This window comes from Proteiniphilum sp. LBM24028, assembly GCF_056629195.1.
In genome coordinates, this window is record NZ_CM152817.1 from 2,479,874 (window position 1) to 2,595,216 (window position 115,343).

Consider the following 115,343-nt stretch of genomic DNA (forward strand, 5'->3'; position numbering starts at 1 on the left):
GACAAAGATATAGAATAAATTGGAATATTGATAGTGTAAAAATGAAAAAAACAGTGTCCTCAGCCCTGAGGTTTAACCGAAAGGAGATTGACCGGAGCGAATTGAAATCCATTATAGCAATTACGTTGTTCCGAAGTTACGGTAAATGTGAGCAGTGAAAAATTTCGTTTTTTACCTTTTTAATGTCTATTTTTGCATCAGAGTTCCCGCGGTCGTGCTGGACACAACCGAAAAGATTCTTCACGGATTCACCGTGATGTAAAAATGGTCATCTTTATCGAATCATTATTTCATGGCAAAAAATAAACTGGCCAAATTTGCCGATATGGCAACCTATGAAAACGTGTTTCAGTATGCTTTCGACACATTGAAGCAGGAGGGTTTTCCCTTGAAAGGGAGATGGAATACTTATTTTCATAACAACAACCCCATCGTGTTGGAACTGGGATGCGGCAAAGGGGAGTATACGGTGGGGATGGCACGCAAGTTTCCTGGAAAGAACTTTATCGGGGTCGACATCAAGGGTGCACGCATGTGGAAAGGTGCCACGCAGGCACTGGAGGAGAAGCTGGAAAATGTAGCCTTTATCCGCACGAACATCGACTTTATTCAATACTTCTTTGCAGAAAATGAAGTATCGGAGATATGGATCACCTTTCCCGACCCCCAGATGAAAAAAGTAAACAAACGGCTTACGGGTACTTACTTTATGAAAAAATACAGTGAAATCATCCACGATGATGGCATCGTTCACCTGAAGACAGACAGTAATTTTTTATATATCTATACCCGTGCAATGATCGCGGAAAACAAACTGAAAGTCCTTTTCGAGACTGATGACCTGTACAATTCAGGCCTCCGGGATGATATCCTCGAAATCCAAACATTCTATGAACAACAATGGCGGGAAAGAGGTTTATCTATCAAGTTTATCAAATTCATCTGTTCCGGTGAACGGCGATGGATTGAGCCCGACATTGAAATAGAAAAGGACGACTATCGTAGCTTTGGCAGAAATGCAAGAATTTAAAGTGATTAAATGATGTGACGATTTAATGATGTGATGATTATGAATAGAAATGAGATAGTGGAAGTTAGTTTTGATTTCGCTCTGCAAATTATTTCTTTTTGTGAAAAATTAGAGGAAAGCAAAAAATTCATTATTGCAAACCAGCTATTAAAATCAGGGACATCTATAGGAGCCAATATTCGCGAAGCACAAAATGCTGAGAGCATCACAGATTTCTTACACAAAATTAAAATCGCTGCAAAAGAGGCCGAAGAAACGGAATACTGGCTTTTATTATGCGAAAAATCCGAAAATTATCCTTTGACAGATGAACTATTAACAAAAATAATCAGCATCAAAAAATTACTGGCAAAGATCATTTCTTCAACAAGAAAAAAAATCTGCTAATCTCTAAATCAGCAAATCAAAAAATCATTATATGGCAATATATCCCCAATTAATTATCGATGCACTGAAAAATGTACGTTACCCCGGAACAGGACAGGACATCGTCTCTGCCGGCATGGTAGCCGACGACATCCGCATTGATGGTATGAAAGTGAGTTTCTCGCTCGTTACCGAAAAGGCACACGACCCTTTCATCAAATCGGTTGTGAAGATGGCAGAACAGGCAGTCCTGACTTATGCCGGCACGGATATCGACATCAAAGGCAATATCTCGGTGAAGTCGAAACAGTCTCCCCGCGCCGACCTGCCCGACCTTCTGCCCGGAGTGAAGAACATCGTCGCTGTCGCATCCGGGAAGGGAGGCGTAGGGAAAAGCACTGTCTGTGCCAATCTGGCCGTGGCATTGGCACAAAAGGGATATAAGGTAGGCCTGCTGGATGCCGACATTTTCGGCCCTTCCGTGCCCAAGATGTTCGACGTGGAAGATCAGGGGCCGATGATGGAACAGGTTGATGGGCGCGACATGATGGTCCCTATCGAGAATTATGGGGTGAAGATGCTCTCCATCGGCTTCTTTGTCAACAAATCGGATGCGGTGGTCTGGCGTGGCGCCATGGCCAGTAACGCTCTGAAGCAACTTATCGGGGATGCCCACTGGGGTGAACTGGATTATTTCCTCATCGACTTCCCTCCCGGCACAAGCGATATCCATCTCACACTGGTACAAACGCTGCCTATCACGGGTGCAGTGATTGTGAGTACCCCCCAGGAAGTGGCGCTGGCCGATGCTCGAAAGGGTATCAGCATGTTCACAGCCGACAAGGTAAACGTGCCTATTCTGGGACTGGTGGAAAACATGGCCTGGTTCACTCCTGCCGAGTTGCCGGAGAACAGGTATTATATTTTCGGAAGAGATGGTTGCAAGCGGTTGGCCGAAGAACAGGGATATGCCCTGCTGGGACAGATACCCATTGTGCAGAGCATCCGGGAAGGAGGCGACGACGGTCGCCCCGTAGCACTGAATGCCGACAGCATCACCGGCATGGCATTTGCCGCACTTGCTGATAATCTGGTATCAGCCGTCGATAAACGTAACCGGGAGCTTCCCGGGACAAAAATCGTGGAAGTACAGAAGCACTAACTAATTAGCAGCTTAGCAGGAATAACACAACTGCACAACTGCACAGCTGCGTATCAACAAAAAGGCATAGTTGCACATCAGCAAATCAATTCATCAGCAAATTAATCTCATGGCTCATCCCCTGCATCAGTTTCGGTTCTGCCCGAAGTGTGGTTCTTCGCAGTTCGAGGAAAACAATGAAAAATCGAAGAAGTGTGTCGCATGCGGCTTTGTCTACTACTTCAATTCCTCTGCTGCCGTGGTGGCTGTGATTGAAAATGCAAAAGGCGAAATTCTGGTCGCCCGCAGGGCAAAGGATCCGGCAAAGGGAACCCTCGACCTTCCCGGCGGTTTCGTCGACATGCATGAGACAGCCGAAGAGGCAATCCGCAGGGAAGTCGTGGAAGAAACAACCCTTCGTGTTACTTCGTCCGAATATCTTTTCTCCATTCCGAATATTTATGTATATTCGGGCTTTGAAGTCCATACCGTGGATATGTTTTTTCGCTGCCTTGTCGATGATTTTCAAGGATTACACCCTCATGACGATGTATCGGAACTGCAGTTCACTCCTCCGGACAAACTCTCTCCGGCAGACTTCGGGCTTACGTCGATCAGACAGGGAGTGGAAAAATTACTCCCGGAACTAAAACAAAAAAAGAGACCGTAAAAAATTCAATTACGGAGAAATCATAAAAATCCAGAATATGAAGAAAATCATCTTACTGTTTACCCTTACCCTTTTCACACAGATTTTACCTGCCCAGAAAACCACATACCATTCCGGGCATGAAAATATGTATAATCTCGGCAAAGAGATGTTTCTTGAAGGAAACTATACCGGCGCACAGGATCTCCTGGCTGAATTTATAAAGGTGAGCTCCGATGCAATGCTGAAAGAAGAGGCTGCTTACATGATGGCAGTGTCATCATTCCACCGTGGCCATGAAAAAAGCGGTGGAGAATTGAAATATTTTCTTGCAGCACATCCGGAAACAGTACATCGCCATGAAATAAGCTTTCTGGTTGGTTCATTCTATTTCGACCGAAAGGAATGGGAATCTGCAAGGATGTGGTTCAACCAATCCGATCTTGACTACCTGACTCTTTCAGAACAGGAAGATTACAGCTTCCGGGCAGGTTATACCGAATTGCAGCTGGACAATAAAGAGGAGGCTGCCCGCTACTTCGGGTTGCTCTCACAAAATAGCAGCAAATACCGGGATGCAGGTAATTTCTATCTGGGATACATCGACTATTCAAATAAAAACTACCAGGCCGCGCTACAACGGTTCCAGCGTCTGAAGAATCATCCCCAATATCAGGAGGAGGTGGCTTTTTACACGGCTCAGGCAGCTTTTTTTGATGGAAAACCGGATGAAGCGATCCGTCTCGCAGGTTCATTTCTGACACGATTTCCACAGAGCAATCACCTCACAGAAATGAACAGGGTGCTCGGTAACAGCCACTATCGTCTGGGAGAGCCTTCACGGGCAATTCCATATTACGAGTACTATCTTACGCACGTAGAGAAGCCGCTGCGCGGCGATGCCTATTTTCTGGGATTGTCTTATTTCGAGACAGGCAAATTCAACGAAGCGGCAGCCATGTTTCAGCAAGCCGTGGGAGAAGCGGATGCGCTCACTCAGAATGCACAACTTCAACTGGGACAAACTTATCTGAAACTCAACCAGAAACAGCCGGCCCAGATGGCTTTCGAAGCGGCTACCAGAAACAACTTCAATCCTCAAGTCAGGGAAACAGCCATGTTTAACTACGCACTGCTGGCACATCAGACCAACTTCTCAGTGTTTAGTGAATCGATCAACCTCTTCGAAAATTTCCTCCGGGAATATCCCAATTCCCCCTATACCAATCAGGTTAATGATATCCTCGCGGAGACGTTTCTTACCACCAAAGATTATCAGGCAGCCCTGAAAGCCATTGACCGGATCAATAATCCCGGTCGGCGCATCCTTGAAGCCAAGCAGATGGTACTCTTTCAGTTGGGAGCACAGGAATTCATCAACGGGAATATGAACGAAGCAGTGCAATATTTTAACAACAGTATCGGTATGGGAAACTACGATGCCAAGGCTCGCAACAATGCGTACTACTGGCGTGGGGAATCATGGTACCGAATGGGAAATTACATCAATGCCGCAAACGACTTACGTCAGTTTACACAAAACGCAGCCCCTGGTGATGAGAATTATGCCACCGGATGGTACAACCTCGGATACGCGCTCTTTAAACAACAACAGTACGGACAGGCTGTGACGGCCTTTGAGCGTTACCTTTCTACAGAAACCGACCGTAGAAAAAACGAATATGCCGATGCACTTAATCGTGTGGGCGACAGCTATTACTTCAACCGCAGCTTTGATGAAGCAGAACGTTATTACTCCCAGGCTGCCGCTGTGAATCCGGGCGCTGCCGACTATGCTGCCTATCAACGCGCTTTCGTGATGGGACTGCAACATAACTATCAGGGTAAAATAACCGCACTCGACAACCTGATGCGGCAATACCCCAACTCACAGTATTTCGATGACGCACTCTACGAAAAAAGCAGGGCTCTCACCATGCTTAACCGTGAAAATGAAGCCATTACAGTATTACAGCGGCTCGTAAACGAATTTCCGGGAAGCGTATTGGCTTCACAGGGTGGCGTGCAGCTGGGCCAGTTGTATTACAATACAGGTAATTACCAGCAGAGCATTGCCGCCTATAAAAATGTGATCTCCCGCTTCCCCGGATCGGATGATGCACGGAATGCGCTGGCTTCCCTGGAGACCGTTTATCGCGACATGAATGACGTGCAGTCCTATGTGAATTACGCAAACGCGCTTCCCGGCGGCATGCGTATTACGGTATCGCGTCAGGATTCACTTACCTACCTGGCTGCCGAAAGTGTCTTTATGCGAGGAAACCGTGCCGATGCCGCCTCGTCGATGAACCGTTACCTGCAGACTTATCCCAACGGTGCCTACAGCAGTGACGCACATTATTATCTGGGCATGATTGCCGAGGAGAAAAAAGATGAACAACAGGCTCTGTCTCATTACCGGAAGGTGATTGATGCAAGCAATGTGAAGTTCCTCGACAATGCACTTCTTTATACGGCAAGGGTGGAGTATAAAAACGGGAACTACCGACAGGCACTGGCCGACTATTCACGGCTGGCCTCCTCAGCCAGAAATATTGCAAACAAACAGAATGGACAACTGGGTGTGGCACGTACGCAAACGGCTCTGGGAGGTAATCATGAAGCAGCAAGAGCAGCCACGGAATTACTGGCAGGCAGCAACCTGTCTCCGGAAACGGTGACCGAAGCCAGGTACCTGCGCGGCAAGGCTTATCAGAAGGTGAACGAGAACGACAATGCAATGGCAGATTTTCAGTTTCTGGCAAATGATACCCGCAGCATTTATGGCGCAGAAGCGCAGTTTATTCTGGCAGACACCTATTACCGGTGGAAATCCTATGACCGGGCCGAAGCACAGGTGAAAGAGTTTATGCAAAAGGGAACACCCCATCAGTACTGGATGGCCCGTGCACTCATCGTACTCTCTGATACTTACCAGGCGAAAGGCGATGAATTTCAGGCCCGCCAGTATCTGGAAAGTCTGAAAAACAATTATAAAGGCGGTGAAGCCGACATCCAGCAAATGATCAATGAACGTCTCCGCTAAAAAACAACCGCGAAGCCGAATAACGAGAATAAAGTGAACCAAATAGTGAACATAAACTGTATGAAGAAGATATATATTATAATGGTAATCCTGGCACTTTCAGCCGGTTTATTTGCCCAAACGCAGGACTCGCTGTTGCGCAGACAGCTTGAACTGGAGCGTGATTTCAACCCCACGCTGCTCGATGCCGATAAGATCAACTCACTCCCCGCACTGCGGGAGCCGTCGGTACAAAAGGCCAACACCAACTATTCCACCTGGGCGGGACGGATTACCCCGCCGCTGGAGATTGCTTTGCCCCGCCCCGCAGGCATCATGACGGATATTCCGTTCAACCTTAAAAAAGGGTATCTCTCTTTTCATGCCGGTAATTATGCCAACATCGACGGCGCCTTCGGATATCGTCTGGTAGACCAGCCGAAGCATAACCTGGCATTTACTTTCCTGCACAACTCCACCAACGGGGATATAAACTACCTGCAGGAGGATTCGAACCCTGCAGGAAACACAGCATACTTCATGGATAACCTGGGAAAGCTGGCCTACAAACACGATGCCGACGCCATACTGCTTAACATGCACCTCTCATACCTGAACTCCGGCTTCAATTATTATGGGAACAGCTTTGAAAATGAACGCTATTTCGAAAATGAAAAACAACGCCTGGGCGTGTTCAATGCGCACCTGGGTCTGGCCTCGAAAGAATCGGACCGACTGAACTACAGGGGATCGCTCGATTTCAGTAATTTTTCCACCAAATTCGGCTACGATCTCAATGGTGACCCCATCAAGGGCAACCAGTTGAACGTGACTGCCGGATTCGACAAGCCTTTCAGGAATATCAACACCAAGGCAGGGGTAGATGGAAGCTTGTTCACCACCGTGTACAGAAATGACTTTGATAACTATTTTCTGATCAATGCCGCCCCCTACGTCCTCTTTGGAGGATTAAACCGAAGTGCCCGCCTGGGTGTGGATGTGCTCTTTCAGGATGCCGATAAGATAAGGGTACGTGTGGTTCCGAATGTGAAACTGCATCTGGGGCTGACCGATAAGACATCGCTTTATGCCAATATTCACGGCGGATTCCAACACAACACCTTCCTGGATATGATGAATGAATCGCGATACTTCCTGCATGATGCTTCTGTAAAACCGGCTTTCTCAATCGTGGATATCGATGGCGGCGTAAAAATAGGTGAAGCCAATGGATTCCGCATCGACCTGTTTGCCGGTTTCCGGAAAACAGATGATGCGCATTTTCTTATTCACCACGGTCAGGAAGTGATGGGGGGAGATATCCCGGGAAACTTCAGAGAAGTTTTGTACCCTGTTTACGGTGATCTTACTCATTCACACATCGGTGGAATAATCCAGTCGAACATATGGTCCCCATTGGATATTTCACTCCGGCTAAAAAAGAATTTCTATGATGTAACCAACATGACCATTGGCGATGTGGATGTCACAAATCCCAGGGCATATAACCAGCCGGGGTTTGAAGTCGATTTGCGTGCTTCCCTGGATATAATACAAAGTCTGAAATTTACACTCAATTATTACATGGCGGGAGACCGGTGGAGTTATTACCAGGGCATTGAACGGGAAATGGATGCCATCAACGATCTGAACCTGGGAGGCGTCTATGAAATAAGTGATGCTTTCTCGCTGAGTATACGGGTGAATAATCTGTTGTCACATAAATACGATATATGGTACGGACATCCGGCTCAGGGTCTGAATGCTTCGGGAGGTTTCTCGTTTAAATTTTAAAGGCGCCATGTGCGGATTTTGTAAAATTGAGAAGGAAACTATTTTTAATACTTCTTCCTTCTTGTTTCCAATGGTTTTGTGTAATTTTGCGGCGAACCTCTGAAAGGTTCGGGCAGCAAAACAGCGATTTTATTCACATATGGGCAAGAAAAAAAAGACGCTCCGCAAGGGATCAGCAAAAAAAAGCACAGGGAAGTATGATATTGTAAAGGCCATGTGGGGTGTCTTCGGGCTCATCGTAGCCGGGACACTGTTTTTTTTTACACTCGTTTCAACAGGAGCCCTGGGATACCTGCCCGATATTAATGAGCTGGAAAACCCGATCGACAAATATGCCTCACAGGTAATCTCTTCCGACAACGACCTGCTCTTCACCTATTCTGAGAGTGACGACAACCGTATTATGATAGATTACTCCGAGCTCTCGCCCCATCTTATCAATGCTCTTATTTCCACAGAGGACATCCGTTATTATTCCCATTCGGGCATTGACATCATAGGCCTGGGCAGGGCCATTTTTAAGACGGTAATTCTGAACCAGTCCGAGAGCGGTGGTGGCAGCACCATCACCCAGCAGCTGGCAAAACTGCTTTATTCACCCCGTGCAAGCAACAAGCTTCAACGTCTTTTCCAGAAACCGGTGGAATGGGTGATTGCCGCGAAGCTGGAGCGATACTATACAAAAGAGGAGATCGTCAATCTCTACTTGAACAAATATGACTTCAACTACAATGCCGTCGGAATTGAATCGGCTGCACGCACCTATTTCAACAAAAGGCCCGGCGAACTGAAAGTGGAGGAAGCAGCCACGCTGATCGGGATGTTGAAAAATTCATCCCTGTATAATCCTGTCCGCCGAGCCGACCTAACCCGTGACAGGCGAAACGTGGTGATATCCCAAATGCATAAGGCAAATCATCTCACCCGGCAGGAGGCCGATTCATTGAAGCAACTACCCCTGGAAATTGATTTCAACCGCTCGGATCATGTGGATATTGCCGCCCCCTACTACAGGCAGCACCTGGCTAAGATGATGATGGCCGACAAGCCCAACCGGAAGAATTATGCTTCCTGGAAACGGCAACAGTTCACGGAAGATTCACTCGCCTGGGTGGAGAATCCACTGTACGGCTGGTGCAAAAAGAACAAGAAAGCAGATGGTTCCAGTTACGATATTTATACCGACGGACTCAAGATCTATTCCACCATCAACAAGCGGATGCAGCGTCATGCAGAAGCAGCCGTAAGAGAACATCTGGGAGGTTACCTTCAGGACCAGTTCTTTCGGGAGAAAGCCGGAAAAAAATATGCGCCCTACTCCAGCGAAGTGAGCGACCAGGTGGAGAGCCTGATGACCGCCGCCATGAAGCAGACCGACCGGTATCATATATTAAAAAAAGCCGGTTTCAGTGAAGCCGACATCCTCAAAAATTTCAAGGAAAAACCGGTAGAGATGAAAGTATTTTCCTGGAATCACAGGGAGGTGGATACAGTGATGACTCCCTGGGACTCCATCCGTTACCACAAGAACTTTCTGCGCGCCGGCTTTATGGCCATGGATCCCTTGACAGGCCACGTGAAAGCCTATGTGGGAGGTCCCGATTTCAAGTTTTTCAAGTACGATATGGTCGCCACCGGCAAACGCCAGATCGGGTCAACAATCAAGCCCTATCTCTACACGCTGGCCATGGAAGAGGGGATGAGCCCCTGCGATGGCATGATACACGGACCTGTAACCCTGATCACGGAAACAGGTGAGGAATGGACTCCCCGCAACTCACGTGGAGCAAACGGTGAGTTTGTCTCCATCAAATGGGGTTTGCAGAACTCTGACAACTGGGTCACGGCCTACCTGATGAAGCAATTCTCCCCCTACGCTTTTGCACGCATGTTACAGTCGTTCGGACTGAAAACACCTGCCCCCCCTGTCGTATCACTGGCTTTGGGACCCAATGACGCATCGGTATATGAGATGGTGGGGGCCTACTCCTCCTTCATTAACCGTGGTATCCGTGTGGAACCCATGCTGGTGACCCGTATCGAGGACTCTTACGGCAACGAGGTAGCCTCCTTTGTGCCGGAGATGAAGGAGATATTCAGCGAGACCACCTCCTACAAGATGCTCGACATGCTGAAAGCTGTCGTCGATGGGGGTACCGGAGGCCGTCTGCGCAGAATTTATAACCTGAAAGGACAGATGGGGGCCAAAACCGGTACGACAAACAACAACTCCGACGGCTGGTTTATGTCATTCACACCCAACCTGGTGGCAGGTTGCTGGGTAGGCGGTGAAGAACCTTCCATCCATTTCGACAGGATGGCATACGGTCAGGGAGCCAGCATGGCGCTCCCCATTCAGGGCATCTTCTACCAGAAGATATATGCCGATTCCGAGTTGAATTATACCGACGACGGCGTATTTGAGATACCCGCCGGTTTCGATCCCTGTCACGATATGCAGCGCTACTCTCCCGATTTTTATCGCAGTAACGATCCGGTGGTGAATAACGAGGGAATAGACGACCTGTTCAATTGATGCGGACAGCTTACTTTTTTCCCTGATTAAAGAAACGGTCTCTTTGCAGTTCCGTCACTCTCTGGGCAGCTGCCCTATAGAAGAGTTCAGTAGTAGTAAGTTTTTCCAACTCACTTTTTGCCACCGGACTGCCATTCACATCCAATTGAGCCGGAGCTGTCTTTAGAAAACGCTCGTAATAGGTCAGCGCCCTCTCCGTATCCTTCATCTCGTCATAGATAGAGGCTACGTTGTACAGGATGGAATGAGTCTGTGGACGCCGACTGAATGCCGACTCATAATATCTTATGGCTCTTGTGAACTGTTTCGAACGGTGATGGGCATCGGCCAGCGACACCTCGTAATCGAAAAGCATTTCCTTCAGCTTTTCAATCTTGCTTACTCCCTCGTCAAGTATCTGTATCCCTTTTTTGCGGTCGTATGTTCTGGAGAGAGACGTACCGTAGTAATAAAGGAGGTTCACGTCAGGTTCTGGTATCGCCCGAGCATAGGCAATTCCCAACCATTTTGTGGCATCAAAATAGAGCTTTGACGCATAATAACTCATTCCAAGAAAATAGGTGGTTGTATAGGTAGAGTCACCCAATTCCACATTATGCTGCAGCCGTTTGATTGCCTGCCGGTAGTTTCCGGATGTATACTGGGCCATTCCATTCAGTTGTCCAATGGATTTATGGTCGGGGTTGATTCCCGAGAGGTACCGGTCGGTGAGTGTGACAACGGTATCATACAACTGTATAGAGTAGTAAAAATCACACAGATTACGCAATGCCAGATGATCGGCCGGGTCCTTTTCAATCGCTTTCATATAATAGACCAGTCCCATCCCGTCATTCAGGTTGATGTGGGCATCCCCGGCCATTCGCAACAGCATGGGAACTGAATCCTGTTTAAACACTTCTTCCGAAGTCCGGATGGTACCATGCCAGTCTCCTGCCCGGTAATAGGCCACTGCCAGTCTGGTCTGCAAATAAAGGTTGCCGGGTGAGCCTTCATTTATTTTTTGCCAGTAGCTAAGCGACAGATCCGGATCACCACTCTGGTAGGCACATTCTGCCCCTGCCATCAGTATGTTCCTGTTTTCGGGATAACAGACCGAAAGTGAATCGTAGATCCGTAACGCCGGATTGTAGTCGTTGACTTGCTGATAGCAATCTGCCATTAAAAGCATATTCTCCATGCTTTGGGAAGCCTCTTTGAGTAGCTGAATTGCTTCGCGGTAACGATAATTTTCAATCAGTTTCTCTACCTGGCTTGTCTGGGCATATCCACACATGATATGGGATGCAAGGAGAATAAAGATGAAAAGTCTGATTTTCATTGACCATTGATTAATGTGAAAGGGAGGTCCGATGCGTTCGCAACCTCCCTTAATAGTCTGCAAGATTTACAAAAAGATAATAATGAATTTATCTCGGATCTTTTATCTCGGGCTGCTTCTTCACGCCATATCCCACCACAACGATTGTGTTCTCAGATGCGGGCCCTGTAAACGATTTCGAAGTGTCATCCCCTTGCAATCTAAAAACAACCGGTAAGTTTGTGATAATTTCTCCACCTGATGATTTCAGGTTTGACAACAATATCTCTTCCGTTTTGTACCCCACAAAAGAGATTGCCAGGGTATTTCTTCCGGCAGGAACTTTCAGTTGAAAATGGCCGTTTGCATCCGTGATCATACCGGTACCGGTTCCTCTTATAATAACGGACGCACCTTGTAATGGCTGGGAACCGGAGTCTGTCACTCTGCCGGAAACCAACATATACTCATCCTTTTCCCATCGAGGCATCTCCCTGATCACCCGCAACACTTCGTTGTTCAAAGCTGCCATCTCATCCGAATCGCCCGTCACTTCTGCCCCGGTTATATCTCCAGCATTATTTATCCGAAACGAAGCATTCACTACTCCCTGTACACCTTTTTCCTGTGCTTCCACCGGGTATTTTATTCTTTCGGAAATAAACCTCATAAACTCCTTGTTACCGCCAGGAAACAGAAAATTATGCTGTACCTGTGCCTGTACCGACATACTTCTTTCATTCGTCTTTAACTCGTCAATGATTATCTTCGATTCATCTTTCTTTAGGCTGAAAACCACCGGTAGCGTAAATTGTACATTTACAGCCTGACCACGTTGTTTGCCAGGTTTCCAGGCAGGCATCGTCTCCAACACACGAACAGCTTCGGCATCGATGGAGGGATCTACGCCCCGGATTATTTTCACATCAGAAACAGTACCATCTTTCAGCACCACAAACTGGCAAGTAACCCTTCCCTGAATTCCATTCTCTTTCGCCACTTCCGGATATTGGATATTGTCAGCCAAGAATTGCACCATTGCTTCGTTTCCACCGGGAAACTCGGGCATATCTTCCACCACTACAAATATTTCCTGCGTAGGATCCTCTTTCTTTACAGGTGGGGGATCCTGCACGTTCTCAGTTTCACTATCGTATAAGACAGGCGATGATACGCTTTCATCCAAAAGTAGATCATGAACAGCTCCTGTTGTTTGCCCTGATTTGGTTTCCTTCCGTGCTGCATATACACTATTTGCCGCTATAAGCATAAAAACCAGAGGCAAAATAAGCAGATATTTCGCAAGTACGGGTGTGGTCGATTTCTTTTTGTTCATCATCATAATGCGTTGTTTTAATTGTGATACATTAAAGTTGTTTACTATCTGAACTGCAGTTTCATGATAAGTCAGTCGTAAAAGATGGAACTGATATTCGCGGCTGTCGATCCCTTCTCGAAGCACGCCGTTGTCGGCCAGATACTCAAGATTCATCGCCATCTCCCGCTTCATCAGCCAGACAAAAGGATTCCACCAGGAAAAGAGAGAGAGTATCTCAACAAGAATTATGTCCAGCGAATGCCACTGTCTCACGTGGGTTTGCTCGTGCAGCAGAATCTGCCTGGTCTCTGCTTCCGCATGCTTTTCGGTATGGATAAATATCCACTTGAAAAAGGAGAAGGGTGTCATATCTTCCGGCAACTGACAGACGGTGATCCCAGATATTTCCGTTACTTTACTATGGAGACGAATGCGCACGATAGAGAAAAGTTGCCAGAAAAATCGCAACACAAAAAACGACGTAACCACTACGAAGAGTCCCGTAAGGATTTGTTCCCAGGGAAACAGGAAAGAACTGGCGTCTGATGCCGCATCATCCGGCACTATCGACATATCGAGATCTTCAATAAAAACAGCTCTTTCAACGTCCACAGGGGTAGTGGAACGGAAGTTCAACACTTCTCCCAGCGCCGGAACAGAAAACAGGGGATAAAACAGCGAGAAAACAATTGCCAGCATAAAGAAGGAACGCCTAAGGCGAAGGAACGTATCTCCTTTCAGTAATAATGCGTACAGGAGATAAAACATTGCCAAGGCGATGTTGACTTGTATCAGATAAATTAAAAAGGGATACATGGCTGTCGTATTAACGGTAAAAAAACTACTTCTGATTCTTTTCTATCAGGCGTATGATCTCACTGAGTTCTTCCGTAGTGATCTTTTGCTCTTTGGCAAAGAAGGATACCAGCTCTTTATAGGAATTATCGAAATAACTTTGTACTACCCCCGAAAGAAAGTGCCTCTTATAGGCCGCTTCAGAAATGAGCGGCTTGAAAACCTTCACATTGCCGAACCTTCTTTTCTCCAGATATCTTTTACTTTCCAGATTTTTAAAGATGGAAGCCACCGTTGTATAAGGAGGGCGGGGCTCCTCCAACTTCTCAACCACATCCTTGATCGCACACTCTTTAAGCTGCCACACAAGCAACATCACATTTTCTTCCTGGGGAGTCAATCGTTCCATCGTCCATTTAGTTTATTGAATTAAAAACTGTTTTAATACCGCAAATCTACGATATTTTCGTAACATGCAAATCTATTTACCCTTTTTTATCGTTAAATAAATATAAATAAAAAAAGGAACCCCATTGCTGAAAGCTCCTTTTTAGGGAATAATTATTCGTCAATCACCATCATCGTCAAAATCACAGTCGATCATATCATCGAGTCGTTCCCAAATTTTCTTGCCCAACTGATAGTTCGGTGACTGTTCACCGTGATCATTGTAATAAATTCTGATTACACCATCTTTATCAGGAACAGCCGTTGTGAAATCGATCCCGCTCAGTGAACTGGCAAACAACTGGTTTATGTGGAAATCAACCGCAACTCCCAAATCTTCACCCGGGATAAATGGCTTATCGAATTCAATTTCAAAATCAAATTCCTTGTCCGATGAAAAAATAAACGGGACTCCGGCTATCTCACCATCAATCAGGATGGTTTGATTGTAGAGTACTGAATTTTCATTCCTGTTTTTCTTCATTTCAAACTCGATCTCCTCAAAAGCCACGTTGGGCAGTTCGAGGCCTGAAAACAATGTTTTAGCCTGTAAGTCGCCATTTAGAATCAGATCGACTTCGAACGGACCTTTCAGTTCCAGATCATCATCGGAAGAATAGGTTTCGCCAAATTGAGTCGCTAATTTATGGTCGTCGTCAAAGTCATCATCAAAGTCAAACTCTATTTCCGCCACATTAATTTTAAAATTCAATACATTGACAACCTCGTCAAGCATCAAACGGGTTTCACCCTGAGCAGCGCTTCTGGTAGTTGTGCCATTGTCGGCCCTGAATTGCACTGTCACTTTTTTCGAATCAATTCCTTCCAGATCGTCGTTTTGCTCACAGCCAATAAATGCAGCCGGCAATAACATTATCACTGCAAAAACTTTAAAAAGATTCTGTTTCATTACATAAAGGTTTTGTTTAATGCAAACATGCATTATGTTATATATAAAGAGTAAGGCTTTGAGAATGAAAAAGGTTCATGCTGTCGAGTTAAAATAGGTAAAAATAAAAGAGGTGGAATTCAATGTTTGATCCCACCTCTTTTGATCTATAGAAAAATTTAATTTTGCTTTTCAAAATCCTGCATGCACTGAATCAGCGCCTCTACGGCTTCCCTGGGGCATGCATTATAAATAGATGCGCGGAAGCCACCTACTGACCGGTGCCCCTTGATACCCACCATGCCACGTTCTTTCGCAAAATCGAGGAAAGCAGCTTCTTTCTCTTTGTATTCTTCGTTCATCACGAAGCAGACGTTCATGATGGAACGGTCTTCCTTGGCAGCAGTACCCACAAAAAGCTTGTTTCGGTCTATTTCGTTATAGAGCAGTTCCGCTTTCTCCCTGTTCATTTTGTGCATCGCATCCACACCCCCAAGCTCTTTCACCCATTTCAGGGTTTCGTGCATGACAAATATCGGGAATACAGGGGGTGTATTGAACATGGAACGGTCTTTCTCGGCACCTCCGATATGGGTGCGGTAGTCCACCATTGTCTGTAGCGGACGATTGATCTTGCCAAGTATGTCTTCCCTTACGATCACAAAGGCAACACCGGCAGGTCCCACGTTTTTCTGTGCCCCTCCGTAGATGATGCCATATTTGGAAACATCTACCGGACGACTCATGATATCAGACGACATATCGGCCACCAAAGGCACCGGGCTGTCGATATCCTCATGCATTTCCGTCCCGTAGATGGTATTGTTTGTCGTGATGTGGAAATAATCGGCATCGACCGGAATGGTATATCCTTTGGGAATATAGGAATAGTTTTTATCTTCCGACGAAGCCACAATTTCAACCTCTCCGTAAAACTTAGCCTCTTTGATGGCCTTCTTTGCCCAGACACCGGTCTGCAGGTAGGCTGCCTTCTTTTGCATCAGGTTTGCAGGAACTTCAAAAAACTGAGTACTGGCACCACCCCCTAACAAAAGGACTTTGTAGTTATCGGGAATGTTCAGCAATTCTTTCCATAGGTCGGCTGTCTCTTTCATGATCCGTTCCCACCCGGGAGTGCGGTGTGATATCTCAAGGATGCCAATGCCGGTATTATCGAAGTCGCGTATCGCTTCAATGGCTGATTCTACTGCAGGGCGGGGTAATACACATGGTCCCGCGTTGAAATTGTATTTCTTCATATTGATTATAATTAAATTCTGATTTCCGACGTCACTATGCTGTTGTTCCGAGAATTTATTCCTCTTTTTCTATATTTATGACTCGACTCCCAAAAGAGCTGATATACTGAAAGTTGACAGTTTATTTCTTATTCACCCTGTAACATTCGTCGCCGTTATTGAAGAAAGCGACAATCTGTTTTGCAGCAGCCAGACCCGAATTGATATTGGCATCCGTAGTCTGGGCTCCTGTCTTTTTTGGTGTTGAGAAATAACGGTTCGGGAATTTGGAAAGAAACTCATCATGTCTGTCCGGCTTCACATCGGTAGCAAATTGAAATAGCGGACGTTCCTCCATGAGCCGGATCAGGTCTTCTTCCACCAGAAGTTCTTTGCGTGCGGTGTTAAGAAGCATACCGTCCTCCGGCATATATGACATGAGTTCGTAATTCACGCAGTCACGCGTTTCATCCAGCAAGGGCATATGCAGGGAAATAAAGTCGCAGCTCTGGAACAACTCAATGTTACTATATGCTGCGATCACGCCATACTCGCCTTCTTTTCGCAGGTCGTCGTGTGTAAGCGTAGGAGAATAGGCATACACGGGCATATCGAAGCCACGTGCAATCTTGGCAACCATTTTAGCTACATTGCCAAAAGCATACAAGCCAAGCCGGCGGTCTTTGATCTCGCGTCCCACGGAACCATCGAACCGATTGCGTTGCATAAAAATCATCAACCCGAATACCAGTTCAGCCACGGCATTGGCATTCTGACCCGGCGTGTTCATTACACAGATATTATGAGCGGTGGCCTCCTCCAGATTCACATTGTCATAGCCTGCTCCGGCCCTGACCACAATTTTCAGGTTGGGAGCGGCTTGCATCACTTCCTGATCAATCAGATCGCTCCGTATGATAACAGCATCCACATCTTTTACAGCATCAAGTAATTGTGCCTTGTCAGTATAATTTTCCAGCCTGGTGAATGAATGACCCGCTGATTCAATGATTTTCTGTATTTTTTGTACAGCCTGCACGGCAAATGGTTTACTTGTTGCCAAAAGTACCTTCATATTACTCCTCTTTTTTTAAAACTTTCCTAAATTTATAGAGCCACAAAATTACAAACTTATATCAAACAAAACACGAAATCGATGTAAAAAAATGCCGCTGGATTTTAATTTAAATCAGAAACACGGATTAAACTTTAAATACCAAAGTATCTGTGAAAGCCTTCTTTTGCAATTTAAAAGAATTTGTCGGGTAAACCGATTCATCGTATCTTTGCGTAAGATAAGACAAACGATGAACAGCCCCTATCCATCTACCCTGCTTGAAAATGCAGTAAACGAATTTGCCAGGCTTCCGGGAATAGGAAGGAAATCGGCCCTGAGGCTGGTACTACACCTGTTACGCCAGGAAGAAGAAAGTGTGACACACTTCACCGAAAGTATACTCAGGCTGAAACGGGAAGTAAAATACTGCGCTTACTGTCACAACATCTCTGACACCGAAGTATGCAGCATCTGTGCCAATAAAACAAGAAACAATGGGGTCATCTGTGTGGTAGAGAACATCAGGGAGGTGATGGCCATTGAGAAGACGGCGCAGTTTAACGGTTTATATCATGTGCTGGGTGGTATCATTTCCCCTATCGACGGCATTGGCCCGTCGGACCTGGAAATTAACAGTCTGGAGGAGCGGGTGAAAACCGGTGGCATCAGGGAAGTTATTCTCGCGCTGAGCGCCACCATGGAGGGCGATACCACCAACTTTTATATCTTTCGCAAATTGCAGCCTTATCATGTGAAGGTGAGCATCATTGCCCGGGGTGTCTCCGTGGGCAATGAGATTGAATATACCGATGAGGTGACGCTGGGACGCTCCATTCTAAACAGAACCCCCTTTGATGAATCCTACAAATTACTGTCGAGATGAAAGGAACTGCCGACGCATGCATTATTCTCTACTTGAGCCGACATCTATACGGGAATATGATTTTCCTTCTCCTGTTGTTTCTCCTGGTATTGTTCCGGGGAATTCCTTTTCCTGAAAATATTTTACCGGTCGGCGTCACCATGGAACGCTATGCCATCATGATTACCATCATTGCTATTCCGGTAGCATTGAAACTGTTTGCCGACCGGTTGAAAAAGATTTCATGCCCCAGGAAGGCCATTGAAGCAGGCAAAAAATATAAAAAAATATATTTCATGCGCTTATATACCCTCAGTGCTGTCACGTTAATGAACATTACATTGTTTGGTTTTTCGCGCAACAGTAATTTTATGTGGTTCACGATTGTACTTTTCATCATATTTTTGTTTTGCAGGCCTTCTTTGGCCGAACTGACAAACTTGTGGGAACTGCCCGATTCCAATCCCGGACAGCAGATCATGCATGAATCTCAGAAGCCTTTGGAAGATGAGTAAACTGCTGAAAAATAAGGAACTCCTGCTGCGTGCGCCCGAACCGGAAGATCTGGAGCTGCTTTACAAGTGGGAAAATGACACCCGGTTGTGGGAATATGGCAATGCCAATGCTCCTTATTCCCGTTTCAGTTTCAGGCAGTATCTTGCCGAATCGAAACAGGATATTTATGCCGACAGGCAGTTACGCCTCATGGTACAGATGCAGGCATCGGGAGTGGTGATTGGCATGGCCGACCTGTACGACTTTGATCCACATCACCGGAGGGCAGGTGTGGGTATTCTCATCGACGAAAACCAGCGAAACAGGGGTTACGGGTTACAGTCATTGTTGCTGCTGGAGGAATATGCTTTCGGCTTTCTCTCCTTCCATCAGCTCTATGCCTTTGTGCCGGAAAAAAACCAGGCGAGCAGGCAATTATTCAAAAAAGCAGGCTACCTTCCAGCAGGCACATTGAAGGAATGGCTTTTCAAGGACGACCATTTTGAAGATGTACATGTATGGCAGAAAATCAGAAGAAACCCATTACTTGAAGCAGTAAACAATAAAAATGAATAATATGCAGGAGGACATCAAAAAAGCCTGTGAGATCTTGCGAAACGGCGGAATCATTCTCTATCCCACCGACACCATCTGGGGGATCGGCTGCGATGCCACCAACGAAGAAGCCGTACAACGCGTGTATGAATTAAAGCAGCGCAGTGACAGCAAATCGATGCTGGTATTACTCGATAATCCGGCCAAACTGCAAACCTATGTGAAGGAGGTGCCCGATATAGCGTGGGATCTGATAGAGTTGACAGACAAGCCGCTCACCATCATTTACGATGGTGCCAAAAATCTGGCAGCAAACCTGATAGCCTCCGATGGCAGCATCGGCATACGCATCACCGCTGAAACTTTTTCGCGGGAGTTGTGTCGTCAGTACCGTAAACCCATTGTCTCCACATCAGCCAACGTGAGCGGTGAACCGGCGCCGGCCCGATTTTCGCAGATTGCGGGGGAGATAAAAAACGGAGTCGATTATATTGTAACCTGCCGGCAAAAAGAAACAACACCTGCCAAGCCTTCGGGCATTGTGAAGTTGGGAAAAGACGGAACCATTCATATCATCCGCAAGTAAAGAATTTCATTATCTTTGGCAGCAGAAGATATAAACAATGCAATTGAAAGAAATACACGACCGGTTCCTGCTTTGGCGTGATGCACACATTAAGGAGCGCCATTTCCTGCTGTTTATCTGTTTTCTTGTGGGAATACTCACTGCCCTGGCCGCCTGGATGCTAAAGACATCCATCCATTTCCTCCAGGTCTTTCTCACCGAAAACTTCAGCCGCGACAATCTCAATTTCTCCTATCTGCTTTTGCCCATTGCAGGCATTCTTATTGCCGGGTTATATGTCAAATATCTGGTGAAAGACGACATCAGTCATGGCGTGACGAAAATACTCTTCTCCATTTCACAGCATAAGAGCCGCATCAAACCCCACAACACGTATTCATCGCTCATAGCCAGCTCAATCACCATCGGATTTGGTGGTTCCGTGGGGGCGGAGGCTCCCATCGTGCTCACCGGTTCTGCCATTGGCTCCAACGTGGGAAGATTCTTCAGGCTGGAGCAACACAGCCTGATGATACTGGTCGGCTGCGGCGCAGCGGGAGCCATCGCCGGAATTTTCAAGGCTCCGGTGGCGGGCATTCTCTTTGTTATCGAGGTACTATTGCTCGACCTCACCATGTCGTCCATCCTTCCTCTGCTGGTAACTGCCGTAACTGCTACTACCGTATCATACCTTCTCAACGGTATGGATGCCATGTTTGCTTTCTCACAGGTAGAGCAATTTACGCTCAATCGCATTCCATATGTAATTTTACTGGGCATCCTCTGCGGGTTTATTTCACTTTACGTGATTCGCACCATGAGCTGGTGTGAAGATATATTCCATGGCTTACCCAACTGGAAGCGATTTATGCTGGGGGGGGTGATGCTCAGTCTGTTGATTTTCTTCTTTCCGCCGCTGTTTGGCGAAGGATACAACACCATTGAGACATTACTCGCCGGGGACAACTCTTTTCGTTCGCTCACCAACGAAAGTTTCTTTTACAACCTCGAAGGCCGTTGGGCTATTATCGTCTTTCTCTCGCTGGTACTTCTCTTCAAGGTATTCGCCACCAGTGCAACCAACGGGGGAGGTGGCACTGGCGGAGTATTTGCCCCCACCCTGTTTTTGGGTTGTATTGCGGGATTCATTTTTTCCTATACACTCAATCAGCTGGGTTACTCCACCTACCTGCCCCAGGAAAACTTTGCACTGATGGGCATGGCCGGTGTAATGGCCGGCGTGATGCATGCACCGCTCACTGGCACCTTCCTCATTGCCGAACTGACCGGGGGATATGAATTGTTTCTTCCCCTGATGATTGCGTCACTCGTATCGTACGGAACCATTCTGGTTTTTGAGAAGCACAGCATCTATGCGATACGGCTTGCCAAAAAAGGGAAACTGATTACCCACCACAAGGATAAGGCGGTTCTCACATTCCTGAAGATCGAAGAGTTACTGGAAAAAGATATCCCCACTGTGACACCGGAAATGACGCTGGGCGACGTGGTCAAAGTGATCTCCTCCTCCAGCCGGAACATCTTCCCGGTCGTAAACAATGAAGGGATGCTTCTGGGTTTAGTCATGATGAACGATATCCGTAACATCATGTTCCGACCGGAATTGTATGACCGGTTCACCGTGGATACGTTTATGGTGGGAGCTCCGGCAAAGATATCCATTGGTTCCGGCATGGAAGAGGTGATGCATAAGTTTGAAAACACCAAAGCCTGGAACCTGCCCGTTGTGAATGAAAAAGGAATTTATCTGGGTATTTTGTCCCAATCGTCGGTATTTAACTCTTACAGGGAGGTTTTGGTGGAAAATTATTCCGATACTGACGAATAACACATGAGTAAAATGGAAAAGAAAACACTGCGTATTGTCTTCATGGGCACGCCCGAGTTTGCGGTTGAGTCATTGAGAGCACTCGTCGAAAATAAATACAATGTGGTGGGTGTCATAACCATGCCCGACAAGCCGGCGGGCAGGGGATACAAGTTGCAGCCCTCGGCAGTAAAACAGTATGCCCTGCAGCATGGATTAAAAGTGCTGCAACCCGAAAAGCTGAAAGAGGAAACCTTTCTGCATGAATTGAAAATGTTACAGGCCGACATACAGGTAGTGGTGGCCTTCCGGATGCTTCCCGAGGTAGTATGGTCCATGCCTCCCGGGGGAACATTTAATCTGCATGCTTCGTTGCTCCCCCAATACCGTGGCGCTGCACCCATCAACTGGGCACTCATCAACGGAGAAGAGGAAACCGGCGTAACCACCTTCTTTCTCTCTCACGAAATTGATACCGGCCAGATTATCTTCCGCGAAAAGACTCCGGTTTATGAGGATGACAATGCGGGTATACTGCACGACAGGCTGATGGTCATGGGCGCAAAACTGGTGCTGAAGACGGTCGATGCCATCACGCAGGGCAACGTGACAACCATCCCTCAAAGAGATCTGATAGCCAATGATCCCGTATTAAAGACAGCCCCAAAGATTTTTACCGCGACATGCCGGGTAGACTGGTACAAAACGGCAGTCGAAGTGTATAATTTTATTCGCGGTCTCTCTCCCTATCCCACCGCATGGACGGAAATATATGCAGGTGAAACGGCGGAACCGCTGCGATTAAAGTTATATGGAGGAGAAGTGGTGGAAGGAGGCAATACCACCCTGGTGCCGGGCACCATTATCACCGACAATAAAACATTTCTTCATGTAGTGGTAAAGGATGGAGCCATCAGGCTCACCGACCTTCAGTTATCCGGTAAAAAAAGAATGGAAGTAACCGATTTCCTGCGTGGATATGTTTTCCCCGAAAATGCCCGTCTCCACTGATCAGGATTACCACTTGTAGTTGAGCCCGAAGCTAAGTGTCTGGCTGATCTGCCAGTACTTCAGATTAGGATCGGGGGGCACGTCGTCATCATAACGCACATTCACATAGATACGTGTGGAAAATGCATTGCTCAACGCCATATTCAGGCTGTTTTCAAATTCAGACATCACCTTATCGTAGCTGGTAAAGTAAGTCAGACGTGAGTCCCAGGTAATATACCGGGTTATATCATATTTTATGATGGAAGTAATAGTGGAACCCATATCGAGTACCGACCGCCTCCCTTCGGGGATACCATATCGTTTCACATTCACCGAATCATTTCCCACGAATTTATAATTTATGGATATGGGAGAAATGGACAGATCCCACTTGAACCTGCGATGTCGTACTTTCTCCGAACGCTTGTCGAGATTGAACTTCAAACCCACACCAGCATTCACGTATAGAGGAGCGATAAAGGCCGAACGCAACACATTTGAGTTGGGAGGATAGGAGTTGAACAGTTGTGATTTTGCCTCCATATTCATCGAGTAAGACCATCCTTTCAGGAAAGCATCCACACCAAAATCACCATAATAACGAATCAGGTCATTGCCGATACGATATCTCCGCAGGGTGTCGTCAGGCGCATTAAAAATCGACAACCGCCACTCCAATGTGTTATTAAACTTTACCTTCTCCTTATTATAGTTTGCCCTAAGCACATGATAACTATTGAAATTCAGGTTATTAGTCCCTCCCTTGTGCCAGTTGTCCGAGAAATAATTCTGGGCGAATTGAAAAGAGTGCTCACCGGAGCGTATCCAGTATTTCCGGTTAATGGTAGCCCCCTCTACTCCCGGTGCTTCCAGGGAGTAGGTTGTCTCCGACTTTAACAGTTCTCGAAACGGATTGAATGTTTCGCGTACGATCTCGTCACCACTTTTTACACGCGGGAGCGAATCGAAGTTCAAGACGGAATACCGGATACGATCGGGATATTGCATGTAGTAATCTCTCCTCACGCGCTGCACGAAATCGCCGTGAGCCAAAGCAGGAGCAAGTGTTTTATCGGAAGAAATAAGTGATCCGGCTACAGCTTCTTCCTTCGGAGGATAGAATGACAGATCCCGGGGAAGCATCCTGCCGTTAAAGATCATGGGCAGGAACAGTGGATTGTAGAAGAGCGTATCACGAAAGGTGAGCCCCCGCATCCTGTCGTAATTATTATGAGGAACGGGTAAATGTAAAGTACCGTTTTCTTTTCTGAAATAGAGTGAATCGAGCGGGTTTCGGAAAACCAGTGAATCACTGACTTGCAATAATGGTTTAATGCGAACAGATGCCGTATCCTGTGACAACCTGTCAGTATTCTGCAAGAGGGTGACCGACTGCTGCAGACCTTCCGGCTGTGTCTGGTCTTCCGACAGCGTTTGTCTTTCAATTTGTCTGCTGATATCGGTAATATCGCGAAAAAGTTCAAGTGAGTCGGACACCTGCGGGTTTGCCGATGAAGCATGGGCTGCGCCTGCCTTCACGCATAATGCAGTATATGCAAACAATGCCAAAATTAGGGGGAGGAGTCGTTTCATACTGATTTTTTATTCTTCTCTGAGGAAATTACAATAAATCATCTTTCATTCTTCCTAACGACAAAGGTATAAAAAAAGTTTTACTTATCGGGAATGTAAATGATCGATACCCCATTTCAACTGTTAATTATACTCAGGATTCAAAGAAAATAGATTAACTTCGCCCTGTAATGTAAAGAACAATAAAATTATTTCACGATGAAAAAGATATCATTCGTTTTACTGCTGATGATCGGAGCAATGGCTCTCACAGGCTGCCAGGGATACAATAGGATGGTAGAGAAACAGGAAGCCGTTACGGCACAATGGGGAAACGTGCAAAATTCCTATCAGAGGCGGGCAGACCTGATTCCAAACCTGGTAAACACTGTGAAAGGATATGCCACACACGAGCAGGAAACTTTTACACAGGTAACCGAAGCCAGGGCCAAGGCTACACAGACCACCATCAACCCGGAAAATCTCACCACCGAAAGCCTGCAGGAATATCAACAGGCGCAGAATCAGTTGAGCCAGGCACTTGGCAGGTTGTTGTTGATACAGGAAAACTACCCCGAGCTGAAGGCGAATCAGAATTTCCTTGCACTGCAGGATGAACTGGCAGGCACGGAAAACCGTATTTCCGTGGAACGTAATAAATTCAACCAGACGGCACAGGATTACAATGCCTACATCCGCAAGTTCCCGCAGGTGATTTATGCAAGATGGTTTAAATTTGAACCAAAAGCATACTTTGAAGCAGTACCCGAATCACAAGCAGCACCGGAAGTGGTGTTTTAATACATTATGCTGCACAAAGAAGAGCTGAATCAAATATCAGAATCGATCAGGAGTGCCGAAAGTCACACCTCGGGTGAAATACGGGTATGTGTTGCCAGACACTGTAAAGGCGACCCTCTGGATGCGGCATTACGAAAATTCCTGCAGCTGAAGATGGATACCACACAACTCAGAAACGGCGTGCTTATTTACGTGTCGCCGACCGATCAAAAAGCAGCCATTGTGGGTGATGAAGGAATAAACGATGCGGCGCGGGACGATTTCTGGGAAGATGCACTGGCAGAAATGCTCTCCTTTTTCAGGAAAGGACTTATTGTTGAGGGAATATCCAAAGGTGTGGGCAAGGTGGGCGAACTGATCAGGGTACAGTTTCCGGCGATGGAAAACAATATAAATGAACTTGGCGATGAGGTTATCCTGGAAGAGTAAAACACTGTTATTCACGGTGCTCCTGTTTTTGACTGCAGGGGTAAAGGCCCAGGATATTCCCTCACCCATGGTACCTTATCGCCTGGTCAATGATTTTGCCGGACTTTTTTCCACTGCCGAGACGACATCACTTGAACAAAAACTGCTTGCATATAACGACTCTACCTCCACACAAATTTATGTGGTCACCGTGAACGACCTCGGTGGCTACCCTGCTTCGGACTACGCCTTTCAGTTGGGCGAAGAATGGGGCATCGGACAGAAAAGTAAAAACAACGGCGCGGTCATTCTCATCAAGCCTAAAGTGGGAAACAGCCGGGGACAGGCTTTTATTGCCATAGGATATGGCCTTGAAGCACGTATAAACGATGCATTTGCCGGACGTATCGTTCGCAACGAAATGATTCCCTATTTCATTGAAGAAGACTATTTCGGCGGTGTGAATGCCGCTGTAGATGCCATGATTGCCCGCCTGTCGGGTGAGTTCACGGCGGATGAACAAGAGGGAGAAGGCATTCCGGTTATTGCAATCATCGTTCTGGTCCTTATCCTCGTCCTTCTTTTCATCTTTTTCTCGGGCGGTGGAGATCAACATATCGACAGTGAAGGACATCGTAGAGGCGGTATCCCACCCATATTTTTTCCGCCCATGACAGGAGGCAGCCGCAGAGGAGGAGGCTTTGGAGGTTTCGGCGGTGGAGGCTTCGGCGGTGGAGGCTTCGGCGGTGGAGGAGGTGGTAGTTTTGGTGGAGGAGGTGCCGGCGGTAGCTGGTAAGCGATATGCAGAAGCAGTTAATCACCGTAGTGGGTCCCACAGCATCCGGCAAAACCGCCTTTGCCGTGAGGCTTGCGCATGCCCTCGGCGGTGAGATCATCAGTGCCGACTCCCGGCAGATCTACCGGGGCATGGACATCGGCACAGGGAAGGATCTTTCCGAATACAATGTCAATGGCTCACCCGTCCCATATCATCTGATCGATATACGGGAGGCGGGAGACAAATATACCCTTTTTGATTATCAGCACGACTTTCATCTTGCCCTGCAGGAGGTACTTTCCCGAAACAGGAGACCCGTCCTCTGCGGAGGGACAGGACTCTATATTGAGTCTGTGCTAAAAGGGTATCATCTTCCCGATGTACCTGCCAACCTGGCATTGAGAAAATCTCTGGAAGGGAAATCAATTGAGGAACTTACAAAAATCCTGCAAAACTACCGTCGCCTGCACAACACCACGGACACCGACACGGTCAAAAGAGCCATACGGGCCATAGAAATAGCTCATTTCCAGAAATATAACAAGACGTTGGCGACTGAATTTCCACCACTTGAAAGTGTGGTACTGGGACTTCATATCGATCGTGAATTGCGACGCGAAAAAATTACGGCACGCCTGAAGGCTCGTTTGCAGGAAGGGATGATCGATGAGATAAGAAGTCTTCTTGATTCGGGTGTAGACGCGGACAGCCTGATTTATTACGGGCTGGAATATAAATATGTGACGCTCCATGTGCTAGGAAAGATCAGTTACGAGGAGATGTACAATCAACTCGAAATTGCAATACACCAGTTTGCCAAAAGACAGATGACATGGTTCCGGGGAATGGAGCGGCGGGGTATCCCCATCCATTGGATAGATGCAGCACTTCCGATGGAACAAAAAATAGACATCGCACTTTCTTGCCGGAGCAGGTAAGATAATCTCCGAAAAAAACGTAAATTTGCCCCGTCAACCATGCGGTATGCGGCATGGACTGATTCTGGATATTAAAATATTATCACGCCCATGATTAAAGGTATATTCCCTTCAGATAAATTCAGTAATTTAGAAACTCCGTTTTACTGGTACGATTTGGACCTTTTACGTGAAACACTCGACATCATCAGCGATGAATGCAGGGATAAACCCTTTCACGTCCATTATGCAGTCAAAGCGAATGCCAATCCGCGCATATTAAAAGAGATAGCCGCTTACGGGTTTGGCGCCGATTGTGTGAGCGGCAACGAAATACTGAGAGCACTGGAATGCGGGTTCAGTTCCGATAAGATTGTATTCGCAGGAGTAGGGAAAACAGACCGGGAGATACTGATCGGGCTCGATCATGATATCTTTTGCTTCAATGTGGAATCGAAGCCCGAACTGGCCGTGCTTAGCGCACTAGCCGCGGACCGCGGAAAGAAGGCACGTGTGGCACTGCGCATCAATCCCAATGTGGACGCCCACACCCATAAATATATCACCACCGGGTTAAACGAAAACAAGTTCGGCATCAACGAGCAGGATTTACCCGAAATAATGCAGATGATCAGTACATCACCGCATATTGAGCTCATTGGCATACATTTTCATATCGGCTCCCAGATCACCGATCTCTCTGCGTTTGAAGACCTTTGCGTAAAAGCTGCGGTATTGCAGGAATGGTTCAACGGTCAGGGGGTTACCTTACCGGTAATTAATGTAGGTGGCGGGCTGGGTATTAACTACCAGCATCCCAACCACTGTCCGGTAGCCGACTTTGAAGCCTACTTCCGTCTTTTTGAGAGGTATCTGAAATTACAGGAAAATCAGACACTTCACTTTGAGCTGGGCCGTTCACTGGTCGCGCCCTGCGGTTCACTGATCACACGGGTGCTCTACGTGAAAGAGGGCTTGCAGAAGAAATTCCTGATCGTGGACGCCGGCATGACCGATCTGATCCGCCCCGCCCTGTATCAAGCTTTTCATCACATTGAGAACATCAGCTCAGAAGGGGATTACATGCCCTATGACGTGGTAGGTCCCATTTGCGAGTCGAGCGACATCTTTGGTGAGGAGAGGATGCTGAATGAAGCCGTACGGGGCGATCTGATCGCAATTCGTTCCGCAGGTGCTTATGGCGAAACAATGGTATCACAGTACAACTGTCGCGAAAAACCCGCATCATATTTCTCAGATTCTCTTTAACTGCATGACAAATAATGGACGCACTCATATTTTATTTTAACTCACTCTCCCTCTTTGAGTGGATTTTGGGAGGGATCCTGTCTCTGAGCTTCCTTATTCAGCTCTGCTTTTATCTTTTCATCTACAAAAAGCCATACATCCACAAAAAAAAACAAAAAGAGAATCCTTTTCCCACTGTAGATCTCCCGGGCATCTCCGTGATTATCACATCTAAAAATAATTCGGAAGAACTGAGAAAGAATCTTCCTCTAATTCTGGAACAGGATTATCCCCTTTTTGAAGTGATCGTGGTAAACAGCGGGTCGACCGATGAAACTGACATAGTACTAAAAGCCGCCGAATTAAAATATCCCCATCTCTATCATACTTTTGTTCCGGCCGAGGCAGACAGCGTTAATGAAAAGAAGCTGGCACTCACGCTGGGAATCAAAGCGGCAAAGTATGACCTGCTTCTTTTTACCGAAGATTTTTGCAAGCCCTGCAGCCCTCAATGGATTCAGGCGTATGGGAGGGAATTTGCAAAAGGATATGACATCTTATTGGGGTTTAATAAAATTAAAATTGCAAAAAATGTTCTCTCGCGTAAATTTATCCTGTATGACAACCTTATTCACCATCTGAAATTTTTATCAATGGCAATCCTGCACAGACCATTTATGGGCATAGGGCGTAACATGGCTTATAGAAAGGATATTTTTTTTGCCGGTAAGGGGTATTCCTCCATATTAAACATAGAAGGAGGAGACGACGATTTGTATATCAACAGGATTGCCCGCGAAAAAAACAGAAAAACAGGGGTGTTACTCTCAAAGGAGAGCCTGACGGAAACATCCGGTGTGAATAATTTCTTTGTATGGAGGGCATTAAAATCGAAACACCTCTATACCAAGCAGTTTTATAAAGGTTTTTCCGCACATATTTTCGGTCTGGAAACGTTTAGCAGGTATCTCTTCTATGCTGTCTTTGCCGGTTCCGTAACGTGGAGTATTCTCACAAAGGACTATCCACTGCTGACCTGTGCATCTCTGTTGTTCATTATACGCTACGGGATACAGCTTCTGGTGATCAACCGCAACAGTATGCTTTTCGATCATGTAACCTATCACATCCACCTGATTCCGTTCGATTTGTTTCAGCCTTTCAATAACCTGCGCTTTCGCCGTTATGCCAACAGAAGAAATAATCAAAGGAGATGACAAACGGAAATAAGAGACATTTTGTCCGATTGAGATAAGGTTCAGACGCCCAAACGGGTTAAATGGGGTTAATGAGCCAATCCTTCAGTTAAAAGTGTTAAAAAGCAAGTAAATATCCAAAACAGATGCACATTTTTTGCTCTATATTTGTAATAGATAGTCAGAAAAATAAAAATCAGGAATATGGATACAAGTAAAACTAAAAACATCTTTTTTATTGTGCTGGTAGCGGTATTAAGTTCTGTGATTACCCTACTGGGTTACAACGTTATCACCAGGAACGGAAAAGTATTGGGAGGGACAGCTTCCGGAACTACATCACAAACAACCGGCACCTATGCCAATTCTTTTGATCAGGACAAGAACGTGGTTCTTACCAACCTCACCACAGCTGATGGTTATCCCGATTTTACAGAAGCCGCTGCAAAATCAGTCGACGGCGTGGTACATGTCAAAACAAAGACCATCAGCCAGCAACAATACATCAATCCGTTTGACTTCTTCTTCGGATTTGGTGATCGTTCGCCTGCACAGCCCCGTGAACAGGTAGGTTTCGGATCGGGTGTCATTATTTCAAAAGACGGGTACATCATCACCAACAACCACGTCGTTGAAAATGCCAATGAGGTGTCGATCTCGCTGAATGACAACCGTGAGTTTACAGCCAAGGTTATCGGCACGGATAAGTTAAGCGACATTGCACTACTTAAGATAGAAGGGGAGAATTTCCCTTATCTTACGTTCGGCAATTCCGATGCACTGCAGGTAGGTGAATGGGTGCTGGCCGTGGGCAACCCGTTTAATCTCACCTCTACCGTAACTGCCGGCATTGTGAGTGCCAAGAACAGAGGTAATGTAATGGGGGGAGGACTCGGCATCCAGTCGTTCATTCAAATAGATGCGGCAGTGAATCCCGGTAATAGTGGCGGTGCCCTTGTAAATACACGTGGAGAGCTTGTTGGCATCAACACCGCCATCTACTCCCAGACAGGCAACTTTGCAGGGTATGCCTTTGCAGTACCCATCTCCATTGCCGGCAAGGTAGCAGCCGATTTGAAAGAATATGGCACCGTACAGCGTGCAGTACTCGGCATCCAGGTGCCCAACATAGAGAATATCGGCCGTGAGAATCCCGACAGGGCACGTGAGCTCTCGCAGATAAAAGGCGTACTCGTGGAGGACTTTTCTGATCGCAGTGCCGCGAAGGCAGCGGGTATACAGAAAGGCGATATTCTCACTTCCATCAACAAGGTACCCATCCGTAACTTTGCAGAATTGCAGAGTCAGCTAAACAGATACCGTCCGGGTGACAAGATAAGCGTAACAGTTGATCGCAATGGCAACGAACGTTCTTTTAACGTGGAACTGAAGAACGACGAAGGAAATACCGACATCACACGCAGTACAGACGTAATGAGCAAGCTGGGTGCAACCTTCCGGCCAGTAAACGACGATACAAAGAGTAAACTTGGCATTTCGAGCGGCGTTGAAGTCGTAAGTGTGAATAATGGCGGTCTTTTCAGAAAGAATGGCATCAACAAGGGATTCATTATTATGCGAATTAATAATACACCTGTCGACAGCGAAGGTGATATTTCGAAAATTGTAGCTTCCACCAACAGCCGACAGGACAAAGTGCTGCTTGTGGCCGGCTTTTATCCCAATGGAAGAACGCAATACATTGCCATTGATCTGACGACCGATTAACTACAAAAGTTAATAAAGGTTATTTCGACTTTTTTTGGTAACAAAAATAACAGAAATAGTGTTTTATAGCAAAGGAATTAGGCAATTTGCCGGATTCCTTTGCTATGTGTTTGGCATAAAGTCATTTTTTCGCAGACATAACGAAATTTTTTGTACTTTTGCAGCCCCGAACAGAAAAGAGTAAAAATATATAGAGCAGAATTAGATTAAATGAGACAACTAAAAATTACAAAATCGATCACCAACCGGGAAAGTGCTTCATTAGACAAGTATCTTCAGGAGATCGGTCGTGAAGATCTGATCACCGTGGAAGAGGAAGTCGAGTTGGCACAGGCCATCAAGAAAGGTGATCGTCAGGCGCTGGAAAAACTCACCAGAGCCAACCTCCGGTTTGTCGTATCGGTTGCCAAGCAATATCAAAACCAGGGATTGAGCCTTCCTGACCTGATCAACGAAGGCAATCTGGGATTGATAAAGGCTGCCGAGAAATTCGACGAAACAAGAGGTTTTAAATTTATCAGCTATGCAGTATGGTGGATCCGTCAGTCCATCCTTCAGGCATTGGCTGAGCAATCACGTATAGTTCGGTTGCCTTTGAATCAGGTTGGATCTCTCAATAAGATAAGTAAAGCTTTCCAGAAATTTGAACAGGAGAACGAACGCAGGCCTTCTGCCGAGGAACTGGCACTGGAACTGGACCTGTCGGTAGACAAGGTGACGGACTCACTGAAGGTGTCGGGCCGTCATATCTCCATGGATGCTCCTTTTGTAGAAGGGGAAGATAACAGCTTGCTGGATGTGCTTGTAAATGATGATGCACCTATTGCAGACAGGACTCTGATCAACGAGTCACTGCAGAAAGAGATTGACAGGGCTCTTTCCACCCTTACCGAGAGAGAAAGTGACATCATCAAGATGTTCTTCGGTATAGGATGTCAGGAGATGACACTCGAAGAAATTGGTGACAAATTTCAGCTTACACGTGAGCGTGTACGTCAGATAAAGGAAAAAGCAATCAGGAGGTTAAGACAGGATTCGCGAAGTAAACTTTTAAAAAGCTATCTCGGATAATTTTCACAGAAAGCCTGTATCCTTGCCACAAGTGAGTAAATAATCCCCTGTGGAAACGGTTTTTTCTTTTTTTTACTTAAAAAAGAGGGTTATGTGAAAATTAAGTTTTACATTTGTATGTTTGGTTTATGCGTCAAGTTTGAAAGCAGATATTTTTTGGTATCTATTACAATTTTATCGTAATATTTCCGAACATTTTTAAAACGGAGCTGTTATAGTTAGAACAACAAAAGTACTTGGAGTAGTACTGATAATCACATCATAAAAAAATAATATCGAGTTATTGTAATTAAAACGTTTAATTAGAATTTAAATTTATGAAAAAGTTTAGTTTACTTTTATTTACTGCTCTTGTGGCGTTTAGCATAAGTGCGCAAGAAGTACAAAACGTTTCTCATGGTACGGTGTATCTGAAAAACAAGGCAAGTGACAATTGGTATATAGGTCTTGGCGGAGGTACCAACCTTTTCTTTAACGACACCGAGAACAATGCTGACGCAAACATCGGCGATCGTTTGGGATGGATGGGACAACTGGAAATTGGACGCTGGAACTCTCCCAACTGGGGTGGACGTCTGGTGATCGACGGTGGTCATATCAAACTCGTTAATCCGGACGCTACACGCTTTCCCGAACTTAACTGGCTGGGTGGTCATGTAGACTTGATGTACAATGTCATCAACGCATGGGGATCCTATAATCCTGACAGGGTATACAGCCTGATCCCTTATCTGGGTATCGGTTACATGTACGGACTGGATGCAGACTGGAAAAAACCGAATCCTGACGGTGACCTGTTCAAACACCAGAACCAATCACTTACCTACAATGTTGGTTTGATCAACAACTTCCAGCTTTCAAGCAATGTAGCTCTTTTCCTTGAACTGGGATGGAGAGTGATGCAAGGCTCATTCGACGGTGCCTCTAACCCGAACTATGATTATGACAGCATGTTCACTGGTACTGCTGGTGTGAAATTCGGCTTAGGTGGAAAACAGACATTTACACCTGCTGAACTGATGGATTACAACCTGATCAACGACCTCAACAGCCAGATCAACAGGCTGCGTGCAGAAAACGAAGAGCTGAGACTCAGACCGGAATCTTGCCCCGAATGTCCTGAAGTACAGCCCACTGTAGTATCTGAAGGCGTATATGTACCCAACGTGGTATTCTTCCGCATCAACTCTGCCAAGATCGACAAGGGACAGCAGGTAAGCGTTTACAACACGGCTGAATATCTGAAAGCCAACGGAAACGCAAAAGTAAATATCGTGGCTTATGCTGACAAACAGACCGGTACTCCCGAGTACAACTTTGCACTTTCAGAAAAACGTGCAAGAGCGGTTGCCGATGCATTGACCAACGAATACGGAATCAGCAGTGATCGTATCTCCATCGACTGGAAGGGCGATACTGAACAGCCTTATGCTGAAAACGACTGGAACCGTGTTGCTATCTTCTTTGTTGAGTAATCCAACACAGTCCTGATTTAATCCAAGTAGGAAGAAAACGAAGTAGTTTTCTTCCTACTTTCGTTTTGTGACCTCTCACAACACCGTCAGTACGGCCCCTTCCTATACGGCGGTTCCTTAATATTCCACTCTGAACGCTTCGGAGTAATCCGAGAAGATAACGTGAGCCCGGCTCCGGAATCTGAAATCTGATATCTCCTCCGGAGTATTATGGGGGCCGGCCTTCCGGGTTTATTCCTTTATATATATACGCTTAACGCGGGGAGAAATAGATGTGAGTATTTCGTAGGGAATGGTACCGATGCTGTCGGCCAGATCAACCACAGAAAGTCCCTCACCAAATATGACTACCGTATCCCCCTCTCTGGCATGGATGTCGGTAACATCCACCATGCAAAGGTCCATACATACATTTCCCACAATGGGAGCGTACTGCCCGTTGATAAGAACCTTTCCCTTCCTGTTGCCAAACTGCCTGTCCAGACCGTCAGCATATCCGAAGCGTATTGTGGCAATTCGCGCATCGCGTGTCAGTTTCTCCTTACGGCCATATCCGATGGTTTCATTTGAGGAAACCTCTTTTATTTGTAAAATAGTTGTCTTGAGCGTGCAGACGTTTTTCAAACCCTTCAAGCCACTGGCACTTACACCGTAGAGTCCAATCCCCAGACGGCACATATCCCAATGGGTTCCGGAAAAACGTTCCATTCCTGCTGAATTGAGAATATGTTTGTAAACATTGTATTGCAATGCTCTTTCAATTTCATCCGCAGCATGCCTGAATGTTTCCATCTGCCGCTGGGTAAATTCATCGAACAGCCAGCTTTCACTGGCCGAGAGATGCGAAAAAACAGAACGCACCTTTAATCCCTTCTGTGCATTAAGGATATGAACCAACTCGGTTATCTGCTCCGGCATGAATCCCAGGCGGTGCATTCCTGAATCTATCTTAATATGAACAGGATAATTTGTAATACCTCTTCTATCGGCTTCTTTGATGAAAGCCTCGAGAATACGGAAATTATAAACTTCCGGCTCCAGGTCGTTGGAAAATAGCTCTTCAAACCCGTTTACCTCCGGATTGAGTACGATTACTGGCAAAGAGATACCCTCTTTCCGCAGCATAATTCCTTCCTCAGCCACAGCCACAGCCAGGTAATCACAACGATGATACTGCAGTGTTTTGGCAATTTCTACGGCACCTGCACCGTATCCGTTTGCCTTCACCATGCACACCAGTTTCAAATGCGGATCGAGCCTCGATTTGTAAAAATTAAAATTATGTACCACTGCATCCAGATCTACCTCAAGCATTGTTTCATGGATACGTTCCTCCAGCAGAACACTGATCTTTTCGAAATGATGCTTGCGGGCACCTTTCAAAAGAATAAGCTCCTCATGAAATCGTTTCCATTCTCCTGAACGAATAAAATCATCGGTGGAAAGGTAAAACGACTTCTCCTTCGTACTAAATAAATCGGCATGCGCAGTGATATCCGGACCAATGCCGATCATTTTATCTATCCCGCCCTGTTCCACCATACTGGCTACCTTTTTATAAAGAGAACGCGGCGATAATCCTGTCTGGAGGATATCAGAAAGAATGACTGTTTTTATCAACGGACGGTCCATCCTGCGTTGTTGTTGAAAATCGAGTGCAATTTTTATCGAGTTGATATCAGAATTGTAGGTATCATTAATGATCAGGCAGTCGTTCTTCCCTCTGCGCACATCCAGACGCATGGCCACAGGCTCCAACTGCATCATCCTTTCAGAGATAACCGAAGGGGGCAGATGTAAATAGAGTGCTACCGCCAGACAATTGATTGCGTTCTCTATGGAAGCATCGTCGGTAAACGGTATGACGAAAGAATAATCAAAGTCGAGGAATGAATAACAAATAGAGGTTGAACTCTCCTTTTTTTCAATACTGGAAATAAACAAAGGCGCATCTCTGTTTTTTCTGGACCAGGAAAAACTTTTCTGTGAAATCACCATCATATCCACACAGCGCGAAACAAGCTCGTTATCTTCATCGTAAATAAAGACATTGCAGTTGACGAAAAGTTCCAGTTTTTCCATGCACTTCTGCTGCAGTGAAATAAAATTTTCCTGATGTGCTTCCCCTATTTTAGTAAGTACACCAATTGTCGGCCGTATTACAGGCTCCAGATATTCCATCTCATCGGGCATGGAGATACCCGCTTCAAAAATTCCCAGTTCTGCCTGCTCATCCAGTTGCCACACAGATAAGGGTACCCCTATCTGCGAGTTGTAACTCCTCGGTGAGCGTACAATGTTGAAATTTTTATCCAAAAGCTGATAGAGCCACTCCTTCACGATCGTTTTCCCGTTACTCCCTGTGATACCGATAACCGGTATGTCAAACATGCTCCTGTGATATGCGGCAATTTTCTGGAGTGCCCACAGGCTGTTTTTCACTTTCAGAAAGTTGGTATTGCTGAATTGATCCCATTCCGGCATTGTTTTGGTTACGACAAAATTCCGGACACCCCGCTCATACAGTTCTTTCACAAAAGCGTGTGCATCGTTGTTTTTTGTTTCAAGTGCAAAAAAAAGCGTTTCCTCACCATTAGAGAGCTTACGACTGTCAGTAAGCAACGTCTTAATTTGTGCCGGATACATTTTATCCGGTTTAATACCCAATATGGATGCTATTTGTTGAATAGAATAAGTCATGTTTCGATTTATTTTGATTGCAGAAGATTTATCTCCTCATCGCATGATATCTCCGGATGCCGCGCTGCAAATATTTCAATTTTTTGAGATAATAATTTTTTAAATGAACGAAATGACGGGGTATCGGGATGAAGCGGCCTGTGATTGAGTCCTTTTCTGATTTGAGCCCATTCCGCGTTTACGCTGCGTGTCTCGTCCGAAAAGAAAGTCTCTGAAAATCTCTCCCAAATATATTCGATTGCAAGTGGTGAGGGATGCATCATGTCATCCGCGTAAAAACGGTAGTCACGTAACTCGTCCATCATTAGTTCGTACGCCGGAAAATAACGTATCACCTCAGGGAAACCTTGTTGTAAAGCATCGATGACAAGATGCAGGATTGATTTGCTCAGTTGATTTTCATGAGCACCTTCTCTCAGGTGACGCACAGGACTTACAGTGAAAAGAAACCGTGCACCGGGGTTTTCATTTAAATCCGGCCGATCACCTCTTTCCATTCTTTCACTATTTCATCTACCGACAAGCGTACCCTGATAAACCTGTCTGCAGGAATCTGATGACAATTTCCTGCGATTTCGCCGTTTTCTTTCCAACGATAAACAAAGGCTGTACCAAATGTAACCAGAAAAAGAGAGGTGCGACGAATTTGGGCTGCCGCAGGCTCAAACCGGATATTTATTTTCCCAAGACATCCCTGCTTTTCTGTGTCCGAGAATTGCCCGTGATGCATCAAACTGTGGTATAACCCATTATGACGTATCAGTTCGGATTCGGTGAACGGAACGCCCGTCAACAACCTGCCGATGGCCCGTGAAATAGAAAACGGATTGTACAGGATACCGAAGGGATTCTCCTCCAGCTTGAATTTATGCTGGAGCAACCGGCTTCCTATATGGGAGGAAAAGCAGGATCCCAAAACCATAATTTGGGAAGAGTGCGTGATCAGGATATCCGACCGGGGGATTTGTATGGCTGTACTGAACTCCATTTTTTAAACAATTTCCACACAAAAATAACAATAAACGCACCATTCGTGGCAATTCTACTCATTATAATTTGTGAAAATGAAAAGGGAGGAAAGTAAAGTCTATAAAAAAGGAAAGGTTGTCTCACGACAACCAATCTTCATTGTTAACCTTAAATCTAATACCATGAAAAACACGTTGCAAATATAGCAGCTTTTGAGTTATAAAACACCATTTACGAAGAGAAAAAAAACATATTTCGTGCAATTTAACTAAAGAACCGCCCTTTAAACAGTTTTAAACATGTTTCCCCGCATTATTCAACCTGCAGAACCAATCCTTTCAGATATTCTCCCTCGGGGTGATATATGTTGACCGGATGATCGGCAGGTTGTGTCAGCTGATGCAGGATTCTTACCCGACGTCCCGAAATGGCAGCCGCAGTGAAGACAGCCAGCCTGAATTGTTCTCTTGTGATTGCCTGTGAACAGGAGAAAGTGAAAAGAAGTCCCCCCGAAGCAATCTTTTCCATTGCGGAATGGTTAAGTTTTTTGTATCCCTGCAGTGCATTGTTAATAGCACCACGATGTTTGGCAAATGCAGGCGGATCCAGCACAATGAGGTCATACTTCCCTTGCGGCATCTCTTTGAGAAATTTGAAAGCATCCTCCGCCAAGGCATGGTGCCGCGGTTCTTCGCCAAAATTCAGGCCCACATTCAGACCGGTCAGTGACACCGCTTTTGGGGAACTGTCCACGGAGTCCACAGCGGCTGCTCCGCCCCGCAGGGCATACACAGAAAAGCCACCCGTATAACAAAACATATTCAACACATGCCGGCCTCCGGCATACTGTTCAAGGAGCCAGCGATTTTCCCGTTGATCGATAAAAAAGCCGGTTTTTTGTCCCTTGAGCCAGTCAATATGAAATTTCAATCCGTTTTCCAGTACAACATCCTGTACTTGTTCACCTCCCAGAAGGTAGGTATCCAGGGCGTTGAGATTCGCCTTGTAAGGCAACGTTCCCTCCGATTTATAAAAGATATGCTTCGGCAAATCTTCTGGCAACACCTGCTTCAGGGCCTCCACAATAAGATTAAGATCCTTGTGCATTCCCACCGAATGAGCTTGAATGACAGCTGTACTTCCATATATGTCGACAATCAGCCCCGGGAGATGGTCACCCTCTCCATGAATCAGCCTGAAGGTGTTATTGCCGGGACGCAGGAGATGCAGTTGCTGCCTCAAATGATATGCCCGGGCAATATTTGTAGCATAGAATGAGGTGTCGATCGGCTCATCGTGAAATGAGAGAATACGAATGGCAATGCTGCCAATCTGATAATGTCCCGTACCCAGAAAGTTGCCGTCGGAGGCAACTACCCGCACCACATCGCCCTCCACAAGGTGATCTGGCTTTCTGGCTATGGCCCCCGAAAAGACCCAGGGATGAAATCGTTTCAGGGACTCCTCTTTCCCCGGACGTAACACAATTAAGTTCTGTTCGCTCATCGGAATTCTTTGGTTAAATGATTGTAAATACGCAGGCATGCCCAGGCGTCGATAGCAGCGTAAGATTGCTGTGCAGGAGTGAGTAGAGGTGCCTCCCAGTTGGAAAGACGCTGGCTCTTGGAGATTTTTTTCCCAAACAGAATTGCATAAATTTTCTGAAGGCTGTTGTCTTCAATACCAAACTTATCCACAAACAGCTGAAGATCAATAAAATTCTCAGGTTTGCGGACAGAACGCCTATGAATGGCAGCAAAATCGTCACGTAATGAAAGACCTATTTTCCTGATATCAGGATTGACCATGATTGACTCCAGTCCGTCCGGGTATCCTACCCGATTCAGGCGAAACAGATAACAGACATCCTCTGTAGCTAGCTGTAAGAGGGCCACCTTGTTCAGCTGACCGCGTTTGAAAGCCGGTTTTGTCTCAGTATCAAACCCCAGGGCTGGCTGGGAGGAAAGATAATTAAGGGCATTTGGTAATTCTTCTTCACGATCTATCACTTGAATTCTGCCACTGAATTTCTCTACAGGCAGTTCTGCTATTTGTTCTTTCGTTATTTTTAATCCCACAGATCGTCCCCGTTTAAATTAGCCTCTTCTCCTTCTTCCTCCGCTTCTCTGCTTCGAAGCGCGTGCAGCGGTCGCAGTACATTTACAAGCTTCTGGCCCCAATAGAGCAGGAAGTTATCTTTACAAACACAGATAGCATCCTGCATCTGTTCGGTCAGTTCAAACTGATAGATCGACACGAAATTGCGGATATCCTGGTAGATATCGGCAATATTTTCCGATATGGCCGCCCTCACCGGTGTGTCGCTATATTTCATATCTTCTACAAACACATCCAGATAGATGTCCTCTTCTCCCATGATGGCGGCAATACGGTCCGATACGCTTAAGTAGTCTTCTTCACTCACGAAGGTGACCGGCGGCTCTTCATTCAATGGAAAGGTCTCGGGAAGGAGAGAGGCTTTCACGTATAACAGGGGAAGCATCTTCAATGTCCTGTCAATCCATTCATCGCGCGAGATTGCCACGTCATTCTCGAGAAAAGATGAAAATTCCAACGCAATGGTAACAAAATCAAATACCGACTTGTGATAAATGGGTGTTTCGTTGTCTCTGTCTAACATAGCTGTTTATTTCTGTCTGCAAATGTACTGAATTTATTTTGTACACGGAAAGGGTTCTGTTTCAATTAGACCGGAATTGCAAGAGACTTTTTTTTTACAAAGAGCCGGCTTCCTGAAAATTATTTGCTTAAAGTTGCATGTTTCAAAAGTTTCGTCTACCTTGCATATTGTATGCGCCGTAAACTACCGCACCTTCTTTTCAGTTGTGCGGCTCTCAGTGACCTGCAACTGCGGGATTTGGATTTGCACGGCAAAAGGGTTCGTTTGGTCCGTGCAGAAGATTGAAAATAATTATCAGGGTTAAGAACGATGGATGATAAGGATTTGGGATCCGGCATTTCCAGGACCGTTCATTTGTGGCCCATGCTGCTCGTGATTACCGGCATAGGAGGATGCTTTGCCGGGGCTGCCATATCCAGAACTTACTGGGACTTTTTCGGAATGCTGTTTATTCTCTCCCTGGCATCGTTGTTGGCAGGTACTCTCTTTGGTTTTCTGTTCGGTATACCAAAGCTAAACCGTAATTACAATCCCCGCGGAGACGAAGGCCGTGCCACGAAGTATACACCCAACACGAATCTGGAAGATATATCGGACTGGCTGACAAAGATCATCATCGGTGTCACGCTGACACAGTTGACAAAGATTCCCGGCTACCTGCAAAGCATTGCCGGCTATATCCTTGCAAACAGCGACTGCGACACACTGAATTGTAACTTTGCCGGCCCTGTAATCATTTCACTGCTAATCTATTTCTTTATTGCCGGCTTTACCGCCGGTTATTACTACACCCGGCTGTTTCTCCCCAACCTTTTTTCTGTCATGGAAGAAAACAGCATTAGGAGAGAGGAGGTTGCCATCTGGCGGGAGGGTACAAAAAAAACACAGCAGCAGGCTGTAGATACTCATCCGGGGCAGAGAAATGTTTATCTGACAGAGGCCGAGAGGGATATTCTCGAAAAAATCAGAGGACAAAACAATCTGCCTACTGACTTTCACCTTTTGAGTCACCGGGAGATTGCAGCCATGAATGTATTACGTGCCAAAGGAATTTTGGAGGAGACACCCGACAGCCCAGTTCGGGGGAGGCACGCGATGCAGATTACCGATGCAGATGTCCTGCAATCATTTGAATGAGCTGCCCGTGCTTACCCTGAAACGGCGCAACCTCCACACCGGAATATATACCAGTAAAATTTAAAAAAATGAGACCACCCATTTTAGGAGAAAAGAGAATCCTCCCCGATTCCACTTCGGCGGATAATATTCACGGTAAATCAATCAGCCCTGCACATGTGCAGGAGACATATGGAAATCCGCTTTATACGGGCAGACATTTGCTTATCATCAGAGAGGGAAACAGGAATATTGCAAAAACCACGAAACTACTTGAGAAAAAATGGGGCTTTGTGGTTGCCAACACAGCCGATTTCGTGAATGAAACCATCCATGAAAGCAAGATAAAAGATGCCGATGTCCTGTTTTATAATGAACTGGGTATTGCGCTTTTGTCGGCAGACGACGACATGGTGAAATTACTGCATGATACGGCCGACTACATTATCGAGCCAGAAAAGGTTGTTTATATTCCCGATGAAATATCTGCCGGCACGGCAACAGATAATGTATGGGGTATTGAGGCCATAAAGGCACATGAATCGGTGTATACCGGTGCGGGAATAAGAATTGCAGTGTTGGATACAGGTTTTAACATGGATCATCCCGATTTCAAAGAGAGGAATCTGACTGCCTTCTCATTTGTACCCGACGAGACCGCGGAAGATAAGCACGGACATGGCACACATTGCATAGGAATTGCCTGCGGACGTACCAATACGAAAGGCATGCGATACGGTGTGGCTACAGAAGCCGATATCTATGCAGGGAAGGTACTCAGCAACCAGGGCAGCGGTGCACAGTCGTGGGTGCTGGATGGAATGACGTGGGCGGCAAACCATGGATGCCACGTATTGTCAATGTCGCTTGGATCAAAAGTATTCCCCGGACAAAGCTATGATATTGCCTACGAAAGAGCTGCCCAGTTTGCACTTTCAAAAGGGACACTCATTGTGGCCGCAGCCGGAAATGAAAGTAAACGCTCCGAAAACCGGTTCAGTCCGGTCGGCAGCCCTGCCGACTGCCCCTCCATCCTCGCGGTGGGAGCTATTGATTCTTCCCGGCAGATAGCCGATTTCTCTAACCGGGCTATCAATAAAGACGGACAGGTTGATATCGTAGCGCCGGGTGTGTCGGTCCATTCTTCCTGGCCCATGCCTGGCAGATATCGCATCCTTTCAGGAACCAGCATGGCTACTCCACATGTAGCGGGAATAATGGCACTTCTATTTGAAAAATATCCCGATGCCACTCCTGAGATCATCAGAGAAAGATTAACCGCGATAGCAGAAAGATTAGAGATCCCTGTCGAAGATGCGGGAGCAGGCCTCGTCATTGCGCCCTGAAGAGCAAAAAAGAAAATAAAAATATGAAACAGATTGTAATCACCATTTCCGCATATTATCTCGACCGACTGAATATTGTAGCAGAGAATCTGCGTGAAGAGGGGGTCACCATTACCCGCCTCTATGAGTTCGGGGTGATCATAGGATACGCAGAGGAGGAGACGATCGACAAAATAAGACACCACGAAGAGATCGCCTCTTTGACCGACGAAAAGGATGCAATTATTCCTCCTCCCGAAGAGGATATCCAGTCGTTACCGCCCGGCTAATACAGAAAAGGGATCGTCACTCAAAAAAAAATACAAAGATTTTGATAATCCGTTTGAAAATAATATCTTTGTAGACGAAAAGAAAGAGGGAAGCAGGAAACACCGCTTCCTTTTTTATTCATGGCTGTATCAAATGATCGAAAAAAGAGTGCTTACCGACCTCACGGTGGAATTTCTGCAAGATTCGCCCAACTATCTGATTGATGTAATTGTGGGGGCCGACAATACGATTACGGTGGAGATTGACAACGACCAGGGGGTGGATATCGATGATTGCGTGGCGCTGAGCCGCTATCTGGAGTCGAAACTTGATCGTGAAACAGAAGATTTTGAGCTTACGGTCACCTCGGCGGGACTTACCTCGCCTTTCAAGACGTCGCGTCAGTACAAAAAATATGAGGGTAAAGAGGTAGAAGTCCTCAGTAAACAGGGACAAAAAATGACAGGTATACTCAAGTCGTCCGATCCCGATGGATTCACACTCACCGTCACACGAAAAGTAAAACCGGAAGGAGCAAAGCGCAGGACCGAAGTAACAGAAGACCTCCGCTACGCATTCAGTGAAGTAAAATATACAAAATATCTGATAAGATTTTAATATTATATGGGCAAGAAGAAAGAAACCATAAGTCTCATAGATACATTTTCCGAATTCAATGAACTGAAGAATATCGACAAGGCAACGTTGATCAGCGTGCTGGAAGAGTCATTCCGTAATGTGATAACGAAGACAATCGGGACTGATGAAAATTACGATATCATCATCAACCCCGACAAGGGTGACCTTGAGATCTGGCGTAACCGGACCATTGTAGAAGACGACCAGCTCGAAGACCCCAACCTGCAGATTACGCTGTCTGAAGCCCTGAAAATAGACGATGACTTTGAAGTGGGTGAAGAAGTGACCGATGAAGTATCTCTGGATCACTTTGGCCGCCGCACTATTCTTAACCTGCGTCAGACACTGGCATCCAAGATACTGGAGCTGGAGAAGGACAATCTTTACAACAAGTACAAGGAAAAGGTGGGAGAGATTGTTTCGGGAGAGGTTTATCAGGTATGGAAAAAGGAGTTATTGTTGCTCGATGACGAGCACAATGAACTGATTCTGCCCAAAACAGAACAGATACCCAGTGATTTCTTCCGCAAGGGAGAGCATGCCCGTGCGGTAGTTGCCCGTGTAGAAAATAAGAACAACAACCCCAGAATCGTTCTTTCCCGCACATCGCCCGTATTTCTGGAGCGATTGTTTGAACAGGAGATACCTGAGATTGCCGACGGACTCATTACCATCAAGGGAATTGCCCGTATTCCGGGTGAACGTGCCAAGGTGGCCGTGGAAGCCTATGACGACAGAATTGACCCGGTAGGTGCCTGTGTGGGCATGAAAGGGTTCCGCATTCATGGTATTGTACGTGAACTGCGCAATGAAAATATTGATGTAATCAACTACACCAACAACACTTCCCTTTTCATTCAACGGGCGTTAAGTCCGGCGCGGATTAACTCCATCACCGTGAAGGAGGAGGAGCGGCGTGCCGAAGTCTTTTTGAATCCCGAGGAGGTGTCGCTTGCCATCGGTAAGGGAGGAGCCAACATTAAGCTGGCATCCATGCTTACCGGGTATAATATCGAGGTATTTCGTGATATCGATGATGTGGACGAAGAAGATATCTACCTCGATGAATTCCGTGATGAGATTGATGGCTGGGTGATAGACCAGTTGAAAAAGATCGGATGCTCCACAGCCAAAAACGTACTGGCTACGAGCAGGGAAAGACTCATCAGGGAAGCTGACCTGGAAGAAAGTACTGTAGACGAAGTACTGGCTATCCTGCGCTATGAATTTGAAGAAGAAGACGATAAAGGCGTTGAGGAGTAAGGATTATCGTTGACAATACACTGTTCACAACCATAAAAAGAGAGAAAAGGATAAACGAGTTATATGCCTATCAGACTAATAAAAGTATCGAAAAATTTGAATGTGGGAATCAACAGCCTTGTTGAATTTCTGCACAAGAAAGGTATCGAAATAGAAGCAAATCCTAACGCCAAAATAGAGGATGAACAGTACGACATACTGATCGCTGAATTCGGGAAAGACAAGAATATTCGCCGCGAAGCCACTGAAACCAGGGAGAAAATGCACCGTCGCGACGAAAAGCGCGAGACTGTGGCCATCGAAGGATATGAACTTCCCGTAGAACCGGCTCCGAAGAAGAAAGTGGAAAAAGAAACCATTGAGACCGAAATACCGAAGGAACTGAAACCTCATTTCAACGTTGTAGGCAGCATCGACCTGGACAATCTCCACAAGAAGAAAACCGAGTCGAAGCAGGAAGAAATTATCACTGTCGCACAGCCGGAAACGGAGATTCTCCCTGAAACGGAAATTATTTCTGAAGAACCGGTTGAAATTACGCCGGAACCGCAGACTCCGAAGGAACAGGAGATTATACACGAGCCGGTAATGGAAGAGCCGGAAGTACCAGAGACAGTTGAAGAAAAAACACCGGTGATAGCCAAAGAACAACCCGTGACGCACGAAGTAGAAGTAGAGGAAGAGGAAGGGATTCCCGCAGTTGAACCGCAGAAGATAGAAGATATTGAACCGGAAATAACAACGGAGACAGAGGAAACTCCTCAAACAGAAGAAGACACACTGACGGAAACAGCGGAGAAGGAGATACCTCAGTCGGAACAGTCTCGCTCCGATAAAGTTTTCCGCCTGCATAAAAATAAGCTGGAGTCTAATATTGTGGTTAAGGGATCCATTGATCTGGATGCAATCAATGATCGCACCCGTCCTCCCCGAAAATCAAGGGCGCAGCGTAAGAAAGAACGGCTTGAACGTGAACAAAAGGCGATCGACAGCAAAAGGCTGAAGGAGGAAAAAGTAAAGATACTCAAGAAAGAGGCAATCGATGAGAAGAAAAAGCAGCCGGCTATTCCCGATGCTGAAGACGAAAGCAAGAAGAGAAAACGCACGCGTATTCGCAGCGCCAAAGTAAACATCGATAAACCGGGTGCTGTAGGCCAGCCTCCCCGAGGCGAGAGGAAGCCTGCGCTGAGGAAGCCGATTAAGGCAGAGGTGAGTGAAGAAGATGTACAGAAGCAAATTAAGGAAACACTTGCCCGCCTCACCGAGAAGAGAGGCAAAAAGGGTGGGGCCAAATACCGACGGGAGAAAAGGGAAGCCAGCGCACAGCGTCATCAGGAAGAACTCAAACAGCAGGAAAGAGAAAGCCGCGTACTGCAGCTCACCGAGTTTGTGACGGCCAACGACCTGGCCAACATGATGAATGTACCGGTCACCAATGTAATCTCCACTTGTATGAGCCTGGGAGTGATGGTAGCTATCAACCAGCGTCTTGATGCAGAAACCATTAACATTGTGGCAGAAGAATATGGCTTCAAGACCCAGTATGTAAGTGCCGATGTAATTGAGGCAATCGCCGAGGAGGAGGATGATCCTGAAGATCTTACATCCCGTCCTCCCATTGTCACGGTAATGGGACATGTGGACCACGGAAAGACCTCCCTACTCGACAGTATCCGCAGCACGAACGTGATTGCTGGTGAAGCCGGGGGAATCACCCAACACATAGGAGCTTACAACGTGCAGTTGAACGACGGCAGAAAGATCACCTTCCTCGACACACCAGGCCACGAGGCATTTACGGCCATGCGTGCCCGTGGAGCCAAAGTGACGGACGTAGCCATTATTATCGTGGCTGCCGATGACAATGTGATGCCACAAACGGTGGAAGCAATCAACCATGCCGGTGCGGCAGGTGTGCCCATCGTGTTTGCAATCAACAAAATTGATAAACCCGGAGCTAATCCCGAAAAGATCAAGGAACGGCTTGCCGAGATGAACTACCTGGTGGAAGACTGGGGCGGTAAATATCAGTCGCAGGATATTTCCGCAAAGAAAGGCATTGGTATTCAGGAACTGCTCGAGAAGGTATTGCTTGAGGCAGACCTTCTGGAACTGAAAGCCAACCCCAATCGGAGGGCATCGGGCTCCATCATTGAGTCGGAACTCGACAAGGGCCGCGGTTACGTATCTACGGTACTGGTAGAAAACGGTACCCTGCATCAGGGAGACATCGTGATTGCCGGTGCCTACTTTGGTCGTGTGAAGGCGATGTTCAACGAGCGTAACCAACGTATTGAGGAGGCCGGTCCTGCTGAACCGGCACTAATCCTCGGCCTTAATGGCGCTCCACAGGCAGGTGATACCTTTAATGTGATGGAAACGGAACAGGAAGCACGTTCCATTGCCAACCGCCGTGAACAACTGCAACGCGAACAGTCGATACGTACCCAGAAGATGCTCACCCTCGATGATATCGGTCGCAGGATCGCCATTGGCAACTTCCAGCAGTTGAACATCATTGTGAAAGGTGACGTGGACGGTTCGGTAGAGGCTCTCTCCGACTCGCTCATCCAGCTCTCAACCGAAGAGATACAGGTAAATGTGATTCACAAGGCCGTGGGTCAGATATCAGAATCAGACGTAACACTGGCAGCCGCCTCCGACGCCATCATCATTGGCTTTCAGGTGCGTCCCTCACTGGGTGCGCGTAAGGAAGCTGAAAAAGTGGGAGTGGACATCCGGCTCTACTCCATCATCTATGATGCCATTGAAGAGGTAAAAGCGGCCATGGAAGGGATGCTTTCACCCGAGATCAAGGAAGATATTACAGGAAACGTGGAAGTACTGGATGTGTTTAAAATCACGAAAGTGGGAACCGTGGCCGGTAGCATGGTGCGAGACGGGAAAATCAAGCGCTCCAGTCGTGTCCGTCTGGTAAGAGACGGTATCGTGATCTTCACTGGCGAACTGGATTCACTGAAACGATTCAAGGAAGATGTGAAAGAGGTCACATCGGGTTACGAATGCGGTATTACCATCCGTAACTTTAACGACATAAAAGTGGGCGACGTAATTGAAGCCTTCGAAGAGACTGAGATAAAGAAAACATTGTAGAGACGCCCCTTCTCTTATAAGAATCCTGCAAAACGGGATAAGGGAGCATATTTGTAACCAGTTGACATTGTTATTTTAATTCCTACCCTGACAGCGGCCGCATCCGCTTTCACAAAAGCTGATGCGGCCGCAACACACAGGGATGGATGTCAGGAGGCAATCAACAGGCGAAATGATTAAGGAAATGGTTTTATAAAATAAATGATTATGACAAAGAAGATTTTTTTCAGCCTTAGTTTGTTTATTTTGTTGATCAATACGACAGCATTTGCACAGTATACGCCGCAGGTAAGCGTGGCGTTCGTAAATACCTCTGAACTGCTGGATCAGTTTCCGGAAAAAGAGGCGGCTACACAACAGCTACTTGCTTTAAGCGACAATTACAAGAAAGAACTTGAACTGATGCAAAACGAATACAACAAGAAGTATTCTGACTATATCACCTATCAGTCATCATTGGCCGAAAATATCAAGTTGCGCAGAATGCAGGAGCTTACTGAGCTGGAAAACAGGATGCAGCAATTTATGGAGCTGGCACAGAAAGATATTGAAAATCAGGAAAAGGTTTTGCTGGAGCCACTCAGACAAAAGATCAGCCAGGCCATCCATGCTGTAGGAATTGAACGGCATTACACTGTTATTTACGACCTTGCCAATCCCGGCATTGCTTTCGTTTCGCCCTCGGCAGTCGATGCGAATCCTTTTGTAAAGCAAAGGCTGGGCATTCATTAAATAATATCTGCCACGGTGAAAAAACAGGCTGCCCCGGACACAGGTGCAATCGGCATATTTGATTCAGGCTACGGCGGACTCACCGTTCTGTCCGAAATAAAGTCACTAATGCCGGAATATGACTACATCTATCTGGGTGACAATGCCCGTGCGCCCTACGGGAGCCGTTCCTTTGAGAGTGTCTATGAATTTACCCTCGAAGCGGTAGAATGGTTTTTCTCTCATGGCTGCCCGCTGGTCATCCTGGCATGTAACACAGCCTCGGCAAAGGCATTGCGCACCATCCAACAGGTCAACCTGCCTGTTATAAATCCCTCCGGACGGGTATTGGGTGTCATCCGCCCCACAGCAGAAAGTCTTTCGGGTTTGTCCCGGACAAATCACATCGGAATTCTGGGAACCGAAGGAACCATCCAGTCGGGCTCATACGAAATAGAAATACAAAAACTTCACCCGCAACTCACGGTCACCGGTGAAGCCTGCCCCATGTGGGTGCCTCTCGTGGAGAACAGGGAGTTTGACAAGCCCGGAGCCGATTATTTTCTGAAGCAGCATATCAATCGCATACTTGAGAAGGATCCGCTGATCGACACCCTTATCCTTGGTTGTACCCACTATCCATTGCTGATGGCCGGAATAAAACGTTTCCTTCCGGCCGGCGTGAAGGTAATTGCACAGGGAAGCTATGTAGCTGCAAGCCTGAAAGAATATCTACACCGGCACCCGGAGATGGAGCAACGATGTGCCAGAAATGGTACCGTCCGTTACTTCACGACCGAATCACCAGAAAAATTTAAACAACAGGCATCCCTCTTCCTAAATGAACAGGTTGATGCCAAAAAAGCAACACTCATAAAGAAATCATGAACTGGTTCGACATACTCGTGGGCATCCTGCTGTTGATTGCTTTTGTCAACGGCTACCGCAAGGGGCTTATCATGCAGCTTGTAGGACTGGCCATCCTTGTGATGTCTGCCATCTTCGGCGGCAGGCTGGCAGAGAATATTCTCCCGCAGATCAACCGTCTGACAGAGCTTTCTCCTGATGTAGCGAGGGTACTGTCCTTCATTCTGGCTTTTGTGCTCATCGCCGTCATACTTTCACTGATTGGCCGTCTTATACAGAGATTCATTGATGTGGTTCTTCTGAGTTTCATCAATCGCATACTCGGTAGCGTGATAGCTTTGGGAACCATGATGCTATTTTTGAGCATCCTACTGAACCTGGTGCTGATGCTTGATAAAAATGAAACAGTCATCAACAAAAAAACACAGGAGGAATCATTCTTCTTCGAGCGTGTGGAGGCGGTCGTGCCTGCCATCATACCCTATATGAACAAGAAGTTTTGGGAGGAATATATTCCTGGGAACTACCGGGATGAGCTTGAACGAAAATCCGACAGTATTTACCACTATTTACCGGAAGGGGTCCGGATAGATTCAACCTACCAGCAACGACATTTTAAAGTGAATTGATGGGAAATAAAATTCAGATACATAAAGAGGGAAAGGCTCCGTTAATCAGGATATTTACAATACTTCTGCTCATTAACCTGGTTACTTTCATTTTATTGCCGGAAACGCTTTTCACAACAGTTATTTTTGGCCTGTCACTGCTTCTGTTCGCCATGACACTTAACTTTTACAAAAGGCCGGAACGGACCTATAAAGGCGATTTGCATGGCCTGGTAAATGCTCCTACCGACGGGAAAATTGTTGCCATTGAAAAGGTGAAAGAAAATGAGTTTCTGCACGACGAAAGAATAAAGATATCCATTTTCATGTCTTTTTTCAACGCCCACTCCAACTGGGTACCGGTGACAGGAAAAATCACTCATCTTTCTCATGTGGACGGAAACTTTCATGCCGCCTTTCTACCCAAATCCAGCAGTGAGAATGAACACACCAACATACTGATAGAAACGCCGGGACACGGGGTGATTCTTACCAGGCAGATTGCCGGGGCCATGGCACGACGTATCATCACCTATGTAAAGGAAGGAGAAACGGTGCACATAGGTTCACCACTGGGTTTCATCAAACTGGGTTCCAGAATGGATATTTATCTGCCACCCGACAGCGATATTCTGGTAGATTACGGCGAGGAAGTGCGGGCCAATGTCACTTTTCTGGCACGTCTGAATAAACAAAATCAATAAAAGTCATGCGGAAAAATATACCCAATATCATCACGCTGGCCAATCTGTTTTCAGGGTGCATTGCCGTCACAATGGCCTTTGAAGGAAATTTTACCGCTGTAACAGTCTGGGTGATCATGGCTGCACTTTTCGATTTTCTCGACGGAGTTTTTGCCCGGTGGTTAAACGCATATTCCAGCATTGGCAAGGAGTTGGACTCACTGGCCGATGTAGTCAGTTTTGGTGTGGCACCGGCAGCGGCCCTCTTTATTTTACTGCGCGACCACACGCAGCTTCCCGTTATGACAGGGCAACTGCAACTTTATATCCCCTACATTGCTTTTCTGATTCCGCTTTTTTCGGCATTGCGACTGGCCAAATTCAATATAGACGAACGACAAACCATCTCGTTCAGAGGACTGCCCACCCCGGCCAACGGCCTTTTCTGGGCAAGCTTCACTGTGACCCTTTCAGGTATAGCCGGCAGCAGTAACATCATTTTTCCGGTGATCGTCATTCTTGTAGCCCTCCTCTGCTGGCTGATGATTTCAGACGTACCGATGTTCTCACTGAAAATAAAAAAAATATCCTGGAAAGGTAATGAGCGGCAGTGGCTCCTGGCAACACTAATGATTGTTTCTGTTGCCCTGTGGGGCCTGACCGGTATCGCCTGGGGTATACTCGCATACATTGTACTTTCTCTGGTTGCCCACAATCCAATCGTTAAATAATTCAAACCATTCCTGTGGGTCAGTCGATTCGTCGTATCTTTACTGTCATTTTAAATTTATACAAACCTTATGGGAATTCTAATTAAATTTTTGCTTTTCTTCACCATAGTTTATCTGCTGATGAAAGCATTTGTCGGCTTTTTAGGAGGAAAAAAACAGAAACAACCTCCCCGACCACAGCAGCGTGCAGCACAACCCAGACAACCCGAAACACAGAACGACCGTATTATCGAGTATCAAAAGAAAAACTTCGAGAAGAGTGAAGTGGAAGATGTGGAATTCGTGGAGATGAAAGACCGGGAAAAGGAAGAGTAAAAAAACAGATATACATAAAATCATTAAAATCATATACACAGATCATGACAGATATTTTTGAAAGGCTGAAAAATGTCAACGGCCCACTGGAACAGTATCGCCAGAAAGCAGAAGGTTATTTTATGTTTCCAGAACTGGAGGGAGAAATAGGACCGCGGATGCAGTTCCATGGCAGGGAGGTAATCACATGGAGTTTAAACAATTACCTGGGACTAGCCAACCATCCTGAAGTACGTGAGGCTGATGCAAAAGCAGCAGCGGACTGGGGTATGGCCTACCCTATGGGTGCCCGCATGATGTCGGGACAGACAAAATATCACAAGGATCTGGAAGTAAAACTGGCCCGTTTTGAGAAGAAGGAGGCAGCCTACCTGCTCAACTATGGTTACCAGGGAATGGTGTCGATCCTTGATTCTTTGGTCTCGAGGAACGATGTCATTGTCTACGATTCCGAATCACATGCCTGCATCATGGACGGCATTTTCCTGCATAAGGCTAAGGGTGGCAAGAGCTTCGTATATCCGCACAACGACATGGAACGGTGTGAAAAGATGCTCGGTTTTGCCACACGGAAGGCAGAAGAAACCGGTGGTGGTATCCTGGTTATTACCGAAGGAGTCTTCGGCATGTCCGGCGATCTGGGCGATCTTCCCGGCATTGTGAAGTTGCGTGAGAAGTACAGCTTCCGCCTGATGATTGACGATGCCCACGGCTTTGGCACTATGGGTGAGACCGGCGCAGGAGCCAGCGAGTACTTCGGGCTTATGGACGAGGTGGATATTTACTTTGCCACCTTCGCCAAGTCTATGGCCGGCATTGGTGCTTTTGTCGCCTCCGAAAAGGCGATTGTGGATTCACTGAAATATAACATGCGCTCGCAGATCTTTGCCAAGTCGCTTCCCATGCCCATGGTTATTGGTGCACTGAAACGGCTGGAGATCCTGCAAACACAGCCACAACACAGGGAAAATCTGTGGAAGGTGGTCAGGTCCCTCCAGAAGGGGCTGGTAACCGAAGGATTCAACATCGGCAATACCCAGTCGCCCGTTACGCCGGTCTATGTGAAGGGAAACGTGGCAGAGGGAACCAACATCGTAGCCGACTTGCGTGAAAATCACGGTATCTTCTGCTCTATTGTGGCCTACCCCGTCGTTCCAAAAGATGTGCTGATGCTCCGCCTTATTCCTACTGCCGCCCACACGCAGAAGGAGGTAGACGAGACCATTGCTGTTTTCAAAAAAATAAAAATAAATCTCGAAGCAGGGAAATATAAAGCAGAAGAAATGCAATCGATGTCGATTGAATAATCAGAGACCTTTATTACATGTTACGTGTCAAAATACAGCACAAATACCACCTGACCTGTACACAATGTGGCCATGTGACTCCCAACTTCTGGACATGGTTCGACCAGAACCAGCAGTGTCCTCGATGCGGAAGCAAACATTCCGAAGTGTGGTACAACAGGAGATACCAGCGCCTGCCACGCATCATCCGGCGCAAGGCCGACAGCTTCTGGCATTATTTTCCTTTTCTACCCCTGCTACGACGGAGGCATATCATCTCCAAGGGTGAAGGAGCCATTCCCGTGGAACGATGGACCTTTCTGGAAGAGTTTGCCAGGAAAGAGTTTCATCTCGATATCAGTGTACATGTCTACCGCAATGATCTGAATGGCGGCACGGGGACTTTCAAGGATATTGCAGCATCCATGGCAGCCAGTCTCTTCAACGAACTTGGAATCAAGCAGTATTGCATTGCCTCTACCGGCAACTCCGCCACGGCCTATGCCAAATATCTCTCCATGGCCAACGTGAACTGTTCCGTCTTCATGCCCGAGGATGCCATTAAAACCTCGGAGGCTACCATCAGTTCATACGGACAGCAAGTCTTCCGGGTGATGGGCGATTATGCCAGGGCAAAAGAAATTGCCGCCGGGTATGCAAAAATTCACAACATTCCTATGTCCACAGGGAATATTGACCCAATCCGTGTGGAAGCCAAGAAAACCATGGTTTTTGAGTGGCTGCGACAGATGGAAAAATTTCCCGATGTCTATATCCAGGCGGTGAGTGGCGGTACGGGCCCCATTGCTATCGACAAGGGACTACGGGAGATCAAACACGTATATCCCGAGTTGAAGAATCCGCGCTTTCTGCTCGTGCAGACCGATAAGTGCGACCCCATGGTGCAGGCATGGGAAAAGGCCGAGAAAGCAGGTTTCCCTGAGGGATTCGAAAAAGAGTACCCTGTCATCGATAACCCCCAGACGGAAGTACCTACGCTGGCTACCGGCAACCCGGCATCCTATCCCATTGTGGCAAGACTGGTAAAAAATTCCGGTGGTGCCTTCCTGCGCATGCGGGAATCGAAGCTGCTGTCTATGGGAAAGCTCATGGCCTATGAGAAGAAGGTGATTCCAGGTCCCGCCTCGGCAGTGGCCATGGCCGGATTTTTTGTTGCATTGCGTAAGAACCAGATCAAAAACGGTGAGACGGTATTGATCAATCTCGGCGAGGGACCCAACAGGGCACCCTACTATCTGGAGCAGATGATCTACACCTCGCACAATGTGAGTAATGTGGACGAATGTGTTCCCCACTCCATCGACGATTTTCGTGCCCGGCTCTGGAACGAATTATTAGAGAATTGATCACTGACCGCTAAAAATATGCCAACCAACAAAACCATATGGATCACGGGCGCCTCATCGGGTATCGGAGAGGCATGTGCCTATGCATTTGCCCGTGAAAAGGCGAACCTCATTCTTACCGCCACGCGTACCGACAGGCTGGCAGAAGTGGAACAGAAGTGTCTCAGCCTGGGAGCCCAATGCAAGATACTCACTTTCGACCTGTCCAATCTGGAAGATATGGATACACTCACCGACAATGCCTTTGCTGCGTTCGGTCAAATCGACATCGCCTACCTCAATGCCGGCATCAGTCAACGTGGTAAAACCATGCAGACCGACTTTGCAGTGGACCGAAAGATCATGGATGTGAACTTCTTCGCACCGGTCAGGATCACCAAGAGGCTGCTGCCGAAAATGATAGAAAACGGCGGTGGTACAATTGCCGTCACAAGCAGCATAGCCGGCAAGTTTGGCTTTCCGCTGCGCTCGTCCTATGCCTCCTCCAAATTTGCTCTCTATGGCTTTTTCGAGACTGTACATGCCGAGTATTACGATGAAAATATCCGTGTGGTGATGGTCTGCCCCGGCAGGGTGCGCACGCAGATATCCTTCAACGCACTGGAGGCGGATGGTACAAAACACGGACGGATGGACGAAGGACAACAGAGAGGAATCACGGCAGAAAAGGCAGCCCGGAAGATTGTGAAAGCAATCAAACAGCAGAAACCGGAAGTGCTGGTAGGCGGTCCCGAGCTACTGATGGTGTACATCAAACGATTTCTCCCCGCCCTCTCGCGAAGGCTGGTGCGGCAGATCAATGCCACCTGACCGGACCATTTCTCCGGTTCCACATCTTACTTCCTCTCCGCCATTCAATTCTGTTCCACCGGATTCACACTCACTCAAACTCTCAACAAATGACACAAGACTATAACATTGCCGGCATCCAGCAGGTAGGCATCGGAGTCGAAAATCTCTACGAAGCCTGGAAGTACTATATTGAACTGTTCCAGATGGACATTCGCATCCTGGAGGATAACAAGGTGGCGGAACTGATGCTGCCCTATACGGGCGGTAGGCCGCAACGGAGGCACGCCGCCATCGCAGTCAACATGCAGGGTGGCGGAGGATTTGAAGTGTGGCAATATGCCGAACGGAAGCCGCAACCTCTCACCTTCGAACTGATGATGGGCGACCTGGGGGTACTAGTCTGCAAGATCAAAAGCAGGGATGTAGCCCGTGCCTTTGATGCCTTCTCCCGTAACCCGAAGGCACAACTTGCAGGCGGACTCAATGATAATATAGACGGCAGACAGACCTTCTACCTGAAAGACCCCTATGGAAATCTGTTCCAGGTGGTACAGGACGACTATCTCTTCAAGAATGAAGGCCGGCTGACCAGTGGTGTGGCAGGTGTTACCATCGGCGTGACTGATATGGAGAGGGCGATGAAGGTTTATAAAGATATTTTGGGGTACGACACCATCCTGGCCGACGAGACCGGCCTGTTCCCCGATTATGCAGCATTGCCCGGAGGAACGGGACGCTTCCGCCGGCGGCTGCTGGGTCACTCCCGACCAAGAAAAGGGAGCTTCAGCGAACTGTTCGGTCCCTCCCGCATCGAATTGGTGCAGGCACTGGAACGGACCCCGCGAAAGATTTACGAAGGCCGGTTCTGGGGAGATCCGGGCTTTATCCAGGTATGCTTCGACATCCGCAACATGGAGGCGCTTGGCAAGCACTGTGCAGCGCTGGGACATCCATTCACGGTGGACACCACACAGAAATTCAGAGAAGGCAGCTCATTTGATATGGGCGATGCAGCGGGACAGTTCGCCTATATCGAAGATCCGGACGGCACGCTGATCGAGTTCGTGGAGACCCACAAGGTGCCGCTGGTGAAAAAGCTGGGACTGAGCATCAACCTGCAAAACAGGAATCCTGAAAAGCCGCTTCCTCGATGGATGCTGAAAGCACTGAGCCTGATGCGGGTGCAACCGGAACGTTTGCAGTAACCGGCAGAGAGAGCCTTTGCTCCGGACGAACCGATAATGGAAAGCAGCGGACACCTGGCGGCCACCGACAAATGCCGCCCTGTCAGCGAACCAAAAGTGGCGCGATCAGGGCATATCCTTTTTCGTTGGGATGCAATCCATCAGTGAAGAGCGATTCATCTATCATACCATTCTTTAACAATTTCTCACCCGGATCCACAAAGTGCCAGTTGTGCTGTTCGGCCATTTTGGCGATCTGCCGGTTTAATGCTTTTACAGTCGTTTCTCTCGATCTCCGGGGAAGGATTCCTACCACTTTAATAAGTGCAGAAGGTTGTCTCTTTTCAATCTGTTTCAGGAGAAACTGCAATCCTCCCACAATCTCCTCATCGCTGTCCAGTCCGATGTTGTTTGTGCCTATCATCACCACGACCTCCTCCGCCACATAGCCATCCAGTTCACCGTGATAGATCCGCCAAAGCACATTTTCTATCCTGTCCCATCCACATCCCAAATTGAAAAAGCCCGCCGGCTGCATATGACGTTTCCAGCTCTCTGGGCCGTTCACTCTTCCCGGCTCATCGCTCCAGTAGTGTGTTATGGAGTTCCCGATGATCACTTTCCGGGGTGAAGCCGAGGCGATTGATTTCAGTTTTTCACCATGTCTTTTTTTCCATTCATAAATGTCCGGTTCCCGTCTCTGACTGACAGGTTGCATGGTACTCCACTCTCCCACGGGCATATGGAGAATGCGGCGGATCATCTTTTCATAAGCATCGGCATATGCCTGCATACCCAGATCGTTCGGATGAACATAATCTACACATCCGTCTTCAGGAAAATGGATTGAATCCTGATGCAGATGAAATAATTTTCCCATACCGGTGGCTTTCAGGGAGTCGTACACTTCGCGGGATGCCCTGTTCAGCCGATCGGCAGATTCTTTGGTATGGATGTTCATCTCATCGTTACGATACCCGATATGATCCGTGATCAGGATGGGAAGATCACTCTTGGCCCGTATGGCAGACACACCGTATGCGGTTCTCTTTTTCACTTCCTCTGTGGAAAGACTTCCCATATTGGGGAGGCAATCATAGATTACCATGGCAGCATCCAGTTCTCCAATCAAATCGACCAACTCCTTCTCCAGGGGGCCGTTTCCTGAGAATGCCAGGTTAATCACCGGCAGATCCAGCTTGCGCGAGAGGATGTTGGTCCATCCCATTGCGGGACGTGATGCACATCCGCCCTGTGCGATAGAGGTTCCGTATACCACGATGGGTTTTTCTTTCAACTTCGGAATAAAAGAGAAGGAGGCGGAGTCCGGCACGCCGATCTCCATCCATGTGACACTGTTGTATAAAGGCAGAAAAAGCCGGTATTCATATCCTTTTTTGTGATATTTGCTTTCCACAAGGTTCCCGTAGGTATATCTGACTGTATCGCCGAATGCGTACTTATCCGTAAGAATACGCCATCTGCCATCCGGATCAATCGCATAGAGATCCATACCCGACTTTCCTGTGGCAGGCATGTGGGACATGGCAAAATCACCTGTTACCCCGTACCGGACCTCTATTTTAGCTGCGTTCGTATAAAAATGAACCGCCAGACCGGCCGAATTTCCTGAGAGATTCCACACACTCCGTCTGACCTTATCTCTGGCCCTGTTGGGCAGCCGGTGGTAATTCTTTCCAATTTCTTCTGTCCATCCCTGATTCTGAATCACCGGAAAATCAGCTTCCAGCGGATCATACCATTTTGTTTGCCCCATTACACAGAATGCATGAAGGAGACAAAACGCACCAACAATAGCTTTTTTCATGTGAACATATGTATATTAATTTTATATTTTCTGCAGACAGCATATATGGATAAACAAATTTACACATTACCCCTTAAATTATACAATTATTCTTTTTTTTTTCCGTTATACGAACAATGAGAAAACGGCGGTTATACTGCTTTTTACTGCTTACGCTATCCTGTACCTCCATGGTACAGGCACAATGGGATATGCCACTCAGCCACTACTGGGCAGTCAGGGGTTTTTACAACCCTGCCTTTGCCGGTGCCACCGAGCAGATACGCACTGCGGCAGCTTACCGGTATGAGTGGGCCGGAATAAAAAATACACCACAAAAAGTAGTTATCACCGCCGATCTGCCGATTGAATTTCTTCATAGGAGACATGGTGCAGGCATGGTATTCTACGGCGAACAGGCGGGACCGCTCCGCAATACGCTGCTTGCCGCACAGTATAACTTCCGCGGGAAAATGGGTAACGGGGCCCTGCAGATCGGGATTCAGGCGGGAATCTACAGTCTGCAATTCGATGCAGGAAGTCGTGAAATAGTTCCCGTGTCAGCTATCGGTAAGCAGAGTACGATGCATGTGAATGCCGTCGAGGAGCAGCTGCCCGATCTGAATGCGGGCATCGTCTGGGATGACGGGCAGAGATTTGCAGGTCTCTCGGTACTGCATATCACCCAACCGCGCTTCCACACTTTTAATGATTCTGTGACTACCGACCTGCAGAGCGACTCGGCTCGCATCGCCATTCCCCGCTCTATAAATTTTATGGCGGGATACAATATCGGTCTGCTTTATCCGTTAGCAATACAGCCAATGGTATGGATACAGTCCAATCTCACCAGGACGGTGGTGCAGGCAACACTGCGCCTGGAGTACAATAAACGTTTCTCGGGCGGCTTTACCTGGTCGCCCGGTGAAGGGTATGTTGTTTTTGGGGGTACTACCTTTCAGGATCTGGAAATGGGATATGCATACAATAGACATACCACCGGCCCGGCAAGCATGAGCAAAGGCAGTCACGAACTCTACCTTCGCTATGATCTGCCATTGGATTATTTCAAACCGAAGTTGCAGCCGCATAAAAGCATAAGATTGTTGTAATTAGAAATTATGAATTAGGAGGCTAAACGATGAAAGCTGATAGCTGAACGCCAATCGCTAAATAAACATACAAATGAAACAATATCTGGTCATCATCCTGATACTGGGCAGCGTACTCTCCTGCGGCCGGCGTGGCATCGGGAGCAGTGTGGGCGGAGAGCTGACCGGAGTTCCGGTGGGAAAGGTATGGGACGAACCCACACCCTACAACATGGTACTCGTCACCCGCGGCTCCATCACCATGGGTCCCGGCAATATCGACTCGCTCTGGGGCATCACCATCCCCACAAGAGGTATCTCGGTCGACAATTTCTGGATGGACGAAACCGAGATCACCAACTCACAGTACAAGCAGTTTGTCTACTGGGTGCGCGACTCCATCATCCGCGAACGGATTGCCGACCCGCGCTATGCGGGCGACGACTTCTACAAGATTACCGAAAATGAATACGGCGATCCTGTCACACCGCGCCTCAACTGGTCCATACCCATCCCCTGGAGCCGCAATACCGAAGAGGAGGAGGCCGCCATCAACAGCCTCTATGTCGTCCACCCCATCACGGGACAGAGAATGCTCGACGCCGCGCAACTCAACTTTCGCTACGAGTGGTTCGATGCGGCAGAGGCAGCCCGCTGGCAACGACAGCTCAACAGGATACAGGAGACCGCAAACGGAAGCAATAACAGCGCCGGAGAAAAAGTAATGATTTCCAAAGACACCGCCTACATTGCCTTCAACGGGCAGATCGTCAACGAGACCATCACCCGCCCCCTGGGTAGCCTCTACGACTTCGTCCACACCCGCATCGTCAACATCTACCCCGACACCACTACCTGGGTCAACGACTTCCCCAATGCCAACAACGAGGTCTACATGCGCAACTACTTCTCCCACCCCGCCTACGCACACCATCCTGTAGTGGGAGTTACATGGGAGCAGGCGACCGCCTTCTGCGAGTGGCGGACAATGTTCCTGCGCCGGAACATCAACAGAGGAGGTATCGCCATCGAGAAGTACCGCCTCCCCACTGAAGCGGAATGGGAGCTGGCAGCACGCAACGCCAACAGCGACAGCCGCTACCCATGGGAGACGGGCGACGGGAAAAGTACCCCCGACTGCTACCAGGCCAACTTCAACCCCGGCGAAGGAGCCTATGCGGCGGACAACCACCTCATCCCGGCTCGGGTGCGCAGCTTCAAGCCCAACCAGTTCGGACTCTACGACATGGCTGGCAACGTGGCGGAGTGGACCTCCACCGCCTACAGTGGCTCCGGCCTCGAGCTGATGAACGACCTCAACCCGGAGTATCGCTACAACGCACTCACAGATGATCCCGGCATCCTGAAGCGCAAGGTGGTGAAGGGAGGCTCCTGGAAAGACAACGCCACCTTCATCCGTTCCGACATGCGCGACTCGGAGCTACAACATCGGGGACGCTCCTGGATCGGATTCCGCTGCGTACGCACCCAGGTAGGCACGGGAAATTAAAACAAAAAAGTAACATAACAACAATCCTATGAATGCATACCACAGATACAAAAACCGGCTGGAACGATACCTGCAGACCGAACGAGGCAAGCGCACCATCCACTTTGCCTATAGTTTCGGCGCCGCCCTGGTAATCCTGGGCGCCATGTTCAAGCTGCTCCATTTCCCCTTTGGTAACGAGATGCTCTTTGTCGGGATGATGACCGAGGTATGTGTGTTTATCATCTCCGCCTTCGACACCCCCGTACGCGACTATCCCTGGGAGCAGGTGTTTCCGGCACTCACCTCACAGAACCCCGAGGAGCAGCCTGATTTCGGGACCGATGCCCTTGCACCTCTATCCACCTCGTCCCGGGTCTCCCGGGTACAAGATATGCATACCGGAAATCAGCCCCTGCACACCCACTCAGATACAATAACGGCACTTCCTACCCATCTCGCCAACCACGCCGAAGAGTACAACAAACAGATGGAGAGCCTGAATCGCACCCTTTCCGGCCTCAATTCACTTTATGAACTACAACTGAAAGGAATCAGCGGACAGATCGACACCATCGAGCAAATCAACCGGGGACTGCAACGACTGAAGACCACCTACAGCGACACCTTGCCCGACGGTACCGTTATCGGCCGTGAGACCGAACGGATGGCGGCACAGCTGCACGAGCTGAACGAAGCCTATGCCCGCATGCTGCAGGCCATGACCCTCAACCGGGACAGCCGGAACGACCCGTCACAATCTTAAACACCTCCTCCGTATGGCCGTAAACAGTCCCAACTCACCCCGACAGAAGATGATCAACCTGATGTACCTCGTCTTCATTGCGATGCTGGCTCTCAACGTTCCGGTGGAGGTACTCGACGGCTTCGGGGTGGTGGATGAGCGACTTGGTCACTCATCACTGACCATGGAGGAGCGGAACAGGCAAATCATGGAGGAACTTGCCGCCTACCGCGACACCAACCCGGAGAAGGCAGATGCGTGGTATGACAAAGGGACGCAAGTACGCAGAATGAGCGACTCCCTCACGCAGTATATCAATAACCTGAAACAACAGATGGTGCAAGAAGCGGACGGAAAGCGGGGCAATATCCACCACATCCGGCATAAGGACGACCTCGAGGCCGCCGCCTTGGTGATGCTCTCCCCCCTGCAAGGAGAAGGCAAAAAGCTGCGAAGCGCCATCGACACCTACCGGGAGCAGCTCATGGCGTGGGTGGAAGACTCCTCGCGCAGCACCCTGATTGCCCGCTACCTCTCCACCGAGGCAGCACCCGGTGGCCGGAACTGGGAATCGTCCCTGTTTGAGCAGATGCCGCTGGCGGCAGCCGTCACCCTGCTCACCAAGATCGAAAACGACATCCGCCTCTCGGAAGGAGAAGCGCTGTCATCCCTCCTTCAGAGCATAGACGCCAGCGACTACCGCCTCAACCGGCTCAATGCCTGGCTCATTCCCCAATCGGAGACAGTCCTCCAGGGCAGCAGCTACCACGCCCGTGTGGTCCTGGCTGCGGAAGACACCACCCGGCGTCCCCATATCGTAGTGCAGGGACAGCCCCTTGAAGTCGGCAACGACGGCTCCTTCACGCTACCCGCACCCCACAGCGGCACCTTCCCGGTAGAAGGGCATGTGGAACTGACCGGCAGCGACGGCACCGTCACACGCCACGACTTCCGCAGCAGCTATACCGTAATTGACCCCATGGCCACCGTCGCCCCCACGCTGATGAACGTACTCTATGCAGGCATCGACAACGAAGTGAGCATTTCCGTGCCCGGTGTCGCCCCGCAGGAGGTGGGCGCCGTGATGACCCACGGCACCCTCAGTCGTCGCGGCAACCTCTGGGTAGCCCGTCCCACAAAAGCCGGCACGGAGGCCGTGATCACCGTCTCAGCCCGCACAGCTGATGGAGAAGCCCGCAGGGTGGCCACCCACACCTTCCGCGTGCGCACCCTCCCCGACCCCACCCCCTATATCGAGTACCGCGATGCCGGAGGCAACCCGGTCATACGCAAGGGAGGCAGCATCCCCAAGGCAGCGCTGCTGCAGAGCGACGGGCTCAAGGCAGCCATCGACGATGGCATCCTCCACGTGCCCTTTCAAGTGAAAAGCTTCCGCACCGTCCTCTTCGATGCCATGGGCAACGCCATCCCCGAGGTATCCGATGGCAACCGCTTCTCGGAGAGGCAGCGGGAGCAGATCCGGCGGCTGACCCGTGGTAGTTATTTCTACATCTCCGGCATTCGTGCCGCCGGCCCCGACGGTACGGAGCGCGAAATCGCGGTAATGGAACTAAGAGTAAACTAGCTGATTGATAAAAGTTGATCACAAAAAATTAAAAATCAAAAGCCAAAGGCTGAAAGTTAAAAAGATATGACAACCCGAATAATATGCTTTTTCCTGTTGCTGGCACTGGCACCGGCAACTGCCCTCTACCCGCAAACCACCGCCCGGGAGCGGATTGAACAACGACGGCAACAGGCACAGCAGATACCACAGGTAGCATCTGTCCCGGCCATCCGGGGAAACCAGCCCAACCTCAATTGGGAAGAGGAGATCGCCAGTGCCCGCTGGTCGCGTATCATCTATCGCTATATCGACCTCACGAACGAGGTCAACGCACCCCTCTACCACCCCGTCACCCCCACAGCGGGCCAGCACAACCTCTTCACCCTCATCTTCCGTCTGCTGCAGGAAGATCACATCCGGGCGTATGAATATCTCGACGGACGCGAGGAGTTTACCGAGGAATACCGCGTCCGCTTTCCCGAACTGCTCACCCGCTTCGGCATCTACCATACAGCCGAAAACGGCACCATCACGGTGAACGATGCAGACCTGCCCTCCCACGAAGTACTGGGCTACTACCTGAAGGAAGCCTACTACTTCGACAGCGCCACCTCCGCTTTCCGGGTGAGGCCCCTGGCCCTCTGTCCCATCCTCTTCCGGCAGGAGGAGGATGCCTTGCCCGATACCCGCTACCCCCTTTTCTGGATTCTCTATGAGGAACTGTCACCCTACGCCCGCCGGATGCCGCTGATGGCCTCCGCCCTCAACAACAGCGTCACCGGGAGCATAGACGACTTCTTCCGGAAGAGAAGCTACAAAGGCGAGATCTACAAAACCGGCAACCCCGGTAATCGTTCCATCTCACAGTACACCTCCACCCCCGAAGAGATGAAGGCCGAACAGGAACGGATTGAGCGGGAGCTCCTCGATGTTGAACAGCTCATCCGCAAGGAAGGAGAAGTGATTGCCACCCCACCCCGCGAGGTGAAGCGTAGCAGCAACAAAAAATCTTCCGGCACCACCACCTCCGCATCCCAAACCATGCGCAACCGGAGGTACTGATACCGCAAAAAATCGTTCATTTAACCAAATAGATCGCTTTCTTATTTTTTGATGTGAATAATTGTTATATGTGCCTCACAACCCTGATACTGATGGATGACACTTGTTTCTACCACGGCATCCGGTTTTGATGAATCTTTGTAAACACCTCCTGTATGACGATTTTTACGCATGTCATAAAATTGGCATTTACGAATGTTGTCATAAACTTTCGTAAATCCTCCATTCGTGAATGGCGAGTCAAGAACAGACGTATGATAGTATATGCATGATTTTAAAATACAATATGATGAAAACTTTAAATTTTGTTTTACTGGTTCTGATTTCACTGATTAATTTTTCATATGACTAAAATATTTATTTTCAATGGTGTCATATGGAACTCGCATTAGTCATGATCTTGTATGATAATGATTTTGACAAAGTCGATTACTTCGTAATTCATGCTCGTTTCATATGAAAAAAATGAAGTAGATGATACAATTTCTCTAAAATGGACAATGTTTACTACCAAAGAAGGACTACCAAATAATAATATACACGCTATTGCAATTGATGCTTCAGATGATATTTGGATAGGTACTGATTATGGAGTATCTGAATTTGATGGCGTAAATTGGACAAATCATGGTACGGAGACAGAATGGCTGGTAGCAAACTCTCCTATTCTTTCGGAAGATATTGATACTAAAGGAAACCTTTGGTTTGGTTCAAATGGATGGGGTATTTCCGTTTTTGATGGAGAAAAGTGGACGACTTATACAAAAGTGAATGGATTAGACATTGACCCTGTTCGAGCAATTGCGGCAGGTTCAAAAGGGAATAAATGGTTCGGAACTTCTACCGGCTTACTTAAATTGACAGATGATAACTAGTAAAATAGAAAAATAGCCAGCCATTATACGAACTTGATACACAACACGGAGGTTATTCTATTCGGCAAGATCACCTATCAGCTGATACAGTACTGGCTGATAAACTAATATACGGTATCATTTGTTATCCTGTAAGATAACAGCAATATCGCACAAAATCCATATATTTGAATAGAATGAAAGTAGCGGTCTGGGTTACTTATATATGGCACATACATAAATTGGATGACATATGATTTATCTTGCCCTTTTCAGAGGAATCAACGTGGGTGGAAATAACAAAGTGGAGATGAAAAAACTCAAAATAACCTTTGAGTCCCTGGGATTTTCCCATGTCTCCACCTTTATCAACTCCGGCAATGTTCTGTTTGAGGACTCGTTGAAAAGGAAAGACGAGCTGACACAGATGATCGATGAAGCTGTCAGAAAGGATTTTCAACTGGATGTAAAAGTCATTGTAATCAACAGTGACCAGTTGAACGCCATTTGCCGGGAGCTACCTTCCACATGGATGAAAAATGAAAATATGCGGACAGATGTGATGTTCCTGTGGGAAAAATACGACCGGCCGGATGTGTTGGAGAAAATAAAGATCACACCTGTAGATAATGTAAAATACGTTCCTGGTGCCGTATTGTGGAATGTGAAAGGGGAGGACTACAGCCAGAGCGGAATGATGAAACTGATGGGTACAGATCTTTACAGGAATATGACCATCCGAAATGTAAATACGGTGCGTAAACTGCATCAAATAATCACGAATATGCAGGGGTAATCACTTATTCAGGAAATGAGTGCCTTTGTGTAATTTTATCACGGGGAGCACCAAATCAACATTCCGCATCACAAAGAGCATCGGTTCCGGCACATGATGATAAGCGTAAAGTTTACATAAAACGAAAAATCAGGAGAAAATATGCAAATCATCTTTTCCCGTTGTCTATCCGTATTATGTGGAGAAAGGGGAAAAGAAAGGCCGTAACAGGGCTGAGGTGGACGAAATCATCTGCTGGCTGACCGGATACGCCAAAAAGGAACGACGCTTCTTTTTATTTCACCTCCAAAATAACTACTTTTGCAAGTTCATAATTCAATAATCTAAAAAGTAGGAAATATGCTGACAGCAGAGATACATACCGCAAAAGGGATCATGGAAGTAAAGTTTTATGAGGAAGATGCCCCTAACACCGTGGCCAATTTCGTAAAACTGGCAGAGGAGGGTTTTTACAACGGATTGACTTTCCACCGTGTAATCCCAAACTTTGTGATTCAGGGCGGATGCCCCAATGGTACAGGAGCCGGGGGACCGGGCTATACAATCAAATGCGAACTCGACGGGAATAACCAGTACCACGATCGGGGCGTATTGTCCATGGCCCATGCCGGACGTGACACCGGAGGTTCGCAGTTTTTCATCTGTCACAGTCGCGAGAACACGGCTCATCTCGACCGTCACCACACCTGCTTTGGGAAAGTGTACGAAGGAGTGGAAGTAATTGACAAGATTCGCCAGGGCGACGAGATTGAGAAAATTCTGATTTTTGAAGAGTAACCCATTAAAAGCCGATCATCGAACCTGTTTGTGCCCCACCACACAGAGGAATCGATGGAGGCTACCGACCTTTCACATGCTGACATGAAAACAAAAATTGTTCTTGCATTCCTCTTTATCGGCTCATTGATACTGCCAGGATGTGATGCCACCCCCACTCCGGTGGATTCTGGAAAAATTGAAGTGGTGATCAACGATATCCCTTTTCAAACGGAGAAATATTATCGGATACCCTATACGCTACAAGCATGGGAATGGGAAAAAGAGGGACTCAGGCTTGAACAGATAGTTGTTCTGGATGATCGTTCCAAAGCTGAGTTAATGACAATCACCCAGCCGGATTTGCCATTTATCAACAAGGAACCGTTAGAACCGAATCCCTACTTCGCTTATGATCAAATCTCGAGCTATTACCTGTCCATACAACTTCCCATCCCGTTGGATCAAACCAAACCCGCCAGGATTTCACATCGCTTCATGTTTAGGGATACCATTCAGCAGAAAGAGGTTATTGTGGAAGGTGGCGTTTTTACTCCACGACTTGGTGAGACACCTGTCGCCATCTCATCTCCCGTAAAAGGAAATAACTGGCTGTTTGTGAATCAGTCCACCCTGGGATATCATTTTTTCAGGTTATTTTTTGTCGACGGTAAAATACACCGGGGAGAACGTTTTGCTTTTGACAATGCACAGCTGAATGACGAAATGGACAATCTTTTGAATGGAGATCCCAAAGTAAACGAATCATATTTTAACTACAAGGATACTTTGTATGCTGTGGCAGACGGCATCGTACATTCCATAAAGGACGGCCGGGCCGAAAACAACGGGGATGCGATGGACGTCACGCTGAATACCATAGATGAGTTGGGCGGGAATTATCTTGTTCTGAATATTGGCAACGGACAATATGCCTTCTATGCACATTGCGTTCCCCACTCGTTTATGGTGAAGGAGGGGGATAACGTAAAGGAGGGTGATCCCATTGGTTTGTTGGGTAATTCGGGCAATTCTACCGCTCCTCATTTGCATTTCGAAATTACGGACGGAGCCGATCTGCTTTTCTCAAACGGGCTCCCGTTTGTCTTCAAAAAGTATACAAAAATGGCCGATTTTGAAACAGGGCCCATTACGCCGACAGTAGTTGCCAATGCCATGATGGAACAAATCTCCATTGTCAGTTTTGAATGAACTTGAAAATGGCAGACGGGAAATACATGGATATTACGCGTGCCATGAAAGACAACGAAGGGATTTTCACAGTAAGCCTAAACTTATTTCAGGACGTGACAACCCCATTCTTAACCCGCTGAATGCACAATATCCAGCATTCTTTCAATGACAATATTATTATATTTATTTAACTTCGTTGCATAAAAAATGAATTTGCACAAAAAAACACGTCTTTCACCTTGTCTGTCAGCAGTTTAAAATTCACAAATGTATTTATAGTCCAAATTGTAAATTCCTGTGTCTGTAAAATGCAATTCTTTGCATTTTTAGTTATAACGGCGTGTCGTCATGTTGTATAGTTTTAATTATATTTTTGATTGATAACGGGATTTTATTTCGGTTAGGTCGGGTTGACTATGGCGTTGAATGGCCGTAGAAGGGAGGTGCTGTAAGGCTTCTGGATTGTTATTGCCAAGATTATAAAATTTATCGAATCATGAAAACAAAGGTTTTTCTTTCTCTAATGACTTTGGGGATGATCTTATGTAGCAGTTTTCCTCAGAAAAGTGCCATTGAGGGTGCATGGCGTTTGGTAAAGGTGGAGGATCGCATGAGCGATGTACCTTTTTGGGAACAAGACACCGGTTCAGGTGTAAAATTCTGGGCAGACGGGTGTTTCGCTTTTGCCGGTTTTTTTCAGAAGGATTCGGTGGTTTTCGATAATTATGGCTGGGGTACTTATAAAATCTCTGAAGGCAACCATTACCAAGAGTACATTTTAGAAAACCATTTACTTCCAAAAGCGAAAGAGAAGACGATCAACATGTTGATAGAGATTAAGAATGACACACTCATACAGAGTTGGCCGGCAGATGAAAACTGGAATCTTCAGCAGAAATACGTCACTGAAAAATATGTTCGTCTCAAATAATTTCTAAAATGGCCAGGCATGAGAAAATTATTGGTTCTTCTAATCATGCTTCCTGCCCTTACCTTCAGTCAGGAAAACCCGAAGGTGATTGCGTCTGATGTAGCAATTGTAAATGTAACCGTAATAGATGGAACCGGAAATGCACCGCTAGCAGACATGACGGTGTTCATTACGGGAGATTCAATTGTAAGCATTCTGCAAAGCAATGCATCAGAACCTGCACATGGCACAAAAGTGATATCCGGAAGAGGGATGTATCTGATACCCGGATTATGGGACATGCATGTACACATCTCCCATAGTGAATTATTCCTCCCTTTACTGATTGCCAACGGAGTAACCAGTGTAAGGCAAATGACTTGTAACGAGAAATATTTCAGGTATTTGTCAGAATTGAGGAGACAAATTTCCGAAAAAAAACTAATTGGACCCGACATTTATATCCCTGTTGTAATTTTTGGAAAAGATCAGCAATGGGATGGCATCATGCAGATGAATACGAAGGAAGATGCTGTCGCGGTTATAAGGAAGGTAAAAGATAGCGGCGCTGATTTCGTGAAGATATTCGATTTATACGAGCCTGAAGCTTTTAAAGCTCTACTCTACGAAGCCAAAAAACAGAACGTACCTGTAGGAGGTCACTGTCCGATTGTTTTCAACATGAGTGAAGTTGCCCAGGAGGGTATGGGTACATTCGAACATTTATTTGGAATTCTTCTGGCATGTTCTTCAAATGAAGATTCAATCAGGCAGCAGTTGATTCAGACAGTTACGCAACACAACAGATCTTTTGATGATATTGTAAGATTATTATACTGGGTTCAAACAGATGAAATTCTGAAAACGTATGATCCGGTAAAGGCTCAAAAGTTATTTTCGGATTTAAAGAAAAGTGGAAGTTATCAGTGTCCGAATTTTATATTGTGGGACGGATGGTTGAAGTTAAATGAAACGTTGGCAACTAATGATGACCGGCTTAAATATGTTCCCGATTCATATTTAAAGACCTGGAGAAAGATGAGTGCAAATCCGATGAGTGCAAAATTAAGTGATGAGGATTTTATGTACGTAAAAGAAATCATCGGAAAAAATTTTGAAATACTTCAATTGCTTTGTGAAGCAGGAGTTCCCATGATAGCTGGTACGGACGTGAGCTGGACAAATCCGTATAATTTTCCCGGTTTTGGCTTGCATGATGAACTGGATTTACTGGTAAAAGCAGGTTTGACCCCAATGGAAGCCATACAAGCTGCAACAAAAAACGCTGCAACCGTACTGGGGGTACTTGATAAGACAGGGACCGTGGAACCGGGGAAACAAGCCGATCTCGTTCTCCTGGATGCAAATCCACTGGAAAACATCAACAACACCCGAGAAATAAATGCAGTATTCAGGGCGGGTAGATATTTGTCAAGAGCTGATTTGGATACTATGCTTCAAAAGGAAGAGACAATGGTTCAGTATATGAAATAATTTGTCAAAAGATTCATTTTACATTTTACTTCTTTCAAAACATACAATCATGAAAAAAAATGCGCAACAGCGTCGGGATCTGACCCTTGTCGTTTTCATATTGACTTTTCTGTGCTGGGGTTTGATTTCATGTAATAAACCGTTGCTGGAAACGGGTGAAGGGAATCTCCCGGTTTCCGGAGGGAAAATATGGTATAAAGTATCCGGCAACGGAACTGGAATACCGGTTGTCCTGATCCATGGCGGTCCCGGTGCCTCCAGCTTTTACCTGAAACCGTTTGAAGAATTGGGAAATGATCGTCAGGTTATTCGTTATGATCAGCTTGGTAGCGGAAAATCCACCTACACGGAAGACACAACCATGTTCACTGTTGAACAAAGAGTGACAGAACTCGATTCGCTACGAAAAGCTTTGGGTCTCAACAAATGGAATCTGTTGGGGCATTCTTTCGGGACGATGGTCGCCCTTGAATATTACGCAGCCTTTCCCGATCATGTGGCTTCTCTTACCTTTGCAGGGGCCTGCTTTGATGTTCCTGCATATGAAGAGAATTGTGTACAGCTTCTCAAATCCTTGCCCGATTCATTACAAAAAGCAGTTGCTGAAGCCGACTCCTCGGGTGACTATATGAATCTCCACTATCAGGAGGCCCTGACTATGTTCAACGATCTCTATGGCTCACGAAAACCGGATATGATAGAACTGGACAGTATTATGGCCACCTTTAACGCAGTCTTGAACTATTATATGCTTGGACCAAGTGATTTTTCAATTACTGGTATATTAAAAGATTACGATAGCAGCCAGTATCTGCAGGTTATTACCGTACCCACCCTCTTTACTGTCGGCGAGTTCGATACATCGGGACCACAACTGGTCAAAAGTTTTGCAGGAGAAGTGGCCGGCAGCGAATATTATGTATTCCCCAATTCGGCTCATATAACCATGTGGGATGCAGAAGAAGAAAACGTTCGGGTAGTGCGAAATTTTTTATTATCGGTAGACTCCGGAAATTAAAAATAAAGAAATCAGCATTCATCAACAAGCGGTCCCTTTTATGATTTACAGGCTGTTATTTCGATGTACACGTGCATCCAATCAATATCCGGGTCGAACCAAAACAGGTAAATAAATGTTAGACAACAGCACCGGCACCACCTCAAACGATGTGTGCCCGGAGTGATCGATTTACAAATTTATACCCTTGGATATGAATTGGACAACTATTTCCCCTGAACAGGTCCACAGCTTGTTCACCACCCTCAAAAATCGCTTCGAACAAAACATGCATCGCCATCCCGATGTAAAATGGAGAGATGTACAACAAAGACTGGAAAAAAATCAGGACAAACTGTGGTCGCTCAACGAAATGGAGGAGACCGGCGGTGAGCCCGATGTAACCGGTTATGATGACAATACAAAGGAATACGTCTTTTGCGACTGCTCACCAGAAAGTCCCAAAGGTCGCCGTAGCCTCTGCTATGATGAGGCTGCCTTAAAATCACGCAGGGAAAACAAGCCCAAAGGCAGTGCATTGGGCATGGCACGGGAGATGGGCATCGATCTGTTGGACGAAATGCAATATACCGACCTGCAGAAACTGGGTGAGTTCGACATAAAAACCTCCAGCTGGATAGTCACACCCGATGATGTGCGTGAAAGGGGCGGTTCACTTTTTGGCGATTCCCGATATGGGCGCACCTTCATCTATCACAACGGAGCCGAATCCTACTACGCTTCACGAGGCTTCAGGGGAATTCTGAAAGTTTGAAAACACCCATGGCTCTTTCACGAAAAAAATAATTAAAGGTGAAAAAGGTTATTGCAGCGGTTAACTCTAAAGACAATCGTGGTAGTACAAGGTAGTCATGCAAATGGCCTCCAGTTTCCACCGTTATATGCCTCGAAGCCATTGCTGATAAGAAACCGGACAGCCTGGGCGCTACGGGCCCCGCTTTCGCAAACCACAATGAGGGGTAAATTCATTTGAATAGTTTTCAGTTTATTCGGAAGTGAGGTAAGGGGAATATGCACAGCACCTTTCGCATGCCCTGCATCAAATTCTTCCTTCGTGCGTACATCCAGTAGCAGAGCACCCTTGTCTATCTTTTCTTTTAATTCCTCTTTATTGGGTAATTTGAATAATCTACTTAAAAATCCCATAACCTATTGTTTATATTGACCGATGTTTCACAAACACCTCTATTTCAACAACTTGACAGCTTTACCTATAACCACGCCGGAGTGTATTTTCGTCGTGATTGAAATGATTTACAGATGTGATTTTGTGACACAAGATAAACACTCTAAAGTGGATAAAGGTTTAGTTTCCTTTATACACAGTTGAACTATGCAGCTTCATCAATTGTTATCGATCTTATAAAATCTGACGTTAAAGGAGCTATAATGGAAATTAAAACACACAAGGTAGACAATATCAAGATCGCGGAAATCACATCAGGCTCAATGCTGATTAACTCACCTGAAGAAGGATTGAATTTACTGGGTAATATCTACTACCAGGGATTTGACAAAATGATCATGCATGAGAAGGATATCACTCCTGATTTTTTTGATTTGAAAAGTGGAATTGCCGGCGAGATACTTCAAAAGTTCTCGAACTATCGGATGCCCCTTGCCATTGTGGGCGACTTCTCACAGTACGAAAGTAAAAGTATCAAAGACTTCATACGCGAAAGCAATCAACACAAACAGGTAATTTTCGTGCATTCAGTAGACGAAGCGGTCAGGATTTTTTCCGGAAATTAGCAGCATTACGATACTGATTCCACTCTGGCTTCATCTACTGACTCATATTAATAGCAAAAAGTCATAAATTCTTGTCTTGGATCAAGCAAAATCACGTTATTATTCCTTAGACTTACGTTTTAAATTTGAAGGAATTCTGTATATATTTCACAGAATAAATACAAAAAATGAAAAATCAAGAGAGAATCTGTAAATTACTATTTTCCGGGGTCTATCCTTATTATGTGGAGAAAGTAGAAAAGAAAGGTCGCAGCAAGGAAGAAGTGGACGAAATCATCTGCTGGCTAACCGGATACAGTAAGAAGGAGTTGGAAAATGTATTCATCTCTGTGTTTCTGCCACTTGTTTTATGAGCGATATCTCATTCAAAATTAACAGATTATATCCGGAAGTAAACTTAATAAAAAACTACAAGATTGAGAAAAAACTAAAAAAAGTAATGTGTTTAACTGTTCAATTCGGTATTGACGTATCCCGATTTTCTGGTGAAGATTGATGCCATTGCTTTTTTACATGTACTTTTCTTGCCACAGGCCAGATATTTGTTGCAATATTTATTAGATGCTAGAAACCAGAAAGAGGAGAATAAAAATTGGTCTCATCTCTCTGGTTTCCTAATATACTGAAATATTATTTTTCCATTGTAAGCAAAAGCTCGTTCAATTGATTCAACCCGATGGTAAAGCCTTCTCTGAAGCCCATCTGAATGTTGGTTTCAAGGTCTTCAAGACTATCAAAAGTGAATGTCAAATCAATCAGGACTTTACCGTCCGTTTCACGAAACAGTATTTCCCATAAATTCTGTGGAAGCTCCGAATTCACCGTTCCGTTTTCATCGCAGAAACTATCTTTTGCACTGAACGATTCTTCCTTATTTATACTGATGTAATCTGCTCTTCCCCAATGCTTCTCCCCATCTGGACCGACCATGGCATAAAGCCAGTGTCCGTCTTCGCGGAAATCCATTGTCTTGGTCTCTGCCCTCCAGGGTTTCGGTCCCCACCACTGGTCCAACAGCTCGGCTGTTGTCCAGGCTTGCCAAACCCTTTGAAGGGTGGCGTTGAAGTCGCGCCGTACATAGATGGTATTGTTTACCTTATCAACGAAAAAATCAAATATTCGCGCCGTTTTCAACTCCGCATATTTTTTGAAATTATCGAGAATGGCCTGCCAACCGGCCCTTTGCATCTCCTGATCGTTCTGGTTTTCCGCATCAAATATAACCTTCACCAACGTAGTGCCTTGATCACCACTGAATGTAATCAGGGCTTTTCGACCATCTTCCATCGTATAGGCTATTTTTTCAAACGCTACCACCTCATCATACTGTGCGCTGAAATCGAATCCATAACTCCCGTCTTTGGCTTCCATCCTCGCATTGTATTGGCCACCCACGCGTAAATCGTTGGTTGCACTCGGGCAATGCCAGTCGTCACTTGCAAAATTCCAACTGATAATATGTTCGGGTTGGGTGTAGTAGTCCCATACTTTTTGAATGCCGGCTTGAATAGTCGACTGAACTGTGATTTTTGTTGTTTCCATCTTTTGATTTTTTAAAATGTTACACATTGAATAAATAAAGCAGATATTGTTGTAATTATCTGATTTCAGGGTTGCTTTTCTGATCCGCAAGTAGCCTGTCGAGATACTCAAACCGCTCTTCCCAGACTCTTCGGAACCTCTCCAACCATTGGTCAATTTCTTTCATCTTTTCAATCTCGAGTTGATAATATATCTCTCTGCCCCGTTGTTCCGATTTCAAGGCTCCGCATTCTGTGAGGATACGCAGATGTTTGGAAATAGCCTGCCTGGAGGTGTCGAAATGATCGGCAATTGCGTTGGGCGTCATCGTCTGTACTGCAACCAGTGCAATGATTGCCCGTCTTGTGGGGTCTGCTATTGCTTGAAATATATCTCTTCTTGCTGTCATTTATTACTTATCTTGGGTTATTATGAAACCATATGGTTGCAAATATGCAGATAACTTTTTACATGGGCAAGTCTTGAAAAATATTTAACAAAACATCGTCAGCCACCTATATGTTGTAGAGGCAGCAACATGGACTAATCCATTCATTGAAGTATATGAACACCAATTTTTATTTCAGGGCCACACAAGATTCGTCAGGGCGACGAGATTGAAAAAATTCTGATTTTTGAAAGGTGACTCACAATCAACATCTTAATGTAACATGATGAGGCAGGAGGCGGACAAACAGGCTTGTTTCCTGCTTTTGGTATGCGGCCTGTTGAGTTTAACATATTCGTAGCAAACCAATACCACATCGAATTTGTTATTGAAACTGACCAAAGCAATGTTGCGTAAAATATTTAAAATCAAATGTGATGCAAGTAGCAGTATGGGACACCTACGTAACGAAAAAAGATGGGACAATCATGCATTTCGATATCATTGCCCCAGAGGAAATTAAAGATGCTGAAAAGATATACGCTTTTGGCAGGTCGTACCTGAAAACCAAGGGAGAAGAAGGACAACCACTTTCTTCCGAAGAGTGCACATTTTGTCATATAGAATCTCTACGGCCTGGCAATGAGGAAGAAATCATCCAAGATGGTTATTATATCGTAGAAATAGAAAACTGCAATTGATGGTATAAGGTAGTAGGAGGTATGGGCGTCAGCTTTGATATCACCCACATCAAAGTATTTGCCAGTTTTTACCAACAGCAGGTATGGGAGTTGGAAAACAAATTAAACGCAGCACCGCCTGGTTCACCTCCGGGAGGCGAAATAACCTCCACATTCGGGTATCACCGTAATCCCTTTACAGGTGGAGGCAAGGATTTTCATTCTGGCATTGATTACAGAGGTTGTGTAGGTGACAACATAAAGACCACCGGGGTGGAGTTGTCACCTTTGCTGGATTCTAGGCCGGATACGGAAGGTGCATCATCATTGAACACAAAAAAAACTACAGACACTCTACGGATATCTCAGGCAAATAGATGTAAAAAAAGGGAGCGGGTAAACAGCGGACAACTCGAAACAGGGTATCATAATGGGAGAGAAGGCAGCAGTAAACAGAACACTGGAGAGCGATCAGCTTATTATCTGCGGAAATATTACCGGCATAATCAGAAGCAAGGAGTTTATTTTAAAGTCTACCGAGTCGGCCCAGGCCGATATCTTCTCTGATTTCCTGCAAGTGGAGAAGGGAAGCAGATACAATGGGAGCCTGAAAATCGGACAACAGGAAAAACGGAACATGGAACACGCATAAGCACAAAGGGAGTGAACCGTACTGGATTCGAACCAGTGGCCTCTGCCCTGTCAAGGCAGCGCTCTAAACCAGCTGAGCTAACGATTCAGGGTTGCAAATTTACGGAAAAATATACATATTTGAAAACTATAATAAATAATCATATATCTTTGTACTTTTGAACAGACAGACTGCAATCTTTTCTATTTAAATATTAACCGATGAATAGATACATCATACTTACATTCGTTGTTCTGACACTTAGTACCCCGTTTATCGATGCACAACAGAACGACTCCATCAAAAACGAAATACTTAGCCGGCATGCCAGTGATCTCGAAATGATCTCTAAAGGTCGTTCGCTCACCCTGGAACATCTGCGGAAGGGAGATCTGCCTGCCTTAAAAGAGGTGAAAGATTATCTTGCCGGTGAAATATATAATCCTTACAAAGTTTATCTTCCTGTTGAGTACTGGTTACTTTCGTTCTGGACCGAAGATTATGCCGAATTACTGCATGAGGCTAAACAGTTTTCTGCTGACACCCACTGGAACAGTGACAGTTACTGGCAGATGGGAGAAAGGTACAGGACCACATCTATGCTGAGAATGATTTCCGATAACGATCATCTCCATGAGGAGGTAGGAAAGAAATCTGCAGAATCCTATTTGCCACTAACTGTTAATATAGACAATGCGGAACTGGGTATGGAAGAAAAGGAGTTCCTCAAATTGTGGCTCTATGCTCTTCTTTTTACACCCGAAAGAGTGGACGATGAACAGGAGATGGAGGAGGTGAATTCTATGGCAACCCGATTTCTGGATACCTACGGAGAAGGTGAGTATGCCGGCTACACACGCCGGTTTATCCGTTACCGCTTCCGGCCCGGAAACTGGGGACTCGGATATGAATTTTATCTGGGTTATAATACGCTAACAGGTGGTCTGAGTAGACATTTTAGCAACAATGTGGCCGGAGGTTTCGCGCTGGATGTGCTCTACAGGGATTTAGATCTCTCCCTGCGCTTCAACTATTCTTCCACCAAAACCAAACGGGAGGTTATAAATAAGGAAATCATCTGGCCGGTCAATGTCAAGGGATATCTGGTGGGTGCAGACCTTACACTTCAGTACCCGGTCTACCAAAGGCGTGATATCAAATTTTCACCTTTCATCGGGATCGGGGGAATGGGCATGGGTCCCACAGATACAGAGATAAAAAATCATCCCGAGCTGGGCGATTTTGATGAATTGTCGGCGCTGAACTATCTGATCGGACTGGATCTGAAGCTGAACACCTGGAGCAAAATGACAGACCTCTCCCGCTATGGAGGAACCTGTCTGGGATTACGCTATACTTTTTACATGCCCAATTACAACAGAAAACACGATCTGCTGGAAGGAAACATGCACATGATCACACTTAGTTTTGGCAGCTTCGGGCGTCCCGCGAAAAGATATTTCTAAATGCAGATAAAGTAAAGCCCACGACGTATTATTTCTGTCCTATCCCGCTGTAGCCGAAACCATAGGAAGCCAGCTCCTCCTTGCTATAGATATTGCGACCGTCGATGACCAGATGGTTGTTCATAATTTTCCTCAAAATAGACCAGTTGGGCATACGGAACTCTTTCCATTCGGTGGGCACAATCAGCGCATCGGCTTCGTTGGCCGCATCATAAATATCGGCTGCATAGTAAATCCTATCGTCCAGATACTTACGTGCTTCCTGCATGGCTGCAGGATCATATGCACGTACTGAAACTCCTGCTGCAAGGAGACTCTCTATCAGAGTGAGCGAGGGTGCATCACGCATATCGTCGGTCTCCGGTTTAAAAGCCAGTCCCCACACCGCCACGGTCTTACCTTTGATATCTCCATTGAAATATCGACTGAATTTATGAAAGAGAATAGTCTTCTGGCGGTTGTTGACCTCCTCCACTGCTTTGATCACACTCATTTCATAGCCCGCATCTTCCCCTACCTTCATGATGGCGCGGATGTCCTTGGGGAAACAGCTGCCTCCATAACCACAACCTGGATAAAGGAAACTCCTGCCAATACGGGAATCGCTGCCCATACCACGGCGCACCATGTTTACATCGGCACCCACCAGCTCACAGAGATTGGCAATATCATTCATAAAGCTGATACGGGTAGCCAGCATGGCATTGGAGGCGTACTTGGTCATCTCCGAGGACAATAGATCCATGAAGATAACCCGAAAGTTGTTCAACAGGAACGGACGGTATAATTTCGACATCAGCTCCTCCGCCTCTTTGCTTTCAACACCTACCACCACACGGTCGGGACTCATAAAGTCGTTTACAGCAGCACCTTCTTTTAAAAATTCAGGGTTGGAGGCCACATCAAAATTCAGTTTCTGAAGTCCGCGCTCATTCAGCCGTTTCCGGATCACATCCCTGATACGGTAGGATGTACGGACAGGAACCGTGCTCTTGGTCACAATTAACAATGGTTTCTCCATGTGATCGGCGATGGTGTTTACCACCTTCATCACATAAGAAAGGTCGGCATTTCCCTCTTCATCAGAGGGTGTTCCCACAGCAATGAAAATGATCTCCATATCATTCAGTACCGACGGCAGACTGGTCGTGAAATGAAGCCTGTCAGCTTCGTAATTCCGGATTACAATATTTTTCAGTCCAGGCTCGTAAATAGGAATGACCCCATGCTTTAACCCTTCAATCTTGTCGTTGTCGATATCCACACAAGTCACATCCACACCCATTTCGGCAAAACATGCGCCTGAAACCAAACCTACATAACCGGTTCCTACAATTGCAATTTTCATTATATTTTTTTCTTTAAGTTATTCACCGGATAAAGCACCGTCAACAATCCCGTCACACTTACCACCGCAAAAACGATGAGCAGATCGCTGAACTTCACGATGACCGGATAGGCATCGATGATATAAGCACCGGGCGTATCGCTTAGTTTCAGCAGGCCGAATCTCTGCTGCAAAAGGCACAATACCAGTCCCGTGACTATTCCTGTGACAATCCCAATGAACGTGATAAGCCATCCCTCATACAGGAAGATACGGGTGATGAGCCGGTGAGAAGCTCCCATGTTCTGCAGGCTTCTGATATCTTCTTTTTTCTCCACAATGAGCATTGACAAGGAGCCGACCACGTTAAATACAGCTATCAACAGTATAAATGCCAGAATCAGAAAGGTAACCCACTTCTCTATCTGTAACATCCGAAATGATTCTCGTTGCTGCTCAAAACGGTTTTCCACAAGAAAATTATCTCCCAGAATACGTTCCATCTCCCGTTTAATCCTGGAGACGGAAGCGCCCGGAGCAATTTTCACATCAAGTGATGTTACCTCCGTCTTGTAATTAAATAACTCTCTGGCCAGCTCTATGGGAACGATGGCCATCTGATCGTCGTATTCGGGCTGATTCAGAGTAAAAACCCCGCCTGTCTGAACATATCCGGTGGTGAATGCTGCTGATGGGTTGGCCAGGTTTACCTGCACATCGCGTCGGGGTACATATATTTCTACGGCATCGACAAAGCCGGGGCGTGCACCCAGGGTCACGGCCAGTCCCGCACCCAGGGTCGCATAATCCACCACATCCTCTCGCAAACGGAAGGAGCCGTCTACCATCAGCTTCTCCATGTCGGTCATCAGCCTGAAATCTTCCGACACACCTTTCATACGGACGGGCACCTGCTGTTCTTCGAACTTAAAGAGTGCATTCTCTTCGAGCGATTCGGAAATCAACTGTACACCCTGCAGCCGCAGTGCCTCCTCAAATGCCGCTGTGTGGTAGTCAAACACCTTACCCTGCTTCACCGATATTTTGAGGTCGGGATCGATGGCACTGAACATATCTTTCACAATGCCGCCAAAACCGTTGAAGACAGAGAGTACGCACACCATTGCCATGGCAGCAATACCTATGCCACACACCGAAATGGCGGAAATCACATTGATGGCATTGTGCGATTTCTTTGAAAAGAGATATCTCCGGGCAATGAAGAAGGATACGTTCATGATATCATGCGAAAATCAACGTTTTTCACTGGTCTTTCAGCAACCTGTCGATATTCTCGATATAATCGAGTGAATCATCCACATGAAACGTAAGTTCGGGTACAACACGCAACTGTTTGCCCACCCTTTTCCCGAGTTCATAACGCACCGATTTCACGTTACCATTGATGTTTTCCACAAACTCCCGGGATTTGTCGGAAGGAAATATACTCAGATAAATATGTGCCAGGCCCAGATCGGGCGACACACGCACGTTGGTGACCGACACAAAAACACCTTGCATTTTCTTTGTCTCGAGCAAAAATATCTCGCTGAGTTCTTTCTGTATCAGCCGGTTTACTTTTAATTGTCTGTTTGAGTCCATATTTTATCTCTTTCTGATGAGTGTTAACCCGTCACGCACAGGTAATATCACTTTGTCAACCCTTGAGTCTTCCGCAAGCTGTTTGTTAAAATTCAGTATACTTAGGGTGGAATGATCGTTGCTTCTTACCTTCTCCACCACTTTACCATACCAGAGCGTGTTATCTGCGAGAATGAATCCTCCTCTTCTTAGTTTCGGCAATACAGCTTCGAAATGATCCAGGTAGGATTCCTTGTCACCATCCATGAAAGCCAGATCGAAACTCTCATCGCCGAACATGGGAATGATTTCCATCACATCTCCTATATGAAGGATGATCTTATGTCCATGTTCCGATTTGGCAAAGTTTGCGCGGGCAATACTTTCTATCTCGTCATCGATCTCGATGGTATGAAGTTCTCCTCCTTCCTCAAGTCCCTCGGCAAAGCAGAGGGCTGAATAACCGACAAATGTGCCAATCTCCAGTATTCGTTTTGGGCGGATCATTTGCGTGATCATCTTCAAGAGCCTCCCCTGAAGATGACCTGCGTTCATGTTCGTCTGCAACATCTTCACATGGGTATCACGCTCTATCTTCTTCAGAAGTTCAGGCTCAATGTCGCTATGCGACAGAATATAATCCTCCAGTCTGCTGTCCGTTTGCATTATACCGTGTAATCGGGCAGGTTGTATTTTTCTTTCGCTTCCAGGATCCGCCACACTTCGGAAATTTCAAGATAGGTGGTACCACCCACTTCGCCAAAGCTGCCGCCCAGATAAGCCACCCGGTCTCTGGGTGCGATCATCTTCTTTTCAATCAGCCTCCTGATGGCTTCAGTGAAATAGGCCCTCCGGCTCTCCTTGGTGTTTCCATCGCCCTTTCCTTGCTGATGTTCTGCCATGATACCATAGGAGAGCGCCAGCTCCCGTGCAAGACGTTCTGTGGTGGTAATGGCATATACCGGGCTTTTACCGCGAAATGCCGCAAGCACGCGGGCTGTTTTCCCGGTATGGCTGTCGGTCACGATGGCTTTCACATTTAGCCGCACGGATGCCTTCACTGCCTGCTTAGCCAAAAACTCTGTTACACCACGGTCATCATCAGGATCATAGGGCACGCGGATGTCATTCTCGGTAAGCTTCGTCAGTTCAGCCTCGTAGGCTGTACTGGCCATTGTCCTCACCGCCTCCACGGGATATTTGCCATAAGCAGTCTCCCCGCTGAGCATCACCGCATCGGTACGGTAGTAGATGGCGTTGGCGATATCGGTAATTTCCGCCCGCGTGGGTCGCGGGTTCTGGATCATTGAGTGCAGCATCTGTGTGGCCACGATCACAGGTTTTTTGTGATGAATGGCTTGTCTGATAAGTACCCGTTGTATACCGGGGATCTTCTCCTGAGCTACTTCTATACCCAGGTCGCCCCGTGCGACCATAATACCATATGCAGCCTCCAGAATTTCATCGGCATTGTCCACACCTTCCTGATTTTCTATCTTGGCAATAATCTTGATGGTACTTTTCAGCTGATCGAGAATCTCCTGCACCGCAAACACATCTTCCTTGTTGCGTACAAAGGAATGGGCGATGAAATCCACCTCGTGCTTCACCGAAAGGGCAATGAAATCTCTGTCGCGGGAGGTGATGGCCGGCAGGTTAATCCGTACACCGGGGATGTTCACACTCTTGCGGCTTCCCACCACACCATCGTTCATTGCGACGCATATCAGATAATCCTTGTTTACTTCAATTACTTTCAGGTCAATCTCCCCATCATCAATCAGGATGTCGTCATCCACATGCATCTCTTCGGCAATTTTGGGATAGGAAATATAAATGGTTTCCATGGATGAGATGCCATGCGGGTCACCCACGATCTTTACTTTGTCGCCTGTCTTCAGTTCAATCAGGTCTTCGGTGACCGTGGTACGGATCTCGGGGCCTTTGGTATCCACAAGTATGGCAATATGGGGCGAGACCTGACGCACATTGTTGATGATCTTCAGAAAGCCCGCCTCATCGAGATGGGCCGAGTTAAGTCGCACCACGTTCATTCCTGCATCAAACAGTTCTTTCAGAAAGGGTACGTCGCATCGCTTATCAGAAATGGTAGCGATGATTTTGGTTTGTTTAAGCATATATTTTTTGAATATTGGTTCACTTTGTTCCTGTTATTCGTTCCGCGCTTTCATTGAATATTTGCGATAAGTGAGTACAAAACCCGCCTTATTTAGATTTTTGCCGAACGCAGCAAACATCTGAACTTACGCAGTAAATTTGAATAACTACCGAATTATAAACACTCTTCAGTGAGTTTTGTTTGCCGTTCCGATTGCTTCCACAGCCAGACGGTAAGAGTCGAGACCGAAGCCGGCGATAACACCAAGACAAACGGCTGTGAGCATAGAATGATGGCGAAACTCTTCCCGGGCGTGCACGTTAGAGATATGCACTTCCACCACCGGTACCGGGACTGCCTTGATGGCATCGCGGATCGCCACCGAAGTATGGGTATAGCCTCCGGCATTGAGGATGATTCCGTCACTGCCAAAACCGGACTCCTGTATTTTGTCGATAAGTTCGCCCTCGATGTTCGACTGGTAATATCCGATTTCGATATCCGGATAACCGGTCCGCAGACGTGTCAGAAAATCATTGAAGTTATCCTGGCCGTATACATTCGGCTCGCGCACACCGAGCAGATTGAGATTGGGTCCGTTAATGATCTGAATCTTCATATCTTTACTCTTTATATTTTATTCCGCATCTTTGTCTCACGCCTTGAAAACACAAAGATACGACAATATTTTGTAGTTTATATCTCTTGAAAATGCTGAGGGCATCACAGCATGTGACACCCTCGGCAATAAATAATGTATGTTAGTTTTTTCAGTTCTCTTCACCGGCGGCAACTGCGGAGGTTTCCGTGGCGGCAGAACCGTCGCCAAAGCTTGCATTGGCCATCCGCTGGTATGAACGGTAACGCCATTGTGCACTTTCCCTGGCAGCTTCAAAGAGCTCGTCTGCCTGTTTCGGGAATGATTTGATGAGTTGCGTATAACGTACTTCTCCCAGCAGGAAATCTTTGAATTTACTCCAGTCCGGTTCTTTGCTGTCGAGCTGGAACGGATTCCTGCCTTCGGCTTCCAGTCGGGGATCATAACGCCAGAGGTGCCAGTAACCACATTCAACGGCTTCCTTCTGCTCCGCCTGTGCGGTACCCATACCTCTCTTCAAGCCATGGCTGATGCAGGGCGAGTAGGCGATAATGAGCGACGGGCCCTGATATGATTCTGCCTCTTTTAATGCTTTGAGGTAGTGCCCCTGGTTTGCACCCATGGCGACCTGTGCCACATACACGTATCCGTAGGTAGCGGCAATCATACCCAGGTCCTTTTTGCGGATGCGTTTTCCGGCAGCTGCAAATTTGGCCACTGCAGCAATGGGTGTTGATTTGGAGGATTGCCCACCCGTATTGGAGTAGACCTCGGTATCTAACACCAACACATTGATATCCTGTCCGCTTGCCAGCACATGATCGAGTCCGCCAAAGCCAATGTCATATGCCCATCCGTCTCCGCCGAATACCCAAATCGATTTCTTGGCAAGATATTTCTCCATGGAAAGAATCTCGAGGGCTATCCTGTGACCGGAACCGCTCAAAGTGGATACAATTTGTTCGGATATGCGTTTCGATTCTTCGGCATCTTCCTTATGATTGATCCATTGCTGAAAGAGTGCTTTCTGCTCATCGGAAAAAGCATCGGACTGCAAACCCTGTTGCATCAGTTCCTGTAGATGATTACGCATGCTGGTATTGGCAATCACAAATCCGTATCCAAACTCGGCATTGTCTTCAAACAGCGAGTTAGCCCATGCCGGACCTTTGCCTTCTTCATTTTTGGTGTATGGCGTGGCAGGTGCCGAAGCGCCATAGATAGATGAGCATCCGGTGGCATTGGCAATCATCATCCGGTCGCCATACAACTGGGTAATCAACTTAATATAGGGTGTTTCTCCACAACCCGAACAGGCTCCGGAGAATTCAAAGAGCGGCGTGGCAAACTGTGAGTTCTTTACATTCATCTTCACATCCACCAGGTGTGCCTTACTTGAAATATTCTTCACCATATAATCCCAGTTCTGCTGGTTATCGAGCTGTGTGGCGATGGGCACCATCTCAAGCGCATTCACTCCTTTTTTACCCGGGCATACGTCGGCGCAATTGCCACAACCAAGACAGTCGAGCACATCTACCTGAATACGGAAGCCCATACCGGCAAACTGTTTCCCCTGAGCTTTCAGTATTTCTACCCCTTCACCCACACCTTTCACTTCCTCCTCATCGAGTACAAAAGGACGGATGGTGGCGTGGGGACAAACGTAGGCACACTGGTTACACTGGATGCAGTTTTCGGGATGCCAGACAGGTACGTTCACGGCAACCCCTCTTTTCTCGTAGGTAGTGGTTCCCGTTTCCCAGGTACCATCCTCGCGACCGCTGAAAGCAGATACAGGAAGACTGTAACCTCCCTGGGCGAGGATCGGTTTTACTACTTTCTGAATGAACTCAGGAGCATCATCTGATGTGTCGGCGGCAACCTGAAGAGTAGCCCACTCCGCGGGGACTTCAACCTGCTCCACCTCACCGCCGCGGTCGACGGCTGCATTGTTCATTTTTACCACTTCCTCCCCTTTTTTACCATAGGACTTCACAATGAATTTCTTCATCTGCTCTACAGCCAGGTCGTAAGGGATTACGTTGGAAATCTTGAAGAAAGCCGATTGCAGGATGGTGTTGGTACGATTGCCCAACCCAATTTCTTCCGCAATGGCGGTAGCATTGATGATATAGAACCTGATGCTGTTTTCAGCAAAATAACGTTTTACATGATCGGGAAGATGATTGGCTACCTCCTCCTTTGACCACAGTGAATTGAGCAGGAAGGTTCCATTCTTTTTCAGTCCGGCAGTCACATCGTAAAGATATAGATAGGCCGGCACATGACATGCCACAAAGTTGGGCGTGTTCACCAGGTAGGTCGAACGGATGGCGTTGTCGCCAAAGCGAAGGTGTGAACAGGTGAATCCTCCCGATTTCTTGGAGTCATAGGCAAAGTAAGCCTGCACATATTTATCAGTGTTGTCACCGATGATCTTGATGGAGTTTTTATTGGCTCCCACGGTACCATCGGAACCAAGACCGTAAAATTTGGCTTCATAGGTTGTTTCGTCCATGGAGACCTCTTCCTTTACCGGAAGTGATTTGAACGTCACATCGTCTACAATGCCAATAGTAAAGTCGTTCTTCGGCATCCTCATCGACAGATTGTCAAAGACGGATATAATTTGTGATGGCGTTGTATCTTTTGAAGAGAGACCATAGATACCTCCTACTATTTCAGGAGCTTCCTCCTTGCCATAATAGCAGTCCTTCACATCGAGATAAAGTGGCTGGCCGGTTGCTCCAGGTTCTTTGGTCCTGTCGAGCACGGCAACACGTTTGGCCGTGGCAGGCATGGCGGAAAGAAAAGCCGACGCCTTGAAGGGACGATAGAGGTGTACGGCTACCACGCCTACTTTCTCACCCTGCGCGGTCAGATGATCCACCACCTCGCGAATGGTTTCGGTGACTGAACCCATGGCGATGATTACCCTCTCTGCCTCAGGATCGCCATAATAGTCGAATAATCCGTATTTGCGGCCAGTCACTACCGCCAGCTTCTGCAGGTATTTTTCCACGATATCGGGCACAGCCTCGTAAAACGGGTTAGAAGCCTCGCGCGCCTGGAAATAAATATCATCATTCTGTGCTGTTCCGCGGGTAACAGGGGCATCGGGACTCAACGCCCTTTCGCGGAAGGCTTTCAGCGCCTCCTGGTTGATCAGCGGTGCCAGGTCGTCGTTCGACAGTACTTCAATCTTCTGAATCTCGTGTGATGTGCGGAATCCGTCGAAGAAATGAAGAAAGGGAACGCGGCTCTCAATCGCGGCAAGATGGGCTATAGCGGCAAGATCCATCACTTCCTGCACCGAACCGGTAGCAAAGAGTGCGAATCCGGTCGGCCGGGCAGCCATGACATCCTGTTGGTCACCAAAGATAGACAAGGCATGAGAAGCAAGTGCGCGTGCCGATACATGAAATACACCCGGCAGCAGTTCTCCTGCCATCTTGTACATGTTGGGAAGCATCAGCAACAACCCCTGCGAAGCAGTAAAAGTAGAAGTGAGTGCACCTGCCTGCAATGATCCATGCATTGCTCCGGCAGCACCCGCCTCCGACTGCATTTCCTGCACTAATACAGGCTGCCCGAAAATATTTTTCCTTCCGGCAGCCGCCCATTCGTCCACATATTCAGCCATGGTGGAAGATGGTGTGATCGGGTAAATAGCAGCCACTTCACTGAACATATAGGCGATATGAGCAGCTGCCTGATTACCGTCGCAGGTTAAGTAATTCTTTTTTTTGGTCATAATTATGTAATTACTAAAAGATTGAAATTTTAGTTAATAAATTACTAAATAATAAAGGTTTGAGCCACGAAATTACAACAAAAAAGTAGAAACAACAAACGATCATATCTTTTTGTTCACAAGAGACAAAAGATAACAGAAGATATATAAAATATATTTAAAAAATGATCTTTTCACTCAAGCATGACGTTATAGAAGAGGCAATGCGCGTTGCTTTCACGTTTATAACCATCATATGAAAATCATTATCATCGCAAACAGACTTCCCGTCAGGATAGAAAGAAGGGACGAACAGTTTTCAATAGAAAGAAGCGAAGGAGGATTGGCAACCGGACTTGGTTCTCTGGAAACAGAGGCTGAAAAATACTGGATTGGCTGGCCAGGCATCTATACAGAAGATGAAAAGGAAAAAGAAGAGATAACCGACAGTTTACATACACTCAACTTTCATCCTGTTTTCTTGTCGGCCGAACAAATCGAGAATTATTACGAGGGATACAGCAACAGTACAATATGGCCTCTCTGCCATTATTTCTTCTCCTTCATAGAGTACAGAGCAGACTACTGGGAGGCCTACAGGCAGGTAAATGCATTGTTCTGTAGTGAGGCACTTTCATTTATAGGAGACGATGACATTGTGTGGGTACAGGATTATCAGCTGATGTTATTACCGGGGATGCTCCGGAAAGAAAAACCAAATGCAAGCATTGGTTACTTTCACCATATTCCTTTTCCTTCATATGAGTTATTCAGGGTATTACCAGAGAGGGAGGAAGTGTTGGAAGGTCTTCTGGGGGCCGACCTGATAGGCTTTCACACACATGACTACATGCGTCATTTTATCAGCGCCATCTACAGGGTACTCGACCTGAACTGTACGCTCGACGAAGTTACCCTGCAGGAGAGAATTGTGCATGTGGACGCCTTTCCCATGGGTATTAACTATGAGCTTTACCACAACGCACCCACATTGCCTGAAGTGAAGAAGAAAGCAGACATGCTGAAAAACAAGCTGGGCGACAAGACAGTAATCCTCTCTGTGGACCGTCTGGATTACAGCAAGGGTATTCTGCATCGCCTGACTGGCTTTGCCCAATTCTTACAAAATCATCAGGAGTATCACGAGAAGGTGTCGCTGGCCATGATTGTGGTTCCTTCGCGGGACAGCGTGGATATCTATGCCGACCTGAAAACCAAAATTGATCAGTCGATCGGAGAAATAAACGGTAAATATTCCAGACTGGGATGGACACCCATTTTTTACTTTTACCGCAGCTTTACCTTCGAAGAGCTGATAGCCATGTATGACATCTCCGATATTGCCCTGGTAACTCCCCTGCGGGATGGCATGAACCTTGTCGCCAAAGAATATCTTGCCTCCAAATGCAATGAGCCGGGCGTGCTTATTCTCAGCGAGATGGCAGGTGCGGCAATTGAATTGCAGGATGCCATCATCATCAATCCCAACGATACTGATCAGATTGAAAATGCGATTTTGCAGGCACTGACAATGACGAGTGAGGAGAAAAACAAGCGGCTGCAGAAGATGCAGAAGAAGATTTCCAGGGACAATGTGAAAAAATGGGCAAACGATTTTGTCATTGAGTTACAGTCCATCAAGGCCCAAAACAAGGATATACTACAGAAGATAGTCGGTAAAAGACAACTTAACCAAATAAAGAGTGCTTATGATGAAGCCTCATCACGTCTTCTCCTGCTTGATTATGACGGTACACTTTCTCCTTTCGTCGAAAATCCGGAAAATGCGGTTCCCTCGGAAAGATTGCTGGAGATGTTGCAAAGTATGATCGGTGACGAGAAGAACAAAGTGGTGATTAACAGCGGAAGGAATCATCAGATACTCGACAAGTGGTTCGAAGGACTCAATCTTGATTTTGCAGCCGAACATGGTATATTTTACAAGGAGAACGGGAAATGGCAAAAAAATCTGCACGAAGAGGTAGTGTGGGACGATGAGATCATTGAGATTATTCAGCACACCATTGACAAGACACCACGTTCCTATCTGGAGCAAAAGGATGCTTCACTGGTATGGCACTACCGCAAGGTGGACGTGTGGCTGGCCGAGCTACGTGCCCAGCAGCTGATCAATGCACTTATCGGACCCTGTACACGGTTAAATCTGCAGATTGTGCCCGGCAATAAAATAGTGGAGATCAAACCGCCCGATTTCAACAAGGGCAGCGAAACGTTACGCAGGCTGGAACAACGGCCTTACGACTTTGTCATGGCAATAGGGGATGACACCACCGACGAAGATATGTTCCGTGTGTTGCCGCCTGAGGGGATAAGCATAAAAGTAGGAAACTTCTCTCCGGTTGCCAAGTATCGTATTCCGTTACAATCATCGGTGATCCCCTTCCTGTCGAACCTCATCAAAAAATAACATTTCATGAATTTTATCAATACAATAGCCTCACCGGGCACTTATCTCTATTATGTTTTTATTACATTACTCTTCATCGTACTTTTCATTACAATGACAATGACTCTTAACCTCGTACTCAAACGATGGAGCCGGCGTGCCCGCAAAAGCAAAAGCCTGGTGGACGACTTCATCATCCGCATCATCAGAGGATCGGCCATCTGGGTCGTTTTTGCGTTGTTGTTGCACGTTTTCAGTGCGTACCTGAAAGAAGATGAGCGGTCGTTTTCTCTTTTTGAACAGGCAAGCCGCATCCTGCTTATCCTCACCATCGGGTGGCTCATTATACAAATCGTGCGGGCGTTGTTTCACTTCTGGCAGAGAAAATTCGATATTCAGAACCCCGACAACCTGGAAGCCAGAAAAAGGCTGACGCAGATCAGTATGATTGAAAGGATTGCCGTAATTACCGTGGCGTTTATCTTTATCTCAATAGCCCTGATGACCATTGAATCGGTCCGGCAACTGGGCGTGAGTCTGCTGGCTTCTGCCGGGGTGGCGGGAATCATCCTCGGTTTTGCGGCACAGCGAAGCTTCGGACAGATCTTCTCCGGCATCCAGATTGCTTTCACACAGCCCATCCGGCTGGACGATGTGGTTGTCATCGATGGGGAATGGGGAAGAATTGAGGAGATCAATATTACCTATGCCGTAGTAAAGATATGGGATGAGCGGCGTCTGATAGTGCCGATCGATTATTTTCTGAACAACCCCATCCAAAACTGGACACGCAACTCTTCCAACATTCTGGGTACTGCCATGCTGTATGTCTCCTACGACCTGCCGGTGGATCCTCTTCGACAGGAACTGTCCCGTTTGGTGGCTGATAATTCAAACTGGGACGGGAGGGTGCAAAACATACAGGTGACCGACAGCAAAGAGTGGTATAAAGTACTCAGGGTACTGGTCAGCAGTTCAAATTCATCCAGTAACTGGGATCTACGGGTTGAGGTCCGGGAGAAACTGATCGACTTTATCAACACAAATTATCCCGGCTCATTTGCCAGGATACATGGAGATGCACCCACCAGCGATGCGGGACAAACATCAGGGACGAATAAATTTTGACAGTTGTTTCTCCTCCGAAAAGAGCACTGCCGTATTGATAAATGCCAGATGGGAGTAGGCCTGGGGAAAGTTACCCAGTTGTCTTTTGGTTTCGAAGTCGAGATCTTCACTATATAACCCCACATGGTTTGAATATGAGATCATCTTCTCAAAAATCTCTTTCGCCTCCTCCTGCTCGCCAATCATAAACAGCGCCTCTATGAGCCAGAATGTACAAATAGTAAAGGAAGAAGTGGGTATTCCGAAGTCATCTTCCGCCTTATACCGGTACATCAGTCCATTGTGGTAAAGATTCTCCTTGATAGCCTTCACCGTTTTCACATACCGCTCGTTTTCAGGCTCTATAAAATCGTAAAACTGCATCAGCAGCAACGACGAGTCGTAATCGGTATTGTCATATGCCTGTGTGAAACACTGCATTTCTTCATTCCAGCCTTTCTCGTGTACTTCAGCCTTGATCATGGCCGCTTCATTGCGCCATTTTTCGGCATAATAATCTCTTTGCAGGAGCTCCGCGATCAGGGATGCCCTGTCGACCGCCACCCAGCTCATCACCTTTGAAAAAACAAAATGCTTTTCCCGGGTACGGTATTCCCAGATGCTTCTGTCTGGATTCTGCCACGAAGCCAGTACGGCACGTACCAGATTTTTGATAATCTCCCAGATCTCCTCCACCTCGTCGAGCGTGCCTGGAAAATAAAGATAATATTTGTATATGATATCCAGCAGGTAGCCGATGGAATCATTCTGCACCTGATAATATGCCGCGTTGCCTATTCTCACAGGATGGGAGTTGGCGTAGCCGCTTAAATGAGAAAGCACCTCTTCGGTGAGGTCCCTCTCTCCCCGTATGCCATACATAATCTGGATGGGCTCCTCGCGCGACGACTTCAGGATGCGCTTCACAAAGCCGATGAAACGCTCTGCTGCGGTTTTCTGCTTCATGAACAGCAATGTGTCAATCGACATGGAAGCGTCACGTAGCCAACAATAGCGGTAATCCCAGTTGCGTGTTTCCCCGATAGTTTCGGGGAGACTGGTAGTTACTGCCGCGAGCATGGCTCCTGAATTTTGATAGGATAGCAGTTTCAGTACAAGAAGGCTTCGCTGAATCATATCGTTATACTGCAGATAATGCCGGGAGCGATTTGTAAAGTTAAGCCAGTACACCTTGGTGCGTTCATATTCGAGCAGAATCCGCTGGATGTCTATGGTCACCAGCTTCTGGTTATACGACAAAAGAAAAAACTGATGATCGTCGAGTTCCATCTCTTCCCTGTTTATGACCTTCTCCATATCCATGCTGGTATAGAGATAAATCTTATCCTCCGAATTTTCTTCCGAATAGGTTTTAATGTAACCGCTACCGACAATTTCGTGGTGTGCCCCCCCGCGGGCATAATTGATCTGCGGATCATATATTACCTTCAGCTTAGGGCGGCCCTTTATTACACGAATGTAACGATGTATCTCGGGAGGCATGTAATACCGGAGTTCTTCAGTTCTGTATCGGGGCATATAATCGAAGACAATGAAGCCATGCTCAGGTGACTCAAACCGCGTGAGGAGAATGTTGGTATGGCCGTGGTAGTTTTGGGTAATGCGATAATCGTCCGATACTTCAAAATGAAAACTCCCCCCCTTCTCTTCGTCCAGAAGCTTTGCAAAAACTGAGGGGGAATCGAAGTCGGGCAGACAAAGCCAGTCAATGCTTCCCTTTTTTGAGACCAGCGCTGCCGTGCGGCAGTTACCGATTATTCCGTAGTCCAGATTATTCATTTGATTCTCTTTACGGGATGTCTCACTGCTCTTCCTGCATGAAATCCCCGGTTTTTTTCAACGATAAAGGCAAAGATAAAACCTTCGGATGATTTCGTCGCATTACACGAAACAAAATTCGTTAAACAGTCATTTCGCCACGGAGAGAAACCTGCATGAGGCGCCTTACTTCAGCCGGTAATTTATATTTGCCGAAGAGTAACATCAGCTTGACCAGTGCAGCTTCGGTTGTAATGTCATAGCCACTTGTCACACCCAGCTTTTCCAGTTGCTGTCCGTTCCCGTAACGGTGCATCTCCACGTTCCCGTAAAGACATTGCGTGACGTTCGTCATCACGATTCCACGATCTATTGCTTCCCTCAACAGGTTGATGAACCAGGGGATGCTGGGCGAATTGCCGGTACCGTAGGTTTCCAAAATCATGCCACGCAGGCCGGGAATATCCAGATTCGCGCTCACTGCCTCAAAGGAGATACCGGGAAATAATTTCAATACCACGACATGAGGATCCATTGCATAATTGAAGCGGACAGGTTTGCTATAGTCGGGTGTCAGAATAAACTTTTCATTGTACCGTATATTCAACCCTGCCTCGGCCAGGTAGGGATAGTTGGGACTGGCAAAGGCACTGAAGTTGTCGGCATTTACCTTGGTGGTACGATTCCCGCGCATCAACAGATTCTGCATATAAATGCAGAGTTCAGGGACAACAGGAAGGCCTGCTTCATCCTTGTCGGCCGCGATCTCAAGCGCTGTGATCAGATTTTCCTTTCCGTCGGTACGCAGCTTCCCCACAGGGAGTTGAGATCCGGTAAGGATCACCGGCTTGGTAAGGTTCTCCAGCATCAGCCCCAGTGCTGAAGCTGTGTAAGCCATGGTATCGGTACCATGCAGAATCACAAACCCGTCGTAATCGTTGTAATTGTCTTCAATCACTCTGCCAATCTGCTGCCATATGGCAGGCGACATATCCGATGAATCGATCGGCGGTTCAAAGAGATGGGTATCCACCTGAAAATTCAGTCGCTTTATTTCGGGTATATTGGAGCGAAGATGGCTAAAATTAAAAGGTTCCAGTGCGCCCGTTTCCATGTTCTCCACCATTCCGATTGTTCCGCCGGTATATATCAGTAAAACCTTCGCATTGTAATCAATCATATTTTCTTTTTTTGCAAATATAACACTTTGTAAATAACGGCATATCTTTTTGATATTATTTTTCAAACACAGGCTCATAACAATCAAAACAAGTTGCATTTTTATACTTATTGGCCGGAATAGAGCGGATACGAACCAAACAGGAAGTGAATTGTTTAACTGATTAACTGAAATAATTCAGTAATTTTCGGTGTATTCCAATTAAATTATTTCTTTATGGCAACACATTCTATTTTGAGTAACTGGAGAGAGAACAATATTTTTGATACTGAGATCGACGGCCATACCGTCACCATAGACATCCCCGCAGCATCGGGAGGTGACAATGCAGGCCCTGGACCAAAAAAACTGCTGTTGGTGGCAGCAGCCGGATGTACGGGACTCGACATCGTGACCATGGCACGTAAAATGCGCATCGATCTGAAGAAGTTTGATGTTCGCATCAATGCCGAGGTGGCCGAAGAGCACCCCAAACAGTATACTTCCCTCCATGTAATCTACGAATTTGGAGGAGACGAACTTCCAAGGGAGAAGCTGGAGAGAGCCTGTAAAATGTCGTTCGATACCTATTGCGGCGTACTGGCCATGTACAAAAAAGCAGTCCCTGTAACTTACGAAGTAGTCATCCGGAACGAATAATTTTCAGGGGTCATTACGGAAAAATTTCCATATATTTTCCTACCTTTGCAAACTATTTCGGATTATACTTCATAAAATTTACTGAACTATGCAAACAATGGACTCGTTTAATTTTGCCGGTAAAAAGGCATTCGTGCGTGTGGACTTCAATGTTCCACTTGATGAAAACTTTAACATTACGGACGATACGCGCATCCGTGCAGCCATCCCTACATTGAAAAAGATACTGAAAGATGGAGGAAGTCTTATCATCGGATCACACCTGGGCCGGCCAAAAGGACCGACCGATAAATTTTCACTTAACCATATTTTGCCCCGTATATCCGAACTTTTGGGGGTGGATGTCCAATTTGCGAGCGACTGCATCGGTGAAGAAACGGAAGCAAAAGCTGCCGCCTTGCGTCCGGGTGAAGCCCTGCTGCTTGAGAACCTCCGTTTTTACGCCGAGGAAGAGGGTAAGCCCCGCAACCTGGCAGAAGACGCTTCGGCCGAGGAGACGGCCGCCGCAAAGAAGGCGGTGAAGGACTCACAAAAGGAATTCACCAAAAAACTGGCTTCCTATGCCGATGTATATGTGAATGACGCCTTCGGAACCGCCCACCGGGCTCATGCATCTACTGCGCTGATTGCCGATTATTTCGATGCCGACAGCAAGCTTTTCGGCTATCTGCTGCAGAATGAGATTACCGCCGTAGAAAAGGTGATGAAAGAGACAGAACGTCCATTCACCGCCATCATGGGAGGATCAAAGGTTTCCACCAAAATTGAGATCATCCAGAACCTCCTCGACAAGGTAGATAATCTGATCCTTGCAGGCGGGATGACCTACACTTTTGCCAAAGCATTTGGCGGTAAAATAGGCAATTCTATCGTGGAAGACGACAAGCTCGATCTGGCAAAAGAAATTGTGGAGATGGCCAAAGAGAAAGGTGTAAACCTGGTACTGGCAACAGATGCCAAGATCGCCGACAGTTTCAGCAATGATGCCAACACCGGTTTTGCTTCCGTGAATGAGATACCCGACGGATGGGAAGGTCTCGACATCGGTCCCGAGTCTGAAAAAGCATTCACCGAAGTGATCAAAAACTCAAAGACTATTCTATGGAACGGACCCGTAGGTGTGTTTGAATTCGATAATTTTGCCGATGGCTCCAGGGCCGTATCCGATGCGATTGTGGAAGCTACCCGGAAAGGGGCCTTCTCCCTCGTGGGCGGCGGCGACTCTGTAGCCTGCGTGAACAAGTTCGGGCATGCAGACAAGGTATCATACGTGTCCACCGGTGGCGGTGCGCTCCTCGAAATGATTGAAGGAAAGATACTCCCGGGCGTAAAAGCGATCAGGGGATATTAACTCCGAAGTAAATAAAGACATACAATAATGCTGGGGCGGTTCATTGGTTTGAAACCGCCCTTCTTTTATTCTTAGAAATTCAATAGCCGGTTCCTGCGTATTCTCAGCATTTTTTTGTAATTTTGGCCTCAATTTCAAACAGAACAGCATCGTCTGCAGGAAACCGGACTTTTCACAGGTTCAAAGATTGTCTGAAATTGGTTTTCACGTTTCAAAGCCTTTTTGGCCAATTCCGCCGGGTTCGGTTCTGTCTGATCCATTCAGATTCAATCTTATAACAATGAATATTTCGTACAACTGGCTCAAAGAGTATCTGCAATTTGATTTATCACCGCAGGAAACTGCAGATGTCCTCACCTCCATTGGACTGGAAACAGGGGGCGTGGAGGAAATTCAAACCATCAAAGGAGGACTCGAAGGTTTGGTCATCGGGGAGGTACTTACCTGTGTGGACCATCCCAACTCCGACCACCTGCATCTGACCACCGTAAACATTGGCGGCAGCAGTGAACCGTTGAGAATTGTATGCGGCGCTCCCAACGTAACAGCCGGGCAGAAGGTGGTAGTAGCTACTGTGGGTACCAAGCTCTATGCCGGTGACGGGGAATTTACAATAAAACGTTCAAAGATACGGGGCGAGGAGTCGCTGGGTATGATCTGCGCCGAAGATGAAATAGGTATAGGTACCTCACACGATGGCATCATTGTGCTTCCCCACGATGCGCCGGTGGGCATGCCCGCAAAAGAGTATTACAATGTGAAGAGCGACTATGTGTTTGAGGTGGACATCACCCCCAACAGGGTGGACGCCGCCTCTCACTATGGCGTGGCGCGCGACCTGGCAGCATGGCTTCAGCAGGCAGGGAAAAAAGGCAGGCTTACCAGGCCATCGGTCGATGCATTTGCCACCGACAAGAAAGAAGGGGGCATAGAAGTAGTGGTTGAAAACCGGGAAGCCTGCCCCCGCTACTCAGGACTCACCATCAGGGGTGTTACCGTGAAGGAGAGTCCCGACTGGTTGAAAAACAAACTGCTGCTTATCGGCCTGCGCCCCATCAACAACATTGTGGACATCACCAACTTCGTGCTGCACGAGACCGGGCATCCCATGCATGCGTTCGATGCAGCTTATATCAAGGGAAATGAAGTGGTAGTACGCACGCTGACCGAAGGGACAAAGTTCGTCACACTCGACGGGCAGGGGAGGACGTTAAGCGGACGAGATCTGATGATCTGCAACGCCGAAGAGGGAATGTGTATTGCCGGTGTATTCGGCGGCCTCGACTCGGGTGTAACCGAAGAGACCAGAGATCTTTTTCTGGAATCAGCTTATTTCAACCCTACCTGGGTACGAAAGACCGCCCGCAGACACGGGCTGAACACCGACTCCTCCTTCCGTTTTGAGCGCGGCGCCGATCCCAACAATACGGTATATGTCCTGAAACGGGCCGCATTGCTGGTGAAAGAGCTTGCAGGCGGCGAAATTGAGGGAGAGATACGCGACATTTATCCCGAACCGGTAGCACAGCAGGAGGTGACACTCTCGTACAAGAAAACAGATGCGTTGATCGGGAAAGCCATCCCCAGAGAAACTATAAAAAATATTCTGCACAGTCTGGAGATTACCATCACACACGAAAATGAGGAAGAGCTTACGCTGCGTATCCCTACTTATCGCGTGGATGTGACCCGCGACGTGGATGTGATTGAAGATATTCTGCGCATCTACGGATACAACAACATTGAGATCAGCGATACACTGCGGGCCAACCTCTCCTACCAGACGCCTACCGACCGCAAGCACAAACTGCAGACACTCATCTCTGAACAGCTTTCAGCAAACGGCTTTGGTGAGATCATGAACAACTCTCTCACAAAAAAATCATATTACGAAGGGCTGACAAGCTATCCTGCAGCGCACTGTGTGTCGCTGTTGAATCCTTTGAGCAACGACCTGGGCGTGATGCGTCAGACACTGCTCTTTGGCGGGCTCGAAAGCATTGCCTATAACCGCAACCGCAAGCATGGCGATCTGCGTTTTTACGAATTCGGGAACTGCTACCGCTTCAATGCGGACAAAAAAAGAGAAGATGAAATTCTTGCGGAATATACTGAGGAGACACGCATCGGATTGTGGATATGCGGAAAGCTCACCCACAAGAACTGGGCAAAGGTCGAAGAACAAAGTACCGTCTTTGAACTGAAAGCACATTTGCTAAACATCCTTAAAAGACTGGGGGCCGACAGGGACAGATTGCAGTTTGAACAGTTACAAAATGAGTTTTTCTCCACCGGAATGACCGTCCGTATCGCCAAACAGGCCATCGGCAGCTTCGGTATCGTCTCCCCTAAAATAAGTCATCTCTTCGATATTGATACTGAGGTCTACTTTGCAGAGATGAACTGGGATGCACTAATGAAGGAAACGGAGAAACAGTCGGTTCGGTTCTCCGAAATAAGCAGATTCCCGGCAGTAAGCAGGGACCTTGCATTGCTGATCGGTAAAGAGATCACCTTCGCACAAATAGAACAGATTGCCTTGCGGTCCGAAAAGAAATTACTGAAGGAGATAACCCTCTTCGATGTGTATGAAGGGAAGAACCTGCCTGAGGGAAAGAAGTCCTACGCGGTCAACTTCCTGCTCCAGGACGAAGAGAAGACACTAAACGACAAGCAGATTGATGCCGTGATGCAGAAGATCAGGCAAAACCTGGAAAAAGAGATTGGGGCACAGTTGAGATAGATTGATTGGACTATGTGCCGATAGTGGATTTGATGAGGCAAATAATTAGAAACTTAAAACAGCTCTGTAAAGCCTTGCATAAAGACTTCAGATCAGATTCATAAAAATATGGGAAGAGCATTTGAATATAGAAAAGCAACCAAGCTGAAACGATGGGGCAATATGGCCCGCGTATTCACCAAACTGGGAAAACAGATCACCATTGCCGCGCGTGAAGGGGGTCCCGACCCTTCCACCAACCCACGGTTGCGCGTGCTGGAACAGCAGGCAAAAAAGGAGAACATGCCCAAAGAGAACGTGGAGCGTGCCATCAAGAAAGCGACAGACAAGGATGTGTCAGACTATAAGGAGATGGTCTACGAAGGTTATGGACCGTTCGGCATTGCCATTGTGGTGGAGACGGCCACAGACAATCCCACACGCACCGTGGCCAACGTGCGCAGCTATTTCAACAAACATGGCGGTTCGCTGGGTACTTCAGGAAGCCTTGAGTTTTTGTTTGATCACAAATGTGTCTTCAAAATAGCGGATAAAGAGGGTGTCTCACTCGAAGATCTCGAGCTGGAGCTGATTGATTACGGAGTAGATGAAGTGATTCCGGATGAAGGTGAGATCCTGCTCTACGGTGATTTCAAATCATATGCCGACATTCAGTCCTACCTTGAGGAGAATGGCTTTGAGATTCATTCTGCTGAATTTGAACGTATACCAAACGATACCAAAACCCTTAATGAGGAACAACGAGCCCAGATTGAGAAGCTTCTTGAGAAGTTTGAAGAGGACGAAGACGTGCAGAATGTGTTTCACAATATGGACGAAGGGAATGAAGAATAATCGCCCTTCCTGTTAAAAATGAAAGCGAGGCACATAAGTCTCGCTTTTTTTGTAGCGCATAGCGGAATCGAACCGCTATTCATTGCCTGAGAAACAATTTTCCTAACCGTTAGAAGAATGCGCCTTCTGATTGGATGGTACAAAATTACGGAAAAAGTGAAACCGTTGTATCCAAACAAGCCATTTTTTTTTATTTTTTCAACTCATCATACCTGTCGAGCGCCTCCTTGGCCGCTGCATAAGAACTTTTCCGGCACATATGCAGGTCTTCCTCTAACCGCGCCAGCAGGTTTATAATATCCGGATTGTGATAAAAACTATTACGAAGATGCTCATTGATAGTCTCATACATCCTATATTTGGCCTGCTCGTTCCGTTTGCGGTAGAAATATCCATTCTTCTTCACGAAGTCGATGTACCGGTCCACCATGTTCCATATCTCCGCAATGCCAATGTTATAATAACCCGAATAAGTCAGCACCTCGGGTGTCCAGCCCGAGTCGGGAAGAGGAAAGAGATGTAAGGCGTTACGCAGTTGCCTTCGTGCCATTCTCGCCTTGTCTATATTATCTCCGTCAGCCTTGTTGATGACGATGCCATCGGCCATCTCCATGATCCCTCTTTTAATTCCCTGAAGCTCGTCTCCCGTACCGGCAAGCTGAATGAGCAGAAAAAAATCGACCATAGAATGTACGGCAATCTCCGATTGCCCTACACCCACTGTCTCGATAAACAGATAATCGAATCCGGCCGCTTCACAGAGTATGATGGTCTCCCGTGTTTTTCGGGCCACACCGCCCAGTGAACCAGCCGAAGGTGAGGGACGGATAAAGGCATTCTGTTCTACAGAGAGCCTCTCCATGCGGGTTTTATCTCCCAGGATGCTACCCATGGAACGTTCACTCGACGGATCTATTGCCAGCACTGCCAGTTTATGTCCTTTTTTCAGCAGATGCATGCCAAAGGTATCTATGGAGGTACTCTTACCTGCCCCGGGGACGCCGGTGATACCCACGCGGATAGAATTCCCGGAATAGGGAAGACATTGTTCTATGATGGCTTGCGCTTTCTCCTGATGATCGGGCCTCGCACTTTCTACAAGAGTGACGGCCTGACTGAGGATCACCCTGTTGCCGGACAGGATCCCTTCCACATAGTCAGACACGGAATGATGACTGCCCCGGATCTTTTTCTTCAGATAGGGGTTTACACTGGGAGGTTGAGTAACACCTTTATTAACAGTCAGTCCTTTGTAATGTGGTTCATTTTCGGGATGTTCCATTATCTGCTGATAAAATTAAGACCGAATGAAGTCTTTTGCAAAGATACTTCATTCGGCCTATATGTCAAATTTTGCCGGTTTATTGCTTTGGCGTTACCGTTCCCTTGATAGTGAGCACATATACCGTATCAGGGACATTGGTATAGACGGTGATGGTCTTGTTAAAGGTGCCCGGACGTCCTACCGTGGAATATTTCGCGGAGATGGTGCCCTTTTTTCCGGGCAACACCGGTTCGCGTGTGTAACTGGGTGTGGTACATCCGCACGATGCCGACACACGTTGTATGACAAGAGGGCTTTTACCGGTATTTGTAAATTCAAACCGGGTGGTTACCGCACCAAGCTCTTCCTTAATGGTGCCGAAATTATGTTCCGTGCGCGCAAAGGCCACCTCCGGCTTCTGCTGGGCAAAAAGCCCGCTGCCCAATAAAAGGGTGAACAGAAAAATAATACTCAATTTCTTCATCGTGATATCTATAGTTTTAAAACTTTTCTTTCTTCTACGTACGACACAAAAGTAACAATTAAGTTTAGTTCCGGCTTATTCTTTAACAATAATTCTGATTCCGGCAGTATGCGAGGTAAACTCAGGTGCATACATGCACTGAATTGTCGTCACACCATTGGCATAGCTGCCGCCACGAGTCACGTAGACCGCATATTCAAAGATGTAGGTCCCGCGGGGAAGCAGGTCGAAATAGAAGTTTGTGGAAGCATCTTTCGATGTTTGGTAGTAGAGAATACCACTCTGCCGCCTGATACCCGAGAGCTGATCTACCGGCTCAAAAGCAACAGCCCTCATATCTTTCAAATGCACAAACTCCAGGTCCCGGTCGGTACGTACAGTCAGTCGCATCACCACCTTATCACCCACCCTGATCGGATTCTCTCCGGTGACACGTATCAGTTTGGTTCCCGAGGCATCGGTTTGCTCTACAAACAACTGTTTTTCAATGTCGAGGGAAGCATCGTTTTTACTGATTTTGTCCAACTCCTCGTAATATTGACGATACAGTGCACCCCAGGCAGGAGCGATTCCTCGGTGAGTCACCGTGACTCTGCCCATTTCAGGAACAATCTCATTTCGGCTCCAGCTCTCCTTTATGTAACCCGTACCCTGTTCACGTTCCTTTGGCTCCACAAGGCGTTCACCTACTGTGATTACCGTCTCACCCCGTGTAGAAAACCAGTCGCCCCCCATACTCAGCAGCGCATAGACTGCATCGGCGGTGGCATGGGTGGACTCCCACATCTGGGTTTGCTTTTGTTTCAGCAGCCAGCGCTTCATATTGTCAGTCTCACCCTCCCTGGAGCCTCCTGCACGGAAGGCATCCATGATGAAGGTGTGAACAGAGACGGCCGACTGCGACATGAATACCTGCGCCCGGTTGTTGGGCCAGTACATTCCCATTTCTTCCGAGACAGATGCATGCTCACGAAAGGAGTTCAGTATCTGCTGTACAACATGGCTTTTACCCTCACGTTGCAGAAGAAGGGTAATCAGTGCACGTTCATAAAGGCCGTATGAGCTCCAATATTTCTCTACCACGGAGCGGTAGAAGGAAGTCATTCCCTTTATTTCTTCATCCATGGGATGTTGGGCATAAGCACTACGGACATACAAATATTCCAAATCGGTGCGGGGTAACGACTTAATATTCTTCCAGTCCTTGTTAAGCTTCTTCAGCTCGTTGAAGCGGCGGACGGCTTCCGCATCGATAAAACCGATCGCCTGCAGCTCCATGGAGAGTGTTTCACCGGAAAATTCCACAGCATTCAGTTCCCTCAATCGGTTGAAACCATACAATATATATTGTGTGATTCCTACATCGGGGCTGAAGCCTTTAAACCAGCTCCAGCCACCCTGGTTGGTCTGGAGTTCCTGCAGCCTGCCAAGTGCGGTCCGGGTAAGGTTGCCGCTTCGGTTCAGGTCGAAAAGCAACGACAATTTTTCTTTTTGTTCAGCTTCGGTTCCTGCTTCAAGTACCCAGGGGGTCTCTTCCAGCAGGATATTTTTCAGTTCCTGGTTTTTCTCCAGATTGGAGAGAAGCGTCTCTTTGCTTCCGTCCTGTTTTTTCCATGCTTCGAGCATGGCAGTAACCTCGGGATATGCTTTACCAATGTGCGCGCCCAGCGTGTTGGCATAAAAAGAAGCAAACCAGGATACCGCATTATCACTCACCGGTTCTCCCAGCACAGGCAGAGCCTGTAGAGCGTACCATGCCGGGTTGGAGGCAAACTCAAGCGTAAGACGGTAATCACGGGCTGATTCCGACGGGTTGTTTAGCAGGCGGTCCATGGTAAATGTCTTCGACTGGTTCCCGTTCACGTCGAGTCGCATGCTTTCGGTTACCAGCATCCGGTTGGGCAGGACAGCCAGCACATGCTGCTCACCGTCGCTGAATTGTGCAGTACGTGCCACGATACGCACGCCAAGGAGATCAATACCCGAAGGTACATCGAATATCCAGGATAAATCGGAAGAGGCTCCTTTGGCCAGCGAGAATTCCTTCATCGGGTTGGGCACTGGAATATTATCCAACACCTCATCTGTGGCAGGATCGAAAAACTCCAGCATAACTTTTCCAGTTTGGGTACTGTCTGAAAGGCTGGAAATTTTGGTGGAGAGGACCGTTCTGTCGCCATGACGCAGGAAGCGCGGCATATTTGGAGTAACCATCAGCTCTTTCTGCGAGATGGTAAATGCCTCGGTTGTTCCGCTTTTCAGGTTTTTATCGTGAGCCAGCACCCTGAAACGCCATCTGGTATTGCTTTCGGGCACGGTAAAAGAAATCTGGGTTTCTCCTTTTTCATTTGTTTTGAGACGGGGATAAAAGAAGGCTGTCTCGGCAAAGTTCCGGCGGATAGAAGGAGGTGCATCCGTTCCCTTGAGCGACGGCGATGGAGGTACGACGTTTGCATCACGACTGGTTAACCCCTTCTCTTCCTTCATTGCCATATCAAGTGACATTTCGGAAATCACTATTCCATTCTGCTGTCTGGGTTGTGCATATCCCGCAACCACGCTCTCATTCAGCTGTCCTCCTCTGAGCATCATCCTGTTATTATACAAAGAAAATCCATGCCAGTTAAAACGGTCGAATAAGAACGACATCTCATCTTTCACTGGAATAAGAAAGTTTCCCCATGCCGTCACGGAACCGAATGACTGGTCACTGTGCAGCTCCATCATGGAACGATACCGGTTGTATGAGAAGAGGGTAAGGTTCCAGGGCTGTGACGGATAAATCTGGTCCAGCGAAAAGTCATACATCGAAGCCAGTACTTCCGCCATCGACGGATTATCTGCGCTATCGGTAACCGTTATCCTCCACTCCTCCTTTTCTCCGGGACGAATCCTGTCACGGAATACATCAAGCTTCACTTTTAGATTTTTATCTTCTTTTTCAGGGTGCACATCCACATGGTGGGCATAGAATCTCTCTCCTTTCACGTAGGTAAGCATCAATGTAACACCCCCCTGGTATTGGTTGTTATAGGCTATGGAGAAAAGTCGGTTTTCATTTTTCAGTTTTATCCATTTTCTTTCCAGCAGCCTTTTCTCCTGCCACAGTTCATACAAAACATGAATCTGTTCTGATGCACCCAGGATCACCTCTGCGTTCTTGCCGGGAGAAAAAGAGGTTTCTTTTCTTATGAGCCACTCATCGGTTTTGATGGGGGGTCGCTTGTCGGCAAAGGAATAAAGAACAAAGTCATGTTCTGTCTTAACCGGATTTTTCCGGTGGTCTTCCGCCAGCAGTCTTATCCGGTATTTTCCTGACGACAGCCGGCTCAGTCTCTTTTGGAGCTGAGGCTGAAGCCCTGTTACAAAATCGCCTTCAAGTACAAGCCGGTCGGTGGAGTCATTCTCCTTCACGGAGTAGAGTTGATAAGTTCCTTTGGACTCAATATCAGCACCATCGGTATTTTTGGCAAGTATTGTGATTTGCTGGTCGCTTTCTTTCTCCAGTCGCGTCGGTATATCTATCTCCAGTATCATGGAGAGATCACCCACCGTAACGGTGTAGGTTCCTGTCTGTGTCTCCCCGTTCAGATCGGTCACGGAAACCTCCACCACAAAAGAAAACATAGATTTGAGCGAATGTTGCTCATCGGGTTTTGTGGGTGTGAAGGTGATCTCAAATGCCCCATTCTCGTCGGTAGTGACCACGCCCTCTGTGAAATGTTCCGGTGTGCCGCCCCATCGCCACCACCAGGGTTGCTGTCTGGTTATGCGCCAGTCTGCCTCCGCCTGTTGCAAGCTGATACCCGAAAAGTTTACCGCCCTGCCCTTCAAGGTAATCTCTTCGCCGAACTTGTAGGTCTTCTCTATCTTTTCAAAAGTCACTTCAAATGTGGGTCGTTTATATTCTTCTACTTGAAAACTCACATTCCCCGACTTGGTTTCTATGGTGAAACCTCCTGTCAGGATGTCCTGAGGTAGCGAAAACTCTCCCGACACCGATCCGTAATCGCTGGTTATCAACGTCTGTTTCGAAATTTCACGGTTGTTGGCATCCCGCAACACAAAGTCTACCGCTTTATTTACCACAACAGAGCTTTCCTCTTCGGTTGTGCGGGTGAGTACTGCCTTGAAGAACAGAGTCTGTCCCGGCCGGTAGAGACTTCGGTCGGTGAAGATTGTCGCCGTTTCCCCCCCGGCAGGTTCGCTGCCGGAGTAGTTTTGATATGCATAAGGAAGCCGGCTTAGCAGCGAACCGTTGTCATTTCCCGAAACAGCATGATAAAAGACATCCTGGTTGGGGATCTCTTTCCGGTATACAGCCATTCCCTGTTCATTGACAGGGAGGATCTCCACCGTAGTGAGGGCAGAATTACGCCAGTTGCCCGGCAGTTTGTATATTTTTATTTTTGCTCCTTTCACCGGCTCACCTGTCACCCTGTTTACCACAAAGAAATCATAACGATCTTTTGCGGATGAACGGGTAAAAACGGAAAGGTCGGAGACGGCGAAATAATAATCGGAACGATTGTTTCCTGATATTTCCGGTGATGTGTCGAACGTAAGCTGATATACTCCGGGAGCGTCCACGGCCACCTCAAAGAGTGTCTCTCCCTGCAAATATTCAGCCACATCAGGTAAAGAAACAGAAATATTTTTCAGAAAGGTTTTTTTATTTTCAATCATACTTCCGGCATTATATTGAGCCATAGACACATCAACCGGTGAATCGATCTTATACAACTTCGCATTCAGCGATACAATATTTTTAAAAGTAACCTTTAGCTTTTTCTCTCCTTTTACAGGGAATATCTTTTTTCCTGAAACCGAATAGTGAGGTTGTGTCAGCTGCCGGAGGCGATTCTCCAGTACCGATACCCGCCGGTACTCCGGATATCTTGCGATGTTGGCGCGCAACAGTTCATAAAGTTCCCGCGTTTTTTCCATGCGCTGGAGGCTGTCGCTCCTGGGCATTTCCCAAATCTGGCGCTGATATAATGCAGCTATTTTATCAATAACCTCTACAGATATTCCGTTTTCCTTCCATTTTTCCTGCAGCTGCTGCAGCGATGGCAGGGCATGGGTAGTATATGCTGAGTGCAGAGCCGACAAATAATCGAGTTTATCCAGTTCGGTTAACAGTACCGATTGTCGCATCCCTCTTTTCAGCAGGGAAGCCATCAGTTGCCGATAAATTTCGAGTGTCCACAATCCGTACTCCGGAGCCTGCGGACTGAATGAGAGTGAAACAAACTCATCTGCCGGTGAAAACAGCGATGCAAGTGTAATATTTTTACGTGTGAGCGTGCGGCTGAAATCCCCATCCGTCTCTATCTGTCTGAATATTTCGATGGCACGGTTAGCCAGAAAATCATAGATGGTGGGATAAAAGATGCGTGAATCTTTTCCCAATTCCACCACAGGAGCGTAGAATACCACATCCGCATTTAAAAGTTTATCCGCGGGGCCAAGTGAAGCACCTAAATGTTCAGTCACCTTATTATTAAAAATTTCCCTTGTCCACTCCTTCATGTCGGCAGGCACAAAATCACCCAGTTCCGTACGTTGATCAATCGTCCACCGGTCTCTCCTGTAATATTGCAGATACAACTCACCCAGCATGGAATGGAGTACCGACTGTTCCACTTCATCGGTACTCTTCTTCACCATCTCATTCAGATTTCTGAAAATAAGCGTATCTCTTTGCTCATCCAGAACCAGGTCATATTTTCCCTGATAAATCAGCGCTTTGATCACCTGCGGGCTATTCTTTTCCTGTATTGCCCTGCGCAGGATACTGTTTACTTCTGCCGCGGCCGATTGAGGAAGTGACTTTTCTTCAAGTTCAACAACTTTTTTCCAGGCCTGATCATACCTCATAGTGTGTGTTGTTTGTGCAGACAGAGCCAGAAGACCCACCAATGCCATCCACAATAAAAAATATCGTTTCATCGGTTTATATTTTAACGTTATGCAAGAACATAATCCAAGCAAACTTGTCTTCTGTCCTATTTATTCATTTATTGTGTAGTAACAATTCATTCCTTATTTGGTTGAAAGAGAAGGAAAGAAAACCGCACATAAAGCTCTCTTTGCCACAAAGAAGATGATGAAAGTATTATAAAAGAAAATAATAATATAGGTAAAGGCAGCCCGGAGAAACCGTCGGGACTGCCTTTTCATTAATAAATTCCCCAAGAAGCGGGGAATCGTGCAATACGCTGTTATTTTATGGTTACGGAAATGGTACCGCTGTTTTTCTTGTCTTTATCATATACCACAATATCGGTTTTACCCACTTTTACTCCGGTAATGGTAATTTTGTCCTGGGCAACCACTGCCGTAGCAATTGTAGCATCTTTTGTCTCCACAGTATAAGGCGCTACACCTCCACTGACTTTCACATCTACCGTTGCCCCTACTGTCGCTTCCGGAGCAGGCTTATCGAATGTCAATGAGACAGCTTTCTTTACCGTGACGGAAATCTTGCCACTGGTTTTTTCTTTATCGGTCACCGTAATGGTAGTAGTACCTTCCTTCACTCCGGTAATAGTAACAGTGCTTTTGTCCACAGTGGCGGTAGCGATGGTTTTGTCGGCCGGATTCGCTGTATAAGGGACTATTCCCTTCCCTACATTGACGGTAGCCGTTTTTCCTACTTCCACTTCCACTTTGCTCGGAGTAAAAGTCAATACTTTCTTATCGTCGTCTTCACAAGCCACAAACAATATACAAGCAAGCACTATACTCACTGCATAACTTAACTTCTTTACATTCATAATCGTAAAAGTTTAAAAATTAATAATTAGGTTCATCAGAAAATTTTATACGCATCATTTTTGAGATCTCGAGTAAAAACAGTGCATTTATATTCTCTATGATGAAAAAAGAGGTGAAAACGCTGCCCTCTCTCCCTGCATTTTGATTTAATTAACTAATAAATTATTCTCTTTTTAATCGAAATAAAGACGATAAGGAATAGTATACGAATATGAAACAAAGAGTTACCCGGGTCATTTTTCTATAAGGAAGGGAAATTCTATTTACATTTATTATAATTATAAAATTCTGATTGAATTCCGTTTCCGGCGGTAAATTACGCCCAAACCGTGGAGAGGGAAAACAGGATCTCCATTTATCACTATTCCGGGGACAGGCATCTTTCTTCCTAAGGTTTCAGCACAACGCCCATTCTTTTCTTACCGTTTATTTTGACACACATGGGCCGGTTAAAATGTACTTGGCGTATATATTCCGTCTCATAGACAGCCGGTTGTTGATTGAGAAATGGTTCATCGAAAAAACCATCGTTTTCCAGAAAAGGATTGACAGTAAAATAACCCACTCCAAAAGAAGTGAGATTTTGAAAGAAATGGGTACCCTGACTGGGCTCAATCCGGTAGTTTTCCATGCCCGACTCTACAATTACCCGTGCCTGAGAGATATGTGTCCATTTTACCGGGATACCCAGCCAGGGATCGGAAGATCCCCAGCGGCCGGGCCCCACCAGTACATAATTGGTGCCGGCAGCCGCAAATGTTTTGTTCAGGTCTTCAATCTCTCGTGCTATTACCGGATTCATGGCTGCATTGAATGCAGATGATTTCACGTAAACCACATCATATACATCGTTCGATATTCCATTTCCTAGTGCATTTCGTGAAAACAATACCGTCTTGTTTATCGCTATTTTTTCCAGATCTTCATGAACCACCTCCTTACTGTCGACAATCGGTCTGATCTGCAGAACGTAGAATGAACCGAACTGTGGATTACTGATATCGACGGCAAACTCAATCTCTACCGGTCTTCCCATCTCCTTTTGACCCGCTTTCAGCAGTTTGTCGAGCACTTCCGAGAGCGGAAACATGTCGTTTTGCAGGATACTGGCAAAAGAAATTATTTTTCGTCCTCCCTCATAAAACCCATCCCTTATTATTTGATCCTGAGGATCATATGTAGAAGCTACATATCGGAGAGGGCCATCCTTCTCGGCTTCACGCAGCCGCAACTTTAACAGGTTAAAACCGTCGTCAATGGTAAAGTCCTTGGAGACAGAATCCAGGTCGAGGGCAAAGAACTGTGTTTGTGTATCGCGCAATGCCAGTTCGAGTGAACTTAACTGAAGTATACGCGAAGCATGAAGCGGTGAAAACCGCAGTCCGTTATTGCCGTCCATAATATATTTCCCCAGCCCGAATGCCATGTTTACAATACCGTCTTCGGTTTTCTCATCACCAATGGGATAATAATTGATAGAGCGTGCCACCCCCGATATGGCAGGGTAATATAACTTCCCGTATTGGGAACCCACGACCTCCTGCAACACGATCGCCATCTTTTCCTGATCTATCAGGTTCTGTGTGGCTACCATGTAGGCTTTACTGTCCTTATAAAAAGCCGAGGCATAGACCGCCTTAATGGCATTGCTTAGCAAGCGTACCATCTCATACTTATCATTCACATAGGGAATCATGTATGTGGCATATATCCCTGCAAAAGGCTGATACTGGGAATCCTCAAGCAGACTCGAAGAACGTATGGCCACCGGCCCCTCCACGGCTTCGAAAAACACAAGGAAGTCGCTCACCATCCTTTTGGGTAACTTGGCTGCCAGAAAGTGCTTTAGGATATCTTCATCGCTACGGTCAGACAAGGCTACGGCGTAAAGGTCGTTGGCTTCCATGAATTCGTCGAAGATATCGGTACACAGCACGACTGTTTTGGGAGTTGTCACCGGAAAGTTGGCGTTGTTGTTCAGTTCCAGATGGGTTTTCACCATATAGCCAATGAAAGCCAGGCCCCTGCCTTTTCCCCCAAGCGATCCTTCTCCGATACGGGCAAAGTTGGAGTACTGGTCAAACCGGTCCTTCTCGAAAACTGCCACCACACCCGTATTCTTCATTTTCCTGTATTGCACAATGGTTGCATAGATCAACTCGCGTGCATCGTTCATGCTGGCGTATTCAGTCACGTCGATCTTTTTGAGCATTTCTGCTACGGGGAACATGGCACGGGAGTAGAAAAAACGGGAGAAGTGGTTACGGGAGAGATGTTCATAGAGTGCATCATCCGGAATATTACGGATGTTCATTTGCAGCTCTTTCAGATTTTTGATGCGGAATATCTCCTCTCTTGTTTTCGGATCGGTAATGATAAAATCGCCGAAGCCGAGGTTATCCTTGATTGCTTTGCGAAGATCCTGAGGAAATGTTTTCGAGTTTTTGTCGATAAAAACAGCGTTCTCCTGATGGATATATTTTCTGTTCTCAGACTCGGATGAGGTATAAATAATGGGTATATAGGTATCTTTCTCTCTTATCCACTCACCCAACCGCTTCCCGGCCTGTTTGTCTTTCTCACCCTTCACATTGAAGCTCATGTCACTGATCACACCCAACATGTTATCACCATATTTCCTGTAATAGGATACCGCCTCCTCATAATTGCGGGCAAGGAGGATCTTGGGTCGTCCCCGCATCCGCAACATTCGCAGGTGGTCGTTTAAAGCCTCTTTCGAAAACTCTCTTGATTCTGAGAGTACAAATTTATAGAGCAAGGGCAGTGCGGATGAGTAAAAACGGACAGAGTCTTCCACCAGCATGATGGTCTGCACTCCCACCGTCTTCACGTCATGTTCCACATTCATCCTGTCTTCCACAACTTTGATGATGGCCAGCAGAAGATCGGTGTCGCCCAGCCAGCTGAACACATAGTCGATACCGCTCAGGTCCTCCCTGCTTAACGACTGTGTCACAGCCTTCGAAAAAGGAGTCAGCAACACCACGGGAATATCTGAATAATGCACTTTTATCTGTTTTGCCAGGTCGAAAGTGTCACTGCTGTCCATATTGGGCATACAAATGATCAGTTCATAGTGATTTTGCTTCAGTTCGGCCAGTGCATCCCTATTGTTACCAACCTGTGTAAAACGTGGGGGATAGCGGAGATTAAGCGATGTATATTCATTGAATATCTGCTCATCCACACGACCGTCATCTTCCAGGATAAACATGTCGTAGCGGGAAGCCACCATCAGTACGTTGTATATGCGCTTGTTCATCAGCTTCACAAAGGGAGTGTCGCGAAAACGAAGCTGGCTGATGTCGTGGGCCTTAATGACCGCCCTGGGAGTTTTCAGTTTCATTTTAATAATCCTTACCTGTTCACTGTTTATACGAACACAAATTTACGAAAAAATGTACAGACGAAATGTGTCACCAACAATTTTAAGCAGGTTTGGGTTTTGAAATTATTTTTGTAAATTTGTTCCCCCTCCGGTATGACAGGTTCTCCTGTCTACGTCCGGGAGGTACACATCACTTTTTTACGAAAAATGAAAAAATCACTGCTTATCCCCATATCCCTGTTACTGTCCATTCTGGCGGTTATCTTTCTGCTTCTGACATCGGGAAACGATCTGGACAAAACCGACTCTGAAAAACCTTTGGTACTTTCCATGACGGCCTCCGTAGAAATTCCCGAGAGCATGCACTTTGCCGGGGAAAAGATTACTTTTGACCGGTACGACAAGCACGAACGTATGGACAGGGAACTGAACAGCTTCACATATTTCCATTCCACCACTCTGCTTCTCTTTAAAAGAGCCAACCGTATTTTCCCGCTCATTGAACCCATCCTGAAACAACAGGGGGTGCCTGACGACCTGAAGTACCTGGCCGTGATTGAGAGCAGTCTCGACTACCGGGCCGTATCTCCGGCGCAGGCGGCAGGATTGTGGCAGTTTTTACAAAGTACGGGCAGACAGTATGGACTGGAAGTGGGTTCCGAAGTGGATGAACGTTACCACGTTGAAAAATCGACTGTGGCAGCCTGCAGGTATCTCAAAGATGCTTACCGGAAATATGGTTCATGGAGTGCTGCCGCCCTGTCGTACAACGGGGGACAGGCACGTATTACCAGTGAACTTAATAACCAGCGTGCCGATGAAGCTCTCGATCTCTGGCTTGTGGAGGAAACCACACGTTACTATTACCGCATGCTGGCCATCAAACAGATATTTGAACATCCGCAGCAATATGGATTTATTCTCAAGCCTACCGATCTGTATAAGCCCATGGAGTTCAGGGAGGTGAATATGACCGGTTCCATACCCGACCTTGTTGCTTACGCCCAACAGAATCAAATCACCTATGCCCAGCTAAAGGATTTCAACTCCTGGCTCCGTAGCAACAAGCTGAGTAACACTTCCGGCAAGAGTTATACCATTCTCATCCCGACAAAGGAAAGCCTGTTTTACAGAAAGGGAAAACAGCCTGAAGTACATAACCGGGCATGGGTGGTTCAATAAACTTTTTCAGGTTATCTATCGTTTATACGAACTATGGCTTCAGATACAGAACTAATTCAGGTCTACGGCGCACGCGTACATAACCTGAAAAATATTGATGTGACTATTCCGCGTGACTCACTAACTGTGGTGACGGGACTGAGCGGCAGTGGTAAATCATCACTTGCTTTCGACACCATCTTTGCCGAAGGGCAGCGGCGGTATATTGAAACCTTCTCGGCTTATGCCCGTGGTTTCCTGGGAAAGATGGAACGTCCCGATGTGGACAAGATCAGCGGCCTAAGCCCCGTAATCTCTATTGAGCAGAAGACTACCAACAAGAATCCCCGGTCTACCGTGGGGACCACTACTGAGGTGTATGATTTCTTGCGCCTTCTTTATGCCCGTGCAGGTGAGGCCTATTCCTGGATCACCGGCGAAAAGATGGTGAAATATACCCATGAACAGATTCTGGAACTGATCCTGGAGAAGTATATAGGCAAAAAAATCTATATTCTCTCTCCCGTGGTGAGAAACAGGAAAGGGCACTACAAGGAGCTTTTTGAACAGATACGCAAGAAAGGATATCTCCATGTGCGGGTTGATGGCGAGATCAGGGAAATTGTTCCCGGCATGCGGGTGGACCGGTATAAAAACCACAGCATAGAGATACTGATAGACAAGCTGGTTGTCTCCAACAAGTTTGCCGACAAGCTGAAGGCGAGCGTACGTACCGCCATGAAGCAGGGTTCGGGATTAATACTAATACAAGATGTGGATGCCAATGAAGTGAGACACTACAGCAGCAGCCTGATGTGCCCCACTACCGGGTTGTCGTATAATGAGCCGGCGCCGCACAATTTCTCGTTCAACTCACCACAGGGGGCGTGTCCCCGATGCAAGGGCATCGGTTCGGTAGATCAGATCGACATTGAAAAAATTATTCCCAATCCCGACCTGAGTATTGCCGCAGGGGGTATTGTCCCTTTGGGGAAGGAACGGAGCAATCTGCTCTTCTGGCAGATTACCGCCATCTGCGAAAAGTATGATGTTACGCTGAAGACTCCCATCAAAGATATTCCGCGGGAGGCAATAGAAGAGATCATGTATGGAACCAATGAACGGCTGAAGATCAAGAATGAATCGTTGGGTAACTCCAATTATATGGTTTCATACGAAGGGGTGGCAAAATATATTGAGATGCAGCAGGAGGAGGAAGCATCTGCCACGGCCCAGAAGTGGGCCGGACAGTTTATCACCACCTCGGTGTGTCCCGAATGCCATGGACAGCGGCTCAACAAGGAAGCCCTCCATTTCAGGATAAATGGAAAAAATATTGCCGAGCTTGCAGAGATGGACATTGAGGCACTATATCATTGGTTCGCCCAGTCGGAGTCTGCCATCACCGAGAAACAGCGACTCATTGCCGGAGAAATAAAGAAAGAGATACTTTCACGTTTGCAGTTTCTTCTCGATGTGGGACTGGGATACCTGTCGCTCTCCCGTTCTTCGGCCTCACTTTCGGGAGGTGAAAGTCAACGTATTAGACTGGCTACGCAAATAGGTTCTCAGCTGGTAAATGTGCTCTACATTCTGGATGAACCAAGTATCGGCCTGCATCAGCGAGACAATCACCGGCTGATTGATTCATTGAAGAAACTGCGCGACTCGGGTAATTCCGTGGTGGTGGTGGAGCACGACAAGGATATGATGCTGGCCTCCGATTATATTGTGGATATGGGTCCCTTTGCGGGCAGGAAAGGGGGAGAGGTGGTCTTTGAGGGACTGCCCTCGGAGATGCTTAAAAGAAACACCCTCACTTCCAACTACCTCAACGGCAAGTTGGAGATAGCCATTCCGGAAAAAAGGAGAAAAGGAAATGGTAAAAAATTCATCGTTACAGGCGCTACGGGCAACAATCTGAAAAATGTGACAGCCCAGTTTCCGCTTGGTACCCTTATTTGTGTGACCGGTGTGTCGGGCAGCGGTAAATCGACACTGATCAACGAAACAATACAACCGATACTAAGTCAGAAATTTTATCGTTCCCTGAAAGATCCGCTGCCTTATGTATCTGTAAAGGGGATGGAGCATCTCGACAAGGTGGTGAGTGTAGACCAGTCTCCCATTGGTCGCACACCTCGTTCCAATCCGGCTACATATACCGGTGTTTTTTCAGACATACGCACTCTGTTCGCCAGCATGCCGGAAGCAAAGATAAGAGCCTATAAGCCGGGACGTTTCTCCTTCAATGTGAAGGGGGGAAGATGCGAGAAGTGCAGTGGCAATGGTTACAAAACCATTGAGATGAACTTCCTCCCCGATGTAATGGTACCCTGCGAGGTATGTCATGGCAAGAGATACAACCGTGAGACGCTCGAGGTACGCTTTAAAGGGAAGTCTATTGCCGATGTACTGGACATGACCATCAATATGGCCGTGGAATTTTTCGAGAATGTTCCGGGCATCCTGCACAAGATAAAGGTTTTGCAGGAGGTGGGACTTGGCTACATCAGGCTTGGACAATCGTCCACCACCCTCTCCGGCGGGGAGAGCCAGCGCGTGAAGCTGGCCACTGAACTGGCCCGCACAGATACCGGCAACACATTGTATGTTTTGGACGAACCCACCACAGGACTTCATTTCGAAGATATCCGGGTGCTGCTTGGAGTCCTGAACAAACTGATAGAGAAGGGTAATACAGTGATCGTAATTGAACACAATCTCGACATCATCAAATGTGCCGACTGGATCATCGACCTGGGTCCGGAGGGTGGAGAAAGAGGAGGAAACATTCTTGTTACCGGTACACCCGAAGAGATCATCCGTAATGAAAAAAGCTATACTGCACAATACCTGCGTGAGGAGTTACACAAAAAGAATCTCCCCTTCCACTAAACGTTAAAAATGAAAATGTTCTGAACATTTACAATGACTCTTTGTTTAGAACTTGTGACAAGAACATTGTCTGGATTAGTTTTAAATTTAAAAAAATATATGGCAAATATAACATTCAAGGGTAACC

97 protein-coding genes and 2 tRNA genes (1 of these 99 cut by a window edge) are annotated in these 115,343 nt (G+C 46.9%); 66 read left to right on the top strand and 33 right to left on the bottom strand.

The genetic code is table 11. From position 1 onward, the window contains the following. Nucleotides 1-292 precede the first annotated feature (292 nt). From trmB to AC1HCU_RS09960, 7 genes are all read left to right on the top strand, one after another. Nucleotides 293-1,030, top strand: a complete 738-nt coding sequence (gene trmB / locus AC1HCU_RS09930) for a tRNA (guanosine(46)-N7)-methyltransferase TrmB (RefSeq protein WP_480365591.1) — start codon at nt 293-295, stop codon at nt 1,028-1,030. A gap of 39 nt (nt 1,031-1,069) precedes the next feature. Further along, a complete protein-coding gene (locus AC1HCU_RS09935; RefSeq protein WP_480365593.1) occupies nt 1,070-1,417 on the top strand; it encodes a four helix bundle protein in 348 nt (115 codons plus the stop codon). Nucleotides 1,418-1,448: 31 nt separating this feature from the next. Then, nucleotides 1,449-2,558, top strand: coding sequence for an Mrp/NBP35 family ATP-binding protein (locus AC1HCU_RS09940; RefSeq protein WP_480365595.1), 1,110 nt, complete (start codon nt 1,449-1,451; stop codon nt 2,556-2,558). A gap of 109 nt (nt 2,559-2,667) precedes the next feature. Beyond that, a complete protein-coding gene (locus tag AC1HCU_RS09945) occupies nt 2,668-3,207 on the top strand; it encodes an NUDIX domain-containing protein (RefSeq protein WP_480365597.1) in 540 nt (179 codons plus the stop codon). A gap of 37 nt (nt 3,208-3,244) precedes the next feature. After that, nucleotides 3,245-6,232 carry a tetratricopeptide repeat protein gene (locus AC1HCU_RS09950; RefSeq protein ID WP_480365599.1) on the top strand — a complete coding sequence of 996 codons (2,988 nt, stop codon included), beginning with the start codon at nt 3,245-3,247 and terminating at the stop codon, nt 6,230-6,232. 60 nt (nt 6,233-6,292) lie between these two features. Beyond that, nucleotides 6,293-8,005, top strand: a complete 1,713-nt coding sequence (locus AC1HCU_RS09955) for a TonB-dependent receptor (protein ID WP_480365601.1) — start codon at nt 6,293-6,295, stop codon at nt 8,003-8,005. Between the two features lie 214 nt (nt 8,006-8,219). Beyond that, entirely contained in the window at nt 8,220-10,541 is a 2,322-nt protein-coding gene (locus tag AC1HCU_RS09960; RefSeq protein ID WP_480371150.1) for a transglycosylase domain-containing protein, read from the top strand. A gap of 10 nt (nt 10,542-10,551) precedes the next feature. Here the strand turns inward: AC1HCU_RS09960 and AC1HCU_RS09965 are convergent, their stop codons facing one another. From AC1HCU_RS09965 to AC1HCU_RS09990, 6 genes are all read right to left on the bottom strand, one after another. Next, complete coding sequence (locus AC1HCU_RS09965) at nt 10,552-11,862, bottom strand: tetratricopeptide repeat protein (protein ID WP_480365603.1); 1,311 nt, start codon at nt 11,860-11,862, stop codon at nt 10,552-10,554. An 88-nt stretch (nt 11,863-11,950) separates the two neighbouring features. Next, a complete protein-coding gene (locus AC1HCU_RS09970) occupies nt 11,951-13,975 on the bottom strand; it encodes a TonB family protein (protein ID WP_480365605.1) in 2,025 nt (674 codons plus the stop codon). 25 nt (nt 13,976-14,000) lie between these two features. Further along, entirely contained in the window at nt 14,001-14,363 is a 363-nt protein-coding gene (locus AC1HCU_RS09975) for a BlaI/MecI/CopY family transcriptional regulator (protein WP_294070875.1), read from the bottom strand. Between the two features lie 159 nt (nt 14,364-14,522). Next, on the bottom strand, nt 14,523-15,311 hold the full coding sequence (locus AC1HCU_RS09980) for a hypothetical protein (RefSeq protein WP_480365607.1): 789 nt from the start codon (nt 15,309-15,311) through the stop codon (nt 14,523-14,525). 158 nt (nt 15,312-15,469) lie between these two features. Then, nucleotides 15,470-16,549 (bottom strand): 3-phosphoserine/phosphohydroxythreonine transaminase, encoded by a 1,080-nt coding sequence (gene serC, locus AC1HCU_RS09985; RefSeq protein ID WP_480365609.1) that lies wholly within the window; start codon nt 16,547-16,549, stop codon nt 15,470-15,472. Between the two features lie 121 nt (nt 16,550-16,670). Then, nucleotides 16,671-17,603, bottom strand: a complete 933-nt coding sequence (locus AC1HCU_RS09990) for an NAD(P)-dependent oxidoreductase (RefSeq protein WP_480365611.1) — start codon at nt 17,601-17,603, stop codon at nt 16,671-16,673. 232 nt (nt 17,604-17,835) lie between these two features. Between AC1HCU_RS09990 and recR the strand changes: the two genes are divergently transcribed. The 6 genes from recR to fmt are packed head-to-tail and all read left to right on the top strand — an operon-like array spanning nt 17,836 to nt 22,901. Then, nucleotides 17,836-18,468 carry a recombination mediator RecR gene (gene recR, locus AC1HCU_RS09995; protein WP_480371153.1) on the top strand — a complete coding sequence of 211 codons (633 nt, stop codon included), beginning with the start codon at nt 17,836-17,838 and terminating at the stop codon, nt 18,466-18,468. Further along, nucleotides 18,465-18,962 (top strand): hypothetical protein, encoded by a 498-nt coding sequence (locus tag AC1HCU_RS10000; RefSeq protein WP_480365613.1) that lies wholly within the window; start codon nt 18,465-18,467, stop codon nt 18,960-18,962. The genes recR and AC1HCU_RS10000 overlap by 4 nt, the downstream gene beginning before the upstream one ends. Then, entirely contained in the window at nt 18,955-19,518 is a 564-nt protein-coding gene (locus AC1HCU_RS10005; RefSeq protein ID WP_480365615.1) for a GNAT family N-acetyltransferase, read from the top strand. The genes AC1HCU_RS10000 and AC1HCU_RS10005 overlap by 8 nt, the downstream gene beginning before the upstream one ends. Before the next feature lies 1 nt (nt 19,519). Further along, nucleotides 19,520-20,083, top strand: coding sequence for an L-threonylcarbamoyladenylate synthase (locus AC1HCU_RS10010; protein WP_480365618.1), 564 nt, complete (start codon nt 19,520-19,522; stop codon nt 20,081-20,083). 37 nt (nt 20,084-20,120) lie between these two features. Then, a complete protein-coding gene (locus AC1HCU_RS10015; RefSeq protein ID WP_480365620.1) occupies nt 20,121-21,911 on the top strand; it encodes a chloride channel protein in 1,791 nt (596 codons plus the stop codon). 12 nt (nt 21,912-21,923) lie between these two features. Next, on the top strand, nt 21,924-22,901 hold the full coding sequence (fmt, locus tag AC1HCU_RS10020) for a methionyl-tRNA formyltransferase (RefSeq protein WP_480365622.1): 978 nt from the start codon (nt 21,924-21,926) through the stop codon (nt 22,899-22,901). A 6-nt stretch (nt 22,902-22,907) separates the two neighbouring features. On the opposite strand, the gene AC1HCU_RS10025 is transcribed toward fmt, so the two are convergent. Continuing rightward, nucleotides 22,908-24,476 carry a DUF3078 domain-containing protein gene (locus AC1HCU_RS10025; protein ID WP_480365624.1) on the bottom strand — a complete coding sequence of 523 codons (1,569 nt, stop codon included), beginning with the start codon at nt 24,474-24,476 and terminating at the stop codon, nt 22,908-22,910. A gap of 198 nt (nt 24,477-24,674) precedes the next feature. Here AC1HCU_RS10025 and AC1HCU_RS10030 point away from each other — a divergent pair, with 198 nt between their 5' ends. The 9 genes from AC1HCU_RS10030 (at nt 24,675) to AC1HCU_RS10070 (ending at nt 34,077) form a co-directional block, all read left to right on the top strand. After that, nucleotides 24,675-25,256 carry a LemA family protein gene (locus AC1HCU_RS10030; protein WP_480365626.1) on the top strand — a complete coding sequence of 194 codons (582 nt, stop codon included), beginning with the start codon at nt 24,675-24,677 and terminating at the stop codon, nt 25,254-25,256. A gap of 6 nt (nt 25,257-25,262) precedes the next feature. Continuing rightward, nucleotides 25,263-25,685 (top strand): TPM domain-containing protein, encoded by a 423-nt coding sequence (locus AC1HCU_RS10035; protein WP_480365628.1) that lies wholly within the window; start codon nt 25,263-25,265, stop codon nt 25,683-25,685. Further along, nucleotides 25,663-26,460 carry a TPM domain-containing protein gene (locus AC1HCU_RS10040; RefSeq protein WP_480365630.1) on the top strand — a complete coding sequence of 266 codons (798 nt, stop codon included), beginning with the start codon at nt 25,663-25,665 and terminating at the stop codon, nt 26,458-26,460. The genes AC1HCU_RS10035 and AC1HCU_RS10040 overlap by 23 nt, the downstream gene beginning before the upstream one ends. A gap of 5 nt (nt 26,461-26,465) precedes the next feature. Beyond that, nucleotides 26,466-27,380, top strand: a complete 915-nt coding sequence (gene miaA / locus AC1HCU_RS10045; RefSeq protein WP_480365632.1) for a tRNA (adenosine(37)-N6)-dimethylallyltransferase MiaA — start codon at nt 26,466-26,468, stop codon at nt 27,378-27,380. Between the two features lie 90 nt (nt 27,381-27,470). Beyond that, nucleotides 27,471-28,628: a diaminopimelate decarboxylase gene (lysA, locus tag AC1HCU_RS10050; protein ID WP_480365633.1), complete on the top strand. Its 1,158-nt coding sequence runs from the start codon at nt 27,471-27,473 to the stop codon at nt 28,626-28,628. Between the two features lie 14 nt (nt 28,629-28,642). Continuing rightward, on the top strand, nt 28,643-29,824 hold the full coding sequence (locus AC1HCU_RS10055) for a glycosyltransferase (RefSeq protein ID WP_480365635.1): 1,182 nt from the start codon (nt 28,643-28,645) through the stop codon (nt 29,822-29,824). A gap of 183 nt (nt 29,825-30,007) precedes the next feature. Then, complete coding sequence (locus tag AC1HCU_RS10060; RefSeq protein ID WP_480365637.1) at nt 30,008-31,531, top strand: Do family serine endopeptidase; 1,524 nt, start codon at nt 30,008-30,010, stop codon at nt 31,529-31,531. A gap of 210 nt (nt 31,532-31,741) precedes the next feature. Beyond that, on the top strand, nt 31,742-32,602 hold the full coding sequence (locus AC1HCU_RS10065) for a sigma-70 family RNA polymerase sigma factor (RefSeq protein ID WP_480365639.1): 861 nt from the start codon (nt 31,742-31,744) through the stop codon (nt 32,600-32,602). A gap of 317 nt (nt 32,603-32,919) precedes the next feature. After that, the gene (locus AC1HCU_RS10070) at nt 32,920-34,077 is read left to right on the top strand and encodes an OmpA family protein (RefSeq protein ID WP_480365641.1); all 1,158 of its coding nucleotides are present in this window, start codon (nt 32,920-32,922) and stop codon (nt 34,075-34,077) included. Between the two features lie 231 nt (nt 34,078-34,308). On the opposite strand, the gene AC1HCU_RS10075 is transcribed toward AC1HCU_RS10070, so the two are convergent. From AC1HCU_RS10075 to AC1HCU_RS10100, 6 genes are all read right to left on the bottom strand, one after another. Next, the gene (locus AC1HCU_RS10075) at nt 34,309-36,777 is read right to left on the bottom strand and encodes a bifunctional UDP-N-acetylmuramoyl-tripeptide:D-alanyl-D-alanine ligase/alanine racemase (protein ID WP_480365643.1); all 2,469 of its coding nucleotides are present in this window, start codon (nt 36,775-36,777) and stop codon (nt 34,309-34,311) included. An 8-nt stretch (nt 36,778-36,785) separates the two neighbouring features. After that, nucleotides 36,786-37,274 (bottom strand): GSCFA domain-containing protein, encoded by a 489-nt coding sequence (locus tag AC1HCU_RS10080; RefSeq protein ID WP_480365645.1) that lies wholly within the window; start codon nt 37,272-37,274, stop codon nt 36,786-36,788. Continuing rightward, nucleotides 37,247-37,765, bottom strand: a complete 519-nt coding sequence (locus tag AC1HCU_RS10085) for a GSCFA domain-containing protein (RefSeq protein ID WP_480365647.1) — start codon at nt 37,763-37,765, stop codon at nt 37,247-37,249. Before AC1HCU_RS10085 ends, AC1HCU_RS10080 begins: the two co-directional genes overlap by 28 nt. A 293-nt stretch (nt 37,766-38,058) precedes the next feature. Then, nucleotides 38,059-39,252, bottom strand: a complete 1,194-nt coding sequence (locus AC1HCU_RS10090; RefSeq protein ID WP_480365649.1) for a class I SAM-dependent rRNA methyltransferase — start codon at nt 39,250-39,252, stop codon at nt 38,059-38,061. Next, the gene (locus AC1HCU_RS10095) at nt 39,249-39,824 is read right to left on the bottom strand and encodes a 3'-5' exonuclease (RefSeq protein ID WP_480365651.1); all 576 of its coding nucleotides are present in this window, start codon (nt 39,822-39,824) and stop codon (nt 39,249-39,251) included. Before AC1HCU_RS10095 ends, AC1HCU_RS10090 begins: the two co-directional genes overlap by 4 nt. After that, nucleotides 39,815-40,387, bottom strand: coding sequence for a DUF5063 domain-containing protein (locus AC1HCU_RS10100; RefSeq protein ID WP_480365653.1), 573 nt, complete (start codon nt 40,385-40,387; stop codon nt 39,815-39,817). The genes AC1HCU_RS10095 and AC1HCU_RS10100 overlap by 10 nt, the downstream gene beginning before the upstream one ends. Before the next feature lie 309 nt (nt 40,388-40,696). On the opposite strand from AC1HCU_RS10100, the gene AC1HCU_RS10105 reads away from it, so the two are divergent. The 16 genes from AC1HCU_RS10105 (at nt 40,697) to AC1HCU_RS10180 (ending at nt 56,679) form a co-directional block, all read left to right on the top strand. Beyond that, on the top strand, nt 40,697-41,524 hold the full coding sequence (locus AC1HCU_RS10105) for a hypothetical protein (protein ID WP_321721987.1): 828 nt from the start codon (nt 40,697-40,699) through the stop codon (nt 41,522-41,524). Between the two features lie 68 nt (nt 41,525-41,592). After that, the gene (locus AC1HCU_RS10110) at nt 41,593-42,849 is read left to right on the top strand and encodes a S8 family peptidase (RefSeq protein ID WP_480365655.1); all 1,257 of its coding nucleotides are present in this window, start codon (nt 41,593-41,595) and stop codon (nt 42,847-42,849) included. A 23-nt stretch (nt 42,850-42,872) separates the two neighbouring features. Then, a complete protein-coding gene (locus tag AC1HCU_RS10115) occupies nt 42,873-43,118 on the top strand; it encodes a hypothetical protein (RefSeq protein ID WP_480365657.1) in 246 nt (81 codons plus the stop codon). Nucleotides 43,119-43,251: 133 nt separating this feature from the next. After that, nucleotides 43,252-43,716 carry a ribosome assembly cofactor RimP gene (rimP, locus tag AC1HCU_RS10120; protein WP_480371155.1) on the top strand — a complete coding sequence of 155 codons (465 nt, stop codon included), beginning with the start codon at nt 43,252-43,254 and terminating at the stop codon, nt 43,714-43,716. A 6-nt stretch (nt 43,717-43,722) separates the two neighbouring features. After that, on the top strand, nt 43,723-45,000 hold the full coding sequence (gene nusA, locus AC1HCU_RS10125; RefSeq protein WP_480365659.1) for a transcription termination factor NusA: 1,278 nt from the start codon (nt 43,723-43,725) through the stop codon (nt 44,998-45,000). Between the two features lie 63 nt (nt 45,001-45,063). Further along, entirely contained in the window at nt 45,064-48,114 is a 3,051-nt protein-coding gene (gene infB / locus AC1HCU_RS10130; RefSeq protein WP_480365661.1) for a translation initiation factor IF-2, read from the top strand. A gap of 207 nt (nt 48,115-48,321) precedes the next feature. Beyond that, entirely contained in the window at nt 48,322-48,846 is a 525-nt protein-coding gene (locus AC1HCU_RS10135; RefSeq protein ID WP_480365663.1) for an OmpH/Skp family outer membrane protein, read from the top strand. Between the two features lie 15 nt (nt 48,847-48,861). After that, the gene (gene murI, locus AC1HCU_RS10140) at nt 48,862-49,713 is read left to right on the top strand and encodes a glutamate racemase (RefSeq protein WP_480365665.1); all 852 of its coding nucleotides are present in this window, start codon (nt 48,862-48,864) and stop codon (nt 49,711-49,713) included. Next, nucleotides 49,710-50,321: a CvpA family protein gene (locus AC1HCU_RS10145; RefSeq protein WP_480365667.1), complete on the top strand. Its 612-nt coding sequence runs from the start codon at nt 49,710-49,712 to the stop codon at nt 50,319-50,321. Before murI ends, AC1HCU_RS10145 begins: the two co-directional genes overlap by 4 nt. 11 nt (nt 50,322-50,332) lie before the next feature. Further along, entirely contained in the window at nt 50,333-51,004 is a 672-nt protein-coding gene (locus tag AC1HCU_RS10150) for a phosphatidylserine decarboxylase family protein (RefSeq protein ID WP_480371158.1), read from the top strand. A 5-nt stretch (nt 51,005-51,009) separates the two neighbouring features. Continuing rightward, on the top strand, nt 51,010-51,714 hold the full coding sequence (pssA, locus tag AC1HCU_RS10155) for a CDP-diacylglycerol--serine O-phosphatidyltransferase (RefSeq protein ID WP_480365669.1): 705 nt from the start codon (nt 51,010-51,012) through the stop codon (nt 51,712-51,714). 69 nt (nt 51,715-51,783) lie between these two features. After that, nucleotides 51,784-52,029, top strand: a complete 246-nt coding sequence (locus AC1HCU_RS10160) for a hypothetical protein (protein WP_321721988.1) — start codon at nt 51,784-51,786, stop codon at nt 52,027-52,029. 44 nt (nt 52,030-52,073) lie between these two features. Beyond that, nucleotides 52,074-53,336 (top strand): aminotransferase class I/II-fold pyridoxal phosphate-dependent enzyme, encoded by a 1,263-nt coding sequence (locus AC1HCU_RS10165; RefSeq protein WP_480365671.1) that lies wholly within the window; start codon nt 52,074-52,076, stop codon nt 53,334-53,336. Nucleotides 53,337-53,353: 17 nt separating this feature from the next. After that, the gene (locus AC1HCU_RS10170) at nt 53,354-54,682 is read left to right on the top strand and encodes a threonine synthase (protein ID WP_480365673.1); all 1,329 of its coding nucleotides are present in this window, start codon (nt 53,354-53,356) and stop codon (nt 54,680-54,682) included. 18 nt (nt 54,683-54,700) lie between these two features. After that, complete coding sequence (locus AC1HCU_RS10175) at nt 54,701-55,492, top strand: SDR family oxidoreductase (RefSeq protein WP_480365675.1); 792 nt, start codon at nt 54,701-54,703, stop codon at nt 55,490-55,492. An 89-nt stretch (nt 55,493-55,581) separates the two neighbouring features. Further along, complete coding sequence (locus AC1HCU_RS10180; RefSeq protein ID WP_480365677.1) at nt 55,582-56,679, top strand: VOC family protein; 1,098 nt, start codon at nt 55,582-55,584, stop codon at nt 56,677-56,679. A gap of 82 nt (nt 56,680-56,761) precedes the next feature. On the opposite strand, the gene AC1HCU_RS10185 is transcribed toward AC1HCU_RS10180, so the two are convergent. Further along, nucleotides 56,762-58,486 (bottom strand): SGNH/GDSL hydrolase family protein, encoded by a 1,725-nt coding sequence (locus AC1HCU_RS10185; protein WP_480365679.1) that lies wholly within the window; start codon nt 58,484-58,486, stop codon nt 56,762-56,764. 116 nt (nt 58,487-58,602) lie between these two features. Between AC1HCU_RS10185 and AC1HCU_RS10190 the strand changes: the two genes are divergently transcribed. From AC1HCU_RS10190 to AC1HCU_RS10255, 14 genes are all read left to right on the top strand, one after another. Continuing rightward, nucleotides 58,603-59,577: a PorP/SprF family type IX secretion system membrane protein gene (locus AC1HCU_RS10190; RefSeq protein ID WP_480365681.1), complete on the top strand. Its 975-nt coding sequence runs from the start codon at nt 58,603-58,605 to the stop codon at nt 59,575-59,577. 73 nt (nt 59,578-59,650) lie between these two features. Then, on the top strand, nt 59,651-61,066 hold the full coding sequence (gene porK, locus AC1HCU_RS10195) for a T9SS ring complex lipoprotein PorK/GldK (RefSeq protein WP_480365683.1): 1,416 nt from the start codon (nt 59,651-59,653) through the stop codon (nt 61,064-61,066). A 28-nt stretch (nt 61,067-61,094) separates the two neighbouring features. Then, entirely contained in the window at nt 61,095-61,811 is a 717-nt protein-coding gene (porL, locus tag AC1HCU_RS10200; protein ID WP_480365685.1) for a type IX secretion system motor protein PorL/GldL, read from the top strand. A 13-nt stretch (nt 61,812-61,824) separates the two neighbouring features. Next, on the top strand, nt 61,825-63,375 hold the full coding sequence (porM, locus tag AC1HCU_RS10205) for a type IX secretion system motor protein PorM/GldM (RefSeq protein WP_480365687.1): 1,551 nt from the start codon (nt 61,825-61,827) through the stop codon (nt 63,373-63,375). Nucleotides 63,376-63,441: 66 nt separating this feature from the next. After that, on the top strand, nt 63,442-64,419 hold the full coding sequence (gene porN, locus AC1HCU_RS10210) for a type IX secretion system ring subunit PorN/GldN (RefSeq protein WP_480365689.1): 978 nt from the start codon (nt 63,442-63,444) through the stop codon (nt 64,417-64,419). A gap of 443 nt (nt 64,420-64,862) precedes the next feature. After that, a complete protein-coding gene (locus AC1HCU_RS10215; protein ID WP_286860496.1) occupies nt 64,863-65,294 on the top strand; it encodes a two-component regulator propeller domain-containing protein in 432 nt (143 codons plus the stop codon). A gap of 232 nt (nt 65,295-65,526) precedes the next feature. Next, entirely contained in the window at nt 65,527-66,069 is a 543-nt protein-coding gene (locus AC1HCU_RS10220) for a DUF1697 domain-containing protein (protein ID WP_286860498.1), read from the top strand. Nucleotides 66,070-66,247: 178 nt separating this feature from the next. Next, nucleotides 66,248-66,391 carry a DUF2200 family protein gene (locus AC1HCU_RS10225; protein ID WP_480365692.1) on the top strand — a complete coding sequence of 48 codons (144 nt, stop codon included), beginning with the start codon at nt 66,248-66,250 and terminating at the stop codon, nt 66,389-66,391. A 17-nt stretch (nt 66,392-66,408) separates the two neighbouring features. Further along, nucleotides 66,409-66,846, top strand: coding sequence for a peptidylprolyl isomerase (locus AC1HCU_RS10230; protein ID WP_480365694.1), 438 nt, complete (start codon nt 66,409-66,411; stop codon nt 66,844-66,846). An 84-nt stretch (nt 66,847-66,930) separates the two neighbouring features. Beyond that, nucleotides 66,931-68,037, top strand: a complete 1,107-nt coding sequence (locus tag AC1HCU_RS10235; protein WP_480365696.1) for a M23 family metallopeptidase — start codon at nt 66,931-66,933, stop codon at nt 68,035-68,037. Nucleotides 68,038-68,515: 478 nt separating this feature from the next. Continuing rightward, nucleotides 68,516-68,950, top strand: a complete 435-nt coding sequence (locus AC1HCU_RS10240) for a hypothetical protein (protein ID WP_480365699.1) — start codon at nt 68,516-68,518, stop codon at nt 68,948-68,950. 18 nt (nt 68,951-68,968) lie between these two features. Then, nucleotides 68,969-70,423, top strand: a complete 1,455-nt coding sequence (locus AC1HCU_RS10245) for an amidohydrolase family protein (RefSeq protein ID WP_480365700.1) — start codon at nt 68,969-68,971, stop codon at nt 70,421-70,423. Between the two features lie 49 nt (nt 70,424-70,472). Beyond that, a complete protein-coding gene (locus tag AC1HCU_RS10250) occupies nt 70,473-71,441 on the top strand; it encodes a proline iminopeptidase-family hydrolase (RefSeq protein WP_286861048.1) in 969 nt (322 codons plus the stop codon). A 193-nt stretch (nt 71,442-71,634) separates the two neighbouring features. Beyond that, the gene (locus tag AC1HCU_RS10255) at nt 71,635-72,195 is read left to right on the top strand and encodes a DUF4256 domain-containing protein (protein ID WP_286861046.1); all 561 of its coding nucleotides are present in this window, start codon (nt 71,635-71,637) and stop codon (nt 72,193-72,195) included. Between the two features lie 95 nt (nt 72,196-72,290). Here the strand turns inward: AC1HCU_RS10255 and AC1HCU_RS10260 are convergent, their stop codons facing one another. Beyond that, a complete protein-coding gene (locus AC1HCU_RS10260) occupies nt 72,291-72,587 on the bottom strand; it encodes a rhodanese-like domain-containing protein (RefSeq protein WP_286861045.1) in 297 nt (98 codons plus the stop codon). A 243-nt stretch (nt 72,588-72,830) separates the two neighbouring features. Here AC1HCU_RS10260 and AC1HCU_RS10265 point away from each other — a divergent pair, with 243 nt between their 5' ends. Both AC1HCU_RS10265 and AC1HCU_RS10270 read left to right on the top strand, forming a co-directional pair. Then, a complete protein-coding gene (locus AC1HCU_RS10265) occupies nt 72,831-73,193 on the top strand; it encodes a DUF4180 domain-containing protein (protein WP_286861043.1) in 363 nt (120 codons plus the stop codon). Nucleotides 73,194-73,360: 167 nt separating this feature from the next. Further along, on the top strand, nt 73,361-73,546 hold the full coding sequence (locus AC1HCU_RS10270) for a DUF2200 family protein (RefSeq protein ID WP_286861040.1): 186 nt from the start codon (nt 73,361-73,363) through the stop codon (nt 73,544-73,546). A gap of 277 nt (nt 73,547-73,823) precedes the next feature. Here the strand turns inward: AC1HCU_RS10270 and AC1HCU_RS10275 are convergent, their stop codons facing one another. Both AC1HCU_RS10275 and AC1HCU_RS10280 read right to left on the bottom strand, forming a co-directional pair. Continuing rightward, nucleotides 73,824-74,735 carry an SRPBCC family protein gene (locus AC1HCU_RS10275; protein ID WP_286861038.1) on the bottom strand — a complete coding sequence of 304 codons (912 nt, stop codon included), beginning with the start codon at nt 74,733-74,735 and terminating at the stop codon, nt 73,824-73,826. 55 nt (nt 74,736-74,790) lie between these two features. Then, nucleotides 74,791-75,123: an ArsR/SmtB family transcription factor gene (locus tag AC1HCU_RS10280; RefSeq protein ID WP_286861036.1), complete on the bottom strand. Its 333-nt coding sequence runs from the start codon at nt 75,121-75,123 to the stop codon at nt 74,791-74,793. Nucleotides 75,124-75,539: 416 nt separating this feature from the next. On the opposite strand from AC1HCU_RS10280, the gene AC1HCU_RS10285 reads away from it, so the two are divergent. Together AC1HCU_RS10285 and AC1HCU_RS10290 are read left to right on the top strand one after the other, a co-directional pair. After that, a complete protein-coding gene (locus tag AC1HCU_RS10285; RefSeq protein ID WP_480365704.1) occupies nt 75,540-75,803 on the top strand; it encodes a DUF2024 family protein in 264 nt (87 codons plus the stop codon). 409 nt (nt 75,804-76,212) lie between these two features. Continuing rightward, the gene (locus tag AC1HCU_RS10290; protein WP_414703298.1) at nt 76,213-76,434 is read left to right on the top strand and encodes a polymer-forming cytoskeletal protein; all 222 of its coding nucleotides are present in this window, start codon (nt 76,213-76,215) and stop codon (nt 76,432-76,434) included. A gap of 12 nt (nt 76,435-76,446) precedes the next feature. Here the strand turns inward: AC1HCU_RS10290 and AC1HCU_RS10295 are convergent. Then, a tRNA-Val gene (locus tag AC1HCU_RS10295) sits at nt 76,447-76,521 on the bottom strand. A 113-nt stretch (nt 76,522-76,634) separates the two neighbouring features. On the opposite strand from AC1HCU_RS10295, the gene AC1HCU_RS10300 reads away from it, so the two are divergent. Then, nucleotides 76,635-77,879 (top strand): hypothetical protein, encoded by a 1,245-nt coding sequence (locus AC1HCU_RS10300; protein WP_480365707.1) that lies wholly within the window; start codon nt 76,635-76,637, stop codon nt 77,877-77,879. A gap of 28 nt (nt 77,880-77,907) precedes the next feature. Here AC1HCU_RS10300 and AC1HCU_RS10305 read toward each other — a convergent pair whose 3' ends face one another. From AC1HCU_RS10305 to nifJ, 7 genes are all read right to left on the bottom strand, one after another. Beyond that, nucleotides 77,908-79,227, bottom strand: a complete 1,320-nt coding sequence (locus AC1HCU_RS10305) for a UDP-glucose dehydrogenase family protein (RefSeq protein ID WP_480365710.1) — start codon at nt 79,225-79,227, stop codon at nt 77,908-77,910. Next, complete coding sequence (locus AC1HCU_RS10310; protein WP_321722042.1) at nt 79,227-80,444, bottom strand: FtsX-like permease family protein; 1,218 nt, start codon at nt 80,442-80,444, stop codon at nt 79,227-79,229. The genes AC1HCU_RS10305 and AC1HCU_RS10310 overlap by 1 nt, the downstream gene beginning before the upstream one ends. Before the next feature lie 25 nt (nt 80,445-80,469). After that, a complete protein-coding gene (gene rbfA, locus AC1HCU_RS10315) occupies nt 80,470-80,808 on the bottom strand; it encodes a 30S ribosome-binding factor RbfA (protein WP_480365713.1) in 339 nt (112 codons plus the stop codon). Between the two features lie 3 nt (nt 80,809-80,811). Further along, on the bottom strand, nt 80,812-81,453 hold the full coding sequence (locus AC1HCU_RS10320; protein ID WP_480365716.1) for an O-methyltransferase: 642 nt from the start codon (nt 81,451-81,453) through the stop codon (nt 80,812-80,814). Then, nucleotides 81,453-82,925 carry a pyruvate kinase gene (pyk, locus tag AC1HCU_RS10325; protein WP_480365718.1) on the bottom strand — a complete coding sequence of 491 codons (1,473 nt, stop codon included), beginning with the start codon at nt 82,923-82,925 and terminating at the stop codon, nt 81,453-81,455. The genes AC1HCU_RS10320 and pyk overlap by 1 nt, the downstream gene beginning before the upstream one ends. 168 nt (nt 82,926-83,093) lie before the next feature. Next, nucleotides 83,094-83,525, bottom strand: coding sequence for a type II 3-dehydroquinate dehydratase (gene aroQ, locus AC1HCU_RS10330; protein WP_480365721.1), 432 nt, complete (start codon nt 83,523-83,525; stop codon nt 83,094-83,096). A 151-nt stretch (nt 83,526-83,676) separates the two neighbouring features. Next, entirely contained in the window at nt 83,677-87,261 is a 3,585-nt protein-coding gene (gene nifJ, locus AC1HCU_RS10335; protein ID WP_480365723.1) for a pyruvate:ferredoxin (flavodoxin) oxidoreductase, read from the bottom strand. A gap of 235 nt (nt 87,262-87,496) precedes the next feature. Here nifJ and AC1HCU_RS10340 point away from each other — a divergent pair, with 235 nt between their 5' ends. Together AC1HCU_RS10340 and AC1HCU_RS10345 are read left to right on the top strand one after the other, a co-directional pair. After that, nucleotides 87,497-89,668, top strand: a complete 2,172-nt coding sequence (locus AC1HCU_RS10340; protein WP_480365726.1) for a bifunctional alpha,alpha-trehalose-phosphate synthase (UDP-forming)/trehalose-phosphatase — start codon at nt 87,497-87,499, stop codon at nt 89,666-89,668. A gap of 6 nt (nt 89,669-89,674) precedes the next feature. After that, a complete protein-coding gene (locus AC1HCU_RS10345) occupies nt 89,675-90,775 on the top strand; it encodes a mechanosensitive ion channel family protein (protein ID WP_480365729.1) in 1,101 nt (366 codons plus the stop codon). Here AC1HCU_RS10345 and AC1HCU_RS10350 read toward each other — a convergent pair. Continuing rightward, nucleotides 90,755-92,554 carry a glycoside hydrolase family 15 protein gene (locus AC1HCU_RS10350; protein ID WP_480365732.1) on the bottom strand — a complete coding sequence of 600 codons (1,800 nt, stop codon included), beginning with the start codon at nt 92,552-92,554 and terminating at the stop codon, nt 90,755-90,757. The two genes, AC1HCU_RS10345 and AC1HCU_RS10350, sit on opposite strands and share 21 nt — an antisense overlap. Nucleotides 92,555-92,675: 121 nt before the next feature. Continuing rightward, the gene (locus AC1HCU_RS10355) at nt 92,676-93,713 is read right to left on the bottom strand and encodes an asparaginase (protein WP_480365734.1); all 1,038 of its coding nucleotides are present in this window, start codon (nt 93,711-93,713) and stop codon (nt 92,676-92,678) included. A gap of 216 nt (nt 93,714-93,929) precedes the next feature. Between AC1HCU_RS10355 and AC1HCU_RS10360 the strand changes: the two genes are divergently transcribed. The 4 genes from AC1HCU_RS10360 (at nt 93,930) to AC1HCU_RS10375 (ending at nt 99,280) form a co-directional block, all read left to right on the top strand. Continuing rightward, nucleotides 93,930-94,352: an OsmC family protein gene (locus tag AC1HCU_RS10360; RefSeq protein WP_480365735.1), complete on the top strand. Its 423-nt coding sequence runs from the start codon at nt 93,930-93,932 to the stop codon at nt 94,350-94,352. A gap of 88 nt (nt 94,353-94,440) precedes the next feature. Further along, nucleotides 94,441-95,703 (top strand): phosphoglycerate kinase, encoded by a 1,263-nt coding sequence (locus AC1HCU_RS10365; protein ID WP_480365737.1) that lies wholly within the window; start codon nt 94,441-94,443, stop codon nt 95,701-95,703. A gap of 280 nt (nt 95,704-95,983) precedes the next feature. Then, complete coding sequence (pheT, locus tag AC1HCU_RS10370; RefSeq protein ID WP_480365739.1) at nt 95,984-98,446, top strand: phenylalanine--tRNA ligase subunit beta; 2,463 nt, start codon at nt 95,984-95,986, stop codon at nt 98,444-98,446. 108 nt (nt 98,447-98,554) lie between these two features. After that, nucleotides 98,555-99,280 (top strand): YebC/PmpR family DNA-binding transcriptional regulator, encoded by a 726-nt coding sequence (locus tag AC1HCU_RS10375; protein WP_480365740.1) that lies wholly within the window; start codon nt 98,555-98,557, stop codon nt 99,278-99,280. A gap of 52 nt (nt 99,281-99,332) precedes the next feature. On the opposite strand, the gene AC1HCU_RS10380 is transcribed toward AC1HCU_RS10375, so the two are convergent. The 6 genes from AC1HCU_RS10380 to AC1HCU_RS10405 all read right to left on the bottom strand — a co-directional run bounded on the left by AC1HCU_RS10380 (nt 99,333) and on the right by AC1HCU_RS10405 (nt 111,175). Beyond that, nucleotides 99,333-99,404, bottom strand: a tRNA-Glu gene (locus AC1HCU_RS10380). 66 nt (nt 99,405-99,470) lie between these two features. Next, nucleotides 99,471-100,562: a methylmalonyl Co-A mutase-associated GTPase MeaB gene (gene meaB, locus AC1HCU_RS10385; RefSeq protein WP_480365742.1), complete on the bottom strand. Its 1,092-nt coding sequence runs from the start codon at nt 100,560-100,562 to the stop codon at nt 99,471-99,473. 79 nt (nt 100,563-100,641) lie between these two features. Continuing rightward, entirely contained in the window at nt 100,642-101,028 is a 387-nt protein-coding gene (locus AC1HCU_RS10390) for a DUF1573 domain-containing protein (RefSeq protein ID WP_480365744.1), read from the bottom strand. Nucleotides 101,029-101,103: 75 nt separating this feature from the next. Continuing rightward, a complete protein-coding gene (locus AC1HCU_RS10395; protein ID WP_480365746.1) occupies nt 101,104-106,980 on the bottom strand; it encodes an alpha-2-macroglobulin family protein in 5,877 nt (1,958 codons plus the stop codon). 272 nt (nt 106,981-107,252) lie between these two features. Next, nucleotides 107,253-107,807 (bottom strand): hypothetical protein, encoded by a 555-nt coding sequence (locus AC1HCU_RS10400; RefSeq protein ID WP_480365749.1) that lies wholly within the window; start codon nt 107,805-107,807, stop codon nt 107,253-107,255. A gap of 389 nt (nt 107,808-108,196) precedes the next feature. After that, nucleotides 108,197-111,175, bottom strand: coding sequence for a PEP/pyruvate-binding domain-containing protein (locus AC1HCU_RS10405; protein ID WP_480365751.1), 2,979 nt, complete (start codon nt 111,173-111,175; stop codon nt 108,197-108,199). A gap of 189 nt (nt 111,176-111,364) precedes the next feature. Between AC1HCU_RS10405 and AC1HCU_RS10410 the strand changes: the two genes are divergently transcribed. The 3 genes from AC1HCU_RS10410 to tpx all read left to right on the top strand — a co-directional run. After that, nucleotides 111,365-112,339, top strand: coding sequence for a lytic transglycosylase domain-containing protein (locus AC1HCU_RS10410; protein ID WP_480365753.1), 975 nt, complete (start codon nt 111,365-111,367; stop codon nt 112,337-112,339). A 33-nt stretch (nt 112,340-112,372) separates the two neighbouring features. Beyond that, nucleotides 112,373-115,216 (top strand): excinuclease ABC subunit UvrA, encoded by a 2,844-nt coding sequence (gene uvrA / locus AC1HCU_RS10415; protein ID WP_480365755.1) that lies wholly within the window; start codon nt 112,373-112,375, stop codon nt 115,214-115,216. A 99-nt stretch (nt 115,217-115,315) separates the two neighbouring features. Further along, a protein-coding gene (gene tpx / locus AC1HCU_RS10420) for a thiol peroxidase (protein ID WP_480365756.1) crosses the window boundary here: on the top strand, nt 115,316-115,343 show its start. Its footprint extends 473 nt past the window's final position; only the first 28 of its 501 coding nucleotides appear in the window; its start codon is at nt 115,316-115,318; the stop codon falls past the right edge of the window.

What these genes read in the sequence shown, in the direction of transcription:
- trmB (WP_480365591.1), top strand. Translation starts at nt 293, where the DNA reads ATGGCAAAAAATAAACTGGCCAAATTTGCCGATATGGCAACCTATGAA.
- AC1HCU_RS09935 (WP_480365593.1), top strand. Translation starts at nt 1,070, where the DNA reads ATGAATAGAAATGAGATAGTGGAAGTTAGTTTTGATTTCGCTCTGCAA.
- AC1HCU_RS09940 (WP_480365595.1), top strand. Translation starts at nt 1,449, where the DNA reads ATGGCAATATATCCCCAATTAATTATCGATGCACTGAAAAATGTACGT.
- AC1HCU_RS09945 (WP_480365597.1), top strand. Translation starts at nt 2,668, where the DNA reads ATGGCTCATCCCCTGCATCAGTTTCGGTTCTGCCCGAAGTGTGGTTCT.
- AC1HCU_RS09950 (WP_480365599.1), top strand. Translation starts at nt 3,245, where the DNA reads ATGAAGAAAATCATCTTACTGTTTACCCTTACCCTTTTCACACAGATT.
- AC1HCU_RS09955 (WP_480365601.1), top strand. Translation starts at nt 6,293, where the DNA reads ATGAAGAAGATATATATTATAATGGTAATCCTGGCACTTTCAGCCGGT.
- AC1HCU_RS09960 (WP_480371150.1), top strand. Translation starts at nt 8,220, where the DNA reads ATGTGGGGTGTCTTCGGGCTCATCGTAGCCGGGACACTGTTTTTTTTT.
- AC1HCU_RS09965 (WP_480365603.1), bottom strand. Translation starts at nt 11,862, where the DNA reads ATGAAAATCAGACTTTTCATCTTTATTCTCCTTGCATCCCATATCATG.
- AC1HCU_RS09970 (WP_480365605.1), bottom strand. Translation starts at nt 13,975, where the DNA reads ATGTATCCCTTTTTAATTTATCTGATACAAGTCAACATCGCCTTGGCA.
- AC1HCU_RS09975 (WP_294070875.1), bottom strand. Translation starts at nt 14,363, where the DNA reads ATGGAACGATTGACTCCCCAGGAAGAAAATGTGATGTTGCTTGTGTGG.
- AC1HCU_RS09980 (WP_480365607.1), bottom strand. Translation starts at nt 15,311, where the DNA reads ATGAAACAGAATCTTTTTAAAGTTTTTGCAGTGATAATGTTATTGCCG.
- serC (WP_480365609.1), bottom strand. Translation starts at nt 16,549, where the DNA reads ATGAAGAAATACAATTTCAACGCGGGACCATGTGTATTACCCCGCCCT.
- AC1HCU_RS09990 (WP_480365611.1), bottom strand. Translation starts at nt 17,603, where the DNA reads ATGAAGGTACTTTTGGCAACAAGTAAACCATTTGCCGTGCAGGCTGTA.
- recR (WP_480371153.1), top strand. Translation starts at nt 17,836, where the DNA reads ATGAACAGCCCCTATCCATCTACCCTGCTTGAAAATGCAGTAAACGAA.
- AC1HCU_RS10000 (WP_480365613.1), top strand. Translation starts at nt 18,465, where the DNA reads ATGAAAGGAACTGCCGACGCATGCATTATTCTCTACTTGAGCCGACAT.
- AC1HCU_RS10005 (WP_480365615.1), top strand. Translation starts at nt 18,955, where the DNA reads ATGAGTAAACTGCTGAAAAATAAGGAACTCCTGCTGCGTGCGCCCGAA.
- AC1HCU_RS10010 (WP_480365618.1), top strand. Translation starts at nt 19,520, where the DNA reads ATGCAGGAGGACATCAAAAAAGCCTGTGAGATCTTGCGAAACGGCGGA.
- AC1HCU_RS10015 (WP_480365620.1), top strand. Translation starts at nt 20,121, where the DNA reads ATGCAATTGAAAGAAATACACGACCGGTTCCTGCTTTGGCGTGATGCA.
- fmt (WP_480365622.1), top strand. Translation starts at nt 21,924, where the DNA reads ATGGAAAAGAAAACACTGCGTATTGTCTTCATGGGCACGCCCGAGTTT.
- AC1HCU_RS10025 (WP_480365624.1), bottom strand. Translation starts at nt 24,476, where the DNA reads ATGAAACGACTCCTCCCCCTAATTTTGGCATTGTTTGCATATACTGCA.
- AC1HCU_RS10030 (WP_480365626.1), top strand. Translation starts at nt 24,675, where the DNA reads ATGAAAAAGATATCATTCGTTTTACTGCTGATGATCGGAGCAATGGCT.
- AC1HCU_RS10035 (WP_480365628.1), top strand. Translation starts at nt 25,263, where the DNA reads ATGCTGCACAAAGAAGAGCTGAATCAAATATCAGAATCGATCAGGAGT.
- AC1HCU_RS10040 (WP_480365630.1), top strand. Translation starts at nt 25,663, where the DNA reads ATGAGGTTATCCTGGAAGAGTAAAACACTGTTATTCACGGTGCTCCTG.
- miaA (WP_480365632.1), top strand. Translation starts at nt 26,466, where the DNA reads ATGCAGAAGCAGTTAATCACCGTAGTGGGTCCCACAGCATCCGGCAAA.
- lysA (WP_480365633.1), top strand. Translation starts at nt 27,471, where the DNA reads ATGATTAAAGGTATATTCCCTTCAGATAAATTCAGTAATTTAGAAACT.
- AC1HCU_RS10055 (WP_480365635.1), top strand. Translation starts at nt 28,643, where the DNA reads ATGGACGCACTCATATTTTATTTTAACTCACTCTCCCTCTTTGAGTGG.
- AC1HCU_RS10060 (WP_480365637.1), top strand. Translation starts at nt 30,008, where the DNA reads ATGGATACAAGTAAAACTAAAAACATCTTTTTTATTGTGCTGGTAGCG.
- AC1HCU_RS10065 (WP_480365639.1), top strand. Translation starts at nt 31,742, where the DNA reads ATGAGACAACTAAAAATTACAAAATCGATCACCAACCGGGAAAGTGCT.
- AC1HCU_RS10070 (WP_480365641.1), top strand. Translation starts at nt 32,920, where the DNA reads ATGAAAAAGTTTAGTTTACTTTTATTTACTGCTCTTGTGGCGTTTAGC.
- AC1HCU_RS10075 (WP_480365643.1), bottom strand. Translation starts at nt 36,777, where the DNA reads ATGACTTATTCTATTCAACAAATAGCATCCATATTGGGTATTAAACCG.
- AC1HCU_RS10080 (WP_480365645.1), bottom strand. Translation starts at nt 37,274, where the DNA reads ATGGAAAGAGGTGATCGGCCGGATTTAAATGAAAACCCCGGTGCACGG.
- AC1HCU_RS10085 (WP_480365647.1), bottom strand. Translation starts at nt 37,765, where the DNA reads ATGGAGTTCAGTACAGCCATACAAATCCCCCGGTCGGATATCCTGATC.
- AC1HCU_RS10090 (WP_480365649.1), bottom strand. Translation starts at nt 39,252, where the DNA reads ATGAGCGAACAGAACTTAATTGTGTTACGTCCGGGGAAAGAGGAGTCC.
- AC1HCU_RS10100 (WP_480365653.1), bottom strand. Translation starts at nt 40,387, where the DNA reads ATGTTAGACAGAGACAACGAAACACCCATTTATCACAAGTCGGTATTT.
- AC1HCU_RS10105 (WP_321721987.1), top strand. Translation starts at nt 40,697, where the DNA reads ATGGATGATAAGGATTTGGGATCCGGCATTTCCAGGACCGTTCATTTG.
- AC1HCU_RS10110 (WP_480365655.1), top strand. Translation starts at nt 41,593, where the DNA reads ATGAGACCACCCATTTTAGGAGAAAAGAGAATCCTCCCCGATTCCACT.
- AC1HCU_RS10115 (WP_480365657.1), top strand. Translation starts at nt 42,873, where the DNA reads ATGAAACAGATTGTAATCACCATTTCCGCATATTATCTCGACCGACTG.
- rimP (WP_480371155.1), top strand. Translation starts at nt 43,252, where the DNA reads ATGATCGAAAAAAGAGTGCTTACCGACCTCACGGTGGAATTTCTGCAA.
- nusA (WP_480365659.1), top strand. Translation starts at nt 43,723, where the DNA reads ATGGGCAAGAAGAAAGAAACCATAAGTCTCATAGATACATTTTCCGAA.
- infB (WP_480365661.1), top strand. Translation starts at nt 45,064, where the DNA reads ATGCCTATCAGACTAATAAAAGTATCGAAAAATTTGAATGTGGGAATC.
- AC1HCU_RS10135 (WP_480365663.1), top strand. Translation starts at nt 48,322, where the DNA reads ATGACAAAGAAGATTTTTTTCAGCCTTAGTTTGTTTATTTTGTTGATC.
- AC1HCU_RS10145 (WP_480365667.1), top strand. Translation starts at nt 49,710, where the DNA reads ATGAACTGGTTCGACATACTCGTGGGCATCCTGCTGTTGATTGCTTTT.
- pssA (WP_480365669.1), top strand. Translation starts at nt 51,010, where the DNA reads ATGCGGAAAAATATACCCAATATCATCACGCTGGCCAATCTGTTTTCA.
- AC1HCU_RS10160 (WP_321721988.1), top strand. Translation starts at nt 51,784, where the DNA reads ATGGGAATTCTAATTAAATTTTTGCTTTTCTTCACCATAGTTTATCTG.
- AC1HCU_RS10165 (WP_480365671.1), top strand. Translation starts at nt 52,074, where the DNA reads ATGACAGATATTTTTGAAAGGCTGAAAAATGTCAACGGCCCACTGGAA.
- AC1HCU_RS10170 (WP_480365673.1), top strand. Translation starts at nt 53,354, where the DNA reads ATGTTACGTGTCAAAATACAGCACAAATACCACCTGACCTGTACACAA.
- AC1HCU_RS10175 (WP_480365675.1), top strand. Translation starts at nt 54,701, where the DNA reads ATGCCAACCAACAAAACCATATGGATCACGGGCGCCTCATCGGGTATC.
- AC1HCU_RS10180 (WP_480365677.1), top strand. Translation starts at nt 55,582, where the DNA reads ATGACACAAGACTATAACATTGCCGGCATCCAGCAGGTAGGCATCGGA.
- AC1HCU_RS10185 (WP_480365679.1), bottom strand. Translation starts at nt 58,486, where the DNA reads ATGAAAAAAGCTATTGTTGGTGCGTTTTGTCTCCTTCATGCATTCTGT.
- AC1HCU_RS10190 (WP_480365681.1), top strand. Translation starts at nt 58,603, where the DNA reads ATGAGAAAACGGCGGTTATACTGCTTTTTACTGCTTACGCTATCCTGT.
- porK (WP_480365683.1), top strand. Translation starts at nt 59,651, where the DNA reads ATGAAACAATATCTGGTCATCATCCTGATACTGGGCAGCGTACTCTCC.
- porL (WP_480365685.1), top strand. Translation starts at nt 61,095, where the DNA reads ATGAATGCATACCACAGATACAAAAACCGGCTGGAACGATACCTGCAG.
- porM (WP_480365687.1), top strand. Translation starts at nt 61,825, where the DNA reads ATGGCCGTAAACAGTCCCAACTCACCCCGACAGAAGATGATCAACCTG.
- porN (WP_480365689.1), top strand. Translation starts at nt 63,442, where the DNA reads ATGACAACCCGAATAATATGCTTTTTCCTGTTGCTGGCACTGGCACCG.
- AC1HCU_RS10215 (WP_286860496.1), top strand. Translation starts at nt 64,863, where the DNA reads ATGCTCGTTTCATATGAAAAAAATGAAGTAGATGATACAATTTCTCTA.
- AC1HCU_RS10220 (WP_286860498.1), top strand. Translation starts at nt 65,527, where the DNA reads ATGATTTATCTTGCCCTTTTCAGAGGAATCAACGTGGGTGGAAATAAC.
- AC1HCU_RS10230 (WP_480365694.1), top strand. Translation starts at nt 66,409, where the DNA reads ATGCTGACAGCAGAGATACATACCGCAAAAGGGATCATGGAAGTAAAG.
- AC1HCU_RS10235 (WP_480365696.1), top strand. Translation starts at nt 66,931, where the DNA reads ATGAAAACAAAAATTGTTCTTGCATTCCTCTTTATCGGCTCATTGATA.
- AC1HCU_RS10240 (WP_480365699.1), top strand. Translation starts at nt 68,516, where the DNA reads ATGAAAACAAAGGTTTTTCTTTCTCTAATGACTTTGGGGATGATCTTA.
- AC1HCU_RS10245 (WP_480365700.1), top strand. Translation starts at nt 68,969, where the DNA reads ATGAGAAAATTATTGGTTCTTCTAATCATGCTTCCTGCCCTTACCTTC.
- AC1HCU_RS10250 (WP_286861048.1), top strand. Translation starts at nt 70,473, where the DNA reads ATGAAAAAAAATGCGCAACAGCGTCGGGATCTGACCCTTGTCGTTTTC.
- AC1HCU_RS10255 (WP_286861046.1), top strand. Translation starts at nt 71,635, where the DNA reads ATGAATTGGACAACTATTTCCCCTGAACAGGTCCACAGCTTGTTCACC.
- AC1HCU_RS10260 (WP_286861045.1), bottom strand. Translation starts at nt 72,587, where the DNA reads ATGGGATTTTTAAGTAGATTATTCAAATTACCCAATAAAGAGGAATTA.
- AC1HCU_RS10265 (WP_286861043.1), top strand. Translation starts at nt 72,831, where the DNA reads ATGGAAATTAAAACACACAAGGTAGACAATATCAAGATCGCGGAAATC.
- AC1HCU_RS10270 (WP_286861040.1), top strand. Translation starts at nt 73,361, where the DNA reads ATGAAAAATCAAGAGAGAATCTGTAAATTACTATTTTCCGGGGTCTAT.
- AC1HCU_RS10275 (WP_286861038.1), bottom strand. Translation starts at nt 74,735, where the DNA reads ATGGAAACAACAAAAATCACAGTTCAGTCGACTATTCAAGCCGGCATT.
- AC1HCU_RS10280 (WP_286861036.1), bottom strand. Translation starts at nt 75,123, where the DNA reads ATGACAGCAAGAAGAGATATATTTCAAGCAATAGCAGACCCCACAAGA.
- AC1HCU_RS10285 (WP_480365704.1), top strand. Translation starts at nt 75,540, where the DNA reads ATGCAAGTAGCAGTATGGGACACCTACGTAACGAAAAAAGATGGGACA.
- AC1HCU_RS10290 (WP_414703298.1), top strand. Translation starts at nt 76,213, where the DNA reads ATGGGAGAGAAGGCAGCAGTAAACAGAACACTGGAGAGCGATCAGCTT.
- AC1HCU_RS10300 (WP_480365707.1), top strand. Translation starts at nt 76,635, where the DNA reads ATGAATAGATACATCATACTTACATTCGTTGTTCTGACACTTAGTACC.
- AC1HCU_RS10305 (WP_480365710.1), bottom strand. Translation starts at nt 79,227, where the DNA reads ATGAAAATTGCAATTGTAGGAACCGGTTATGTAGGTTTGGTTTCAGGC.
- AC1HCU_RS10310 (WP_321722042.1), bottom strand. Translation starts at nt 80,444, where the DNA reads ATGAACGTATCCTTCTTCATTGCCCGGAGATATCTCTTTTCAAAGAAA.
- rbfA (WP_480365713.1), bottom strand. Translation starts at nt 80,808, where the DNA reads ATGGACTCAAACAGACAATTAAAAGTAAACCGGCTGATACAGAAAGAA.
- AC1HCU_RS10320 (WP_480365716.1), bottom strand. Translation starts at nt 81,453, where the DNA reads ATGCAAACGGACAGCAGACTGGAGGATTATATTCTGTCGCATAGCGAC.
- pyk (WP_480365718.1), bottom strand. Translation starts at nt 82,925, where the DNA reads ATGCTTAAACAAACCAAAATCATCGCTACCATTTCTGATAAGCGATGC.
- aroQ (WP_480365721.1), bottom strand. Translation starts at nt 83,525, where the DNA reads ATGAAGATTCAGATCATTAACGGACCCAATCTCAATCTGCTCGGTGTG.
- nifJ (WP_480365723.1), bottom strand. Translation starts at nt 87,261, where the DNA reads ATGACCAAAAAAAAGAATTACTTAACCTGCGACGGTAATCAGGCAGCT.
- AC1HCU_RS10340 (WP_480365726.1), top strand. Translation starts at nt 87,497, where the DNA reads ATGAAAATCATTATCATCGCAAACAGACTTCCCGTCAGGATAGAAAGA.
- AC1HCU_RS10345 (WP_480365729.1), top strand. Translation starts at nt 89,675, where the DNA reads ATGAATTTTATCAATACAATAGCCTCACCGGGCACTTATCTCTATTAT.
- AC1HCU_RS10350 (WP_480365732.1), bottom strand. Translation starts at nt 92,554, where the DNA reads ATGAATAATCTGGACTACGGAATAATCGGTAACTGCCGCACGGCAGCG.
- AC1HCU_RS10355 (WP_480365734.1), bottom strand. Translation starts at nt 93,713, where the DNA reads ATGATTGATTACAATGCGAAGGTTTTACTGATATATACCGGCGGAACA.
- AC1HCU_RS10360 (WP_480365735.1), top strand. Translation starts at nt 93,930, where the DNA reads ATGGCAACACATTCTATTTTGAGTAACTGGAGAGAGAACAATATTTTT.
- AC1HCU_RS10365 (WP_480365737.1), top strand. Translation starts at nt 94,441, where the DNA reads ATGCAAACAATGGACTCGTTTAATTTTGCCGGTAAAAAGGCATTCGTG.
- pheT (WP_480365739.1), top strand. Translation starts at nt 95,984, where the DNA reads ATGAATATTTCGTACAACTGGCTCAAAGAGTATCTGCAATTTGATTTA.
- AC1HCU_RS10375 (WP_480365740.1), top strand. Translation starts at nt 98,555, where the DNA reads ATGGGAAGAGCATTTGAATATAGAAAAGCAACCAAGCTGAAACGATGG.
- meaB (WP_480365742.1), bottom strand. Translation starts at nt 100,562, where the DNA reads ATGGAACATCCCGAAAATGAACCACATTACAAAGGACTGACTGTTAAT.
- AC1HCU_RS10390 (WP_480365744.1), bottom strand. Translation starts at nt 101,028, where the DNA reads ATGAAGAAATTGAGTATTATTTTTCTGTTCACCCTTTTATTGGGCAGC.
- AC1HCU_RS10395 (WP_480365746.1), bottom strand. Translation starts at nt 106,980, where the DNA reads ATGAAACGATATTTTTTATTGTGGATGGCATTGGTGGGTCTTCTGGCT.
- AC1HCU_RS10400 (WP_480365749.1), bottom strand. Translation starts at nt 107,807, where the DNA reads ATGAATGTAAAGAAGTTAAGTTATGCAGTGAGTATAGTGCTTGCTTGT.
- AC1HCU_RS10405 (WP_480365751.1), bottom strand. Translation starts at nt 111,175, where the DNA reads ATGAAACTGAAAACTCCCAGGGCGGTCATTAAGGCCCACGACATCAGC.
- AC1HCU_RS10410 (WP_480365753.1), top strand. Translation starts at nt 111,365, where the DNA reads ATGAAAAAATCACTGCTTATCCCCATATCCCTGTTACTGTCCATTCTG.
- uvrA (WP_480365755.1), top strand. Translation starts at nt 112,373, where the DNA reads ATGGCTTCAGATACAGAACTAATTCAGGTCTACGGCGCACGCGTACAT.